This is a genomic window from Vibrio methylphosphonaticus (assembly GCF_023634655.1).
GTDB lineage: Bacteria > Pseudomonadota > Gammaproteobacteria > Enterobacterales > Vibrionaceae > Vibrio > Vibrio methylphosphonaticus.
Genome location: NZ_JAMKMS010000005.1, coordinates 1 through 115,343 on the forward strand (window position 1 = coordinate 1; position 115,343 = coordinate 115,343).

99 protein-coding genes (1 of these 99 running past the window's edge) are annotated in these 115,343 nt (G+C 45.4%); 73 read left to right on the plus strand and 26 right to left on the minus strand.

All coding sequences use genetic code 11. The features are described 5' to 3' along the window. The first annotated feature begins 346 nt into the window (after positions 1 to 346). From M9196_RS07055 to flhB, 23 genes are all read left to right on the plus strand, one after another. Entirely contained in the window at positions 347 to 1,477 is a 1,131-nt protein-coding gene (locus tag M9196_RS07055; RefSeq protein ID WP_250616831.1) for a flagellin, read from the plus strand. A 134-nt stretch (positions 1,478 to 1,611) separates the two neighbouring features. Continuing rightward, positions 1,612 to 2,073 carry a flagellar protein FlaG gene (locus M9196_RS07060; protein WP_250616832.1) on the plus strand — a complete coding sequence of 154 codons (462 nt, stop codon included), beginning with the start codon at positions 1,612 to 1,614 and terminating at the stop codon, positions 2,071 to 2,073. A 61-nt stretch (positions 2,074 to 2,134) separates the two neighbouring features. After that, on the plus strand, positions 2,135 to 4,099 hold the full coding sequence (fliD, locus tag M9196_RS07065; protein WP_250616833.1) for a flagellar filament capping protein FliD: 1,965 nt from the start codon (positions 2,135 to 2,137) through the stop codon (positions 4,097 to 4,099). A 120-nt stretch (positions 4,100 to 4,219) separates the two neighbouring features. Then, complete coding sequence (locus M9196_RS07070) at positions 4,220 to 4,522, plus strand: flagellar protein FliT (protein ID WP_250616834.1); 303 nt, start codon at positions 4,220 to 4,222, stop codon at positions 4,520 to 4,522. Positions 4,523 to 4,532: 10 nt separating this feature from the next. Next, complete coding sequence (gene fliS / locus M9196_RS07075; RefSeq protein ID WP_250616835.1) at positions 4,533 to 4,943, plus strand: flagellar export chaperone FliS; 411 nt, start codon at positions 4,533 to 4,535, stop codon at positions 4,941 to 4,943. 226 nt (positions 4,944 to 5,169) lie between these two features. Next, the gene (locus M9196_RS07080; RefSeq protein ID WP_250616836.1) at positions 5,170 to 6,630 is read left to right on the plus strand and encodes a sigma-54 dependent transcriptional regulator; all 1,461 of its coding nucleotides are present in this window, start codon (positions 5,170 to 5,172) and stop codon (positions 6,628 to 6,630) included. A 177-nt stretch (positions 6,631 to 6,807) separates the two neighbouring features. Next, on the plus strand, positions 6,808 to 7,887 hold the full coding sequence (locus M9196_RS07085; RefSeq protein ID WP_250616837.1) for a sensor histidine kinase: 1,080 nt from the start codon (positions 6,808 to 6,810) through the stop codon (positions 7,885 to 7,887). Beyond that, positions 7,887 to 9,332 carry a sigma-54-dependent transcriptional regulator gene (locus M9196_RS07090; protein WP_250616838.1) on the plus strand — a complete coding sequence of 482 codons (1,446 nt, stop codon included), beginning with the start codon at positions 7,887 to 7,889 and terminating at the stop codon, positions 9,330 to 9,332. Before M9196_RS07085 ends, M9196_RS07090 begins: the two co-directional genes overlap by 1 nt. A 136-nt stretch (positions 9,333 to 9,468) precedes the next feature. Continuing rightward, on the plus strand, positions 9,469 to 9,780 hold the full coding sequence (gene fliE, locus M9196_RS07095) for a flagellar hook-basal body complex protein FliE (RefSeq protein WP_250616839.1): 312 nt from the start codon (positions 9,469 to 9,471) through the stop codon (positions 9,778 to 9,780). Positions 9,781 to 9,871: 91 nt separating this feature from the next. Beyond that, positions 9,872 to 11,581, plus strand: coding sequence for a flagellar basal-body MS-ring/collar protein FliF (gene fliF, locus M9196_RS07100; protein WP_284677127.1), 1,710 nt, complete (start codon positions 9,872 to 9,874; stop codon positions 11,579 to 11,581). After that, positions 11,581 to 12,633: a flagellar motor switch protein FliG gene (fliG, locus tag M9196_RS07105; RefSeq protein WP_250616841.1), complete on the plus strand. Its 1,053-nt coding sequence runs from the start codon at positions 11,581 to 11,583 to the stop codon at positions 12,631 to 12,633. The genes fliF and fliG overlap by 1 nt, the downstream gene beginning before the upstream one ends. 19 nt (positions 12,634 to 12,652) lie before the next feature. Then, a complete protein-coding gene (gene fliH, locus M9196_RS07110) occupies positions 12,653 to 13,453 on the plus strand; it encodes a flagellar assembly protein FliH (protein WP_250616842.1) in 801 nt (266 codons plus the stop codon). After that, positions 13,453 to 14,775 (plus strand): flagellar protein export ATPase FliI, encoded by a 1,323-nt coding sequence (gene fliI / locus M9196_RS07115; RefSeq protein WP_250616843.1) that lies wholly within the window; start codon positions 13,453 to 13,455, stop codon positions 14,773 to 14,775. Before fliH ends, fliI begins: the two co-directional genes overlap by 1 nt. Positions 14,776 to 14,784: 9 nt before the next feature. After that, the gene (gene fliJ / locus M9196_RS07120) at positions 14,785 to 15,228 is read left to right on the plus strand and encodes a flagellar export protein FliJ (RefSeq protein ID WP_250616844.1); all 444 of its coding nucleotides are present in this window, start codon (positions 14,785 to 14,787) and stop codon (positions 15,226 to 15,228) included. Between the two features lie 198 nt (positions 15,229 to 15,426). Further along, positions 15,427 to 17,328, plus strand: a complete 1,902-nt coding sequence (locus M9196_RS07125; RefSeq protein ID WP_250616845.1) for a flagellar hook-length control protein FliK — start codon at positions 15,427 to 15,429, stop codon at positions 17,326 to 17,328. A 124-nt stretch (positions 17,329 to 17,452) separates the two neighbouring features. Further along, complete coding sequence (fliL, locus tag M9196_RS07130) at positions 17,453 to 17,947, plus strand: flagellar basal body-associated protein FliL (RefSeq protein WP_250616846.1); 495 nt, start codon at positions 17,453 to 17,455, stop codon at positions 17,945 to 17,947. Positions 17,948 to 17,954: 7 nt separating this feature from the next. After that, positions 17,955 to 19,001, plus strand: a complete 1,047-nt coding sequence (gene fliM, locus M9196_RS07135) for a flagellar motor switch protein FliM (RefSeq protein ID WP_250616847.1) — start codon at positions 17,955 to 17,957, stop codon at positions 18,999 to 19,001. Positions 19,002 to 19,017: 16 nt separating this feature from the next. After that, positions 19,018 to 19,428, plus strand: coding sequence for a flagellar motor switch protein FliN (gene fliN, locus M9196_RS07140; protein WP_250616848.1), 411 nt, complete (start codon positions 19,018 to 19,020; stop codon positions 19,426 to 19,428). 2 nt (positions 19,429 to 19,430) lie between these two features. After that, a complete protein-coding gene (gene fliO / locus M9196_RS07145) occupies positions 19,431 to 19,841 on the plus strand; it encodes a flagellar biosynthetic protein FliO (protein WP_250616849.1) in 411 nt (136 codons plus the stop codon). Between the two features lies 1 nt (position 19,842). Further along, the gene (fliP, locus tag M9196_RS07150; RefSeq protein WP_250616850.1) at positions 19,843 to 20,706 is read left to right on the plus strand and encodes a flagellar type III secretion system pore protein FliP; all 864 of its coding nucleotides are present in this window, start codon (positions 19,843 to 19,845) and stop codon (positions 20,704 to 20,706) included. A gap of 14 nt (positions 20,707 to 20,720) precedes the next feature. Further along, positions 20,721 to 20,990 (plus strand): flagellar biosynthesis protein FliQ, encoded by a 270-nt coding sequence (gene fliQ, locus M9196_RS07155; RefSeq protein ID WP_250616851.1) that lies wholly within the window; start codon positions 20,721 to 20,723, stop codon positions 20,988 to 20,990. A gap of 8 nt (positions 20,991 to 20,998) precedes the next feature. Then, positions 20,999 to 21,781 (plus strand): flagellar biosynthetic protein FliR, encoded by a 783-nt coding sequence (gene fliR / locus M9196_RS07160; RefSeq protein ID WP_250616852.1) that lies wholly within the window; start codon positions 20,999 to 21,001, stop codon positions 21,779 to 21,781. Positions 21,782 to 21,878: 97 nt separating this feature from the next. Next, the gene (gene flhB / locus M9196_RS07165; protein WP_250616853.1) at positions 21,879 to 23,009 is read left to right on the plus strand and encodes a flagellar biosynthesis protein FlhB; all 1,131 of its coding nucleotides are present in this window, start codon (positions 21,879 to 21,881) and stop codon (positions 23,007 to 23,009) included. Between the two features lie 109 nt (positions 23,010 to 23,118). Here the strand turns inward: flhB and M9196_RS07170 are convergent, their stop codons facing one another. The 4 genes from M9196_RS07170 to M9196_RS07185 form a co-directional block, all read right to left on the minus strand. Then, the gene (locus tag M9196_RS07170) at positions 23,119 to 24,615 is read right to left on the minus strand and encodes an efflux transporter outer membrane subunit (protein WP_250616854.1); all 1,497 of its coding nucleotides are present in this window, start codon (positions 24,613 to 24,615) and stop codon (positions 23,119 to 23,121) included. Between the two features lie 4 nt (positions 24,616 to 24,619). Continuing rightward, the gene (locus M9196_RS07175) at positions 24,620 to 27,691 is read right to left on the minus strand and encodes an efflux RND transporter permease subunit (RefSeq protein WP_250616855.1); all 3,072 of its coding nucleotides are present in this window, start codon (positions 27,689 to 27,691) and stop codon (positions 24,620 to 24,622) included. A gap of 12 nt (positions 27,692 to 27,703) precedes the next feature. Beyond that, positions 27,704 to 28,804: an efflux RND transporter periplasmic adaptor subunit gene (locus tag M9196_RS07180; protein WP_250616856.1), complete on the minus strand. Its 1,101-nt coding sequence runs from the start codon at positions 28,802 to 28,804 to the stop codon at positions 27,704 to 27,706. A 79-nt stretch (positions 28,805 to 28,883) separates the two neighbouring features. Then, complete coding sequence (locus M9196_RS07185) at positions 28,884 to 29,783, minus strand: LysR family transcriptional regulator (protein WP_250616857.1); 900 nt, start codon at positions 29,781 to 29,783, stop codon at positions 28,884 to 28,886. A 207-nt stretch (positions 29,784 to 29,990) separates the two neighbouring features. On the opposite strand from M9196_RS07185, the gene flhA reads away from it, so the two are divergent. The 22 genes from flhA (at position 29,991) to M9196_RS07295 (ending at position 51,578) form a co-directional block, all read left to right on the plus strand. Next, positions 29,991 to 32,090: a flagellar biosynthesis protein FlhA gene (gene flhA / locus M9196_RS07190; RefSeq protein WP_250616858.1), complete on the plus strand. Its 2,100-nt coding sequence runs from the start codon at positions 29,991 to 29,993 to the stop codon at positions 32,088 to 32,090. Between the two features lie 66 nt (positions 32,091 to 32,156). Then, positions 32,157 to 33,758, plus strand: coding sequence for a flagellar biosynthesis protein FlhF (flhF, locus tag M9196_RS07195; RefSeq protein ID WP_250616859.1), 1,602 nt, complete (start codon positions 32,157 to 32,159; stop codon positions 33,756 to 33,758). Positions 33,759 to 33,770: 12 nt separating this feature from the next. After that, positions 33,771 to 34,658, plus strand: a complete 888-nt coding sequence (locus tag M9196_RS07200; protein ID WP_250616860.1) for a MinD/ParA family protein — start codon at positions 33,771 to 33,773, stop codon at positions 34,656 to 34,658. After that, the gene (locus tag M9196_RS07205) at positions 34,651 to 35,388 is read left to right on the plus strand and encodes an RNA polymerase sigma factor FliA (RefSeq protein ID WP_250616861.1); all 738 of its coding nucleotides are present in this window, start codon (positions 34,651 to 34,653) and stop codon (positions 35,386 to 35,388) included. The genes M9196_RS07200 and M9196_RS07205 overlap by 8 nt, the downstream gene beginning before the upstream one ends. Before the next feature lie 46 nt (positions 35,389 to 35,434). After that, positions 35,435 to 35,803, plus strand: coding sequence for a chemotaxis response regulator CheY (gene cheY / locus M9196_RS07210; RefSeq protein WP_096995504.1), 369 nt, complete (start codon positions 35,435 to 35,437; stop codon positions 35,801 to 35,803). Between the two features lie 31 nt (positions 35,804 to 35,834). After that, on the plus strand, positions 35,835 to 36,551 hold the full coding sequence (locus M9196_RS07215) for a protein phosphatase CheZ (RefSeq protein WP_250616862.1): 717 nt from the start codon (positions 35,835 to 35,837) through the stop codon (positions 36,549 to 36,551). 9 nt (positions 36,552 to 36,560) lie between these two features. After that, positions 36,561 to 38,819, plus strand: a complete 2,259-nt coding sequence (locus M9196_RS07220) for a chemotaxis protein CheA (RefSeq protein WP_250616863.1) — start codon at positions 36,561 to 36,563, stop codon at positions 38,817 to 38,819. Between the two features lie 11 nt (positions 38,820 to 38,830). Then, a complete protein-coding gene (locus M9196_RS07225; protein ID WP_250616864.1) occupies positions 38,831 to 40,009 on the plus strand; it encodes a protein-glutamate methylesterase/protein-glutamine glutaminase in 1,179 nt (392 codons plus the stop codon). A 4-nt stretch (positions 40,010 to 40,013) separates the two neighbouring features. Continuing rightward, a complete protein-coding gene (locus M9196_RS07230; RefSeq protein ID WP_250616865.1) occupies positions 40,014 to 40,796 on the plus strand; it encodes a ParA family protein in 783 nt (260 codons plus the stop codon). Continuing rightward, the gene (locus M9196_RS07235; protein WP_250616866.1) at positions 40,783 to 42,018 is read left to right on the plus strand and encodes a chemotaxis protein CheW; all 1,236 of its coding nucleotides are present in this window, start codon (positions 40,783 to 40,785) and stop codon (positions 42,016 to 42,018) included. The genes M9196_RS07230 and M9196_RS07235 overlap by 14 nt, the downstream gene beginning before the upstream one ends. A 55-nt stretch (positions 42,019 to 42,073) precedes the next feature. Then, entirely contained in the window at positions 42,074 to 42,568 is a 495-nt protein-coding gene (locus M9196_RS07240; protein ID WP_250616867.1) for a chemotaxis protein CheW, read from the plus strand. Next, positions 42,568 to 43,071, plus strand: coding sequence for a DUF2802 domain-containing protein (locus M9196_RS07245; protein WP_250616868.1), 504 nt, complete (start codon positions 42,568 to 42,570; stop codon positions 43,069 to 43,071). The genes M9196_RS07240 and M9196_RS07245 overlap by 1 nt, the downstream gene beginning before the upstream one ends. 287 nt (positions 43,072 to 43,358) lie before the next feature. Continuing rightward, positions 43,359 to 43,976 carry a cytochrome c biogenesis heme-transporting ATPase CcmA gene (ccmA, locus tag M9196_RS07250; protein WP_250616869.1) on the plus strand — a complete coding sequence of 206 codons (618 nt, stop codon included), beginning with the start codon at positions 43,359 to 43,361 and terminating at the stop codon, positions 43,974 to 43,976. 1 nt (position 43,977) lies between these two features. After that, positions 43,978 to 44,646, plus strand: a complete 669-nt coding sequence (gene ccmB / locus M9196_RS07255) for a heme exporter protein CcmB (RefSeq protein WP_250616870.1) — start codon at positions 43,978 to 43,980, stop codon at positions 44,644 to 44,646. Positions 44,647 to 44,733: 87 nt separating this feature from the next. Beyond that, a complete protein-coding gene (locus M9196_RS07260; RefSeq protein WP_250616871.1) occupies positions 44,734 to 45,486 on the plus strand; it encodes a heme ABC transporter permease in 753 nt (250 codons plus the stop codon). A gap of 4 nt (positions 45,487 to 45,490) precedes the next feature. Further along, complete coding sequence (ccmD, locus tag M9196_RS07265; protein WP_250616872.1) at positions 45,491 to 45,697, plus strand: heme exporter protein CcmD; 207 nt, start codon at positions 45,491 to 45,493, stop codon at positions 45,695 to 45,697. Then, complete coding sequence (gene ccmE / locus M9196_RS07270; protein ID WP_250616873.1) at positions 45,694 to 46,179, plus strand: cytochrome c maturation protein CcmE; 486 nt, start codon at positions 45,694 to 45,696, stop codon at positions 46,177 to 46,179. The genes ccmD and ccmE overlap by 4 nt, the downstream gene beginning before the upstream one ends. Next, positions 46,176 to 48,137, plus strand: a complete 1,962-nt coding sequence (locus tag M9196_RS07275) for a heme lyase CcmF/NrfE family subunit (protein WP_250616874.1) — start codon at positions 46,176 to 46,178, stop codon at positions 48,135 to 48,137. Before ccmE ends, M9196_RS07275 begins: the two co-directional genes overlap by 4 nt. Next, the gene (locus M9196_RS07280; protein WP_250616875.1) at positions 48,137 to 48,691 is read left to right on the plus strand and encodes a DsbE family thiol:disulfide interchange protein; all 555 of its coding nucleotides are present in this window, start codon (positions 48,137 to 48,139) and stop codon (positions 48,689 to 48,691) included. The genes M9196_RS07275 and M9196_RS07280 overlap by 1 nt, the downstream gene beginning before the upstream one ends. Beyond that, positions 48,688 to 49,170, plus strand: a complete 483-nt coding sequence (locus tag M9196_RS07285) for a cytochrome c-type biogenesis protein (protein WP_250616876.1) — start codon at positions 48,688 to 48,690, stop codon at positions 49,168 to 49,170. Before M9196_RS07280 ends, M9196_RS07285 begins: the two co-directional genes overlap by 4 nt. Next, positions 49,170 to 50,399: a c-type cytochrome biogenesis protein CcmI gene (gene ccmI / locus M9196_RS07290; protein ID WP_250616877.1), complete on the plus strand. Its 1,230-nt coding sequence runs from the start codon at positions 49,170 to 49,172 to the stop codon at positions 50,397 to 50,399. Before M9196_RS07285 ends, ccmI begins: the two co-directional genes overlap by 1 nt. A 267-nt stretch (positions 50,400 to 50,666) precedes the next feature. Then, on the plus strand, positions 50,667 to 51,578 hold the full coding sequence (locus M9196_RS07295) for an MlaA family lipoprotein (RefSeq protein ID WP_250616878.1): 912 nt from the start codon (positions 50,667 to 50,669) through the stop codon (positions 51,576 to 51,578). 89 nt (positions 51,579 to 51,667) lie between these two features. Here M9196_RS07295 and M9196_RS07300 read toward each other — a convergent pair whose 3' ends face one another. From M9196_RS07300 to M9196_RS07315, 4 genes are all read right to left on the minus strand, one after another. After that, the gene (locus M9196_RS07300; RefSeq protein ID WP_250616879.1) at positions 51,668 to 52,933 is read right to left on the minus strand and encodes an outer membrane protein transport protein; all 1,266 of its coding nucleotides are present in this window, start codon (positions 52,931 to 52,933) and stop codon (positions 51,668 to 51,670) included. Positions 52,934 to 53,271: 338 nt separating this feature from the next. After that, positions 53,272 to 54,537: an OmpP1/FadL family transporter gene (locus M9196_RS07305; protein ID WP_250616880.1), complete on the minus strand. Its 1,266-nt coding sequence runs from the start codon at positions 54,535 to 54,537 to the stop codon at positions 53,272 to 53,274. A gap of 289 nt (positions 54,538 to 54,826) precedes the next feature. Beyond that, the gene (locus M9196_RS07310) at positions 54,827 to 55,546 is read right to left on the minus strand and encodes a DUF3379 domain-containing protein (protein WP_250616881.1); all 720 of its coding nucleotides are present in this window, start codon (positions 55,544 to 55,546) and stop codon (positions 54,827 to 54,829) included. Continuing rightward, a complete protein-coding gene (locus M9196_RS07315; RefSeq protein ID WP_250617087.1) occupies positions 55,539 to 56,045 on the minus strand; it encodes a sigma-70 family RNA polymerase sigma factor in 507 nt (168 codons plus the stop codon). Before M9196_RS07315 ends, M9196_RS07310 begins: the two co-directional genes overlap by 8 nt. A gap of 690 nt (positions 56,046 to 56,735) precedes the next feature. On the opposite strand from M9196_RS07315, the gene fadI reads away from it, so the two are divergent. Both fadI and fadJ read left to right on the plus strand, forming a co-directional pair. Further along, complete coding sequence (fadI, locus tag M9196_RS07320; protein ID WP_250616882.1) at positions 56,736 to 58,058, plus strand: acetyl-CoA C-acyltransferase FadI; 1,323 nt, start codon at positions 56,736 to 56,738, stop codon at positions 58,056 to 58,058. After that, positions 58,058 to 60,172: a fatty acid oxidation complex subunit alpha FadJ gene (gene fadJ / locus M9196_RS07325; RefSeq protein ID WP_250616883.1), complete on the plus strand. Its 2,115-nt coding sequence runs from the start codon at positions 58,058 to 58,060 to the stop codon at positions 60,170 to 60,172. The genes fadI and fadJ overlap by 1 nt, the downstream gene beginning before the upstream one ends. A gap of 107 nt (positions 60,173 to 60,279) precedes the next feature. On the opposite strand, the gene M9196_RS07330 is transcribed toward fadJ, so the two are convergent. Then, positions 60,280 to 63,081, minus strand: coding sequence for an insulinase family protein (locus tag M9196_RS07330; RefSeq protein ID WP_250616884.1), 2,802 nt, complete (start codon positions 63,079 to 63,081; stop codon positions 60,280 to 60,282). A 372-nt stretch (positions 63,082 to 63,453) separates the two neighbouring features. Here M9196_RS07330 and sixA point away from each other — a divergent pair, with 372 nt between their 5' ends. Further along, positions 63,454 to 63,918 (plus strand): phosphohistidine phosphatase SixA, encoded by a 465-nt coding sequence (gene sixA / locus M9196_RS07335; RefSeq protein WP_250616885.1) that lies wholly within the window; start codon positions 63,454 to 63,456, stop codon positions 63,916 to 63,918. Positions 63,919 to 63,927: 9 nt separating this feature from the next. Here sixA and smrB read toward each other — a convergent pair whose 3' ends face one another. After that, positions 63,928 to 64,458, minus strand: coding sequence for an endonuclease SmrB (gene smrB, locus M9196_RS07340; RefSeq protein WP_250616886.1), 531 nt, complete (start codon positions 64,456 to 64,458; stop codon positions 63,928 to 63,930). 63 nt (positions 64,459 to 64,521) lie between these two features. Here smrB and prmB point away from each other — a divergent pair, with 63 nt between their 5' ends. The 3 genes from prmB (at position 64,522) to fusA (ending at position 69,031) form a co-directional block, all read left to right on the plus strand. Then, entirely contained in the window at positions 64,522 to 65,454 is a 933-nt protein-coding gene (gene prmB / locus M9196_RS07345) for a 50S ribosomal protein L3 N(5)-glutamine methyltransferase (RefSeq protein ID WP_250616887.1), read from the plus strand. A 179-nt stretch (positions 65,455 to 65,633) separates the two neighbouring features. After that, positions 65,634 to 66,719, plus strand: a complete 1,086-nt coding sequence (gene aroC / locus M9196_RS07350; RefSeq protein WP_250616888.1) for a chorismate synthase — start codon at positions 65,634 to 65,636, stop codon at positions 66,717 to 66,719. A 293-nt stretch (positions 66,720 to 67,012) separates the two neighbouring features. Then, positions 67,013 to 69,031 carry an elongation factor G gene (gene fusA, locus M9196_RS07355; RefSeq protein ID WP_250616889.1) on the plus strand — a complete coding sequence of 673 codons (2,019 nt, stop codon included), beginning with the start codon at positions 67,013 to 67,015 and terminating at the stop codon, positions 69,029 to 69,031. Positions 69,032 to 69,117: 86 nt separating this feature from the next. On the opposite strand, the gene M9196_RS07360 is transcribed toward fusA, so the two are convergent. Further along, positions 69,118 to 69,741 (minus strand): trimeric intracellular cation channel family protein, encoded by a 624-nt coding sequence (locus tag M9196_RS07360; protein ID WP_250616890.1) that lies wholly within the window; start codon positions 69,739 to 69,741, stop codon positions 69,118 to 69,120. 212 nt (positions 69,742 to 69,953) lie between these two features. On the opposite strand from M9196_RS07360, the gene M9196_RS07365 reads away from it, so the two are divergent. The 3 genes from M9196_RS07365 to M9196_RS07375 all read left to right on the plus strand — a co-directional run bounded on the left by M9196_RS07365 (position 69,954) and on the right by M9196_RS07375 (position 71,505). Continuing rightward, positions 69,954 to 70,484 carry an elongation factor P hydroxylase gene (locus M9196_RS07365; protein ID WP_250617088.1) on the plus strand — a complete coding sequence of 177 codons (531 nt, stop codon included), beginning with the start codon at positions 69,954 to 69,956 and terminating at the stop codon, positions 70,482 to 70,484. A gap of 23 nt (positions 70,485 to 70,507) precedes the next feature. Beyond that, the gene (locus tag M9196_RS07370) at positions 70,508 to 70,771 is read left to right on the plus strand and encodes a YfcL family protein (protein WP_250616891.1); all 264 of its coding nucleotides are present in this window, start codon (positions 70,508 to 70,510) and stop codon (positions 70,769 to 70,771) included. 209 nt (positions 70,772 to 70,980) lie between these two features. Beyond that, positions 70,981 to 71,505 (plus strand): NADPH-dependent FMN reductase, encoded by a 525-nt coding sequence (locus M9196_RS07375; protein ID WP_250616892.1) that lies wholly within the window; start codon positions 70,981 to 70,983, stop codon positions 71,503 to 71,505. Positions 71,506 to 71,634: 129 nt separating this feature from the next. Here the strand turns inward: M9196_RS07375 and M9196_RS07380 are convergent, their stop codons facing one another. From M9196_RS07380 to M9196_RS07390, 3 genes are all read right to left on the minus strand, one after another. Further along, entirely contained in the window at positions 71,635 to 72,195 is a 561-nt protein-coding gene (locus M9196_RS07380; RefSeq protein ID WP_250616893.1) for a porin family protein, read from the minus strand. 201 nt (positions 72,196 to 72,396) lie between these two features. Further along, entirely contained in the window at positions 72,397 to 73,662 is a 1,266-nt protein-coding gene (locus tag M9196_RS07385; RefSeq protein ID WP_250616894.1) for an MFS transporter, read from the minus strand. 345 nt (positions 73,663 to 74,007) lie between these two features. Continuing rightward, positions 74,008 to 75,624 (minus strand): long-chain-fatty-acid--CoA ligase, encoded by a 1,617-nt coding sequence (locus M9196_RS07390; protein WP_250616895.1) that lies wholly within the window; start codon positions 75,622 to 75,624, stop codon positions 74,008 to 74,010. A 455-nt stretch (positions 75,625 to 76,079) separates the two neighbouring features. Between M9196_RS07390 and M9196_RS07395 the strand changes: the two genes are divergently transcribed. The 7 genes from M9196_RS07395 (at position 76,080) to M9196_RS07425 (ending at position 84,458) form a co-directional block, all read left to right on the plus strand. After that, positions 76,080 to 76,916: a helix-turn-helix transcriptional regulator gene (locus M9196_RS07395; protein ID WP_250616896.1), complete on the plus strand. Its 837-nt coding sequence runs from the start codon at positions 76,080 to 76,082 to the stop codon at positions 76,914 to 76,916. 802 nt (positions 76,917 to 77,718) lie between these two features. Continuing rightward, positions 77,719 to 79,350 (plus strand): ABC transporter substrate-binding protein, encoded by a 1,632-nt coding sequence (locus M9196_RS07400; RefSeq protein ID WP_250616897.1) that lies wholly within the window; start codon positions 77,719 to 77,721, stop codon positions 79,348 to 79,350. Positions 79,351 to 79,449: 99 nt separating this feature from the next. Then, complete coding sequence (gene oppB / locus M9196_RS07405; protein WP_250616898.1) at positions 79,450 to 80,370, plus strand: oligopeptide ABC transporter permease OppB; 921 nt, start codon at positions 79,450 to 79,452, stop codon at positions 80,368 to 80,370. Positions 80,371 to 80,385: 15 nt separating this feature from the next. Beyond that, the gene (oppC, locus tag M9196_RS07410) at positions 80,386 to 81,288 is read left to right on the plus strand and encodes an oligopeptide ABC transporter permease OppC (protein ID WP_250617089.1); all 903 of its coding nucleotides are present in this window, start codon (positions 80,386 to 80,388) and stop codon (positions 81,286 to 81,288) included. Positions 81,289 to 81,309: 21 nt separating this feature from the next. Then, positions 81,310 to 82,281 (plus strand): ABC transporter ATP-binding protein, encoded by a 972-nt coding sequence (gene oppD, locus M9196_RS07415; RefSeq protein ID WP_250616899.1) that lies wholly within the window; start codon positions 81,310 to 81,312, stop codon positions 82,279 to 82,281. 5 nt (positions 82,282 to 82,286) lie between these two features. After that, positions 82,287 to 83,279 (plus strand): murein tripeptide/oligopeptide ABC transporter ATP binding protein OppF, encoded by a 993-nt coding sequence (gene oppF, locus M9196_RS07420; protein WP_284677122.1) that lies wholly within the window; start codon positions 82,287 to 82,289, stop codon positions 83,277 to 83,279. A 228-nt stretch (positions 83,280 to 83,507) separates the two neighbouring features. Next, complete coding sequence (locus M9196_RS07425; protein WP_250616901.1) at positions 83,508 to 84,458, plus strand: glutathione S-transferase family protein; 951 nt, start codon at positions 83,508 to 83,510, stop codon at positions 84,456 to 84,458. A 124-nt stretch (positions 84,459 to 84,582) separates the two neighbouring features. Here the strand turns inward: M9196_RS07425 and pta are convergent, their stop codons facing one another. Beyond that, positions 84,583 to 86,727: a phosphate acetyltransferase gene (gene pta, locus M9196_RS07430; RefSeq protein ID WP_250616902.1), complete on the minus strand. Its 2,145-nt coding sequence runs from the start codon at positions 86,725 to 86,727 to the stop codon at positions 84,583 to 84,585. Between the two features lie 127 nt (positions 86,728 to 86,854). Beyond that, positions 86,855 to 88,051, minus strand: coding sequence for an acetate kinase (locus M9196_RS07435; protein WP_250616903.1), 1,197 nt, complete (start codon positions 88,049 to 88,051; stop codon positions 86,855 to 86,857). A gap of 331 nt (positions 88,052 to 88,382) precedes the next feature. Between M9196_RS07435 and yfbV the strand changes: the two genes are divergently transcribed. After that, complete coding sequence (gene yfbV, locus M9196_RS07440; protein ID WP_250616904.1) at positions 88,383 to 88,835, plus strand: terminus macrodomain insulation protein YfbV; 453 nt, start codon at positions 88,383 to 88,385, stop codon at positions 88,833 to 88,835. A gap of 188 nt (positions 88,836 to 89,023) precedes the next feature. Here the strand turns inward: yfbV and M9196_RS07445 are convergent, their stop codons facing one another. Beyond that, positions 89,024 to 90,142 (minus strand): PQQ-dependent sugar dehydrogenase, encoded by a 1,119-nt coding sequence (locus M9196_RS07445; protein ID WP_250616905.1) that lies wholly within the window; start codon positions 90,140 to 90,142, stop codon positions 89,024 to 89,026. A 493-nt stretch (positions 90,143 to 90,635) separates the two neighbouring features. On the opposite strand from M9196_RS07445, the gene M9196_RS07450 reads away from it, so the two are divergent. From M9196_RS07450 to malZ, 4 genes are all read left to right on the plus strand, one after another. After that, the gene (locus tag M9196_RS07450; protein ID WP_250616906.1) at positions 90,636 to 91,601 is read left to right on the plus strand and encodes an ABC transporter substrate-binding protein; all 966 of its coding nucleotides are present in this window, start codon (positions 90,636 to 90,638) and stop codon (positions 91,599 to 91,601) included. A gap of 65 nt (positions 91,602 to 91,666) precedes the next feature. Continuing rightward, complete coding sequence (locus M9196_RS07455) at positions 91,667 to 92,608, plus strand: ABC transporter permease (RefSeq protein ID WP_250616907.1); 942 nt, start codon at positions 91,667 to 91,669, stop codon at positions 92,606 to 92,608. Continuing rightward, entirely contained in the window at positions 92,605 to 93,399 is a 795-nt protein-coding gene (locus M9196_RS07460) for an ABC transporter ATP-binding protein (RefSeq protein ID WP_250616908.1), read from the plus strand. The genes M9196_RS07455 and M9196_RS07460 overlap by 4 nt, the downstream gene beginning before the upstream one ends. A 170-nt stretch (positions 93,400 to 93,569) precedes the next feature. Continuing rightward, a complete protein-coding gene (gene malZ / locus M9196_RS07465; RefSeq protein WP_250616909.1) occupies positions 93,570 to 95,420 on the plus strand; it encodes a maltodextrin glucosidase in 1,851 nt (616 codons plus the stop codon). 46 nt (positions 95,421 to 95,466) lie between these two features. Here malZ and dusC read toward each other — a convergent pair whose 3' ends face one another. After that, the gene (dusC, locus tag M9196_RS07470; RefSeq protein ID WP_250616910.1) at positions 95,467 to 96,420 is read right to left on the minus strand and encodes a tRNA dihydrouridine(16) synthase DusC; all 954 of its coding nucleotides are present in this window, start codon (positions 96,418 to 96,420) and stop codon (positions 95,467 to 95,469) included. A 76-nt stretch (positions 96,421 to 96,496) separates the two neighbouring features. Between dusC and M9196_RS07475 the strand changes: the two genes are divergently transcribed. Next, positions 96,497 to 97,144, plus strand: coding sequence for an SEC-C metal-binding domain-containing protein (locus tag M9196_RS07475; RefSeq protein ID WP_406707636.1), 648 nt, complete (start codon positions 96,497 to 96,499; stop codon positions 97,142 to 97,144). Positions 97,145 to 97,263: 119 nt separating this feature from the next. Here the strand turns inward: M9196_RS07475 and dsbB are convergent, their stop codons facing one another. Next, entirely contained in the window at positions 97,264 to 97,806 is a 543-nt protein-coding gene (dsbB, locus tag M9196_RS07480) for a disulfide bond formation protein DsbB (protein WP_250616911.1), read from the minus strand. A gap of 78 nt (positions 97,807 to 97,884) precedes the next feature. After that, positions 97,885 to 99,477, minus strand: coding sequence for a Na(+)/H(+) antiporter NhaB (gene nhaB, locus M9196_RS07485; RefSeq protein WP_250616912.1), 1,593 nt, complete (start codon positions 99,475 to 99,477; stop codon positions 97,885 to 97,887). 677 nt (positions 99,478 to 100,154) lie between these two features. Here nhaB and fadR point away from each other — a divergent pair. Beyond that, positions 100,155 to 100,994, plus strand: coding sequence for a fatty acid metabolism transcriptional regulator FadR (fadR, locus tag M9196_RS07490; RefSeq protein WP_250616913.1), 840 nt, complete (start codon positions 100,155 to 100,157; stop codon positions 100,992 to 100,994). Between the two features lie 136 nt (positions 100,995 to 101,130). Here fadR and M9196_RS07495 read toward each other — a convergent pair whose 3' ends face one another. Beyond that, positions 101,131 to 101,940 carry a hypothetical protein gene (locus M9196_RS07495; RefSeq protein ID WP_250616914.1) on the minus strand — a complete coding sequence of 270 codons (810 nt, stop codon included), beginning with the start codon at positions 101,938 to 101,940 and terminating at the stop codon, positions 101,131 to 101,133. A 217-nt stretch (positions 101,941 to 102,157) separates the two neighbouring features. Continuing rightward, positions 102,158 to 104,233, minus strand: a complete 2,076-nt coding sequence (gene metG, locus M9196_RS07500; protein WP_250616915.1) for a methionine--tRNA ligase — start codon at positions 104,231 to 104,233, stop codon at positions 102,158 to 102,160. A 165-nt stretch (positions 104,234 to 104,398) separates the two neighbouring features. On the opposite strand from metG, the gene apbC reads away from it, so the two are divergent. The 4 genes from apbC to M9196_RS07520 all read left to right on the plus strand — a co-directional run bounded on the left by apbC (position 104,399) and on the right by M9196_RS07520 (position 110,502). After that, positions 104,399 to 105,475, plus strand: coding sequence for an iron-sulfur cluster carrier protein ApbC (gene apbC, locus M9196_RS07505; RefSeq protein WP_250616916.1), 1,077 nt, complete (start codon positions 104,399 to 104,401; stop codon positions 105,473 to 105,475). Positions 105,476 to 105,653: 178 nt separating this feature from the next. Beyond that, positions 105,654 to 106,295: a uridine kinase gene (gene udk, locus M9196_RS07510; RefSeq protein WP_250616917.1), complete on the plus strand. Its 642-nt coding sequence runs from the start codon at positions 105,654 to 105,656 to the stop codon at positions 106,293 to 106,295. Positions 106,296 to 106,453: 158 nt separating this feature from the next. Beyond that, entirely contained in the window at positions 106,454 to 108,571 is a 2,118-nt protein-coding gene (locus tag M9196_RS07515) for an AsmA family protein (RefSeq protein ID WP_250616918.1), read from the plus strand. Positions 108,572 to 109,143: 572 nt separating this feature from the next. Continuing rightward, entirely contained in the window at positions 109,144 to 110,502 is a 1,359-nt protein-coding gene (locus M9196_RS07520; RefSeq protein ID WP_250616919.1) for a polysaccharide lyase family 7 protein, read from the plus strand. Positions 110,503 to 110,598: 96 nt separating this feature from the next. Here M9196_RS07520 and M9196_RS07525 read toward each other — a convergent pair whose 3' ends face one another. After that, positions 110,599 to 111,810 carry a NupC/NupG family nucleoside CNT transporter gene (locus M9196_RS07525; RefSeq protein WP_250616920.1) on the minus strand — a complete coding sequence of 404 codons (1,212 nt, stop codon included), beginning with the start codon at positions 111,808 to 111,810 and terminating at the stop codon, positions 110,599 to 110,601. A gap of 305 nt (positions 111,811 to 112,115) precedes the next feature. Further along, on the minus strand, positions 112,116 to 112,724 hold the full coding sequence (gene cobO / locus M9196_RS07530) for a cob(I)yrinic acid a,c-diamide adenosyltransferase (protein WP_250616921.1): 609 nt from the start codon (positions 112,722 to 112,724) through the stop codon (positions 112,116 to 112,118). Positions 112,725 to 113,342: 618 nt separating this feature from the next. On the opposite strand from cobO, the gene M9196_RS07535 reads away from it, so the two are divergent. Beyond that, positions 113,343 to 113,813, plus strand: a complete 471-nt coding sequence (locus M9196_RS07535) for a low molecular weight protein-tyrosine-phosphatase (RefSeq protein WP_250616922.1) — start codon at positions 113,343 to 113,345, stop codon at positions 113,811 to 113,813. A 92-nt stretch (positions 113,814 to 113,905) separates the two neighbouring features. On the opposite strand, the gene ansA is transcribed toward M9196_RS07535, so the two are convergent. Then, on the minus strand, positions 113,906 to 114,919 hold the full coding sequence (gene ansA / locus M9196_RS07540) for an asparaginase (RefSeq protein ID WP_250616923.1): 1,014 nt from the start codon (positions 114,917 to 114,919) through the stop codon (positions 113,906 to 113,908). 120 nt (positions 114,920 to 115,039) lie between these two features. Next, on the minus strand, positions 115,040 to 115,343 hold the final stretch of the coding sequence (gene sppA / locus M9196_RS07545; RefSeq protein WP_250616924.1) for a signal peptide peptidase SppA. 1,547 nt of this gene lie beyond the right edge of the window; the window shows 304 of its 1,851 coding nt (coding positions 1,548-1,851); its start codon lies off the right edge, out of view; it ends in the stop codon at positions 115,040 to 115,042.

Here is a 115,343-nt window from a genome sequence, read left to right on the forward strand (position 1 = left end):
GAAACAAGCACCGCAAGCGGCAATGAGCCTGCTAGGTTAAGCGAGCGAAATAACAAAACGCGTTTAGCCATTGGCATAACAGCGTGTAGATAATAAAAACCAGGGCGCCATGCTCTGGTTTTTTTGTTTAATAGCAATTAATGAACACTATTCCACTCTTCTTTGTATTTCAGATCAGGATCACATTTGCCCAATCAATTGAATTAATTAGTCAAAAATTATTTTTTTTTGCTAAAGGTTCTAAAACCGTCGCCGTTAAAGGGAATGAGAGAAATGATATAGATGTGCCAACGTGAGGTGAGAGACTCGGCGGCCATCTACCTAAAATGCCAAAGGAGATCTATATATGGCGATTAATGTAAACACGAATGTGTCTGCAATGACTGCGCAGCGTTATCTAAGTACCGCTGCAGAAAACACAACTAAGTCAATGGAGCGTCTGTCTTCTGGCTACAAAATCAACAGCGCAAAAGATGACGCTGCGGGTCTACAAATCTCAAACCGTTTGAATTCTCAAAGCCGTGGTTTAGATATGGCAGTGAAAAATGCCAATGACGGTATCTCAATTGCACAAACAGCGGAAGGTGCAATGGATGAGTCTACGAACATCCTACAGCGTATGCGTGACCTTTCCCTACAATCAGCAAATGGTTCTAACTCCAAGTCAGAGCGTGTGGCAATTCAAGAAGAAGTCACGGCGTTAAACGATGAATTAAACCGTATTGCAGAAACCACATCATTTGGTGGCAACCGTCTACTTAACGGCACGTACGGCACTCAATCATTCCAAATCGGTGCAGATTCCGGTGAAGCAGTAATGCTTTCTATGGGTAACATGCGATCGGATACATCGGGTATGGGTGGCAAGAGTTACGCATCGGAAGAAGGTAAAGATGCAAGCTGGCGTGTGGATGCTGGTGCCGACCTAACAATGAACTACACCAATAAGCAAGGTGAAGAAGTTGAATTGTCGATCAGTGCTAAACAAGGCGATGACATCGAACAACTGGCGACGTACATCAACGGTCAGAGCGCTGATGTAAAAGCATCGGTAGGTGAAGATGGCAAAATGCAACTGTTCGCAGCGACTCAAAAAGTCGCTGGTGAGGTTGAATTTGGCGGTAGCCTAGCGTCTGAGTTGACGATCGGCGATGCAAAAGATGTGACGGTAAAAGACATTGATGTGACGTCTGTTGGCGGCGCTCAAGAAGCGGTAGCGATTATCGATGGCGCACTGAAAAATGTTGATTCAGAGCGTGCTTCTTTAGGTGCGTTCCAGAACCGTTTTGACCATGCGATTAACAACCTCAGCAACATCAATGAGAACGTAAACGCATCCAATAGCCGTATCAAAGACACGGATTACGCGAAAGAAACAACGGCAATGACGAAGAACCAAATCTTGCAACAAGCAAGTACTTCGATCCTTGCACAAGCGAAACAATCGCCTTCAGCTGCATTGAGCTTACTAGGTTAATTCTAGGCAAGACAACCTTAGGCAAATCGTATTAGCGGCTGTCCATGACAGCCGTTGATTTCCAATGTTATTTCCATTATTCATTTGGATATGAGATGGCATTGGGCAATTAAGGTTAGAAACGGGAGACTGTTATGGATATTTCATCCTACGCATCGAACATTCAGCCTTTTGCCTCTTCTAGTGGCACAGAAATTGCTTCAAAGAATACAACAAGTGCATCAACGCAAGGGAAGTCTAATGAGGTATTGGCGAGCAAATTAGCGCCAAACCAGACAGTCAACCCTAGCAAAAAAGTCGAGAGTGAAGCCTTATCAAGTGATATGACTTCCGAAGTTATTCAGCAGATTGCCAAAGAGCGCCGAGATCTTAATGATGTCGAGCGTGAAAAAATGGTGGAACGTTTGGATGAGTTTTTAACCACGTTGAATACGAGTTTATCGATTCGAATGGATGAAGATTCAGGACGTCATATTGTCACTATTATCGCAAACGATACAGGCGAGATTATCCGCCAGGTACCTGATGAAGACTTACTCGTCGTACTCGAGCGCCTTGAAAAACACGCCTCTGTCAGTATTGATATGCGAGTTTAATTGAATACGTCACGCGTGAGTGTATTGCGTGACGATCGTGTATTACTTTTGAAGTGGTTTGGTGAATATGGGCCCGATAGGGATGTCTTCTGGCATGGATATCAATTCCATGGTGAGCAAAATAGTCAACGCAGAGCGTGTGCCTAAACAGCAACGTATTGACTTTGAGCGCACTAAAATTGATTCCAGTATCAGTGCCTATGGGCGGCTCAGAGAGTCACTAGATACAATGAAAAACCTAATGGCAAACTTTCGTCAGGAAAAAGCGTTTGCAGTACGCAGCGTAGATACTTCTGAAGAGGGTATTGTCACAGCAACAGCTTCAACTGAAGCGATTGCTGGCAAATATGCAGTCGATGTATTGCAACTTGCCCAGAGCCATAAAGTGGCGTCTGACGTGGTACCAGAAGATACTCGTTTTGGGCCCGGCAAGTTGCAAATTTCCCTTGGCGAAGACAGCTTCGACCTTTCCTTAGGCAAACACTCCAAACTGATTGATGTCGTTCGAGCGATCAATGGCTCTCGAGATAACCCCGGCATTCGAGCCTCTATCATTAAAGATATGAATGGCCCTCGCTTAATTGTTGCCGCCAACCAATCTGGCGCTGAGAAAAGTATTCTTATCAACGTCGAGGCAGAGCCAGGCGATGACTTGTATCGCTTTGAATATAAGACGATAGAACAGCGCGTCAAACAACTTGAAAGCGCACAATCCGAAGCACTTGCCCTACTAGGGTTGCCCCCTCAAGATAGCTCAGAGCCAACGCAGGATGCGCTGAACAGTGATGATCCGAGCCTACAAGCTCAACAAACTGAAGACGCACGCGTTGCTGAAGGTGGACAGATTGAGGACGGTGAAGGTGTAAAGGAAGACGGAGGCGCCCCTAACCCAACGGCGAAAGAGGCAAACTCTGGCCGCCCTGAAGATACCATACCGGGTTGGACGGAAACGGCATCAGGCACTCTGATGGATTCGTATCAAGCACCGGAACCTGAGCAGGATGAAAAAGCATTAGAAAAATCCAAAGAGGTACCAGGTTGGAGTAATACCGCTTCAGGTACATTAACTGACTCCTATGTCACGCCAAAAGAGGCGCAAGCTAAATTAGAGCAAGAGCTTGAAGCTGAGAAAGCAGCCATCGCGAAAGCTGTCGCAGAAGCCGATATGACAGAAGCAGAAGCGAAAAAGATCGAACGCGACAAACTCACCCCAGAAGAGCGTGAGCGAATTGAAAAAGTTGAGACAGCGCAAGCTGAACTTGCAGAAGCACAGCGTTCACTGCAAGTCTACAAAGGCATGGCAGAAGTACAAGGTGCACAAGACTCTATTGTGGTGCTTGATGGTGTCGCTGAGCTTGCAAGCAGCAATAACGTTATTGAAGACGCGATTGAAGGTGTGGATCTGACGTTGAAGGGAACGACTCAACCAGGAGAGCGTCCTGCGGAAATTGGTGTCGAATATGATAGGCAAAGTGTTCGCGCTGATATTGAGCAGTTTGTTGCCGCTTATAACCAGTTCTATCAAGTCTCCGCCGACCTTGCAAAAGTCGACCCGGCAACGGGCCAGGTGGGGCCACTGTCCGGTGACAGCGTAGTTCGTAGCGCTGATTCTCGCTTAAAAAGTGTCTTTTCGAGTGCCGTTGAAGGGGCGCCGGATGATCTGAAAACCTTGACTGAGTTTGGTATTACGACCACCAGGCAGGGTAACCTAGAGATCAATTATCAGATGCTTGATAAGCAGCTCAATAATAACTTCACTAAACTGGAAGATTTCTTTGGCGGCAACAATGGTTTTGCTAAAAAGGTTGAAGATGCGATTCATAGCATGACTGGCGTGACGGGGTCGATTCGGACCCGTGAGAAAAGCCTGACTGAAAGAAACTACAGTTTAAACGATGATCAAACTACGTTAAATCGACGCATGGAAGGGTTAGAAAAACGAACCCATGATAAATTTGCCGCGATGCAAGATGCGACTGGAAAGATGCAATCCCAGCTAGCTGGCATGATGAATGCGTTGTCTTGATTTTTAGGAGTTAGTGGCCTTTGAGACGCAATAAACCAAAGCCGCGAGTAAATGGGCAATGGTTAGCTGAGTGATGTGATGAATACAAGGTATTGTTAATGAAAGAAAAAGGCAGGATGAGTGACGATATTTGATCGACTGCGTGATACAGATCACCAATTATTATCGCATTTAGATAATCTTGAGCTAAATACTGAAGAAATTCATGCCTTGGTCGATATAAGAGAACAGATCATCAATACGTTGATTGTCGCTTGTGAGCGCAATCCTCGTTTAAAGCAGAGTGAAGAATGGCGTTTAGCGGTGGAAGAAACCAAGCTGGTCACCGCAAAGATGCATTCTAAAACCGAACAATTGGGACTGTCACTGCGAAAATTCCGACACGGTAAAAAGTCGCTGCAGCAGTACCAAAAATTTATTTGAGAGGATAGTGATGCGTGGTTCATTACAAGCATATAAGAAAGTATCAGTAGACAGCCAACTAAGTGCTGCCTCACCGCACAAAGTTATCCAGATGTTGATGGGTGGGGCCATTGAAAGGCTAATTCAAGCAAAAGCGGCGATGCAACAAGGCAATATTCCTGTTAAAGGTGAGCGCATTGGTAAAGCTTTAGACATCATCATCGCACTACGTAGTTGTTTATCAATGGATGATGGTGGTGACATTGCTAAGAATCTTGATCAATTATATGAGTTCATGATCGCTCAGATTACCGAAGCGAATCATGAGAATAACCCTCAACCGATCGACGACGTTATCGACATTATTAGAGAAATTAAATCTGCTTGGGATCAGATCCCGACAGGTTTCCACAATCTTACTGCCGAAGAGGTAGGGATTTAAGCGGAATTAACCTCATAATCTCGTCGCGATGAAGTTGCCTTATAAGGTTAGAGTCAATAGAATAGACGCCACTTATATGCCAGGTGGCGTTTTTTGTCTCTAATTACTTATTTTATAAAATAAATTCTATAGGTGAGTAGTTGAATACGTGCAGTCTCATAGGCTCAGTATGACAGATATTTGACGCTATGTTGGTCGTACTTTATCGAGGCAACAATCTCAAAAAATGCATGACTTAGCTAAACTACTCGTCATCGCTGACGATAAGCAAATTCGAACCAACCTAAATACCATTTTAGAGTTTGTCGGCGAACATTGTGTCACCATCCCTTCGAGTGACATACAACAAGTCGATTGGTCGCTAGCTTGGTCAGGGTGTATTGTAGGCGCGTTGACACATCCTACGTTTTCTGACGCCCTATTAACCCAACTGTCTCGTTCTAATCATATCCCATTGTTAGTCACTAGTGAGTTCACAGGCGCGGTTGAGCCACTCACCAACTATGTTGGCGAACTTGAGCTTCCCTTAAACTATCCCCAACTCAGTGATGCATTGCGTCATTGCCAAGAATTCCTGGGTCGAAAAGGGGTTCAAGTACCATCAAATACTCGGAAAAACACACTGTTTCGAAGCCTTGTGGGCCAAAGCAAGGGTATTCAAGATGTGAGACATCTTATCGAGCAGGTTGCGGGCTCCGAAGCGAACGTTCTCATTTTAGGTGAGTCTGGTACGGGTAAAGAAGTGGTTGCGCGTAATATTCATTACCACTCGAGCCGTCGGGGTGGACCTTTCGTCCCAATTAACTGCGGCGCAATTCCCCCCGATTTATTAGAAAGTGAACTGTTTGGCCATGAAAAAGGCGCGTTTACGGGAGCCATTACTGCCCGAAAGGGTCGATTTGAGTTGGCTGACGGTGGGACGCTATTCTTGGACGAAATTGGTGATATGCCAATGTCGATGCAAGTGAAATTATTGCGTGTATTGCAAGAGCGTGTTTTTGAGCGCGTTGGTGGCACGTCGGTTATTAAAGCCAATGTTCGTATTGTCGCCGCGACCCACCGTAATTTAGAAAGCATGATTCAACTTGGTCACTTTCGTGAAGACCTGTTTTATCGATTAAATGTATTCCCAATCGAAATGCCTTCGCTACATGATCGTAAAGAAGACATTCCATTGTTGCTGCAAGAGTTATTGACACGCTTAGAGGCGGAAGGTGGCCAGCCCATCCGGTTTTCGCCTCGGTCTGTCAACTCGCTGATGGAACATGATTGGCCTGGAAACGTACGTGAACTGGCGAACTTAGTCGAGCGGATGGTTATTCTGTATCCAAATAGTTTGGTAGATGTTAACCACCTTCCGGTGAAGTACCGCTATAGTGATATCCCTGAATTTCAACCAGAAACGAATATCTATAAAACCGTCGAAGAACAAGAGCGTGACGCATTAGAGAGTATTTTTTCTGATAACTTTTGTATCGATGAGCCAGAAATTGGTGATGAGCATATGCCGCAAGCATTGCCTCCAGAAGGCGTAAACCTGAAAGAGATGTTAGCGGATTTAGAAGTGAACATGATTAATCAGGCTTTGGATGCGCAAGACGGGATTGTCGCGCGTGCCGCTGACATGTTAGGGATGAGACGAACGACGCTAGTTGAAAAAATGCGCAAGTACAACCTCAACCGCTAACGTGATGCTCTTCACGCCAATTTAGCGATCGGCATTTTTTTGACGCTCCTAATTTGAATAAAAACAAAAACTTAAGCCTGGTATGCTTCTTGCATTCTCAGGCTTAAGTTTTTTATGGAACTGTATGTTCTAAACGTGTAGCTATTGCTAATTGGAATAAAAAGGAATGCCTCACTTATGAATCAGTCGTCGAGTGACGCCATAGAGCCAAGCAATGAACCCTCTTCCTCGCATTTGGATTCTTTAGAGTCTCAGGTTGAACGGTATCAACAAGTGATAGAGGCGATGCCCGCGGGAGTCATACTACTGGACACCCAGGGGGTTGTAAGGGAAGCGAATCCAGAGGCTCACCGTATTCTAGAACTACCGTTAGTGGGACAGAAATGGTTTCACCTTATTCAGGTTGTTTTTGACCCGAAAGAAGATGATGGACACGAAGTGTCGTTACGTAATGGCCGTAAAGTGCGCTTAGCTATTTCAGCGTCTTCGACGGGTCAGTTGATCTTGATTACGGATCTAACTGAGACGAGGTTGTTACAATCAAGAGTAAGTGACTTGCAGCGTTTATCGTCTCTCGGTCGAATGGTCGCGTCCTTAGCTCATCAGGTGCGCACGCCGCTGTCTAGCGCGATGCTTTATGCCTCAAATCTGGGTGCTCCTAACCTCAATGATGCGACACGCTCGCGTTTTCAGGTGAAATTAGTAGACCGTCTGCATGACTTAGAGAAGCAAGTGAATGATATGTTGTTATTTGCCAAAGGCGGTGACAACAAAGTGGTACAACGCTTTACGTTGAAAGATCTCGTCGCAGAGTTTCAGCCAATGATTGAGACCACGATCAAAAGTAATGCTATTGATTACTTTATTGAAGTAGAACACGAAGAAGTAGAGTTACTTGGGAACGCGAATGCGATAGCTTCAGCACTGAGTAACTTAGTGCTCAACGCAGTACAGATTAGCGGTAAAGAGTCGCAAGTTGATGTGTTCTTTCGCCCTGTTAATGATGAATTGAAGATTTCGATTCAGGACAATGGGCCTGGTATTCCTAAGGCGATCCAACAACGAATAATGGAACCATTCTTTACCACCCGCTCGCAAGGTACCGGACTGGGGCTTGCAGTGGTTCAAATGGTTTGTCGTGCACATGAAGGCCGACTTGAATTGATATCGGAAGAAGGCGAGGGTGCGTGCTTTACCATGTGCTTGCCCCTTACCGAGATATCATCTTCTGACGCAAAAAATGAAGGACTAGAATAATGGCACAAAGCAAAGTATTGATAGTAGAAGATGACGAAGGATTGCGTGAAGCGTTAGTTGATACCTTGGCGCTCGCTGGCTATGAATGGGTGGAAGCGGATTGTGCTGAAGACGCCTTGGTCAAGCTGAAAAGTCAGCCCGTTGATATCGTCGTATCTGACGTACAAATGGCGGGGATGGGCGGATTAGCGCTATTGAGAAATATTAAGCAGCACTGGCCAAATTTGCCTGTATTGTTGATGACGGCGTATGCCAATATTGAAGACGCGGTTGCGGCAATGAAGGAAGGCGCGATCGACTACATGGCAAAGCCATTTGCTCCAGAAGTATTGCTGAATATGGTGAGCCGTTATGCGCCTGTCAAATCTGACAGCAATGGTGATGCTATCGTCGCCGATCCGAAAAGTATTCAGTTATTAGCTTTGGCTGAAAAAGTCGCTAAGACCGATGCCAGTGTAATGGTACTTGGCCCGAGCGGCTCAGGCAAAGAAGTGATGTCGCGTTACATTCATAACCACTCATTGCGTTCAGAAGGGCCGTTTGTGGCGATTAACTGTGCTGCGATTCCAGACAATATGTTAGAAGCGACGTTGTTTGGTTATGAGAAAGGGGCGTTTACCGGTGCTGTTCAAGCGTGTCCGGGAAAATTTGAACAAGCTCAGGGCGGCACCATTTTGCTAGACGAAGTCAGTGAGATGGACCTTAACTTACAAGCCAAATTATTGCGTGTTCTACAAGAGCGCGAAGTGGAACGTTTAGGTAGTCGTAAAAGTATGGCATTGGATGTTCGCGTTCTTGCGACGAGTAACCGAGATCTTAAGCAGTATGTCCAAGAAGGTAATTTCCGTGAAGATCTTTATTATCGCTTAAATGTGTTTCCAATCTCATGGCCAGCGTTGCGTGAGAGAACGGGGGATATTCCACCGTTGGCAACGCATTTAACAGAAAGACATTGTAAGAAATTAGGAATGCCAGTACCAAAGTTCAGTGAAGTGGCATTGGCGAAGTTGATGCAGTACCCGTGGCCTGGCAATGTTCGTGAACTTGATAATGTGGTTCAACGAGCGCTCATTCTTTGTGACCAGGCAATAATTGAATCGGAGCACATCTTATTAGAAGGGGTCGATTGGCAGGATGCAGCAGGTTTACAGCAAGCAGTATCAATGCCCATGGCACATGTTAGCTCTGAACAGCACGTTGCGGAGCCTAGTGTTTTGCCGGTTGCCGACTCTACTCAGAACACAATGGTAATTGAAAAGCCGGTGTCTATCGGTGAAGGGTTAGGCGGAGAGCTAAGAGATCAGGAGTTTGCCATTATTCTCGAAACTCTTAAAGAGTGTGAAGGGCGACGTAAAGAGATGTCTGAAAAATTGGGCATTAGTCCAAGAACCTTGCGCTATAAATTGGCAAAAATGCGCGATGCAGGTATAGATATTCCAAATTAGGCTTGTTGCAAAATGGATTTTTCGTGTGATGGACGCTAGTCACGAAGGTGCCTTCATGGCATAATTTTTGCAATTATTTGATTGAGTGCTGACAAATAACAGGCACTGTCAAGAAAATGACAACGAGTGAGAAAGCATGAGAATTGATGGATTAAATACCGAAATGCAAGCAATGATGCTTGAAGCGTCAAGCACCCGTGCAACGCCGACAGCGCAGCAAGTGGGAGCGGATTTTGGTGACATGCTTTCACAAGCAGTAAACAATGTGAACGGGTTGCAAAAGTCTTCTGGTAACTTACAGATGCGATTTGATCGTGGTGATGCGGATGTCTCACTATCGGATGTCATGATCGCCAGAAATAAATCCAGTGTTGCATTTGAAGCCACCATCCAAGTACGTAATAAGCTTGTTGAGTCCTACAAAGAACTCATGAACATGCCCGTATAATCTAGGTAGTAGACAGTAAATTTAAGTCGTAGACAGTCAATTTAGGTAGTGGACAGTGGCTCAAGAAAATCATTCAACAGATGTAACCGTAATGGATGGCGCTGACGCTAATTTAGTCGCTAGTTCAGACCTGATATCAGAAGGTCAAAACCCAGATATTAATGAGAAAAGTAGCTCTAAATTTGATTTGGCTGTGGGTGATCTTGACCTTTTGCGACAAATCGTTCTGGTACTTTCCATCTCTATTTGTGTCGCGCTTATCGTGATGCTGTTCTTTTGGGTTAAAGAACCTGAAATGCGCCCATTAGGCGTTTATGAAACAGAAGAGTTAATTCCAGTGCTCGACTATCTTGATCAAAAGAAAGTCGAATATAAGCTGGAAGGCAATGCGTTGAGCGTGCCAGTCAATCAGTACAATACGCTTAAGCTCGATATGGTGCGCGCCGGTCTAAACCGTGCGTCAAACACAGGCGATGATATCTTAATGCAAGATATGGGCTTCGGTGTCTCTCAACGTTTGGAGTTGGAGCGTCTAAAGCTTAGTCGTGAGAGACAACTTGGCAAAGCCATAGAGCAAATGAAGCAGATTCGTACCGCACGAGTATTGCTCGCCCTTCCTAAACAAAGTGTCTTTGTTCGTCACAATCAAGAAGCGTCTGCTTCGGTCTTTTTAACCTTGGCGACGGGGTCAATTCTGAAGCGTCAGGAAGTTGACTCTGTGGTTGATATGGTGGCAAGTGCGGTCCCAGGCATGAAAACCACCCGGATTACCGTTACCGATCAACATGGTCGGCTGCTTAGCTCTGGCTCGCAAGACGCCACATCAGCAGCAAGACGAAAAGAACAAGAACTTGAGCAAAACCAAGAGCAAGCACTACGAGAAAAAATCGATTCCGTGTTGATTCCTATTTTAGGACTTGGCAATTATACGGCTCAGGTGGACATTGAACTGGATTTTAGCGCAGTAGAACAAACTCGTAAGCAGTTTGATCCTAATACACCAGCGACACGAAGCGAATATACGCTAGAAGATTATAATAACGGCAACGCTGTCGCTGGAGTGCCGGGAGCACTAAGTAACCAACCGCCAGCAGATGCTTCGATTCCAACCGACGTTGCGCAAATGAAAGATGGTTCAGTGCTAGGACAAGGCTCAGTACATAAAGAAGCCACGCGTAACTTCGAGCTCGACACCACGATTAGCCATGAGCGCAAACAAAGTGGTGTAGTGAACAGACAAACGGTAGCCGTTGCGATTAAGAACCGTGCTCTTGTGAATCCGGATACGGGTGACGTAACGTATGAACCTCGTTCTGAAACGGAACTGGCGGCAATTCGACAAGTTCTTATCGGCTCGGTGGGCTTTAATGAAAGACGTGGTGATTTGCTCAATGTGTTGAGTATGACGTTTGAAACCCCAGTGACCGAGCAGTTGGCGGACGTACCGCTGTGGGAACATCCGAATTTCAACGATTGGGTTCGATGGTTTGCTAGTGCGTTGGTCATTATTGTCGTGGTGTTAGTGCTCATTCGTCCTGCGATGAAAAAACTGCTCAACCCAGCGGCGCAAGAGACCGAAGACCAATTGTACGGTCCGGATGGGTTACCACTGGGCGCAGACGGTGAGACCAGCCTGATTGGTAGCGATATTGATAGTAGCGAGCTGTTCGAATTTAGCACGGGCATTGACTTGCCTAATTTACATAAAGATGAAGACGTCTTGAAGGCGGTTCGAGCACTGGTGGCGAATGAGCCGGAGCTTGCCGCGCAAGTCGTGAAAAATTGGATGGTTGAGAACTAATGGCAAATGAAATCGTAACCAGCAATGGTGGGCAAGTGGTTGAATCAACCGTGGATATTTCAAACATAAGTGGTGAAGAAAAAGCCGCTATCCTTTTGCTCAGTTTAAACGAACAAGATGCAGCCAGTATTATTCGCCATTTAGAGCCAAAGCAAGTGCAACGTGTTGGCGGAGCAATGGCTCGTGCCAGTGATTTAAGCCAAGACAAAGTGGGTGCCGTGCACCGCGCTTTTCTCGAAGATATTCAGAAATACACCAATATTGGTATGGGCAGTGAAGACTTCATGCGTAATACCTTGGTGGCCGCGCTTGGTGAAGATAAAGCCAATAACTTGGTCGACCAGATCTTATTGGGTACCGGCTCTAAGGGGCTTGATTCGTTGAAATGGATGGATCCTCGTCAAGTGGCGAGCATTATTATCAATGAACACCCACAGATTCAAACCATCGTCTTGTCTTATCTTGAAGCTGATCAGTCAGCGGAAATCCTGTCTCAGTTCCCTGAGCGAGTACGTCTGGATTTAATGATGCGTATCGCTAATTTAGAGGAAGTTCAACCTTCTGCTTTGGCAGAGTTAAACGAGATCATGGAGAAGCAATTTGCGGGTCAAGCGGGCGCGCAAGCGGCGAAGATTGGCGGCCTGAAGGCGGCGGCAGAGATCATGAACTATCTCGACAACAACGTCGAAGGTTTGCTAATGGATCAAATACGCGACCAGGACGAAGATATGGCGACCCATATCCAAGATCTTATGTTTGTATTTGAAAACCTCATTGAGATTGATGACCAAGGCATCCAAAAGCTGCTTAGAGATGTCCCTCAAGACGTCCTACAACGAGCTCTGAAAGGCGCAGATGAGGGTCTTAAAGAGAAAATTTTCGATAACATGTCGAAACGTGCTGCGGATATGATGCGTGAAGATATTGAAGCGATGGCTCCTGTCCGAGTGGCAGATGTAGAGTCGGCACAAAAAGAGATTTTAACCATAGCAAGAAAGATGGCAGACAGTGGAGAGTTGATGCTCTCTGGTGGTGCTGATGAGTTCTTGTAATTAGCGGCTGAGGTGAATCATGGCTGGAGATAGAAAACGCGGCTTTTTACGCCCATCTGAAGACATCACCATGGAGTCTGCACATTCATGGGGGTTGCCTGATTACTCGGCCCAGACAAATCAGCATGCTCGTGAAACCGCATTAAATTACGACCCAAGCTGGGCGCCACTTGATGAGCCGACACCAGAAGATGCCCCGTTCGAGTTAACGGAAGAGCAAATTGAGTTGATCAAGCAAGGTGCTTATCAAGAAGGATTATTTCAAGGTCAAGAAGCTGGATTTAAGCAAGGCTTTGACAAAGGTAAGCAAGAAGGCCTAGAAGCAGGTCAACAAGAAGGTCTTGAGCTTGGTAAAGCTGAAGGCGTTGCCGCTGGTGAGGAATACATCAAGCAGCAAGTCGACATATTCATGGGCATGGCAAACCAGTTTGCTCAGCCCCTTGAGCTCATGAATAGCCAAGTTGAAAAGCAACTGGTCGACATGGTGTTGACGCTAGTAAAAGAAGTCGTGCATGTTGAAGTCCAAACCAACCCGCAATTTATTCTCGATACGATTAAACAATCGGTAGAGGTGCTTCCTATTGTCGGTCATGCCATCACACTTAAGCTTCACCCCGCTGATGTGGACATTGTCCGAGCCGCTTATGGCGATCAAGAATTGGATATTCGCAACTGGCAACTCGTTGTTGAACCCGCGCTTAATCGTGGTGATGTTCAAATTGAAGCAGGCGAATCCAGTGTGAGCTACAAGATCGAAGAGCGAATTCATAGCGTTCTGCAAAGTTTTTGTGGCACGAATCGCCATCAGGGTTCCAATTAATGCCAGTGCTCTCTGAACGGCTCGCTCAGTATAAAGTATCGGGGCACAAGTCACGTGCCGTCGCTTCTGGTAAGTTGGTACGAGTCGTCGGTCTTACATTGGAAGCAACGGGCTGCAAAGCGCCCATAGGCAGTTTGTGCAAAGTTGAAACCATGACAGGTGAGATGGAAGCGGAAGTTGTTGGCTTTTCCGGTGACCACCTGTTTTTGATGCCGAGTGAACAAATTAGTGGCATTTTACCCGGGGCGAGAGTGACACCAATGACGGCAGAAACTGGTTTGCCGGTCGGGATGGAGCTGTTAGGTCGTGTCATTGATGGTGTCGGTAACCCATTGGATGGTCTTGGCGAAATATACACAGAAAAACGCGCTTCTTTTAACGCCCAACCTATCAATCCCCTTGCAAGAAAGCCAATCTCAGAGCCCTTAGATGTCGGCCTTAAAGCCATTAATGGCTTATTAACGGTTGGCAAAGGCCAACGAATTGGTTTATTTGCTGGCTCTGGTGTGGGTAAGTCGGTCACTTTGGGCATGATGACCCGCGGTACAACGGCGCAAGTCGTTGTTGTGGGGTTAATTGGTGAGCGTGGGCGAGAAGTTAAAGAGTTTATAGAAGAGATTCTCGGCACGACCGGGCGTCAACGCTCGGTGGTGGTCGCGGCACCAGCCGATTCATCGCCTTTGATGCGATTGAAAGGGTGCCAAACAGCGTTGACCATCGCTGAATACTTTAGAGACCAAGGGCTAGATGTATTGCTACTGATGGATTCATTGACTCGTTTTGCTCAAGCGCAACGTGAGATCGCTCTATCGGTGGGTGAGCCGCCTGCAACGAAAGGTTATCCGCCTTCGGTGTTTGCCAAGTTACCAGCACTCGTTGAACGAGCGGGCAATGGTGATGATAATCAAGGCTCTATTACAGCCTTTTTCACAGTATTGACGGAAGGAGATGACTTACAAGATCCCATCGCCGATGCTTCACGTGCGATCCTAGATGGCCACATTGTATTATCCCGTGAAATGGCAGACGCTGGACATTACCCTGCGATTGACGTGGAAAAATCCGTGAGTCGTGTCATGCCGCAAATTACCGATGATCAGCATGTCTTGATGTCTAAAGCTGTCAGGCAGGTGCTGTCTGTGTGTCGTAAAAATCAAGACTTAGTCTCAATTGGAGCCTATAAACCGGGGACCGATCCTGCTATCGATAGTGCGTTTACCTTAAAACCGAAGCTGGACCAGTATTTACAGCAGAGCATGAAAGAAAGCGTTCCTTACGATATGTGTGTCAATATGCTCAAGCAACTGTTGCAGGTCAATTAACGGTAAGTTATGGATAGTGCACTCGACTTTCTTCTTGACCAAGCAAAAGACAACGAGCAACAAGCCGTGCTTGCGCTCAATAAAGCGCGCTCTGAACTAGAAGGTTATTACAATCAAGTTAGACAGATAGAGCAGTATCGGCTCGATTACTGTAACCAATTGGTACGCCGTGGCAAGGAAGGATTGACGGCAAGTGAATACGGTCACTTAAACCGATTTTTGACTCAATTGGACGAGACACTGACGAAGCAAAAAACAGCAGAATCGCATTTCACTCAACAAGTTGAGGATTGCCAAGAGTTTTGGCATAACACCCGTAAGCAGCGACGGTCCTATGAATGGATGATGGATAAAAAAGCCAAAGAGAAAGCGCGTATTGCTGACAAAAAAGAGCAACAACAAATGGATGAGTTTTCTAATTTACTGTTTGCTCGCAGAAAAAATCAGCGCTAGCGGTACGGTTTGTTGACGCCGTGTACTCACGGTTAATACTCGGACTCTTCGTGCCATTGGTTTCAAATTGCCCGACTTACCTACTGTCCAGCGGTGTGATTTCACTTCGGTATAATTATTGCATCATCTTGCTCCTAACAACCAGCGGCAGCCACTTGCCTCTAACTCCGTCATCATCACAATGTAGGCCCGAATGGAATGAGTCTGACTGTTTCTAGCAATAATGTTTCACCATCCTCGAATCTTAAATCGAGCAACGATTCTGCTTCCGCAAAAGATGCGGTTGCAACGTCAGAGGAACCGGGCTTTTTTGATAAGTTAAAAAGTGCGATGTCTGGTGAAAATGCCGATAAAAAACAAAATGTTGATGGTTCAAATGCGACAAAGGGTACATCAGAGAAATTAACCTTAGACACAACGACGCTCTCCACCGATGCGGCTGTAGTGACAACTGAGGAAGCGAGTGAGATAGAACAAGAACGCGTTGTGAAGAAAGATTTGGGCCCTAACGACAAAGAATTGGATTCTAACGTTAAAGGTGATTCTAATGTCAAAGGTGATTCGACGGTTAATGCTAATCAAAGCGGCAAGACCCAAGTAGAAAACGCGGAAGGCTCGTCTTCAGACGTCAAGAAAATGGCGCTGGCAAGTGTTGCTGCATCTACGGAAGCAGGGATATCAACCACCGACTCAGATAGCTTGGCCACGACTTCACAAGGTAAGCTGTCAGGACAAACTGACGTATCAGCACAAGCGACCATGGACGAAAGCTCTCAGTTACTAAATCGTTTAAACGACTCAAATAAAGCTCTGCAAACGTCTTCATTAGAATCGACATCTGGGGTCGCTGCAGCAACAGGTATAATCAATGATACTGCTGACGCGGCTCAGCCATATGACGATACCGCTGTGCTAGCGGCTGTCGCTGTCGAGTCTGGGCAGCCCACGGTAATGGAACCGGTAACTGGACAGGTTTTATCTGCTGAGGCGTTATCCTCAACAGCAACAGCAACAGCAACAGCATCGTCACCGCAGACATTAACGTCATCTTCAGCTGCAGTAGGGCAAGTGAACAGCACCGCCTCTCAGTCTACAGTTGCAGCAGGGTTGATTGCCGCTGACGGCAGTGTGAAAAATGACGGCACGAATTCTCAAATCGCTTGGTCGAAAACTGATGCAAGCAGTGATGTAAGTAGTGATGCAAAGTTGGAAGGAAAAGCTGCGATACTCACAGCAAGCGCCGCCTTGGATAAATCACCATTAGATAAACAAGCGGCTTCAACGCTTAGTGGGCCGAATGGACCAAATTCATTACCAACCCCACCATCACAGCCAAATTCACAGCAAGCGCAGCCTTTCCATTCTGCTCATCAGGGAGCGGCCGTTACGGGGAATGACGGGCCTGGCACACCAGCCGCCGGAACATTAGCCGCAGCGTCCATGTTGGCGGGCAAAGAAACGCCTTCAGCTAACCCCGTGACAAGTGGAGTCAGTTCACCTAATGCGATGGGGATCGGTCAAGCAAATTTGAAAGGCTTAAAACCCGCTACCACACCGAGTAATGAGCCCCTAAGCAGTCTGAACCCTGCAGCGACAGCTGGCGCAGCTTTGGGGACGCAAGCACTGCGTGGTGAGCAACCACAAGCGGCGACGAATGTACAATCACCGATGGTGCTCACTAAAGAGAATGCCAGCGACCAGGTATCAGAACGTATTCAGATGATGATGGCGAAGAACCTAAAGCAGGTAGACATTCGCCTTGACCCGCCAGAGTTAGGAAGAATGCAAATACGCATGACACTCAATAGTGACTCTGCGACCGTACATTTCACCGTTCAGAACCAACAAACACGAGAGATGGTTGATCAATCTATGCCAAGGCTGCGTGAAATGTTATCGCAGCAAGGTATTCAACTTGCTGACACTTCGGTACAACAACAAGGTTCTGGACAACAGCAGCGTCATGCATCAGCGGATGCACATAATCAAGGCTCTAGTGGCGCAGGCCACTCTAATGGCGATACGGAGGCCATAGAAGAAGGGGTAAGCATGAACCTAAATATCGCGAAGAAAGAAGAGGGTATCAGTTACTATGCGTAACGCATTGTTTTGTTCTGAGCGTTGTAGTTAACGAATAAACTCAAAGTGAAGCCGCGTGACGTGGGATTGTCTGTATAATCGGCTCAATAGATCTAAGCCGCTTAACTAAAAAGTAAATATCGATATGGCAGAAAATATTCAAGAACAACCAAACAGCAAGAAAAAGCTGTTGATTATTATCGTAGCAATACTCACGGTATTACTCATTGCTGGTGGCGTTGCTTACTGGCTTTTTGGTACCGATAGTACGCCCCAAAACCGTCCAGATTCGACACAAAATGCCCCTGTTGTCGTAATTGACCCCATTTCTTACGTTAATATCGCGCAACCTTTCGTGTTTAATGTGACTGGGAACTCTCGTGATCGTATGGTTCAGATTAAAGCTCAACTGATGGTGCGTGGACTAGATAACGAAGAGCTAGCTCGTTATCATTCACCATTAATTGAGAGTACGTTGCTGTCAACGTTTGCTTCCACGTCTGTTGAACAGCTAAGAAGTACTAATGGACGTGTTGAATTACGTGAGCAAGCCACTACCGACATACAAAGTAGCTTGTCTCAAGTGGTTGGAAAACCCGTGATAGAACGCGTGCTCTTTACAGATTTTGTTATCCAGTAGGTAATGTGTGACTGACTTATTAAGCCAAGACGAAATTGATGCGTTACTCCATGGCGTGGATGACGTTGATGAGGTAGAAGAAGAGCTTGATCAGGATCCTGATGATGCGGTGCATTTTGACTTCTCCTCCCAAGACCGCATTGTGCGTGGTCGAATGCCAACGCTGGAGCTCATCAATGAACGCTTCGCACGACATATGCGAATTAGCTTATTCAATATGCTAAGAAAGACAGCAGAAGTGTCGATAAATGGCGTTCAAATGATGAAATTTGGCGAATACCAAAACACACTTTATGTTCCTACTAGCTTGAATATGGTGCGGTTTAGACCGTTAAAGGGCACTGCGCTTATTACTATGGAAGCGCGGTTGGTCTTTATCCTTGTTGAAAACTTTTTTGGTGGGGATGGACGTTTCCACGCCAAGATTGAGGGGCGTGAGTTTACGCCAACTGAGCGCCGTATTATTCAGCTGCTGATGAAGACCGTGTTCGAAGACTATAAAGAAGCGTGGTCGCCAGTCATGGGAGTCGAGTTTGAATATTTGGATTCAGAAGTGAACCCAAGTATGGCGAATATCGTCAGCCCGACGGAAGTGATTGTTGTTAGTTCGTTCCACATTGAAGTTGATGGTGGCGGTGGCGATTTCCATGTCGTGATGCCGTATTCGATGGTTGAGCCTATTCGAGAGCTTCTCGATGCGGGGGTACAATCGGACAAAATGGAGACGGACGTACGCTGGAGCAGCGCATTACGCGAAGAGATTATGGACGTTCCGGTTAACTTTCGCGTCAATTTGTTAGAAAAAGACGTGTCTTTACGCGACTTAATGGAACTGCAAGTCGGTGACATTATTCCGATTGAAATGCCGGAAAACGCGACGATGTTTGTCGAAGAGTTACCGACATACAGAGTGAAAATGGGAAGGGCCGGCGAGAAAATCGCCGTTCAAATTGCCGAGAAGATTAGACGCCCAGATGTGGTAAAAACGGATTTAGCTTTCCTTGGTAAGGATATTATGGCTGAGCTCGAACATGTGGACGATGAGAATGAATAAGAGAGTTTAGAAAGTTATGGGTATTACAGACGACCAAAAATTAGCAGATGAATGGGCAGCCGCACTTGGGGAAGATCCAATGGCCCCCGAGATTGATGTGGATGAAGTCCTTGCCGCACCGCTAGATGAGCTACAAGACTCTTCGACGCCTATCTCGGAAGATGAGCGCCGCAAGCTCGATACCATCATGGATATACCTGTGACCATTTCAATGGAAGTAGGGCGTTCGCAAATTAGTATTCGTAATTTACTGCAATTGAACCAAGGGTCAGTGGTTGAATTAGACCGTATTGCTGGTGAGTCATTAGATGTGATGGTCAATGGCACTTTAATTGCACACGGGGAAGTGGTTGTCGTCAATGATAAATTTGGTATTCGTCTTACCGACGTAATAAGCCAAACCGAGCGCATTAAAAAGTTACGTTAAGCATGAAAATACTAAATTCTATAGTGGTTTTCGCCATGTTATTGTCTGCGTCGGCGCACGCTTCGCAAGCGCCTACTCAGCTAGCTGGTGGCGAATCTCCGTTTGACCTTGCGGCAACGCTAGGCGCACTGGTGCTAGTTGTTGCCGTGATTTTGGGGTTGGCTTGGTTGCTCAAACGGATGAAAGTGCCGTCAATGATTAATCAGCAAGGGCTCAAAATTGTTCGACAAATCCCGGTTGGGACAAAAGAGCGCATCGCGATAGTGGAAGCGGGAGATGAGCAATTTCTTGTTGGTATCACTGCACAATCCATTCAGTTGATTTCTAAATTAGAAACGCCCCTGACGCAGGAAGAAACCGCACAGCCTGCTTTCGCGGCTCAGTTATCCAAATTGATGAAAAAACAAGGTTAGCATGATGACGATTATGCGCGCAGCGTGCCTTTGCTTACTTCTTATTTTTGCACCAATCAGCTTGGCGGAGGAGGCGTTGGCCACACCCGTGTCGAGTGGCGCAGCGCTGGACAGCGGTGTGACGGTGTCGGCGATGCAAAGTGATCAAGGGGCGGCGGGTAGTGCTACGGCAAGTGGCTTCGCGTCTGGTCCAGGCATTCCTGCATTTACGATGAAAACCAATGCGGATGGCAGTGAGGATTATTCGGTAAACTTACAAATCCTCGCCCTGATGACGATGCTGGGTTTCCTGCCTGCGATGGTCATCTTGATGACGTCGTTTACACGTATTGTCGTGGTCATGTCGATTCTTAGACAGGCGATGGGTCTACAGCAAACGCCTTCGAACCAAGTCATTATTGGTATCGCTATGTTTTTAACCTTATTTATTATGTCGCCGGTGCTGAGTAAGGTAAATGATGAGGCGATTCAGCCATATCTGAATGAAGAGATTTCAGCCAAGCAAGCTTTTGACCAAGCACAAGGTCCAATGAAAGACTTCATGCTTAAGCAAACACGCGTTAAAGACTTAGAAACGTTTGTTCACATGTCTGGCTCCACTGCGCAAAACCCAGAGGATGTGTCTCTTGCTGTGTTGATTCCCGCATTCATTACCTCTGAGCTGAAAACCGCCTTCCAAATCGGTTTTATGCTGTTCCTTCCTTTCTTAATCATAGACTTGGTGGTGGCGTCGGTTCTAATGGCAATGGGTATGATGATGTTGTCGCCAATGATTGTTTCTCTACCGTTTAAACTTATGTTGTTTGTCTTAGTTGATGGTTGGAATTTGATTCTATCAACCTTGGCCGGCAGTTTTGCGTTGTAGCTGGAGTAACCAAGATGACACCTGAGCTGTTTGTTGAATTATTTCGTGATGCTTTGTGGATGGTGCTGTTGCTGGTTTGCGCCATCGTAGTGCCAAGTTTGTTGGTGGGCTTGGTGGTGGCGATATTCCAAGCGGCGACTTCGATTAACGAACAAACGTTAAGTTTCCTTCCTAGGCTTGTGGTGACCTTACTGGTTTTGATGGGGTTTGCCCATTGGGGGACGCAAATGATGATGGAGTTCTTCTATGAAATCATAGAACGAATTCCTCAGGTTCTTTGGTAAAGCCAAGTATGGAATACCCAACAAGCACGGTGATTGAATGGCTTGCTAACTATTTTTGGCCTTATGTTCGGATATCGTCCATGTTAATGGTCATGTCGGTCACGGGCGCCAATTTTGTGTCGCCAAGAATCCGTTTGTTTCTTGGCTTAGGCCTTACCCTTGCCGTTATGCCAACGTTGCCTGCGGTTCCGCAGGATATTGAATTGTTTTCATTCCAAGGCTTTTTGATTGTCGCGGAGCAAATGATCATTGGCATCTCGATGGGCATGGTGACCATTTTCATGGTTCAGACCTTTGTTATGCTGGGGCAGATACTCGGTATGCAATCGAGTCTAGGTTTTGCCTCGATGGTCGATCCTGCCAATGGACAAAGCACACCGCTGTTAGGTCAGCTGTTTATGTTTTTGGCAACCATGTTCTTTTTGGCGACCGATGGGCACCTTAAAATGATTCAATTGGTTGTGATGAGTTTTAAAACCTTGCCAATTGGTAGTGGTCAGCTAACCACTATCGATTTTCGAGAAATGGCAGGGTGGCTAAGCTTAATGTTCAAAACGGCGTTGAGTATGGCCATTGCCGGGATTATAGCGCTACTTACCGTTAACTTGTCGTTTGGTGTAATGACCAGGGCAGCGCCGCAATTGAACATTTTTGCGTTAGGTTTTACTTTTGCGTTAGTGGTGGGTTTGATGATCTGTTGGTACATGTTGGCTGGGCTGTACAGTCACTATCAATTGTACTGGCTGGAAGTTGAGGGGCAAGTTTGTCGCTTAATTCGTTTAGCATGTTGATCGTCATGGCTGTTTTATACACATTCATTTGTCGCGTTGTTAGTGATATTAAATTACTTATGGCTTATTAAATTACTTATGGCTTCAGGAGGCAGGCTTGGCTGAGTCAGATGGACAAGAACGCACAGAAGACGCCACGCCCCAGCGGTTAAAGCAGGCGCGTGAAAAAGGTCAGGTCGCACGATCGAAAGAACTGGCGTCAGTATCAGTGTTGATGGTGGGCGCGTTGTCACTGATGATGTTTGGTGAAGGGTTAGCCAAAGCACTGTTTAATACCATGAGCCGATTTTTTACCCTGTCGCGAGAAGAAATTTACGATCACACCGTTTTATTCGACATCATAATGGGTGTTTTGTCTGGGCTAGTTTTGCCCTTACTTCTGATTTTGTTTGTGTTATTTCTTGCCGCATTGGCGGGGGCTGCTGGCGTTGGTGGCATTAACTTTTCCGCACAAGCTGCAATGCCAAAGCTGTCGAAAATGAACCCTCTTAGTGGTCTAAAGCGCATGGTGGGCATGCAAAGCTGGGTCGAGCTGATCAAATCTATTCTTAAAGTCTCATTGGTTGCTGGGATGGCGTTTTATTTGGTTAACGCTTCACGCGCAGATTTGTTTCAGTTAAGTGTAGAGGTCTTTCCACAAAACATTTTTCACGCACTCGATATTCTGCTGAACTTTATATTACTCATCAGCACCACGTTATTGATTGTCGTGGCGATCGATGTGCCTTTTCAAATTTGGCAGCACGCTGAGCAGCTTAAAATGACTAAGCAAGAGGTCAAGGATGAGTTTAAGGATACGGAAGGGAAACCTGAGGTAAAGGGTCGAATTCGAATGCTTCAGCGTGAGGCCGCACAGCGCCGAATGATGGCCGAAGTCCCGGAAGCCGATGTGATAATCACCAACCCTGAACACTTTTCTGTTGCGCTTCGATATAAGCAAGGGCAAGACAAAGCGCCCATTGTTGTTGCCAAAGGGATTGATCACATGGCATTAAAAATCCGCGAGGTCGCTCGTGAGCACAATATTTACATCATTCCATCACCGCCTTTAGCCCGTGCTATTTATCATACCTCCGAGTTAGAACAAGAAATCCCTGATAGCTTGTTCGCAGCCGTCGCTCAAATTTTGGCGTATGTGTATCAGCTCAAACAATATCGTAAGAAGGGGGGGCAAAGACCGACGCTACAAAACGACCAGATTAATATTCCTAAAGATATGCGATATTAACGGAACCAACATAATACAAGGCGTACTCGAAAGAGTACGCCTTGTGCTTTTTATGAATTGCTTTTCTATGCACTATCTTTTATGAGTTACTTTGACTGCATTATCAACCTTACAATATTGTATTCTCGAGTCGCCAGTCGCCTCCCAAGGCTTTGTAAACGCCGATAGTCACTTGGGCGGTTTGTAAGCGTGCTGCAATAATTCGATCTTCCATCATGCGATGTTGTCGTTGGGCATCAAGCAAGGCTAAGTGATTAATTAACCCCGCTTTATATAAGGAACGGGCTTTTGTGACAGCGCGTTCCGATGCGCTTAGAGCTTCTCCGATTCGTCGTTCGTTTTGCTGGCTGCGCCCATACGTAAAGAGCATCGAGTCGACCTCGGTAATCGCCGTGTTGACTGAATACTCATAAGCTAATACGGCATTGTTAAATCGCGACTCATTGAGCTCGACCATGGCTTCGCCTCGTCCACCATCAAAAACACTCCAGCTGACCCCAGCCGATGCAAACCAGCCAAAGGAATCACCGCTAAACAAATCATCAAAGCTACTGGCTGATACGCCTGGCGCGCCAGTTAGGAAGAACTTAGGGTAGCGATTGGCAATGCTGGCTGCCACTTCTTCATTAATTGCTGCCATTTCACGTTCCGCGATTCGAATGTCGGGCCGGCGTTGTAATAAATCTGATGGCAGCCCTGTTGGTATAATACCCTCAAGAACGGGCAACTCACGGTGCTCTGCTAATCTAATATCCACTCTTGTGAGAGGTTCACCCAACAACGTGGCAATGCGTTGTTTATGCACCTGTTGAGCGATTTCAAGCTGAGGTATTACCGACTCGGTGGCCGCCAGCATGCTCAGAGCTTGGGCAAGGTCAAGCTCTGAGCCGTAACCGGTTTTCACCAAGCGCTTCACTAACAATAAGGTTTTTTCTTGGTCTGCAAGGTTACTTTTTACAAGTTCTAAACGCGCTTGTGCCCCACGATACTGCAAGTAGTTATGCGTAATATCTGCCGTTATCAAGGTTGTTAAGCCGCTTTGATAGATTTCGGCTTGTTCAACTCGAATCGCTGCTGCGTTTGATTGGCGGTCAAGTCGGCCAAATAGGTCCATTTCCCATCCGATGCTCGCACCGGCAAATACGCCGTCATGTTGGCTATCAAGCAATGTGGCGGAGTCCAGCGGGGTACCTGTTGGCATAGAATCACCGATAGGGTTAAGCGCGGGACCCAACAAGGAATCGTTCTTACTTAGCTGATAGTTAAAATAGCCTGCGCCGATGTTGACCGTCGGCACTTTGAATGAATCCACAACTGACTTGTAGCTGTTAGCCATTTTTATACGTTCAGCCGCCATCTTGAGCGGGATATTCTGCTGCTGAACATCCGCGACCATGGTATCGAGTACCGGATCATTGAATTGTGTCCACCAATGTTCGTTGACGACATGTTGTTGGTTATCTGCATGCAGATACGCCTTGGATAGCGTTACCGTCGGAGCTTGGTAATCAGGACCGACGGAGCACCCAGCGAGTGTTAACGCTAATGCAATAGGAGCAAGGTTAAGCACGTTGGCTAAGCGACGTTGACTTGGTTTTATATTCATGTGGTTATGCCTCCTGCTCTTTAATCGTCAATGTTGATGTGGACTCTGTGGTGGTGGACGCAGCGCTCTCTTTGTATGCCAGGCGATAGAGCGCAGGCATCACAAACAAAGACAACACGGTTGCGGCGGCTAACCCGCCAATGATGGTTGCCGCCATCTGGTCAAAGAGCAAGTCACTCAGTAGCGGTATCATGCCTAATGCGGTGGTTAACGCCCCCATTGAAATGGCCATTGTTCGGTTGATGGTCGCTTCCTTGATGGCATCCGATAAGCTTCGCCCATTGCGTTTTTCAAGTTCAATTTGGTCCATCAAAACGATGCCGTTTTTAATGATCATCCCCATCAAGGTAATTGCCCCGATTAGCGCCATGAAGCCGAACGGTTTATTGAACCCAAGCAGTGCAAAGGTCGCGCCTGTTGCAGCCAAAGGAATCGTGGACAAAATAATGACGGGTTGTTTGAATCCGTTGAACATTGCCACGAGGATAATCACCATAATAAGGAGTGCTTTTGGTAACTGTTTAACGATGTCTGAGACCGCTTTATATTCATCATAATATTCTCCGCCCCATTCCATGTGGTAACCAGGTGGTAGTGCGATCGCTTCGATGTCTTCCTTGATGCTGTTTCTCACCGTTGCAGGCGTGCTTGAACGAGCAACACCGGCTTGTGCTGTGATGGTTTTTACTCGGTCGCGTCGCCAAATCATGCTTTCTTCAGAACTTAACTCGAAGCCATCGACCACTTGACCTAGAGGAACGCTGTGCAATCCAAGCAGTGATTTAACCGGCAGGGTTTCTAACGATGCCATGGTGGGTTCAGAGCCGCGAAATTGAATGGGTATTAATTCGTCATTCAGGTTCATCTGTCCCAAAGGCATGCCGTTGGAAGCGCGTTTCATCGCAAACGCAATGTCCGCTCGATTAATGCCAGCGCGGCGCGCTTTGTCCATGTTGATGATGGGTGTCAGCACTTTGCTCTGTTGGCGCCAATCATCTCGGACATATTTTGCATCTGGATGTCTGGCCATGATCACTTGTGCTTGGCGTGATAAATCATGTAAAACGTGCTCATCAGGCCCAGAGAATCGAGCTTCAACGGCATATTTATCTGCAGTAGCTAATTTCAATGCGCGAAAGCGAGGTTGGGCATTAGGAAATTCTTCTGCGACCCATTTGTCGCCACGAGAAACCAAAGCAGAAATTGCATAATAGTCGGTCGTGTTAATCAAAATCTGACCGTAGGACGAATCAAAAGGCTCAGGCTCAACGGTGACGGAGAATCGTGGAACACTGGCACCAATCGCGCTAGAAATACTTTCGACTTCGGGTTGTTTGAGCAACCAAGCTTCGATCTTCTTCATGTCCGCTGAGGTTTGTTCAACCTTGGCGCCGTTAGGCAACCAATAGTCAAAAAACACGATCGCGCGATCTGACTGCGGCAGGAAATTAATGGCTACATAAGGCAACGCAAGCACGGTTACTAGTATCAGTGGAATCAGAGCAGACAAGGCTCGCTTAGGATTATCGACCGTCCAGCAGACCGCTTGTTTGTAGCGAGATTGCTTATCGGCGCTGCTTTTTGTGTTCGGTTTGAGGAACATCCAACACATCAGCGTCGTGAACGTCATGGCGACGAGCCAAGACAACGTTAATGATGACGCCATGATGTAGAAGACAGACCCAGCAAATTCAGCCGCATCAGTTTTGGAAAATAACACAGGGCTGGCGCCCATAACGGCGATGATCGTTGCGCCAAATAGTGGTACGGCGGTTTCTTTGACAGATTCGATAGCGGCTGTTGTGCGCTCAATGCCCTTGTTGAGTTTAGCTGTCATCATGTCTGTAATAACGATGGCATTATCAACCAACATACCGAGTGCGAGGATAAAGGTCCCCAGTGATACTCGATGAAGGTCAATACTGTTGATATTCATGTATACCAGCGTCAGTAAAATAGTGAGCAATAGGCTACCACCGACGATGACTGCGCTTTTGAATCCCATGAAAACTAATAAAACAACAAAAACAATCGCGACACTTTCGGCTAAGTTTTGTATAAAGTTTTCAATCGATTTCTCAACTTCATCAGGTTGATAGGCGATGGGTGAAATTTCAACACCAAGGGGTAATGTTGCGTTAAATTCGTCGATAATCGCATGAATACTATCACCTAAGGAGACCACGTTAATGCCGTTAACTGGACTGACGGCAAGCGTGACTGAAGGTTCGCCGTTAAAGCGGTTTTCGGTCAATGCTGGAGTTTGATACCCCATGGTCACATCCGCAATATCACCCAGTCGAATTAAACCGGTGCCGAGTTCATTGAACCCGCCTTGAATCATTAGATTTTTAATGTCGGCAAGTGACTGAAACTCGCTACCATGCTGGATACGAATACGCTCACTTCCGGCGTCGAATTGGCCTGCCTCGAACGTCATGTTACTGGTGTTGAGTTGACTCCAGACTTGCGCCATCGATAAACCATATTGAGCGAGTCGCTCATCGGGAAGGTCAATATAGACGGCTCGTGGTTGAACACCGTGCAGTTCAGCTTTCTTGATGCCTTTAACCGTTTTCAGTCGGCGTTGCAGCTCTTCTGAATACTGGCGTAGTTCTTCGGGCTTGGCGTCGTGGCTATGGACAGCGAAAAGCATGCCGTACACCTCTGAAAACTCGTCTTGGACAATACTGATTTGTGCCGTCGTAGGTAGTTGCAATTTGACGTCTTGCACTTTGCGACGTAATAAATCCCATTGTTGAGGAAGGCGAGAAGAGTTGAGGCTTTCTTTTAGGTCAACAAACACCATAGAAACACCGGGTTGAGAAAGTGAGCGAAGTCTATTCAGCTCGCCCATTTCTTGTAGTTTGGTTTCGATGGTGTCGGTGACTTGGTATTCTACTTGTTCTGCTGATGCGCCTGGGTAGAGCGTAACAACCACTGCTGTTTTGATGGTAAAGCTTGGGTCCTCAAGTTTACCAAGGTCAAAATAAGAGTAGATCCCAGCAATAATGCTTAGGGCGGTGAAAAATAGCAAAAACGTTCGTTGACGAATTGCGAATTCAGCAAGCTTCATGGTCAGTATTCCTTACTGCTTGCGCATGATTAATTGATCCGCGATATCGCCATCATGTAGATAGCTTGAGCCGCTGACGACGACAAAATCATCAGGGTAAATGGAGCCGGTAATACACGCTTGATATGCATCTAGTGAACGCAGTTCGACAGGTGTCGTTACTACGGTTTTGTCACGCACTACATTGATATGCAGCGTTTCTTTTTCACCCACGATAGCGGAATAAGGCACACAGTGTGCTTCATCGACATTAGTGAGTGTTGAAGCAACAGACACCGACTTACCAGGGAACAGTTTTTTGGGGTTGTTTTTCTCATTGCTAGCGTTATCGATGGCGTAAGTCACGGTGTAAGTTTGCTTGATTAAATGCGGCAGTGGCGCAATTTCTGTGATGTGAGCGGTCACTGGTTCAGACGAATGATGCCAAGAAACGGTACCCTGCTCGCCAAGTTCAAAGCGTTGAATCATGTTTTCTGGGACATCGATTTCAACTTCTAATTGTTCGGTATTGTGCAAGGTGACGACGGCTACACCGGGTAGGGCTTGCTCATGTTGCTCGAAATTCACTTTGCCAATGACCCCATCAAACGGGGCGGTTAGCTGAGTGTAATGCAATACGTCTTTGGCGCGTTGGATGTTTTTTTCAACGACTTTAATCGCCGAAAGACTGCGTTCATATCCGCTGGTGGCACGATCAAGATTGACGCTGGCAATGGCGTTATCCTCAGTCGCTTGTTTGACACGGCGTAATTCTGCCTTTGCGAGTTTATGTGCGGATTTGGCTTCAAGCATTTTAGCTTGCAGCTCTTCTAACGCGACCTGATAATCATGGGGATCGAGCTGCGCAATTGGGTCGCCCTGTGCCACTAATTGGCCGGTACGAACATGGATAGTAGAAATCGTACCTGGCACTCGAAAGGTGAGATTGGCTTTTTCTTGCGAACGAACGACCCCGTTAAAATGCTTAGCTGAATGCTCGAGAGAGCCTTTTAGCTGCACCACTTGCAGTGTTTTCTTATGTGTTGGTGTGTCGGCCACGACTTGCGCGTGATGACAGCCAGTTAGTACAAGCGTTGACATCATGCCGAGTGTAATTAGGTTCATTCTGTTCATAATCGTATAGCTCCATTATTATGGCGCTATCATAATCTTGAACGGTGGGGAGATAATCCGGTCTTATTGAGACTTACTGTCACGTAATTCGTGACAATAGGTTCAGTTTAGGGATTTCTTTAGAAAGATGTTCGATAAGTAATCGGCTTGCTTGATTCAATGTTTTTGGTTGCGGGTAAAGTAACCATCCATCCGCTTCTAGCGTGGTTTCATGAGGCAGTAAAGATACGAGTCGCCCTTCTCTTAATTCATTTTGAATCATAATCGTAGGAAGAAAACTAATGCCACGCCCTTGTTGTGTAGCGCCTTTAATAAACCCTACGCTGTCGGAGATGAGCCGAGCATTGACCGAGAAATGACCAGTACTAAAGTGCCATTTATCGTCCACATCACCGCTAGGCCAGCGGAAACAGATACATTTGTGTTCATAAAGAGATTGTATTGAAATTGGAACGCCAAATGTTTCCAAATAACCGGGCGATGCCACCAAGGTTCGCCCAAAGCTGATGACTTTTCTCGCGACGATGTCGGAATCAATTAAGCGACCGCCATGCAGTGCGATATCGAGGCCTTGTCGGAACATTTCATTGAATCCGTTATTGATACTGCGGATATCCAATTCAACATTTGGGTAATGGTCTTGGAATTCAAACAAAATGGACTGCAATAATTCATAGGTTTCAGGCAAGATGCCAAGCTTAATTTTTCCTGAAATCACTTGTGCTGATGTGGTTATCGATTGCTGAGCACGATCAAACAATTCAATGGCATTGGTGATTTCTTCATAAAAGGTATTGCCGCTATGGGTGAGCGATAAGCTTCGTGTTGTGCGATGAAATAACTGCGTGCCAATCTCTCGTTCAAGCTCATTGATACGACGACTCACGTTTGCTCTAGGTAAGTCGAGCGCGTTTGCCGCTCCGGTAAAGCTACCAAGTTCAACAACTTTGATAAATAATTTTAAGTCAGCAATTTTCATCTGAGTTCCAAAATGTGAAATAGTGTCGGGCCTTGTTGGCACTGTAACATTTGTGCGAATAGTACCTGAGGTTTAGACATTAATCATTGATAAGAGGACATAAGTAATATGTCAAAATAATGGCGCTCATTGGGTATGAATTTTGCATATATCATTGAAGTATTTTAATTCTGGTGTGAATATGCACCACCCGCAGTGATGTAGTCGATGAAATTAACGTTACCGTTCGCCAATAAGATGCCGGCTTTACCAAGTCGAGCTTTGCCTGCTATTGGTGCTCCAATTATGGTCCTTGCCGCATTGGCGATGATCATACTGCCGATACCTGCGTTTCTTCTCGATCTGTTTTTTACCTTTAACATTGCCTTAGCGATGGTGGTTTTACTGGTATCGGTCTACACCCGTCGCCCCCTCGATTTTGCTGCGTTTCCAACGGTACTATTAATCGCCACACTATTGCGCTTGGCATTGAATGTCGCCTCGACTCGTGTCGTCTTACTCTATGGTCATGAAGGAAGTGGCGCTGCGGGTAATGTTATCGAGGCGTTTGGTAATGTTGTCATCGGGGGCAACTATGCGGTTGGCCTGATTGTCTTTATGATTCTAATGATCATCAACTTTATGGTGGTCACAAAAGGTGCCGGTCGTATCTCAGAAGTGAGTGCCCGCTTTACCTTGGATGCCTTGCCAGGTAAGCAAATGGCCATTGATGCGGACTTGAATGCTGGGTTGATTGACCAGGACCAAGCCCGAACCCGTCGATTTGAAGTGACCAAAGAAGCCGACTTTTATGGTTCGATGGATGGTGCGTCAAAGTTTGTCAAAGGTGATGCGATCGCGGGTATCTTGATCCTTTTCCTTAATATCGTTGGCGGTCTTGGCATCGGTATGATGCAGCATTCATTAGGATTTGGCGAAGCCCTGCAGATTTATACGCTACTAACGATTGGTGATGGCTTGGTTGCCCAAATTCCCTCGCTGTTATTGTCTATTGCCGCGGCCATTATGGTGACGCGTCAAAATACTGACGAAGACATGGGGCAACAGGTTGTTTTTCAATTATTTGATAACCCTAAAGCACTTATGATTACCTCTGGCATTATGTTTGTCATGGGTATTGTGCCGGGTATGCCGCATTTTGCTTTCTTGCTGCTGTCTATTTTGGCGGGTGGCGGGGCGTACTGGATGATGCGTAAACAGAAAAAAGCAGAAGAGCAGAAAAATTTACCGGCCGAATTGCAGCCCAAAGACCCATCAGCGCCACCAAAAGAATTGTCTTGGGATGACGTCCATCCGGTCGACGTCATTGGTCTCGAAGTGGGTTATCGCTTGATTCCTCTTGTCGATAGAGATCAAGGCGGCGAGTTACTCGAGCGCGTTAAAGGTGTGCGTAAAAAACTCTCTCAAGACTTTGGCTTTTTGATCCCAGCGGTACATATTAGAGACAACTTGGAGCTGACGCCAAATTCTTACCGTATTACCCTAATGGGTGTGGCGGTAGGTGAGGCGGAAATTCGTCCAGACCAAGAACTGGCGATTAATCCAGGTCAGGTATATGGGTTGATCGATGGCGAATCAACCATTGACCCTGCGTTTGGCTTGGAAGCGGTTTGGATACAAGAAGCACAGAAAGAGCACGCTCAAGCGCTCGGTTATACGGTGGTGGATTCATCCACAGTACTCGCGACTCATTTGAGCCAGTTATTAACGAACAACGCCGCGCAGCTGCTGGGGCATGAAGAAGTTCAAAACTTACTTGAGTTGCTGGGTCGCAGTGCTCCGAAGCTAGTTGAAGATTTTGTACCGGAACAGTTACCATTGGGGACGATGGTTAAAGTGCTACAAAACTTGCTCCACGAGGCGATTCCCATCCGCGACATTCGTACCATTGTCCAGACATTGGCTGAATATTCATCAAAGAGTCAAGAACCTGACGTTTTAACGGCAGCTGTACGGATTGCGCTAAAACGACTAATTGTACAAGAGATCAATGGTATAGAGCCTGAACTTCCGGTGATAACACTGATTCCTGAGTTGGAACAGATATTGCATCAAACTATGCAGGCCGCAGGCGGTGAGTCTGCTGGTATTGAGCCTGGTTTGGCAGAGAGATTACAAGCATCGTTAACGCAAGCGACGCAAGAGCAAGAATTAAAAGGTGAGGCAGCGGTATTGTTAACATCGGGCGTACTTCGTTCAACGTTAGCAAAGTTTGTGAAGAACACGATTCCAAATCTAAGAGTGTTGTCTTACCAAGAAATACCTGATGAAAAACAAATACGAATCGTACAGGCGGTTGGGAATTAAATAGTCGTTAGTTTGAAAGCGCTAGAGCTTATTCACTAATGCCAGTATGGATAATGGATGTAACCGTTGAAAATTAAACGATTTTTTGCCAGAGATATGAGACAAGCGTTGCTACAAGTTAAAGAAGAACTTGGGGCAGAGGCCGTGATCATGTCAAATAAAAAAGTGGCCGGTGGTGTCGAAATCGTTGCCGCTATTGATGGTGATGGTAATCAAGCTGCGCCACGTCAAATGAGTAATAAAGCCTTATTACCACCTAATCAACCTCACTCATCAGGGCCCACTGGCGAGCGTGAATTAAAAGACGATCAGGTAAGTTTGAATCAACGTGGTGGAATGAGTGCGCCTTCAGTCAGCGATCGCTTTGCCAGTATGTTGAAGAATTATCGTGGTGGTCAGGAATCGACAAGTCATCAGCCTCAATCGGCAAAACCTACCGACTCATTGTCCGCTTTGCTCGAACGTCAGTCTGAACGAAGCAACTCAATGTCGAACGCGTATCAAAGTAGTGATCGCTACCAATATACCCAAGATAATCGACGCGACCAGCAAGATACCCGTGATAGAGCGATAGAGGACAGAACGACCCCGTACGCGTCTTCCACCCGAGCTTATGGTCAGCGTGAAGAGAGCTCGCGTCAATCACCGAACCACTTTTCGTCAGGTCAGTTATCTCCAGAACGTCCTTCATCGAATCAACCATCTTCTAATCATTATTCATCCGGCAATAAGCGTGATGGGAAAATAGGCGAAGAACTTGAGTCGATGAAAGAAGACATGTCTTCAATTCGCCGTCTCTTGGAGCACCAAGTTTCTGGTCTTATGTGGCAAGAAGTGGAGCGAAGAGAGCCTCTACGAGCCATGCTGATTAAGCGTTTGGAACGAATGGGTATCTCCCCAGAACTGGCCGATCAGCTCGCTTGTTACATTCCAGAAGATACGCCGCCGCAAAAAGCGTGGAAAGCATTGCTTGCGTTAGTTTCTGATCAGGTGGTCGTCAGCAAACAAGATATCTTACGTCAAGGTGGCATTGTTGCGTTGCTAGGGCCAACAGGCGTCGGAAAAACGACGACGGTTGCCAAGTTAGCGGCTCGTGCTGCGATGGAATACGGTTCGGATAATGTTGCGTTAGTAACAACGGATACTTACCGTATCGGTGCTCATGAACAATTGTCCATTTACGGACGAATTATGGGCTGTCCTGTAAGAGTTGCTAAAGATTCTGAAGAACTAGCCGATGTATTATATCAGTTGAGAAACAGACGCTTAGTCTTAATTGATACCGCAGGTATGGGACAGCGAGATGTCCGTCTTTCTGAACAGTTAGATACCCTGATGCAAGAGAGCGGTGAAATTATTAATAGTTACTTGGTGTTGCCCGCCACGGCGCAACGTCAAGTATTACAAGAAACACTTGATCACTTTAGGCGTATCCCGCTTTCGGGTTGTATCATGACCAAGCTCGATGAATCGTTGAGTCTTGGAGAGTTTATCAGTGTTGTAGTGCAAAACGCGCTGCCAGTAACGTATATCGCCAATGGGCAACGAGTCCCTGAAGATATTGTTATCGCTCAGCCAAAATACATGGTCGCTAAAGCGAACGAATTACTTGAAAAGTCGACAGAGAATGAACCCCACTTCTGGAACAGCGATATGGAGGGGGTTTAGGTGCAAGCGAATATGACAAATAACATGATACATGACCAAGCAAGTGGACTGAGACGTTTGACTCAGCCAACGTATACAAAGGTAATTTCGGTTACTGGTGGTAAAGGTGGTGTGGGTAAGTCGAATGTAACACTTGGACTTGCAATCTGTATGGCTCGTCAGGGTAAAAAAGTCATGGTTTTGGATGCGGACTTAGGTCTGGCCAATGTTGACGTAATGCTCGGAATTCGTGCTAAGAAAAACTTAGGGCATGTTTTGGCGGGTGAATGTGAGCTGCAAGATGCGATTGTTGAAGGGCCACATGGTATCCGAATCATTCCTGCGACGTCTGGCACGCAAAGCATGACCGAATTAAGCCACGCGCAACATATTGGTTTGATTCGTGCTTTTGGTACTTTAGAAGATGAAATGGACGTCCTGTTGGTTGATACCGCAGCCGGTATTTCAGACATGGTGGTGAGCTTTTCTCGCGCGGCCCAAGATGTTGTGGTAGTCGTTTGTGATGAACCGACCTCCATTACCGATGCCTATGCGCTGATCAAATTATTGAGTCGAGAGCATCAGGTTCAACGCTTTAAGGTTGTCGCGAATATGGTTCGCAGCTACCGAGAAGGCCGAGAATTATTCGCAAAATTGACATTAGTCACAGAGAGATTCCTCAATGTGAGTCTTGAGTTAGTCGCTTGTATCCCGTTAGATGATAAAGTGCGACAAGCAGTGAAAAGGCAAAAGATAGTTGTGGATGCCTTTCCACGCTCACCTGCTGCTTTAGCATTGAATTCTTTAGCGAATAAAGCGCTCACATGGCCAATACCTAAAGTCCCAAGTGGACATTTGGAGTTTTTCGTTGAGCGTTTGCTAAATCGACCTGCAGTTTTAGAGGACCCCTTTAGTGAATAAAGCTTTGACCTATGACCAGCATGCCAATCTAAGCGGTCAGCAAGCTTTCTTAGAGAAATACTCAGTATTAGTGAAGCGAATTGCGCACCACTTAATTGGTCGACTGCCACCGAATATCTTGGTGGAAGATTTGATTCAAGCGGGCATGATTGGCTTGATTGAAGCACAAAAAAACTACGACGGTAGTAAAGGTGCAAGTTTCGAAACGTATGCGGGCATCCGCATACGTGGCGCTATGTTGGATGATATTCGTCGCGGTGATTGGGTGCCTAGGTCGGTACACAAAAACAGCCGTGATATATCTCAAGCGATCTCATTGTTAGAAGTTGAGCTTAATCGAGAGCCAACAGACACAGAGGTTGCGCAGCATTTGGGCATGAGTTTGACACAATATCATCGAGCGCTAACGGATATAAGCTGTTCTCGATTGGTTGGTATTGAAGATTTAGGCGTATCTGAGGATTCCGTTTCTGTTGCAACAGACGACGATGAAGACAACTCGCCATTTCAAGGAGTCGCGGATGATGCATTCCGTGAAGCGTTAATTGATTCAATAAAAACGCTCCCGGAGCGTGAAGCCCTGACGCTATCCTTGTATTATGACGAAGAGTTAAATTTGAAGGAGATAGGAGAAGTATTGGGCGTCAGCGAATCGCGCGTTAGCCAAATACTCAGCCAAACGATGCAGCGTCTTAGAACCAAGCTAAGTGCTTGGACTGATAATAATTAATAATCACTGATCTCGGTTTTCAGTGGAGGCAATTTTGAATAAAAACATGAAAATCCTTATTGTTGACGACTTTTCAACAATGCGACGTATTGTCAAAAACCTTCTACGCGACTTGGGCTTTAGCAACACTCTTGAAGCTGATGATGGTTTAACTGCGTTACCTATGCTCAAAAAAGGCGATTTCGACTTTGTAGTGACTGACTGGAATATGCCAGGCATGCAAGGTATCGATCTTCTCCGCCATATTCGAGCCGATGACGAGTTAAAGCATTTACCTGTTCTTATGATTACTGCAGAAGCAAAACGCGAGCAGATCATTGAGGCAGCGCAAGCGGGCGTAAATGGTTACATTGTTAAACCTTTTACCGCCGCAACATTAAAAGAAAAATTAGACAAAATTTTTGAGCGCTTATAACGCGTTCCGATAGCAAAGTGGCTATATCAGAATGATTTCATTGGAACAAGCTAAGCAACTTGTCGAACTCCTTGAACAGGAGAAACAACAAGAAGCAAATGAGCTAGTCATGATGGTTCAAGGCAGTAGTGAAAGCCGTGTGCTCCAAGAAGTTGGCGCATTGACGAGAGACCTACATGACGCATTGAGTGAATTTAGCATTGATACTCGGTTAAACGAGATTGCCAATGACGAAATTCCAGAAGCGCGCGATCGCCTTGAATACGTGATTAATAAAACGGAAGTTTCAGCGAATACAACCATGGACGCGGTAGAACATTGCTTGCCAATGGCCGATAACCTCCATGGGTGCTTGCTACAGGTTCGTCCACAATGGAATGAACTGATGCATGGACGTGTAGAGCTACAAACATTTAAAGAGTTGTGTCACCGGATTGATGATTTACTGACTCAGGTAGAAGGCGATAGCACCGAACTGAGAACGCAGTTAACCAATATCCTGATGGCACAGGACTTTCAAGATCTTACTGGACAAATCATACGCCGAGTTATCACATTAGTGAGTGAAGTGGAAACAAGGCTTGTGGAAATTTTGAAAGTGTTCAGTGACGAACAACAATCAATAACTACAAAACCAAAGCAGGCACCAGTTGGCGTTGAGGGACCAATTATCAACCCTCAGGAGCGAACGGATGCCGTTTCCTCGCAAGACGAAGTCGATGATTTGCTTTCGAGTCTTGGGTTTTAGAGGTGGACTATGAGCTACGAATTAGATGAAGAGATCCTTCAAGATTTTCTAGTGGAAGCAGGCGAAATTCTCGAGCTGTTGTCTGAGCAACTTGTTGAACTAGAAAATAACCCTGAAGATAAAGATCTGCTTAACGCAATATTTAGAGGCTTCCATACCGTTAAAGGTGGCGCTGGGTTTTTGGCGTTAACTGAACTGGTGGATACGTGTCACGGTGCTGAGAACGTCTTTGATATTTTGCGCAATGGCCAAAGAGGTGTTGATTCAAACTTAATGGATATCATGCTTAAAGCATTAGATACCATTAATCATCAATTTCAGTCGGTGCAAAATTCCGAATCTATCACGCCTGCCGATCCTGGTCTTTTAGAAGAATTACATCGTCTTAGCTCACCAGCGACCAGCAACGAGCAGATCGAGGCTCCTCAACCTGCCGCACCTGTGGTTGAGTCTATTAGTGCGCCTGTTGCCGTTGAGTCAACGTCAATTGATACCCAAGGTGGTTCAATCGATGATATTACCCAAGATGAGTTCGAGCGTCTGTTAGATGAGCTACACGGTAAAGGTGCTGCGCCTAATCAGAAAAAAAACGCACCTTCTCAGGCTATTTCTCCAGCAGTGACTGCGGTAGATAATACACCGCAAGCGGCTAACGCCAGTTCGTCGGACATCACCGATGATGAATTTGAAAAGCTTCTAGATGAGCTTCATGGTGTAGGTAAGGGCCCATCATTAGGTGATGCCGCGGCACAGCCTGTAGCTGTACCTACCACAGCACCAGTATCTTCTCCTGCTTCGCCCCCTTCAGGTGGTGATTTGATGACGGATGAAGAGTTTGAAAAGTTATTGGATGAACTTCATGGCGTGGGCAATGGTCCTTCACCTGAAGAACTAGAGGCCGCGACGAAACCTATTTCCGTATTGCAAGAGCCGAGTGCTTCTATCTTTGAGCCAGCTCCGGATAATACTGCAAACGCAGTTAGTGTGGCGCCTGCGTCTCACCCAGCACCGATTTCAGCGCCAGCAATGCAAGAGAAGAAGTTGCCTGCAAACAGCGAAACCAAAGCCACGCCGGTTAAAAAACCTCAGGCAGAAGCCAGTGTTCGTGTGGACACGTCCACACTCGATACCATCATGAATATGGTGGGTGAGTTGGTGTTGGTTCGAAATCGATTGGTAAGCCTTGGTCTCAATAGCAATGATGAAGAGATGTCAAAAGCGGTCTCTAACCTCGACGTTGTCACAGCAGATTTGCAAGGCGCGGTGATGAAAACGCGCATGCAGCCTATTAAAAAGGTCTTTGGACGTTTCCCTCGCGTTATTCGCGATCTTGCTCGTAGCCTAAATAAAGACATTGTTTTGGTCATGCAGGGCGAAGAGACGGACTTGGATAAGAATTTAGTCGAAGCGTTAGCGGATCCGCTGATTCACTTGGTTCGAAATTCGGTAGACCATGGCATTGAAATGCCGGAGGTGCGTGAGCAGTCAGGTAAATCTCGTACCGGTACAGTGACGTTATCGGCGTCGCAAGAAGGTGATCATATTGAACTGGCTATCGTTGATGATGGCGGCGGTATGGATCCGGATAAACTGCGCGCGATTGCGGTTAAACGTGGCATGATGGATGACGATGCGGCATCGCGTCTAACCAACAAAGAATGTTTCAATCTAATTTTTATGCCAGGCTTCTCGAGTAAAGAAAAAATCTCAGATATTTCTGGACGTGGTGTAGGGATGGATGTGGTTAAAACCGCGATTAATACCCTAAATGGCTCCATTGATATTGATTCAGAGCTTGGCACCGGGACCAAAATTACTATCAAGGTTCCACTGACTTTAGCGATTCTACCCACCTTAATGGTCGGTGTTGGCGGTAACCCATTTGCGTTGCCACTTGCAAGTGTTAATGAGATCTTCCACCTTGATCTAAGTCGCACCAATGTCGTTGATGGCCAATTGACGATTATCGTTCGTGACAAGTCGATCCCGCTGTTCTATTTGCAAAACTGGCTCGCTTCTCATGCCGGTCGCGCGGAACAACGCAAAGGCCATGGTCATGTGGTGATTGTTCAAATCGGTAGTCAACGTGTTGGCTTTGTTGTCGATACTCTCATTGGTCAAGAAGAAGTGGTGATTAAACCACTTGATAAGTTGTTGCAAGGTACGCCGGGTATGGCGGGTGCAACGATCACCAGTGATGGTCATATCGCTTTAATTTTGGACGTGCCTGATTTACTTAAACAGTACGCCGCTGCATCGCGTATCTGATAAGGAAATCTATGTCGATCAAAGTGTTAGTAGTAGACGATTCAAGTTTTTTCCGTCGTCGAGTCAGTGATATCATCAATGCCGCCCCCCGGTTGGAAGTGATCGATGTGGCGGTCAATGGCAAAGAAGCGCTTGAAAAGGCGCTTTCTCTTAAGCCTGATGTTATTACTATGGATATTGAAATGCCTGTTATGGATGGCATTTCAGCAGTCCGCGAGATCATGGCGAAGCAACCGACGCCCATATTAATGTTTTCATCGCTGACACATGATGGAGCGAAAGCGACGTTAGATGCGCTTGAAGCGGGGGCGTTAGACTTCTTACCCAAGAAGTTTGAAGACATCGCGAGAAATAAAGATGAAGCGGTCGCGTTGTTGCAACAACGAGTCCAGCAGATTGCCAGTCGCCGCACTATGATGCGTCGAACCCCCTTGGTTTCACGTACACAAAGAGCGTTACCAACCTCTGCTTCTGCGGCTCAAAGTTCGTTAAGCGCGCCACCGCTTAAACCTTCCGCGCGTGAAGCATCGAGTAAGCCCGGTGAATCTGCAATATCTAGAACAAGCAGTGCTTCAGCTCAAGCACCACTGCAAGCGCGTTTTCGCGCCTCAGGTAAAGCATACCAGTTGACGGCCATTGGGACTTCTACGGGAGGACCAGTCGCGTTGCAACGAATCTTAACTCAGTTTCCTCGAAACTATCCGCATCCTATTTTGTTGGTTCAACACATGCCAGCAACCTTTACCGCCGCCTTTGCAGCGCGACTTAATTCGTTGTGCCAGATCACGGTAAAAGAAGCGGCAGACGGTGATGTACTGCAACCCGGTGTTGCATATCTTGCGCCTGGCGGTATGCAAATGATGCTAGAGGGCCGTCCATCAAGTGCTAAATTACGCATTATTGATGGGGGGGAACGGATGAACTACAAGCCATGTGTTGACGTGACATTTGGTTCAGCCGCTAAGATTTACCAAGATAAAGTGCTGTCGGTCATTTTAACGGGTATGGGTGCTGATGGTCGTGAGGGCGCACGCATGTTAAAAAATGCCGGTTCTACGGTATGGGCGCAAGATGAAGAAAGTTGCGTGGTGTATGGTATGCCTCAAGCTGTCGCTAAAGCGGGCATCTCGACAGAAGATTTACCGTTAGAGCGCGTTGCTGAGCGTATTCTTGTCGAGCTGAAGAGGTAGTAACATGATCGTATGGAGTGTTGCTAACCAAAAAGGTGGTGTTGGAAAAACCACCAGTACCGTGACGTTAGCAGGTTTACTGGCTCAAAAAGGTCACCGAGTATTGTTGATTGATACTGACCCGCACGCCTCGCTTACCACGTACTTAGGGATGGACTCCGATACACTGCCTAAGAGTTTATTCGATTTATTCCAGTTGAAAGAGTTTACTGAAACCCGAGTAAAAGCACTGGTTCACGAAACGAACATCGATAATATTGATGTCATCCCGGCACATATGTCGCTAGCAACCCTTGATAGAGTCATGGGTAATCGCAGCGGTATGGGGTTGATTCTTAAGCGAGCCCTGTTGACGTTGCGCGATCACTACGATTACGTCTTAATAGATTGCCCCCCGATCCTTGGGGTCATGATGGTTAATGCATTGGCGGCGAGCGACCGAATCTTGATTCCAGTTCAAACCGAATTTTTAGCCATGAAAGGGCTGGAAAGAATGGTGAGAACCTTGGCGATCATGCAAAAATCTCGTCAGCGTCCATTTAAAGTGACGATTGTACCAACCATGTATGACAAACGTACAAGGGCTTCGTTACAGACGTTGACACAGTTGAAACAAGACTACCCGGATCAAGTTTGGAGCTCAGCCGTTCCCATTGATACCAAGTTTAGAGATGCCAGCCTTAAGCACTTACCAGCATCACATTTTGCTTCAGGCAGTCGTGGTGTGTTTGCTTACAAGCAACTACTGATCTATTTAGAGAGGCTAGCGATTGATGGCAATGGATGAAGCGCCTCTATCCAGCGAACAAGCGCTTGATGATTATTTTAACTCACTACTTGGAATTGGAGATTGTTCTGAGGACGAGAGCGAAGACCATTCCTCGAGTGAGGCAGCGTCAATTGACGTCGCACCGAGTGACTTCACACCGAGTGACGTCGCACCGAGTGAGATTGTGTTCGATGAAACTACGAATGCTGACCACACCGCCGTTTTAGACGCTCGTACCGACTCGATTGACGGCGATGTTGGTCAACGCTCAGTTGAGTATCAAGCCGCTTCTGTTGAGACTGTACAGTACGATGGTGGCAACGAAGCTTGCGTTGAAACCGCGACATTTGAGACATCAGCGTGGCAGGCTCAGCCTAGCGTGCATCCTGAGTCTTCGGCTCAATATGGGCGCAGTGTTGATTATGATGAGCCGCCTAACTTACAGCAACTCGAAAAGCTGTTTGATGGTATGCGCTTACAAACTGAAGCGGATACCCCGGAAATGCTTCAGCCGTTATTGCAGCCCGAGCCAGCCCAACCAGAGCTGATGCAGTCAGAGCTAATGCAATCAGTGGAAGAGCAGAGTGGTGAGCCAGAGATTCAGCACTGGGCGCTACCCGAAACAGAATATGTGGAAGAATCGACAAGTGATGCCGATGCTGTTTCTAGTGACCCCGACATAGAGCACAGGGTTTCAGAGCCTGAGCAAACTATCACGCTAGACAATGCGGGTGGTACTGACCAAGTTAACTCTGGTGGTGGAGAGGCGACGATTTGGCAAAGTACCGAACGCAGTGAAAATTTCCAAGTGCTGTACTTTGCCGTCAATGGTATGACCTTTGCGGTGCCATTAGATGAGTTAGGTGGTATCCATAAAATGGGTGAGTTGAGCCATTTAATTGGTCGTCCTGCTTGGTATCTCGGTTTACAGTCAAGCCGAGATAATAAGCTCGATGTTGTAGACACCGCGAAGTGGGTGATGCCCGATGTGTTAGCAGATGATGACTATAAGTCAGAGTATGAATACATTGTCATGCTAGGCGAAAGTAACTGGGGTTTAGCATCGACAGAGCTTAAAGGTACCGAACAGCTGCGACCAGAAGCGGTAAGGTGGCGAGAACAATCAGGCAAGCGTCCTTGGTTAGCGGGCATGGTGAAAGAGCAAATGTGTGCGCTAGTTCATGTGTCGGAGTTAATTGGAATGCTAAACGCTGGATTAGATGTTAATTCAGTACAATAACAAGAATTGATGCAATTGTGGTTAACACCACAGTTTAGATATTGAGAGGAAAATTATGTCTCAGACAATGGATGTAGAACTAAGAAAAGATCAAGCTAACGATGAAGTGTTGCAGTGGGTAACCTTCCAGTTAGAAGAAGAAACATATGGCATCAATGTAATGCAAGTGCGTGAAGTGCTTCGTTATACTGAAATTGCTCCCGTTCCTGGTGCTCCAGATTACGTATTGGGCATTATTAACTTGCGTGGTAACGTTGTCACGGTTATCGACACGCGTGCGCGCTTTGGACTAATGCAAGGTGAAATAACCGATAATACTCGTATTATTGTTATCGAATCTGAGCGTCAAGTTATCGGTATTCTTGTTGATAGCGTCGCGGAAGTGGTGTATTTGCGTTCTTCAGAAATCGATACCACACCAAGTGTTGGTACTGATGAAAGTGCTAAGTTTATCCAAGGTGTCAGTAACCGTGAAGGTAAGCTGTTAATCCTCGTTGACTTGAATAAGCTGCTCTCTGAAGATGAGTGGGATGATATGGCTTATTTATAATGCTTGAGTCCTTCCCATTTCAATCACCTCTACTTTGGGTAGGGGTGGTGACTTTTGTCGTTATCCTTGTCTGGTTAGTGAAACTGCATCGTCAATTGAGTTTGCATAAAAACGCCAGCCGTCAGCAGATCCGTCAAGCTGACAGAGAGGTAGACAAGTGCAATAAGCAACTGCTAGAAGTTCGTTCTGTACTTGTTGGATTGGGGCAAAAGATCTCCGAGCAAGAAGATATTATTCGTCATTTGACCGAACGCGTTGTCGAGTTAGAAAATATTGATAGCGATGGGCGTTTGTATACTCGCGCCAACAAAATGGTCAAACTTGGCGCCGATATCAACGAATTGATTGAAGAGTGTGAGCTTCCTAAAGCGGAAGCGGAATTGATGATGTCACTGCAAAATAAGATTGCAGGAAAAGAAAAAGTTCCGCCACTTAACAAACCTAAAGCCCATCAGGCTCGATCTCAAATGATGGGTTACCAGCCTCCTAAACGCTCACGCTAATTGTTAACAAGTGTATTGATTTTAAAGAGATACACTTGTTCATTTCTTTTTATATTCTTAATAAATTCTTACGTTTTCACATTCGTAGTTAAGATATGGTCTGCTATTCTATTTGTCAGTTTAATATGGAAATTGGATCGATATACTACTTTAGTGGTAGTTAAGGCTAGAAATAACAGAGGTTTAGTGTTTGAGCTTAAGTTTCGTGAAGCGAGTTTGATCATTATCCTATTGTCACAATACAGCTATGGTAAGATGAACGCCTTGTCGTCCCAGCCTAAAAACGAATGTTAGAAGTCATAAATTTAACCGCGATTCGAGATGAGCGCGTATTGTTCGAAAATTTATCATTTTCGTTACAAACCGGAGACCTAGTGCAAATTGAAGGTCGAAACGGAACCGGAAAAACGACCTTAATGCGTATAGTGGCGGGATTAGGTGATCGAGAAGACGGTGAAATTCGTTGGAATAGTGAAACCATTGAATCAAACCGAGAAGAGTATCACCAAAATCTATTGTTTCTCGGCCATCAAACCGGTGTCAAAAGAGAACTGACCGCCTTTGAAAATCTGACGTTTTATCAGTCAATCCATGCCCCTAATACGACTCCGGAGCAAATATTTCATGCACTGATGCAGGTGGGGCTCGCGGGCAGGGAAGATGTTCCTGTCGCTCAGCTTTCTGCCGGACAACAGCGTCGAGTTGCGTTAGCGCGTTTGTGGTTGAGTGAACAGCTGTTGTGGATCTTAGATGAGCCGTTAACGGCCATTGATAAACAAGGCGTTAAGGTATTGGAAGCGCTGTTCTTAGCGCATGCAAATAAGGGTGGGATTGTCATGCTAACCACTCACCAAGACATGTTTAATGAGAACCCTAAACTTAAGAAAATTAAGCTTGGAGAGTAGTATGCTGGCTTCTACGATGAAAATTATCCGTCGAGAATTGCTGATTGCCTTTCGACGTCAGGCTGATATTTTCAACCCGTTGTGGTTTTTTATTATCGTTATTACTTTGTTTCCGTTGAGCATTGGACCTGAGCCGAACCTTTTAGCACGCATTGCCGCAGGAATTGTTTGGGTAGCCGCATTGCTGGCCGCGCTGCTGTCATTGGAACGTTTATTTAAAGACGACTTCCAAGATGGGGCATTAGAACAGATGATGTTGATGCCAATCCCATTACCTTTGGTGGTCATGGCAAAAATCGTCGCGCACTGGTTACTGACGGGCTTGCCGCTGATATTAATTAGTCCGCTGCTGTCTATTTTGTTGTCATTGGACTTTGACACTTGGCTAGCCGTGGTCTTGACCCTGCTGGTCGGCACGCCAACATTGAGTTTTATCGGCGCCATTGGTGTTGCACTCACCGTTGGACTGCAAAAGGGTGGAGTGCTGTTAAGCTTACTAGTATTACCACTTTATATCCCTATTCTAATATTTGCTACCTCGGCGATTGATGCGGCATCACTAGGTGTTGCGTATAATGGTCAGCTTGCGCTACTTGCTGCGATGCTTGCGGGTGCGATGACGTTAACACCATTCGCCATAAGCGCGGCATTGAGAGTGAGCGTCAACTAGAGCACCGCTGGAATATAATAACTATCAATCAGGCATCGCAACGTAGAAGTGATGTCGGTAATGTCGTTTTAAAGAGTGAGAAACTATATGTGGAAATGGCTTCATCCTTATGCCAAATCTGAAACCACCTATCAATTGTGTGGTCGTTTATTACCGTGGTTTGCCACACTGGCGTTGGCGTGCTTATCAGTTGGCACGGTTTGGGGGCTTGCGTTTGCACCTTCAGACTACCAACAAGGCGACAGCTTTAGGATTATCTATATCCATGTACCGTCGGCAATTTGGTCGATGGGTGTCTATATGTCGATGGCCATTGCCGCCTTTATCGGTTTGGTTTGGCAAGTAAAATTATCCAGTATGGCTGCGCTTGCTATGGCACCAATTGGCGCGGTGTTTACATTTATCGCCCTGTTGACCGGCGCCGTTTGGGGTAAACCAATGTGGGGCGCATGGTGGGTGTGGGATGCTCGTCTTACCTCTGAGCTTATTCTCCTTTTCCTCTACCTTGGGGTTATCGCGCTTTATCACGCCTTTGATGATCAAAAAACAGCAGCGAAAGCAGCCGGTATTTTAGCGATTGTTGGAGTGGTGAATTTGCCAATTATTCACTTCTCCGTTGAATGGTGGAACACCCTTCATCAAGGCGCATCCATTACTAAATTCGCGAAACCGTCGATTTCAAGCGACATGCTATGGCCACTATTATTGAACATTTTTGGATTTGCGTTCTTTTTTGGTACGTTGACTCTGATTCGACTTCGAAATGAAATTATCAGCAAAGAAGGTCACCGCCCATGGGTGATCGCACTTGCCAACCATCAGCTTAAATCAAGAGGTTAACACCATGCATTTTGATTCAATCGGCGACTTTTTCGCGATGGGCGGATATGCAGGCTACGTTTGGAGCGCATTCGGCATTACTTTTCTATCACTTATTATTTTGCTTTTAACCAGTTTGTCTCGTGGCAAGACGCTTCTTAAAGAAGTGCAAGCCAAAGTGGATAGACAATCGCGCATCGATGCCGCGAAAAATATGGAGAATACATTATGACCCCTAGGCGCAAGAAAAGGCTTGGTATCATCTTGGCTATTTTTATTGGTATTAGTGCTACCGTGGGACTCATTCTTTATGCGTTAAACCAAAATATGGATTTATTCTATACCCCTACAGAGCTTGTTAACGGCAAACCGGATGGCTCTAAGCCTGAAGTGGGTCAGCGACTGCGTATTGGTGGTATGGTGGTGGATGGTTCTGTTAGGCGTGATAATGAATCGCTAAGAGTCAGCTTTGATCTTGCCGATGTAGGACCGAAAGTAACCGTCGTCTATGATGGTATCTTGCCAGACCTTTTCCGTGAAGGGCAAGGCATAGTCGCTCAGGGTGTCCTGGTTGACGCTACCACGATTGAAGCGTTTGAAGTACTGGCAAAGCATGATGAAGAATACATGCCGCCTGAAGTCGCGGAAGCGATGAAAAAAACTCACGCGCCACTTGAATACTCTTCTGAACAAAAACAAGGAAGCGGTCAATGATTGCTGAAATTGGGCATTTTGCCCTGATACTGTCGCTGAGCCTTTCGGTTCTGCTCAGTATCTTGCCGCTAATCGGCGCCTCAAGAAACAGCACGATGCTGATGAATACCGCAAGACCACTGTCTTGGGGTATGTTCTTAATGCTACTGATGTCTTTCGCCATTTTATTATGGGCGTTTTACAGTAACGACTTCACACTGACCTACGTGGCCAGTAACTCCAACACCATGTTGCCTTGGTATTATCGGTTAACGGCGGTATGGGGTGCACACGAAGGTTCACTGCTGCTTTGGGTATTGATCCAAGCGGGTTGGACGGTCGCGGTTGCAACGTTTAGCCGTGGTATGCCACAAGAATCGGTGGCTCGTGTGTTAGCCGTGATGGGTATGATTACCGTCGGTTTCTTACTGTTTATCATCGTTACCTCGAATCCTTTTTTACGCACACTGCCTTTCTTCCCTGTTGATGGTCGTGACTTAAATCCATTACTGCAAGATCCTGGTTTGATTATCCACCCGCCAATGCTTTATATGGGCTATGTGGGTTTCTCTGTTGCGTTTTCTTTTGCTATCGCATCATTGATGACTGGTCGCTTGGATACGGCGTGGGCACGTTGGTCTCGTCCTTGGACGACCGCGGCGTGGGTTTTCCTCACAGTGGGTATCGCTCTAGGTTCGTGGTGGGCTTACTATGAACTTGGCTGGGGTGGCTGGTGGTTCTGGGATCCAGTAGAGAATGCGTCATTTATGCCTTGGTTGGCGGGTACAGCGTTAATGCACTCATTAGCGGTAACCGAAAAACGTGGCACATTTAAAGCGTGGACCGTGTTGCTGGCTATTTCTGCATTCTCATTGAGCTTGCTGGGCACGTTCTTAGTTCGTTCTGGTATTTTAGTTTCGGTTCACGCGTTTGCTTCCGATCCGTCACGTGGAATGTTCATTTTAGGTTTCCTCGTCTTTGTTATCGGCGGCTCATTATTGCTGTTTGCGCTGAAAGGCGCGTCGGTACGTGTTCGTGGCAACTTTGACCTTGTCTCCCGCGAAAACGCCTTGCTAGGTAACAATATCTTACTGATTGCCGCGTTAGTGGTTGTCCTTATTGGTACATTGCTGCCACTGGTTCATAAACAAATTGGTTTGGGTTCAGTGTCGATTGGCGCACCATTCTTCAATATGTTGTTTACTTGGCTGATGGTACCTTTTGCGTTCCTGCTTGGTATTGGTCCTTTGGTTCGCTGGAAGCGTGACAACTTGTCTAAGCTGGTGAAACCAATGCTCATCTCGGGCGCGATTTCTTTGGCGTTCTCTGCCTTGATGGTCGTACTACTGGCTGAGTTCTTCACCGGTCTTGCTTTCCTAGGTTGGGTGATGGCGATGTGGATCATTACCATGCATGGCTTTGAGCTTCACCAGCGTGCGACGCACCGTCACAGCTTTGTTGAAGGGGTGAAGAAACTGCCTCGCAGCCACTGGGCGATGATCATGGGTCACTTAGGTCTTGCAGTGACTGTGATTGGTATTGCTATGGTGCAAAACTACAGTGTTGAACGTGACGTACGTTTAGCGCCGGGTGAGCATTACCAAATCAACGATTATGATTTCTACTTTAAAGGCTTACGTGACCACGACGGCCCTAACTATGACGGCTATATTGCTGATTTTGAAATTACCAAAGATGGCAATTACGTCAATACACTGCATGCGGAAAAACGTTTCTATCGCACCGCAAAATCGATGATGACAGAAGCGGCGATTGATCGCGGCGTCACTCGTGACCTGTACATTGCCATGGGTGAACAGTTAGATGATGGTCGTTCTTGGGCTATTCGTATCTATCACAAACCGTTTGTACGTTGGATTTGGCTAGGCGCGATATTCATGTCGATTGGTGGCATCTTAGCCATTAGTGACAAGCGATACCGCTTCCGTAAGCCAGGCACGCAAGAGGAGGAAGCGTAATGAATAAGAAGATTCTGTTTATTCCTTTAGTGCTCTTCTTGATCTTAGTAATGGTTTTTGCGGTTCAATTGGGCCGTAACTCAGCCGGAGATGACCCAACTAAGCTTGAGTCGGTATTACTAGGCAAGCAAGTGCCAGAGTTTCGTTTGGAAGACCTAGTTGAACCAGGCAAACTCTATGACCAGTCCATCTTTAAAGGTGAGCCACTGCTTCTAAATGTGTGGGCGACGTGGTGTCCAACTTGTTACGCTGAGCATCAATACCTCAATGAGCTTGCGTCTGATGGCGTTAAGATTATTGGTCTGAATTATAAAGACCAACGCAACAAAGCGGTGCAATGGCTACAAGAGTTGGGTAACCCTTACTTAATTAGTTTGTTTGATGGTGACGGTATGCTCGGGTTAGATCTGGGTGTGTATGGCGCGCCAGAAACCTTCCTCATTGATGCAGATGGTGTGATTCGTTATCGTCATGTCGGTGATGTGAACGCGCGTAATTGGAGTGAGAAACTTCAACCGATGTATCAAGAGATGTTGCAGGAGGCGAAACAATGAAAAAGTGGTTAATCGCTGGTATGTCTGCGCTGATCTTAGCTTTTTCGGTTCACGCAACGATTGAAATTCATGAATTTGATTCCATGGAGCAAGAGCTACAGTTCAAAGAATTGAGCAATACGCTGCGCTGTCCAAAATGTCAAAACAACACCATTGGTGACTCTAACGCAGAGTTGGCGCAAGATTTACGCCAGAAAGTGTATGAAATGACAAAGGACGGTAAATCAAAGTCAGAGATAGTGGATTACATGATTGCTCGTTACGGTAATTTCGTGACTTACAACCCTCCATTTACAATAGGTACGGCCATTTTATGGGCAGGACCATTGTCAGTGGTGTTAATTGGTTTTGGTATGATTGTACTGAGAAGTAGAAAGACCAAAGCGAAGGTTGAGCAGCCTGCAGCGCAGTGGAGTGAAGAAAAAGAAGCGGAACTCAACGCCTTGCTGGACGAAAAAAAGACTGAGGAAAAGCAATAATGACATTATTTTGGATATCGACTGTCGCATTGGTCGTTGTTGCTTGCTTAATGTTGGCAATTCCATTGCGAAGCAAGAAAGCTAATATTGACGCACAGTTACGTGACGATCTTAACAAGGCACTCTATAAAGACCGTTTGTCCGAGTTAGCCATTGAGGATGATGAAGGCTTGGTAGACAACCAGCAAGATTTGGTTTCTGATCTAAAGCAGTCGCTTCTTGATGACATTCCTAAGCAGGATGAGCAGCAACAAAGCCATGTTTCTCCAATGGCAGTATTCATCCCATCGGCGATTTTGATCGTTGGCTTGAGTTACGGTATGTACGTTGCATTTGGCGCCGCGGACAAAGTGACAAACTGGCAAGAGGTTTCGGCTAATTTACCTGAGTTATCGAAAAAGCTAATGGCGGGCTCCGCGGAACCGATGACGGAAGATGAAATGCAGGATCTGACACTTGCGCTTCGTACTCGTCTTCATTATCAGCCAGCCGATTCTACTGGTTGGTTACTACTAGGGCGCATTGCACTTGCCAACCGTGATGTGACAACGGCGACGGATGCGATGGAAAATGCTTATCGACTAGAGCCAGCCAACACCGATGTGCAGCTTGGTTTTGCGCAAGCGTTGATGATGTCTCAAGATGAGATGGACCAAAACCGCGCTCGTGGCTTATTGACGGGTTTAATCAAAGAAGACTACGTGGATTTACGTGTGTTTTCGTTGTTAGCATTTGACGCGTTTGAGCAAGAAGACTTTGCGGGTGCCGCTCGATACTGGGGCATTATGCAGCGCTTGATTGGGCCAGATGACAGTCGCTATGAAATGCTAACGCGAAGCATTGAAAGTGCAGAAGCTCGCCTAGGTGAGTCTAGCAAGAAAATGGGTCAGGTTAGTGATAATGCTGTGGCGGTGACGATTACCGTGTCCCCTGACATGGCAGCGAATCCTACCTCATTCTTAATTGTTTCTGCGCATACGGCAGATGGTGCTCCGATGCCAGTTGCTGCGGCACGTTATCCTGTAGGGACATTCCCACGTACAGTCGTATTGGACGATAAAGATAGCATGATGGAAGGGCGTAAATTATCCGACCTAGATGGGTTGATGATTCGTGCCCGCATTGACAGTGACGGTAATGTCTCAACTCGTGCAGGCGACTGGTATGGTGAAAGCCAACCTGGAAAACTGGGTGACACCATAGAGGTGGATATTAACCAACAGTATTAACCAGCAGCATTGACGAACGGGATTAACTAACAATCGAATGACTTTGCATTGATATTGAATATCCATCGAAATTTGTGTATCGATTGTTATTAAATTGCATCTTGGTTGTCACTAAACCTAGAATGCTCGTATACTAGGATGTATACTCATTCAGAGTGGTAACAGTGGCAACCGAGCGTAAGCCTTCTATTAATCGTTCGTTAAATCAGACGGTTATAGACTAAAAAAACAACATAGCTCAGGTTGCAACGTCTTATGGAAGAGGTTATGCAATCAGCATTAACCGGCAAAAAGGTATCACTTTTTGCCGTTTTTGTTTCTAGCGTATTTCTAGCGGGTTGCAGTTCAGCACCCAGTGAAGCGGAGCAATCCGTTAACGTTGAAGAAACGTCAATAAAGAATCCCCCAATATCAGAGAGCAGTGATACTGCCCAGCCTGAACCTATCGGCGCACCCGAAATAGTAGCCAGTCAAGATCCCAAACCTGCCGCGGTGGCTGATGATCCAGAGACCGATTCTGATGTCTACGATCCTATCGAAGGGTTTAACCGCGTCATGTGGGACATCAACTACGATTACCTTGACCCTTACTTTGTTCGCCCTGTTTCGCTTGCCTATGTTAACTATACGCCAGACCCGGTTCGCCTTGGGGTACGCAATTTTCTGGCGAACCTTGATGAGCCGTTTAGCGCCGTGAACAATGCCGTGATGGGCAATGGGGGCAAAGCGCTTGATCACTTTAACCGTTTTTGGATTAACAGTACCTTAGGCTTGCTGGGTTTTATTGATATTGCCTCAGCGGCAGGAATTGAAAAGCGCAGTAAAAAAGAGTTTGGTGATGCCATTGGTCACTACGGGGTAGGTCATGGTCCGTATATTATGGTCCCTGGTTATGGGCCGACCGCGGTACGCTCGTTTGCAGATACCGTCGATGGTTTTTACCCACCTATCTCATACCTTAACTTTTGGGCGAGCTTCGGTAAGTGGGCGCTAGAAGGCATGGAAAAACGTGCGCTGTTAGTGCCTCAAGAAGCAACATTAGAGCAGTCACCTGATCCTTACGCGTTGACGCGAGATATTTATATTCAGCGCCAAGACTACAATGCTGAAGTGATCACTGATGAAGTAGATGAAGAGCAAGAAGCCTATATTGATGATTACTTAGAAGACTTTGAGTAGAGAAGTGCAACGATTTAAATATTGGTTTATCGGTTGATACATTAAAAAAACGCCACTCGTAGAGTGGCGTTTTATGATTGGTATGGATATTAGAAGCGGTAGTTTGCTTGGATGCCTGCAATCCACACATCACCAGAGATTTCGCCAGTGAAACCGCCGTATAGCATATCGGCTAGACCGTCCGAGGGAACACGCGGCTCGTCGATCGTAGCCGTTCGCGCCATGATATAAGTTAAACCACCATCGATAGTAAACTGCTTGCTGAATGCGTAGCTTGCGCCTGCACTAAGCCAGGTACGATCAGTTTCTGGAATTGTGGTTGTACGGTATTTGTCATCGACTGCCGACATGTCATACGCAATACCACCACGAAGCGTGACTTTTTTGTTTAAGTTGTATGTGGAACCAACCGCGAAGCGGTAGCTGTCTTTCCAGTTTTCATCTTTAATTTCAGAGCTAGAGCCATCTGCGAATTCAGCGGTTAACTTGTCAAAGCTGCTCCATTGTGTCCAGTTAATACTAGAGTGGACCGCCCATTGAGGTGTTAATTGGTGGAATGAAGACAATTCTGCTGTTGCAGGGAGAGCAATGCTGAGTTTTCCATCTTGTTTACCACTAAAGCTGAAGCCTGCGCCTTCGCCATAGCCATCAAAGTCCATAGTGACTTCAGATTTGTAGGCAAAACCAATACGGTTAGATTCATTAATCTGCCAAGCTGCACCCAATTGGTAACCCCAAGAAGAATCAGTGCCTTCAACGTATTTAAGATACTCACCTTTATCAATACCAGGAATATTACCATTAGGAGCTGTTGCTCCAATTTTGCCTTCACCTGTGACAAAGCGGATACCGCCACCAATGCTTACGGCATCAGTCACTTTGTAACCAAGGCTTGTCACGGCTTCTACTGTCATGACCTTAGCTTCGTTACCGTATTGAGTAGCGCCAAAATTACTATCGAGCTCGGTTTCCATACCGTAGTTAGAGCTTAGCGCCAAACCAACAAAGTAACGATCATTGAGTTGGTGAGAGAGGTACAGGTTAGGCACCGGTGCGCTATGCGCAATATCTTTTGCTTCTGTGTATCCAGTATCAGCCGTTCCCTTAACATCAATATTCGGTTCAACATACAACACGCCACCTGAAATCTGTGTGCCTTCGAGGTACGTCAACATGGCTGGGTTACGCCATTGTGCACTGGCATTATCTGCCATGGCTGCTTCACCAGCGTATGCGCGTCCAAGACCTGTTGCCGAGTATTCCGCTAGTTGGAAACCTGCAGCAGCAGCTTGAGTTGAAGAAAGTAATCCTAAAACCACTGCGATGGAAAGGGGAGTACGTGTTGATATTGTCATTATTGTTCGCTCAATGTTTTCTATTTTGAGCGGCGATTGTATTTTTAGAGTAAATGCTTTAAAACAAATTTATCGTCAAAGTGACCTTTTTGGAGTTATATTTTGCCAGGGTGGTATTTTTTGGGTGAATAAACCGGTTGTTAAGGGCTTGTTTCAAAATCTCAGCGTACACTTGTAAGATAATGTAAAAGGAAGGTATGACCAGTTAAAGTGATAATCGAGGTCAAAAGAGCGCTATTACAGGAGATATGAAAGGTTCAGTCGTAAAAAAGGGCCGGAAGTACCGACCCTTTCTGTTGCTAGCATGTTAACGTTGAATGGTTAACTTTGGTAGCGCATTAGAAGCTGTAGCTGTATTGGATACCGGCTAGGACAGCGTTAGCTTGGGTTGTTGCTGTTAGTGTTAATGGTCCTGATGTCTCAGTTACGTTCACATCTTTACCCATTAGGTATGTAATACCAAAGTCGACCGTGTGATGTTGCTTAAAGTGATAACCAAAGCCTGCAGATAGCCATTGACGATCTGAATCAGGAACTGAGATTGATGTGTCTTTGTCTTGTGCTGCGGTGTCATACATATAGCCAGCACGTAATGTCCACGCTTCGTTTAGGTAGTATGTTCCACCAATAGCAGCATGATATCCATCTTTCCAGTTATATTCTTTAAGAGGGACACCGCCACTAGTTTCTAAGGTGTCAAACACACTCCAGCCGATCCATTGTAAGCTATAGTGAACGGCAAATTTAGAGTCTTGAATTTTATGGTAACCAGAAAACTCGAGCATACTAGGAAGTGCAAGCTTGAGATCTTGCCCATCTATTAGGTTAGTGCCGGGTGGAAGTTGTCCGCCACTTGCAACCGTACCGTCTAGGTATAAATCACCAGAGGCGCTAATTTCCGGACTGTAGTGATACGCTAACCCGAAGCGATTGTCTTCATTTAGCTCAAAGACAGTGCCCAAGTTAAAACCAACCCCAACCCCACTTGCATCTATATTAAGAGCAGTATCGACCGGAGCAGGTTGACCAGTTTTACGTTCTAACTTACCGCTGCCTTGAATAATATCTATGCCGGCACCGATGCTCCATTGCTCATTTACTCTGTACGCAGCATTCAGTGTGTAATTGATACTAGCAATCTCTGTGGTACCCCCAAACACTGTAGAGCCAGTTGTTGCTCCAAAACTATCATCGAAATTGTTATTAGTACCAAAATTAGAGTAGATACCAGCGCCAAGTGCCCATTTGTCATTTAAGCGGTGAATATAATAAATATTTGGCACTGGAGTGCCGCTTGAGTTGTTTACATCAGGCTCAGAACCACCACTAGGTCCTGTGATATCTTTAATATCAATACTAGTCTTAATATAGTTCACACCACCAGAAAATTGGTGCGAATCAAATAGAGTCATTGCTGCAGCATTACGAGCCATTACTGAAGCATTATCGGCGATAACCGCATCACCAGCAAAAGCACGGCCTAGGCCGGTTGCAGATTGAGCGTTAAGTTGGAAGCCAGCAGCTGCCACTTGGTGGGAAGCAAGCGTGAGTGATGACACGGCCACTGCTAGGAGCGTTTTTTTATACAGACGCGAAGTTGTCATTTATATACATCCTTTATGTAATCGCCTCTATGGGCGTTATTGAATTGAGTTAATACTCAATTTTGGGGCTGATCCTAATCGCTAGTATAGGTAATAGAAATCAGACCAGTAATAAAAAATGGCTAAAAAGTATATAAATGACGTGTATCTGGCATGAAAAGCATCGAAAATGCTTATATTTAGAGTTTGTACTCTAAAAAATAGCATTATTTAGTGGGAACTAAATCGAAAAAGAAGCCTCATCATAAAATGAGGCTTCTTCATGGCACTTTGAGGCTGGTTGGTCGAATTACGTTGCAGGGTTAAGGATCTTTTTTAGATTTTCGCCGATCTTAGTGAAGTCTTCGCCTTTTTCGCCGACTAAAATGAAACTTGCCTCTCCCATTGGTTCAACAAGTCCTGACATGCCATCTTTTTGGAAAAGCTTCGCCTGCTCACTCGGGATTTTGGTAACGAAAAGTGTCACCTTACCTTTCTCGCCCTGAAATACCATGTGCATCGCGTTCGTTCCACCAAAACCACAGTGGTTTAGGTAATAGACGTGATACGGAAATTGCTGGCCGATCTGATAGGCAAACGGCAACAGTTTGGCATTGATCTGCGATTCCGACACTTTTTCATCCAACGGTTCGATAAAGCCCATTTCTTCATGTACGTGCTGGACGGCGGTATCAGAGAGTGACGCATGGGCCGTTGAAACTGCGACGTTGCCCCAATTGACTTGGCCTACCAATAAGCCAAAGGCAAACGCAATGGAGGCGGCTAACGACAGTGCTCGCTTACCAAAGCTGACTTTAACGACGTTACTGCTCGACTGATTAAACAATATCTTATCGGCTAGGTCATCGGGTACATCGACTTTCATCGCTTGCTCAATACGCGCATCGAGCGAGAGGATGTCGTCCATAAATTTAGCGTTGGCGTCATTGTCCTGCATCGCTTTCAATAACTCAGGATCTCTTGCCTTAGGTTCGGACATAATGCGACGACGGAATTCTAATTCATCCATTTTTTTGCCCCCTTGGTGATGCGCTAGACTCCATCATATCTTTGAGCTGATTCCGGGCTCTAAACAGTCGGGTCATGACGGTATTTTTATTTAAGTCGAGTATATCGGCAATCTCTTCACCACTAAAGCCACCAACGACTTGCAGAAAGAGCGGCTCTCGGTACTCAACGTCGAGTTTCATAATCTGTGCTTGAAGCCATTCCTGCTGGTGATGCGGATCATCGGTGACTTTTGCTTCATTACCGAAATCATCAATATCCACCAAGTCAAACTGCTTACGCTCGAAGCGTCTGGCATTTTCACGTCGTAGTATGGTGATGAGCCACGACTTAGCGGCTTTTTCGTCCTGAAGACTGTCGAGTGATTTCCATGCACGAAGACAGGTTTCTTGAACCAAGTCTTCGGCAATGCTTTTGTCCTTGCACAGCCAATAAGCATATCGGAAGAGATCACGATGATAAGCACGCACAAGTGCTTCGTATTTTCTTTGTTTGTCCATATCTAAGTTGACCGGACTATTTGAAAATTTATTTCGAATTTTTTTAATCACTGACACAGGAGCCCCCGTTTTTGCTCTGTGATTGGAGTTTTTGTTACATAAAGCGAGTAAAGTCACTCAAAATTGATCTATTTCAATTTTTCACATGGGGAAGCGGTTATATTACGTCTTGTCATCTCGTTGGTTTTTCGAAACCGACATGTTGAGCAAGATGACACTTCCTTTTGAAGGCTGACTTTACTTTCTCCTAATCAGGAAACTGATTATTTTCAATTGGCGTAAGTTAATTGCTTTATACATTCCGACCACACAACTATTGTGTGGTTTTTTTTTGCCTATCATTTATCGCTTAGCGCCTGTCCCCTTTAGCAAACCAGCCACTGCGATAGCCCGGCTTGTTATGGTGCACTTGCCCAATTACATGCAAGCTAGCACTAAAGCGTCCGATAATATTAAAGCATCTAACAATATTTAAGCATCTAACAATATTTAAGCATCTAACAATATTTAAGCATCTAACAACTACACGTGCCGCTAGTTTCTCTCAAGTGCTTGAAATCTTATATTCAATTTTGGTCGACCATATCACGGAATACAATAAAGACTCGAAGATTTATCAAACGAATGTTTTAAATTCTTAACATCTTCGTTACAATGTCGTGGTCAGACCTCTTATTGAAAGGATAAACTATGAGCAATCAGGATGTGAGGAAGCTCGACCTTACGACTCGCAATGGCGAAAGAATCGCGATTGTTGCAGGGCTTCGTACTCCCTTCGCAAAACAAAGCACAGAATTTGGTCAGGTTCCCGCTGTCGATCTCGGCAAAATGGTGGTGGCTGAAATGATGGCTAGAACGGATATCGATCCAAAGTTGGTGCAGCAAGTGGTGTTTGGTCAAGTGGTGCAGATGCCAGAAGCGCCGAACATTGCGCGCGAAATCGTGTTAGGTACCGGCATGGACATCAACACCGACGCTTATAGTGTAACTCGGGCCTGTGCGACCAGTTTTCAGGCGGCGGCCAATGTGTGTGAAAGCATAATGTCTGGCACCATTGATGTGGGCATTGCAGGAGGCGCGGATTCTTCTTCTGTTTTGCCTATTGGGGTATCAAAAACGCTTGCTGCTAACTTACTGGCTCTTAGTAAAACCAAAACGGTGGGACAAAAGCTGGGTATTCTCAAAAAACTGTCGTTTAAAGACTTGATGCCCGTCCCGCCAGCGGTTGCTGAGTATTCAACTGGGATCTCAATGGGGCAAACGGCCGAACAAATGGCAAAATCTCATGGGATCTCCCGTCTGGAGCAAGATGAATTGGCACATCGCTCGCATTCTTTAGCGTCTCAAGCATGGAAAGAAGGCAAGGTAAGGGATGAAGTGATGACGGCTTTCCCTGAACCGTACAGAAAATATTTAGATGAAGACAATAACATTCGCCATGACTCAACGCTTGAAGGCTACGCCAAATTACGTCCGGCTTTTGACCGACAATATGGCACGGTGACGGCGGCAAACAGCACCCCGTTAACCGATGGTGCAGCAGCAATCATGATGATGCGAGAAGGGCGCGCGAAAGAGCTTGGGCTGGAAATTAAAGGCTACATTCGCTCATACGCGTTCTCGGCGATTGGGGTGCATAAAGACATGCTAATGGGCCCTTCTTATGCCACGCCAATGGCATTAGATAGAGCGGGTATCTCACTGTCTGACCTGACGTTGATTGATATGCACGAAGCGTTTGCCGCGCAAGCTTTATCAAACGTGAAAATGTTTGCTAGTGAGAAGTTTGCCAAGGAAAAGCTCGGCCGTGGTCAAGCGATTGGTGAAATTGACATGGATAAGTTTAACGTATTGGGCGGTTCCATAGCCTATGGCCACCCGTTCGCAGCAACGGGGGCAAGAATGATTACTCAGACCTTAAATGAGCTACAGCGAAGAGGCGGCGGATTGGCGTTGAATACGGCATGTGCGGCGGGTGGTCTTGGTGCAGCGATGATTTTGGAGGTGGAATAATGAGTGATCAAAAAGCATTTCAACTAACGATAGATGAACAAAATATAGCCTGGTTGAGCATTGATGTTCCTAACGAAAAAATGAACACACTGCAGGCGGCATTTGCCGATGAAATGGCCGATGTGTTTGTGCAGTTAGAAGAGAAAAAATCAACGCTAAAAGGACTCATTCTACATTCATTAAAACCGGACAACTTTGTTGCCGGAGCCGATGTTCGAATGCTCGCGGCTTGCACTTCTGCAGAAGAAGCGCAGAGTTTGGCGGCGAAAGGGCAAGAGATGTTTGGTCAATTATCGGCGATGCCATTCCCTGTGGTTGCGGCGATTCACGGACCTTGTCTAGGTGGTGGGTTAGAGTTGGCCTTGGCGTGTGACTATCGCGTGTGTACGGATGCGCCAATCACTAAGCTTGGCTTACCGGAAGTACAGTTGGGCTTGCTGCCTGGTTCGGGTGGCACGCAACGTCTGCCAAGGTTGATTGGACTACTTCCTTCACTCGATCTCATCCTTACTGGCAAGCAGTTACGGGCCAAAAAAGCCAAAAAGCTCGGTGTTGTTGATGCCATGGTGCCTGAAACGATTTTGCTGGATGTGGCGAAACAGTTATTAGAAAAAGGCAAAAAACGGAAAGTTAAAAAACTGTCGAACAAAGAAGTGGTGATGGCGGGGACGGGACTTGGTCGCAAGGTCATCTTTGATCAAGCAGCGAAGAAGACGCATGCCAAAACACGCGGCAATTATCCTGCCGCTGATGCCATCTTAGACGTTATTAAATTTGGTTTAGAAAAAGGCATGGAGAAAGGACTCGAGTACGAAGCGAAACGCTTTGGTGAGCTCGTCATGACCTCGGAATCTAACGCGTTGCGATCCATTTTCTTTGCTACTACAGAAATGAAGAAAGAGCGCGGCCGTGATGCGACACCGAAATCGGTGAAGCGTGCAGTTGTACTTGGCGGAGGACTGATGGGGGCGGGCATTACGCATGTTTCTGTCACTAAGGCAAAAGCGTCTGTCCGTATTAAGGATGTGGCAAATGAAGGGATACTCAATGCCCTTAACTACAACTACAAGTTGTTGGAGAAAAAACGTAAGCGCCGCATCATTTCAAAAGCAGAATTACAATCGCAAATGCTGCAAATGGCAGGTGGAACCGACTTTACTGGCTTTGATAACGCCGACATTGTGGTTGAAGCGGTATTTGAAGATTTAGCGCTGAAACAGCAGATGGTCAACGATGTTGAAACGCATGCACGACCAGACACGATTTTCGCTACGAATACGTCATCATTACCTATCCGACAAATTGCCGAACAAGCCGCGAGACCAGAAAATGTGGTGGGCTTACATTACTTTAGTCCAGCAGATAAAATGCCGCTGGTTGAAGTTATCCCTCATGAGACTACCTCTGATGAGGCGGTCGCCACCGCCGTGAGTTTTGCTAAGAAACAAGGCAAAACACCTATCGTTGTGAAAGACCAAGCAGGGTTCTATGTAAATCGAATTTTAGCCCCTTATATGAATGAGTCAGCGAATGTCTTGCTAGCAAACGAGCCTATAGAAGCCTTAGATAAAGCATTGCTGAATTTTGGCTTTCCTGTAGGGCCGATTACGTTACTGGATGAAGTGGGTGTCGACATTGGTGCTAAGATCATGCCGATTTTGGTGGCAGAATTGGGGCAAAGATTTCAAGGCCCAGATGTGTTTGACAAGCTCTTGAACGATGGTCGTAAAGGCAGAAAATCAGGTAAAGGCTTTTACACTTACAAGGGCAAGAAAAAGTCAGTGGATACGTCGGTTTACCGTGTCCTAGGGTTGAAACCAGAGGCGAAACTGTCAGAAAACGAAATCGCGCTACGATGCGTGCTACCCATGTTAAATGAAGCGGTACGCTGCTTGGATGAAGGCATTATTGAAAGCCCGAGAGATGGTGACATTGGTGCGATTTTCGGTATCGGTTTCCCTCCTTTCCTTGGTGGTCCGTTCCGTTATATGGATGCACTGGGTATCACCAAAGTGGTTGAGATGATGAATGAGCACGCCCAGAAACATGGCGATCGTTTTGCCCCTTGCGATGGGTTGTTAACTCGTGCGGGTTTGAACGAAACGTTCTATTAAGAGCCTCTTTTGTTGCCAGTAAACAAACAAAGCCATCAATAATGATGGCTTTGTTATTTTTAACATGTTGCTCGTTATCGTAGCGCAGCTATCCTAAATCTGGGTAGCTATCCTAAATCGGTATCTTTTGGTCTGAGCTGGAATTCGTCAATAGACCCAATTTCTAAGCCAACATTAAGACGTGGTGCGTCACTATGGGCTTTACCCAAGCTATGCATAATCAAACGATTTGCCGTCCTAGGTTTTAGTTCATTGACGACAAAACGAATCATGTCGGCTCTTGTTAGTGTCTTTAACTCTTCAAGCACCTTTTCACGTTGATTAAACTCGGTATCTTTATTGCCTATGGCGACCCAAAGGCGTTGAGCTCGCCCGCGCAGTGTCGTGTCTGGTGTGGAAATTTGGTTCCAAAGCCCTTTCTTACTGCTATGCCATTGATAGTCATCGAGTTCGAACAACACCATGTAAAAGGCATTTAGAAACTCATCAATAGAGCGAATCAGTTCGCTTGGCGCGGCTTTCGGTGATTGCACATACAACACAATACCCGGATGGCGATTAAGCGGCATGTTACCCGTACCCACCATATAGCCGAGCTGCTGCTTGGTTCTAATTTCGTGGAAAAACGTCGCAGACATCAAGTGATTCGCGAGCGTGTACAAGGCGATACTACGAGGGGAAATATCATCACATTGGTGATAGACCACAATCGCAGAGTCTTCTTGGTCGCAGAACATTTCACGTTGGAAGCTGCCATTCTTGCCGAGCATGACTAACGGACGCAGGCTTTCTTCATACTTTTGATTGGCAAGACGCAGCGCATCTTTGAGCGTCGCGGCGATATCAATCGCCCCTTGTCGTTGCCAATCGCCGTAAACAAACATATCGATGTGGAGCTCTGACAAAATAGACTGTACGAACGCGGGAAGCTCATCGACATCAATGGTTTCTAGCGCTTCTATTAGCACTGGATAAGGGGGATTATTCGGCTGCAGTATGCCGCTCATTTGATTGAAGAGTTGTGAAATCGGACGATCTTTGGACGCGTTGTTCCAGCTACGTAATAGCTGAGCTTTAATGCTTTCATAACGGCTTCGGTTAAACTCACGGCTAGCAAAGCGCTGTAAAATCATATTCAGCAATTGTGGTTGCTTCTTACTAAAGCCAGAAATGGATAATGTAACGCCTCCTTGGTGTGCGTACATATCGTAATTCAACCCAGCCACTTCCGCTTCATAGGTTTCTTCAGACAACGAATCTAAGAACATCTCCACACATAGGCGAGTCTTAACAATGTTTCTCGGCGTGCTGACAGAGTGCGGGCTATCTATGGCAATAAATACCACACCTTTGGGTACGTTAAACTCGTGGTCTTGTAGATGCCACAACCTAAAGCCATCTAAGTCTTCCAGCAGTACGGGGAATTCGTGATTAGACTCCGCAGGATAACTACTTAAGTCATAAATAATAAACGGGTTTTTATTTGGTAAAGAAAACGGCAGGCTAGATAGAACGTCAGCTTGTGTCGTACGTTCAGCGCCAGAAAACATGGCTTGTTGCTGGTCGGTAAAAGGGGCCACAGAGTAGGGCGTAAAGTACCACTTTGCCGATTTATCAAAGGTCTGCTCTTTCGCAACAAGGGTGACTTTGAGGTTACTGGCAGTGAGGTAGTTGCCACACTCACGAATAAGGGACTCATCATAATCTGCCATCTTGTAATCACCATACATAATGTCATCAACCTGATAGTTTTGCATGTTCATGACGAGGTGACTGACAAGATCTAATGGTCTAGCGGGCTCTTGAAACTGGAATGCAGACTCCATGACTGCACGTTTTTCAAGGTGACGCCATTCTTGCATACCTTGAGTTTTAATCAGCGCAATAAACTGGAAGACGGACGCGATGATGTCATCGGAGTGCTCAAGGCCTTGCGGCGTTAAGGTCATGCTGACAGAAAACTCTCGGAAGTTACTACCAGAGGCGCCTCCTCCTGCAGAGAGAGACGTGATCCACCCTTTGTTTTTTAGATACAACATCAAGCTGCCTTCCCCTTCATGACCAAGTAAGTTGGCAAAGTAGGAGAGGGGTTTGCTGTGATAATATTGATTGGTCGCTGGCATTGGAAATGCCAATATGAGTCGGCGGATTTCTTTAATAGGCTCAACGCGAATGATCTTTTGCGTTTCTTCTGCCGTCATAAACGGGACATCCACTCGTTTGTCCTGACGCTGTTGGTTTATCACGCCATCAAACTTACTTTCGACCCATTGCTGCAGTTCATCCAGCGAATGTGGACCAATCAGCGCCAATGTCATAAGATCGGCGGAGTATTGCTGCTGGTGGAAGTGCAGGATTTCGTCGCGTATTGACTGTCCGTTTCGGTCACTTAGGGTATCGAGGTTCCCAACGGAAAATTTCGCAAAGGGATGCGCGGGGTTAATGGTTTCTTTTTGGACTTGATATAGGCGGCGACCGTCGTCGTGTAATTTAAGTTTATATTCAGAATCAACGGCTTGTCGTTCTTTGTCTAGCGCTTCTTCATTAAACAGTGGCGCGGAGAAAAACTGGCTAAAGCGATCAAGTCCGCGCTCAAAGGCGTTGGGGTAGATATCAAAGAAAAAACAAGAGTGTTCTGTGCCTGTCCATGCGTTGTTGCTGCCCCCATGCTGGTTAACAAAGGATTGAAACTCACCAACTTTAGGGTATTTTTCCGTTCCCAAAAATAGCATGTGTTCCAAGTAATGGGCGAGACCCTCGCGATCACTTGGATCATCGAAATGACCAACATTAACGGCAAGCGCTACCGCCGACTTTTGAGCCTGCTGATCTTCAATAAGCAGAACTTGCATCGCATTATCTAAGGTAAGGATGCGATAGGATCGGTTATCGTTTGGACTTAGGTGCACTTATCTTCTCCAGATATAAGCGTTGGCAACGGAAGCGTTGCCTCAGTGGTCATAATAGCCTGAATTACGTTTTTTTACGTTTTAGTGACCAAGTTATGACCCGTCTCATTATTGCTACTCACGATATTAATGGCTACACACTATGTTAATCGTTGAGCTGGTAATATAATGAGTAAGTAAAATAATTATGACGTTTAATTTGAGACACGCAAAAATAAAGTTACAAATATTTTTTATTTTACTTATTAAATTGTTAAGAAAGTCGACGCCTTTAGCAAGCTAATTGATATAATTAATTTTTTTATTTTAGAGTAACCGTCTTGTAGAGTCCTGAATACCGACAGGGGCTGACTGATTTGAACAGGTAAACGTATGAAAGTTTTTATAATGCGTCATGGAGAAGCGGTTCATTATGCTGCTACCGATGAAGAGAGAGCCTTAACGTCGCATGGCGAACAGTGTTCTCTTTCTGTTGCACGAGCATGTAAGCAGCAAGGTTTTTCATCTTTTGACCATGTGTTGGTGAGTCCTTATCTAAGAGCTCAGCAGACTTGGAATATGATCAGTGAAGTGTTTAATGCTAAAAAGGTGACGGTGTGTGACGATATCACGCCTTATGGTCAAGCTGAGGATGTGGCGGAATATATTGGTGCATTGAGTAATGTTGAATCACCGGAGTCAATTCTGTTGGTGTCGCATTTGCCTTTAGTGGGGTACCTAACCGCAGAGTTAGTAGGTGACATGAATGCGCCTATGTTTCCAACATCAGGCTTGGCGTGCGTCGAGTATGATGTAGAAAGAAGACAGGGTGAATTGCTGTGGCAGCTTCACCCTTAATAGACGTGCTTACTTTTCAGGAATAGAAAGCAGTACGAGTAACGCACCATCGCCACCAAATTCCAGTGGCGCTTGGTGAAATGCCATGACATCAGGGTGCTGCGCGAGCCAAAGTGGGGCTTTTTTCTTGAGTATGTGTTTGCCAATGCCGTGCATGACGCAAGCACAGTGTATGCTTTCTTTTACGCAATGCGCAATCATGGCACCGAGTTCGCGTTTGGCTTCTTGCTGTGTCATACCGTGCATATCTAAAAACACATCGGGTACGTATACCCCGCGGCGCAAGCGTTTCACTTCGTATGTTGAAACATCATCTCGAGCGTAACGAGTTGGACCCTCTTCATTTAAATGAGGGACAAACTCGTCAGAGAAGTAAAATTCTGCGTCAGAAGCTTCTCGAATGGTTCTTTTCGCTTCTTTCTGTTTCTTATTTCGGTTTGGTTGCTGGACTATGGTATCCTGTTGCAACTTTTTTACGCCCTGTACTTCACCCCTAAAAAGGGCGAAATCGTCATCCGCGTCGGTGTCTTTTTGGCTCATCTTTTAGAAACACTCATTGAACTTCGTTGTTGGGTAGTATTGTAGCGCTTTTTGGAGGCAATTTTGGATAAGATTTTTGTGGAAGAAGCAGTTTCTGAGCTTCACTCACTTCAAGACTTGATACGCTGGACCGTTAGCCGTTTTAATGCCGCGGGTCTATTTTACGGACACGGTACAGACAATGCTTGGGATGAAGCCGTTCAGCTTATCTTACCAACGCTTTATTTGCCGATTGACGTACCGCCGCACGTGTTAAACTCACGATTGACTAGCAGTGAACGTTTACGAGTGGTTGAACGAGTGATTCGTCGTATTAACGACAGAACACCGACAGCGTATTTAACCAACAAAGCGTGGTTCTGTGGGCTAGAGTTTTTTGTTGATGAGCGCGTACTCGTACCACGCTCTCCTATTGGTGAGTTGATTGAATCTCAGTTCCAACCATGGCTGACGCAAGAACCAACACGCATTATGGATATGTGTACTGGAAGCGGCTGTATTGCCATTGCTTGTGCGCATGCATTCCCAGATGCAGAAGTGGATGCGATTGATATTTCATCTGACGCGCTTGAAGTGGCAGAACAGAATGTTCAAGACCACGGTCTTGAACAGCAAGTCTTCCCAATTCGTTCGGATTTGTTCCGTGACTTGCCAAAAGATAAGTACAACCTTATCGTCACAAATCCACCTTACGTGGACGAAGAAGACATGAACTCCTTACCTGAGGAATTCACGCATGAGCCTGAACTAGGGCTTGCAGCAGGCAGCGATGGTCTGAAACTTGTGCGTCGTATTTTATGCAATGCACCCGATTTCCTAACCGATGACGGCATTCTTGTATGTGAAGTGGGTAACTCAATGGTTCACATGATGGAGCAGTATCCTGAGATTCCGTTTACGTGGATTGAGTTTGCCAATGGTGGTCATGGCGTGTTTATGATGACTCGTGAGCAATTAGTTGCTTGCGCTGATGAGTTTGCTATTTACAAAGACTAAACGAGCCTGAATAGTAACAAAGCCTTATTAGAAAACGCCGCGATGAATATTGCGGCGTTTTTTTGTTTGGGGGTTTACAACGTCTGGCTTTGTCGTCACTATGAAATCACGAAGAACAGACAGGCAGAAGAACAAGCTATTGTATTGAGGCGGGCTTGTTCTAGAAAACAGAGGAAGTAATGGCAGGAAATAGTATCGGACAACACTTTCGAGTGACAACATTCGGAGAGAGCCATGGTATCGCACTAGGGTGTATCGTTGATGGATGCCCTCCAGGGTTGGAAATTTCAGAAGCTGACCTTCAGGTTGACTTAGATCGCCGTCGCCCGGGCACATCACGTTATACAACACAGCGACGTGAAGCGGATGAAGTTAAGATTCTGTCTGGTGTTTTTGAAGGTCAAACGACCGGAACTTCAATTGGATTACTGATTGAAAATACCGACCAACGCTCTAAAGATTACTCAGAAATTAAAGACAAATTCCGCCCAGGTCACGCCGACTATACTTATCATCAGAAATACGGTGTACGTGATTATCGTGGTGGCGGTCGTTCTTCGGCGCGTGAAACCGCGATGCGTGTAGCAGCTGGCGCGATTGCTAAGCAATATCTAAAGAAAGAATTTGGCGTTGAAGTACGCGCGTACTTGTCACAAATGGGTGACATCAGCATTGATAAAGTAGATTGGAATGAAATTGAAAACAATGCATTCTTCTGCCCTGATGCTGACAAAGTGGACGACTTTGACCAACTGATTCGTGCCCTGTTGAAGCAAGGCGATTCTATTGGCGCGAAACTGCAGGTTGTGGCAACCAATATTCCTGTTGGTTTAGGTGAGCCTATCTTCGATCGACTCGATGCTGACATTGCGCACGCTCTAATGAGTATTAATGCCGTGAAAGGTGTTGAGATTGGCGATGGCTTTGATGTGGTTGGTCAAAAGGGTAGTGAACACCGAGATCCTCTTACACCGCAAGGCTTTAGCAGTAATCATGCTGGTGGTATTTTAGGTGGTATTTCAACTGGTCAAGATATTGTTGCTAGCATTGCCTTGAAGCCGACATCGAGCATTACCGTGCCGGGTGACACGATCACTCGCAGTGGCGAAGCGACGCAATTGATTACTAAAGGTCGTCATGATCCTTGTGTAGGTATCCGAGCGGTACCGATTGCCGAAGCGATGCTGGCTATTGTGCTTATGGATCATCTATTGCGCCATCGTGGACAAAACCACGGAGTGACAACAGAAACACCAGTGATATAGAGTCCGCTTAGTTTTAGATTAATAAGAAACGCCCTTAGATGCTAACGTCGAGTTAACACCATCTAAGGGCGTTTTTTTGTGCCTAATCACGAAACAAGGAATAAATTGGCTTAATGTTCGTCGACATGAAATTAATCACATAAAAAGTAAGGTTATAAGTTCACACTGTTTACTCCAGTGACAAGGAGGTACTTTTTGAATAGAGGAATCCAAAAAATGACTTGGAAGACGATGTGGCGGGGAACCGCCGACTCGGAGCTTGATCGCGCTTTCAATCATTTAAGGAGTCACTTATGTCGAAATATGAAGTCAGAAATATCGCTGTGGTTGGACAAACAGGAACGGGTAAAACCAGTTTAATCGAACGGCTACTTTTTGAATCACACTCTAGTAATTACCTTGGGCATGTTGAGGACGGTGATACCATCACCGATTTTGACGATCAGTCAATTCACTATCAGCATAGTGTCGAAGCGACTCCCGTTTCATTGCATTGGAGCGGCCACCACATCAACCTTATCGATACTCCCGGGCAAGTGGAGTTATTGGGACGCACACTGAGTGTTTTTCCGGCAGTAGAAGCCACCGCATTAGTATTGGATGCCAGCACGTCGATTAATCAAGTCTCTGAGCAGTTATTTGCTTTTGCTAAGGCGCAAAACAAATGCCAAATGATAGTTATCAATAAAATCGATGCGCACCCAGAGCGCTTATTGCCATTCCTTGAAGAAATAGAGCAACGTTTTGGCGCTCAATGCTTACCAATAAACCTTCCTTCACAAAAGCCTGCCGAAGTCATTGATTGTTACTTTGCTGCCAATATTGAGCAGAAAACCTTGTTTAGCAGTGTGGATGAATCTCATGAACTGTTAGTGGATCAGGTCGTTGAAGTTGACGAGTCATTGATGGAACTCTACCTCGAGCAAGGTTCTGAATTAAGTGCTGAGCAATTACATGATGCGTTTGAAGAAGCACTGCGCACCGGGCACGTGATTCCGGTGTGTTTCGTGTCATCCGATACGGGCGCGGGATGTGAACTGTTGCTAAGAACCTTGGCGGAAATTATGCCTATGCCTGATGAAGGCAATCCTCCGCTCCTTGAAAAACACGGTAAGCAGATCGCCATTAATTGTGATCAACGGGATCATACCGTTGCGCATGTCTATAAGATAAGTGTTGATCCTTACTTGGGGAAAATTGCTTATGTTCGGGTATTTCAAGGTGAAATAACCGCCGGTAGTCAATTTTATGTGGGGGAAAGCAGCAAAGCGTTTAAAGTCGGACACCTTTATAGTCTGCAAGGTAAGAAACGCCATGAAATCGCCTCCTGTAAGGCAGGAGGCCTTTGTGTGTTGGTAAAAGTGGACGAGCTGGCATTCGATTCACTCATCCATGACTCTCATGACGAAGATGGCATCACATTTAAAACGTTACAATTTCCAGAATCCATGTATAGCTTAGTGTTGACTCCGAAAAAGCGTGGTGATGAACAAAAGCTGTCGGACGTGCTTACTAAAATTTTGGCAGAAGATCCTTCTTTAAAGCTAGAACACCGAGCCGCGACCAACGAAACCGTACTCAGTGGTCAGGGAGAGTTTCATCTGACGATTGCCCTTGAGAAAATGGCGACGGTTTACAAATTAAAAGTCGATACACATCAACCAAGTGTCGAGTATTTTGAAACCATTACCTGTGAAGCCGAGGGGCAATATCGTCATAAGAAACAAAGTGGCGGAGCTGGACAGTTCGGTGAAGTGCATTTATCGGTGAAACCACTCGAGAGAGGTGCTGGGTTCTCATTTGTTAATAAAGTGGTGGGCGGCTCAATACCAACCTCGTTGATTCCTGCGGTCGAAAAAGGCGTTCGCCAAGCGTTAGCGGAAGGTGCGATTTCTGGTAATCCAATCAAAGATATTGAAGTGACGGTACTTGAGGGTAAACACCATTCTGTAGATTCAAAAGAAATTGCCTTTGTCATTGCAGGCAAAAAAGCATTCTTGCAAGCGGTGCGAGCGGCAAGGCCTATTGTCTTGGAGCCCATTGTTGATTTGGTCCTAGAAATTCCGATGTCTACGGTAGGGGATGTGACCGGGGATCTTGCTGGAAATCGAGGACTAATTGTTGGTAGTGAACAAGGAGGGTTTACCATGACAAGGCTGCAAGCTAAATCTCCTATTAATGAACTTCAAGACTACTCTCGCCGCTTGAAAGCGATAACTGGTGGTGAAGGGCGATTTAGCATGACATTGAGCCACTACGAACCTGCGCCGAGTGCGGTACAAAATGAGGTTTGTTCGCCCGCGGATGAATGATTGCGGGTAAATGTAGTACCTCTCATCATGAATAAGTAGAGCTGATAACGAAAAAGCCCTAGTCAATGAATGCTAGGGCTTTTCAATTAATGGATCGCTTCTTCACCATCGAGCTTAAAGTTCGGCAAGCGCCATTTGAATCTTACCGCTGCCATACGAAGGGTGTAACCGACGACAATTGTCGCGATGGTCGTTGGAAGGGTATCAAGCCCATATTCCAACAAACCCAAATACAAGCAAGCAGCAATCACTGAGATAGAGGCATACAGTTCTTCATGCAGTACTAGTGGTGTTTGTCTACAAATGAGATCTCTTAGTAAACCACCAAATACCCCAGTGACTAAACCTGAAACAATACAGATAAACGGGTGCAGTCCCATACCGATACCGACATTAGTACCAATAATTGTGAAAACCACTAAACCAAGCGCATCAAGTCGAATAAAGACGCCTTTGAATTTAATGATCCATTTCGCCAGTCCGGTTGTTAGTACACCTGCGACACAAGTAATAACCAAAAATTCAGGGTGCTTAACCCAGCCTAATGGGTAGTGTCCAAGCAAGATATCTCGGACGGTACCCCCACCAATTGCCGTTGCACTTGCCACAAGCATTACACCGAACCAATCCATGTTACGTCGGCCAGCAGAGAGAGCGCCTGTCATGGCTTCAGCGGTAATTCCTATTATGTATAAAACACTCAGCAACATGATATGAATCCCAAAATTAAAAGATGCGCTAGTGTAGGGGGGATAGGGGATGTTGACGAATGAAATTAACTAGAACGAAAACGTTTTACTGATAAATAAAACTAATGAATAGGATTGAATAGAACAAGAGGCCACAAAAGGCGGATAGAGGCTTTACCTTGTTAGCAATTCCATAGACAATACGTCCCTAATAATTGCAGTATAAAATGGCCATGCAGCACCAATATCAAGATCTCATTACTATTTTCAATGACACTTTTTTTAAGGCGTACAACACCTCTCTTGAACTAGGAGGGGAGGAACCGATCTATTTGCCCGCAGATGAAAGTACGGATTACCATCGAATTATATTTGCTCGCGGATTCTATGCATCGGCGCTACATGAAATAGCGCATTGGTGTGTTGCCGGTCCACAACGACGTTTGCTCGAAGATTTTGGCTATTGGTATGAACCAGACGGACGAACTGAACAGGTTCAGTCTGAGTTTGAAAAAGTGGAAATTCGCCCTCAAGCGTACGAGTGGATACTATCCGCCAGCGCGGGCTTTCCGTTCTCCGTAAGTTGTGACAATTTAAATGGCGATTTTGAACCAGACCGTTTGGTATTTATGCAAAAAGTAAAAAATGAAGTAGAGAAAATCTTTGAAGATGGTCTACCCATTAGAGTGGCACAGTTATCAGATGCACTGAGAGACCACTATCAAATTTCAGAATTAGGCAGCGAACAGTTTCTTGTTCGCTGAGCCCTTACTAGGACAACAGTTTTATGATTATTGAATACGAAGACATGCTTATCGCTATTATTGATGAGCGAATTCAAAACGCGTCGGATGACGAATTGTTTGCGGGTGGTTATCTACGTGGGCATATTTCTCTTTCTACTGCAGCTTGCGAAGAAGAGGAAATTAACGACGTAGCGATACTAAAACTGCGAATTCAAGCCAGTTTGGATGAGGCGAAGGCGGAGCTAAGTCCGGCCGACCGTATCATAGTGAATGATCTTTGGAACGAACTGCAAGCGTTGGTGTAGTTTTGTGAAGCTACAGCCTTGTGAAGAGATAGCTTTGTGCAGAGATCGATTTGTGAAGGTATAGTTTTGTGTAGGTATCGCTTTTTGCAGATATAACCCTGTTCGAAAATTTCGAATGACATAGTGTGATTTTCTCGCTTGTTGATTATCGGAAATGGATTAATCTATATCCATACTGAACGAATAAAACAAAAGCAAAAGGAATCCCTATGAAAGTTATCGCATTTGGCGCAAGTACGAGTGGCACGTCAATCAACAAATTGTTAGCGACGTACGCAGCCAATCAAATTGAAGGTGCTGATGTTACGGTGCTAGACATCAGCCAATACGATGTTCCTTTGTTTAGCGAAGACAAAGAAAAAGAAATTGGCCAAGCACAAGGTGCGAAGCAATTTCTAGATGACATTGCGCAAGCGGATGCCTTAGTGATTTCTTATGCAGAACACAATGGCCACTATCCAGCGGCTTACAAAAATTTGTTTGATTGGGCGACGCGTATCGAACGTGAAGTGTTTGCTGGTAAACCTGCGGTTTATCTCGCTACGTCACCAGGTCCCGGTGGTGCAGCAACAGTATTGGCGGCAGCCACTAATTCGGCTCCTTACTTCGGGGGAAATGTGAAAGCAAGCGTCTCAGTACCAAGCTTTTATGATAACTTCGATATGGAGCAGGGTGTGATTCGAAATGATGATCTTGCTGCGCAGATTATATCTGCTGTTAATCAACTTAAATAACGGTAGTTGAACGAACAAAAAGGCGTGTTTAACGCCTTTTTGTTTATATTCCTATTCCTATTCCTATTCCTATGCTTCTTGCCTTTCGGTGACGGTTCCATTTAACACCTCAGTTGTTCTTATCATTCGTTAGAATTTGTAGTCAACGCCCAAGAATAGCCCGTTAAGTTCATAGTCTTTATGAGATGAAATTTGGTTGAGTTCTAGGTTAATACCAATGTTTTGCGTGGCGGCGTAGCGAGCGCCTAAACCATAGCTTGCGCTATTTAGCATGTCTTTTTGGTGTTTCTTGTTAATATCGTCATATTCGATTTGAGTGGATGTCACACCAATTAACCCGTAAAGCGAGATGGATTCAGTGACCGGATACATACCTTTTAGGTAGGCTGAAGTTTGATAGTTTGACTGAATGCTACTCGTGTGCGAATCGGTGCCTGATAATCGCGCCTCAATACCAAAGTACTCATTGAAGTCGTAACCTGCTTTTATCGCGCCTATCCCGGTATTTAAGTCCTTGTTATTTTCCTTAATAAAGTCGGTGAATTCGCTTTTCTGAGGGCCATAACCTAATTGAGCGCCAACATACGCACCACTTGCAGAAGCGAGCATCGGCGTAAGTAGAGCGGCAGCGAATAGTGTTGCACGTAGTGGTAATGTTGCACGTTTAGGTTGTGTGTTGAATGTTGTCATAGTGAACTCTTAATTTTATCAGTGGTGTGTTGAGGCAGCATTATCAATAAAATTTCGATTGACTGTGACTAGGATACCTAGGGTTTTGTCATAGGAAGCGTGTTATTGCCTAGTGAAATGGCGTTTATAGGTATTACGTGACGATAAAAAAGCAGCGCTGAACAATCAGCGCTGCTTTTTGATAGAGGGAATCAACGATAATTAGGCTTTTTGTTGACCCGGTACTTTAGCACTGACGGTTTCCGACGCGTTGTTTCGTTGCGCTGTAGTAGGGTCATTGGCAAGGTTGACTGCTTTAGATTTATTAAATCCAATCACGACCATTACGGTTGCGACAACAATACATACTGCGCCCACTCCGACCTGACCTTGGAAGTCACCTGTAACCGTAAGGACTTGCGCTAAGATGGGGCCCAACGCTAAACCAACGGTACCAATTTCTGGGCCATAGGAGCTGAAGTAACCGGATTTATCTGTGGTCGCTAGAGCGGTATAGTAGCGAGCGTACATCATGTTCCATAACATAATGTAGAGTGTAGAAAATCCAAGGAACGAGATGGTATCTTGTGTACTTGCCATACCAAAACAGACGGCACCATTAACCACACTTAAGGTGACAATGATGGTGGTGTGACTGAACTTTTTATCAATAATCGCCGTTAATATACCGCCGCCCACTGCCAATACAGAACCAATAGCCAGCACTAACCCTACGTCTTCCGTTGAGGCTTGCATGTCAGCCCCAATGAGCTCGATGTATGGATAGATGATTCCTAAGCTTAAGCTATATACAAGAAATGCCCCGCCGACCCACATCATGGGAACAACAAAATGCTTCTTATCAATGCTAACCGCGCTATTGTTAGTAATTTCTTTGTCTTTATCAATTCGCCCATTATTTGGGAAAAACCAAAATGCCACTAGGCATAACGCCGACGCGAACATAAAGAATTGATAAAGCGCATTAAGACCATAGGTTGCCATTAACTCAGGGATTAAGACAAACCACGTGATTAACCAAACGTTTAACGCTGCAATCATAAAGCCAAAATTACGTCCTGGATTTTTGGTGACACTCATACCCACTAAGCCCAGAGAGTAGCCAATACCTTGACCGGTACCCGCAATCAGTCGACTGGTAATGAAGCTGTCAAAATCCGGAGCCGTCATACTTAAGTAGTTACCAATAATTAGAGCAAAGGCGGCAAGATAGCCGACGTAGCGCCAGTTTGTTCTACGAATTAAAAGCAACGAAAATAGTAAAGAAGAAAGGGCGGTTGCAAGTAATTCATACATGGCAATGCTCTCGATCTGAGCATCGTTTAGCGACATCGCTTCAGCGACACCACCGAGCATGAAGGGTAAAAAGTTAAACGCATTGGGCGCAAACATGACCAGCATTGTGGCGGCAATGATGAGCGCTTTAGAATCAATGGTTCGGGTGGGCCTCAAAAGGTGACTTAACATAGTGTTCTCCTATCCATCCTAGATCAGGGTTGTTATCAGTATGTTAATAATGGGCTTCTAATAGGATTAACAGTAGTACCCAATTGGGTTACAGGGTTGTTAAATTTATGTTTGTTATATGTTTTGGTGTGTTTTGAGTTGAGTGGGTTTATCGATCAGGGTAAGAGAGTAAAAGGCAAAAGAGAGGCGGTTACGCCTCTCTGGGTATTGGGTATACATGGCTTTAGTATGTATTACGTGCAACCTAGCGAGATGAGTTAGTAGCCAAGTGGGTAAATTAACTAACTGCGTAAATTAGCTATGCTCGTAAATTCATTATGCACGTAAACTAACTTGGCACGTAAACTAACTTAGCGCGTAATGGGCAAACTGGGCTCTTAAATCTTTTTTACTGAGCTTACCCGTTGCAGTATGTGGTAGGGAGTTGATGAACACGACAGCATCAGGGATGCAAAACTTGGCCACTTTGCCATCAAAGTAGTCCAGCAGCTCCTGCTCCTTGATCTCAACTTGATGGGTCACAACAATAAGCAATGGGCGCTCGCCCCATTTAGGGTGTGAGACGCCAATGACAGCAGCCTCCTTAACATCGGGGTGACCAACGGCAATGTTTTCTAGTTCAATTGAACTTATCCACTCCCCGCCAGATTTAATGACGTCTTTGGAACGATCAGTGATCATCATATAACCATTTTTATCTATGCTGGCGACATCTCCGGTATCAAAATAGCCATTACTGTCTAGCTGTTCACCTTGTTTATAGTAACCAGAGGCGACCCAGGGACCTCGGACTTTTACCGAGCCGAATTGATGACCCGTCCACTCAAGTTCGTTCCCCTCCCAATCCTCAATACGAATATCCACGCCAAATACGACTCGACCTTGTTTTAACTTAGTGGCCATCTGCTGCGCTTTTCCTTGGGCTTTAATACTTGGGGTAAGTTGATTAAATGTGCCAAGAGGGCTCATTTCCGTCATTCCCCATGCATGATGGACAGAGACATTAAACAACTCATCAAATTCCGTAATGAGGAGCTCGGGACACGCTGAGCCTCCAACAACAATTCGGTTCAAGCTCGGCACTTGAGTATCGGTATTTTTTAAATGCTCGAGTAGCGTTAACCAAATTACGGGCACACCAGCGGTCATGGTCACGCCTTCTTCATTAATGAGGCGTGTGAGCGTTGCACCGTCGGCCATCTTAGGCCCGGGTAGCACCAATTTTGTCCCGGTCATCGGCGCGCTGTAGGCCAGACCCCAGCCATTAACATGAAACATGGGGACGATGGGCATAACCGTTTCGTCTAATGAGAGGGCAAAAGCGTCGGGAAGTGCGCTGCCCATTGAATGTAAGACAGTAGAGCGGTGGCTATATAAGACGCCTTTTGGATTACCCGTTGTCCCTGACGTGTAACACAGTGAGCTCGCTTGGTTTTCTTTGATGTCAGGCCATGTAAATTGCGAGCTTTTATCTTGGATTAACGTTTCATAGTCTAGTAAGGCATCGACACCGTTGGTTGGTAGGTGTTGCGAGTCGGTCAGCGCGATGAACCGAGTCACGGTTGGCAGTTTTTCTTTAAGCTGTTCAATGAGTGGCATGAAGATAGGATCAAAAAAGACGATAGTGTCTTCCGCGTGATTGATGATGTACTCGATTTGTTCTGGAAATAGGCGAGGGTTGACGGTATGTAGCACCGCTCCTGAACATGATACGGCGTAATAAAGCTCAAGATGTCGATAATCATTCCATGCTAGCGTCGCTACTCTATCACCTTGCTTAACGCCTAAGTCTTGTAAAGCGTTGGCAAGTTGTCTAACTCGTTTAAACGCATCCTTTAGTGTGTAGCGATGATTAGGATTGTCATGGGTTATGGATACGACTTCGGTGTCACCATTCACTCTTTCTGCATGTCGCATTATTTCGGTGATAGTAAGTTGGCTGTTGATCATCTGTCCCTGCATAGTACGCCTGTTTGTTGGTTATTTGTTAAATATTATGTGCATTGTTGCACTTCTTAGTCTGTACCCTAAAGTGGGTACAAGGCTTGTAAGTAAACGGTTTCAGTCTTATGTGGCGAGGGCTTGCGATGGTTTATCACGAAAAATATGAGACAAAATTGTGATGGGCGCTGTCAAAAAAGGGCATTGTTACTTTGTGATGTTAATTATATTTGCCACTATGGTAGAAATATCTAGTTACATTCATGTGTAAATCAGCACGCTGCAGAGTGATATAAGTGTATGACTATCGTCGAAGAGGTGATAAACGGTGAGTTTGCGCCTTGTTTGCTGAAAAACTAATAGTTCACAAGCGGCGTTGTGGGGTTTACGAATAGATTGAAAGCGCGAAAATTGAGGAGAATGATTATTCGTGATAGATCCTTAATACAAACGCGGCAATGACGAAAGGAGTGTCTATGTCCTTACCTATGGAAGGTTGGCAAGTATTCTGTGATAGGTACCCTAGTGTAGTAAAAGCCATAGGGGAGGCGCAGTTTCTGTCCGAGTTATCACAGCTTGCGACGAATATTATTGATTACGAAAGTCTAGTGGTTGTCGGGTTTAGCCAAGGCAAAGCGCCCGTGATGATTTACAACGACTCAGACTACTTTATTGATGAAGTTAAGAATAAAGAGCTACTTAATACGCTTGTGCTTGACCCATTTTACCAGCTCATTCGTGCCGGAACGACGGATGGAGTGTATCGATTGGAAGATATTGCCCCAGATGAGTTCTATACCAGTGACTATTATCAGCAAGTCTATAAGCAAACTGGACTCAAGAAAGAGATTGGGTTGCTCATTAAATGTTCCGAAGAATTTAATGTAGTTTTGTCGTTAGGCCTTCGTAACCAAGATTCCGTGGAATGCGATGAATGCTGCCGATTAATGAACTATTTTGAGCTCATTCAAGCCGCAGTCAGTAAACACTTTCAAGTTGGAAAAGTTGAAGAGCGTACAATAGGACATCAACTCAATGACATATTTAGCAACTTTGGCAAAGACTTTCTGAGTGAGCGAGAGTGTCAGGTGACCCAGCTGGTATTACAAGGCTATTCGACCAAAGCCATCGCGCCGTTATTGGAAGTTAGCACGGAAACGGTAAAGGTGTATCGAAAACGAATACACAACAAGCTTAAGATATCCTCGCAGTCCGAGTTATTCTCTCTATTTTTGGAAGCGGCCTCTACGGTGCCATCTGACAGCAATATTGATCCATTAACGATCTATTTTGGTGGGCAGCACGTACACTAGGCCTCTACGGTGTACCCTGAAAGGGGACTAGGTTTAATGTTAAATATATTTAACATTAAACCTGTTGAAAGAGAGAGTCATTTTTCTTAGATCAACAATCTCCTTATCTGAACTTGCGCTTGAGCCGCGCAGGTGACTCCAGTTCCCCCAGTCTTTTTGGTAGTCAAAGGCTGGGTTTTTTTTCCAATCTAGTGGGATTACGCTGCTTCTAGTGGCATATATAATCACCATCCTAACGTCTTTCCCTCAATGATTTTCATGCCTTAATAGAAGCAAGAGCAGCTTGCGCTACTTCTATACAACGTGTCATCGGGCGATAATAATCTGTTTTTCATGCCGAACTGTGAATCACGACGACCTAACGAAAACTAAGTTTGATATCGCTGTGATAAATGTCACGTTTAGCTTTTTTTTGACATTTGATCATGCTGCATAAAAGGTAGAATGAAAACGAAATGTTAAATTATGTTGAGATTACTGGCGTATTTCGCTGTTAATTGAGATAATTTTAGAGTTATCAATAGGTTTGCATGGTAGAGAAGCGTATTGTAGTAAATTATTTGTGTAATTATGCCAAGTAATGGAGCGATCTGCTGATTATTCGAGCAAACAGGAGTGTTATGCCATTTTCGTTACAAAATAATGGCAAATTACTTCGAAGGTTGGTAATGTGAACCGCAATCTTTGTATGGGTTTAGATTATTATGCTCAAGTTTCGAGCTAAATTAATCTAAAATGCTGTCCGTTCTAGCCCTATATAAAGACGTCATGGATGCAATAAAAATTACTTGGAGTTAGATGCATGTATAAGAACAAAATCACGCAAGCCCTTCTTCTAGGCGCGAGCATGGCAGTGGCTGCCACCTCTTTTTCTTCGCTTGCCGCAGATGTCCCTGCAGGTACAAAACTAGCAGATAAGCAAGAGCTTGTACGTGGTAACGGTACCGAGGTTGCAACACTCGATCCGCATAAATCTCAAGGTGTTCCAGAGTCTCACGTGATTCGTGATCTTCTTGAAGGCCTAGTAAACCAAGATGCAAACGGCAAAACTATCCCCGGTGTTGCTAAGTCTTGGGAAACGACAGACAACAAAACGTTTGTATTCCATCTTCGTGATGACGCGAAATGGTCAAACGGCGATCCTGTGACTGCGAATGACTTTGTCTTCAGCTTCCAACGCGCTGTCGACCCTAAAACGGCTTCACCATACGCTTGGTATATGGAATACACCAAGATGGCGAACGCGAAAGATATCGTCGCAGGTAAAAAAGATAAGAGCGAGTTAGGTGTTAAAGCACTAGACGAGCATACATTGGAAGTCACGCTTGATACTGCGGTTCCATATTTCGTAATGATGATGGGCCACACCACAGTGAAGCCTGTCCATCAAGCGACAGTAGAAAAATTTGGTGACCAGTGGACGAAGCCTGAAAACTTCGTTGGAAATGGTGCATTTGTACCAAATAAGTGGGTTGTGAATGAGCGTCTAGAGCTTGTTAAGAGCGATTCATACTGGGATCAAGGAAACACAGTTCTCACTAAAGTTACTTTCCTACCAATTGAAAACCAAGTCGCGGAAATGAACCGTTTCTTGTCTGGTGAACTGGATTTCACTTATGAAGTGCCAAACGAGCATTTCCGTCGCCTACAAAAAGAGTACCCACAAGATGTCAACATCAAGGGTAACCTATGTACGTACTACTACCAGTTCAATGCACAAAAAGCGCCGTTTAATGATGTTCGTGTTCGTCAAGCGATGTCTTATGCCATGGACCGCGATATCATTTCTAAAGCGATCTTAGGTCAAGGTCAAAAACCAGCGTACTTCCTAACGCCTGAAATTACAGCAGGCTTTGATCCAGTCACACCGGAATACGGTCAGTTGAGTCAGAAAGAGCGTATTGCTGAGGCGAAACGCCTTCTAGAAGAAGCGGGTTATTCTAAGAGCAACCCTCTAGAATTCGACCTGTTGTACAACACGTCTGAAAACCACAAGAAGATTGCAGTAGCGATTGCTTCAATGTGGAAGAAAGAGCTAGGTATTAACGCGAAACTTGAGAACCAAGAGTGGAAATCATACCTAGACAGCAAAGACACAGGTAACTTTGACGTTGCACGTGCTGGCTGGTGTGGTGACTACAACGAAGCCTCTTCATTCCTAACGCTAATGGTAAGTGCAAATACGACGGCAGGTCAGCACTACAAGAGCAAAGACTACGATGCAGTGATTGAGAAAGCACTAAACTCGACGTCAGAAGATGAGCGTACTCAACTTTACATTAAAGCTGAGAAGCTACTAGCGAAAGACATGCCAATTGCACCAATCTATCAGTACGTGACAACTCGTCTCGTATCACCTGAACTTGGTGGTTACCCTGAAGGTAACGCAGAAGATAAGATCTACTCTAAAGATCTCTACATCAAAGCTAAATAATACCCCATAAAAAATATAACGATATAAGACACTGTGTGTGCGAAAGCACACGCAGGGTCTCTTCTATTTTAAATTGTCACAGACTGGATGAGTGAGTTTATGCTTAAATTCATTATGAAACGGATATTCGAAGCAATACCAACCTTGTTGGTATTAATTACTGTATCTTTTTTCCTGATGCGCTTTGCGCCAGGTAACCCTTTTTCAAGTGAGCGCCCACTTCCACCGGAAGTAATGGCGAACATTGAAGCGAAATACGGCCTTGATAAGCCTGTGTTCGAACAGTACACCACGTACTTAACGAATATCTTACAAGGTGATTTCGGCCCTTCTTTTAAATATCAAGACTACACGGTAAATGAGCTGATCGCCGTGGCACTACCTGTGTCAGCAAAAGTCGGCTTTATCGCCTTTATTTTTACTGTGATCATGGGGGTAAGCGTCGGCACTATCGCCGCCTTGAAGCATAATACCTGGGTCGACTACACCATAATGTCGACCGCCATGCTCGGGGTGGTAATGCCATCCTTTGTGTTGGCACCCGCATTGATCTATCTGTTTTCACTCCATTGGAATATCTTCCCAGCAGGCGGTTGGCATGATGGCGGTATGAAGTATATCGTGCTACCCGTGATGGCAATGTCACTCCTTTATGTTGCAACATTTGCTCGTATCACTCGTGGCAGCATGATTGAAACGCTGAACAGTAACTTCATTCGCACTGCTCGCGCGAAAGGGCTGAGCTATCGTTACATCGTTCTTAAGCATGCTTTAAAACCTGCATTGCTCCCGGTTGTTTCTTATATGGGACCAGCGTTTGTTGGCATCATCACCGGTTCAGTGGTTGTTGAAACGATCTTCGGCTTGCCGGGTATTGGCAAACTGTTTGTGAATGCCGCATTTAACCGCGATTACTCGTTAGTAATGGGAGTCACCATCTTGATTGGTTTCCTCTTCATTCTTTTCAACGCTGTCGTTGATATTTTGCTAGCGATGATTGACCCGAAAATTCGTTACTAAGGGAGTCCGGTGATGATGTTAACGAAAAAAGAAAACTTGGAAGCGCTTGAAAAATTTTCCGAGAATCTAGAAATTGAAGGCCGCAGTTTGTGGCAAGACGCCCGAATTCGCTTTATGCGTAATAAAGCGGCAATGGTGAGTCTGTTTATCCTTACCTTGATGACGCTAGCGGTGATTTTCTTACCTATGTTTGCTCAGCATGCATTTGATGACACCGATTGGTACGCCATGCACGCCGCACCAAGCGCTGAGCACTGGTTTGGTACCGACAGTTTAGGCCGTGACTTATATACACGTACACTTATCGGTGGTCGAATTTCACTGATGGTAGGGATTTTAGGCGCGTTTGTCGCGGTCTTGATTGGCACGTTATATGGCGCGACATCGGGGTTTATTGGCGGCCGTGTAGACCGTATTATGATGCGTATTCTTGAAATTTTATACGCAGTACCTTTCATGTTCCTAGTGATTGTTCTGGTCACATTCTTTGGCCGAAATATTGTCCTTATCTTTGTCGCTATCGGTGCGATTGCTTGGCTGGATATGGCGCGTATTGTACGTGGACAAACTCTGAGCTTGCGTAATAAAGAGTTTATCGAAGCGGCGTATGTTTCAGGTGTGAGTAACTGGAAAATTATTACGAAGCACATTGTTCCTAACGTACTTGGTATTGTTGCAGTGTACTCAACGCTGCTTATTCCGAGTATGATTTTGACGGAATCTTTCCTTTCTTTCCTTGGCTTAGGTGTTCAAGAACCCATGACAAGTTGGGGCGCACTTCTACAAGAAGGCTCTCAAACTATGGAGGTCGCGATTTGGCAGTTGGTTTATCCTGCCATCTTTATGGTCGTCACCTTGTTCTGCTTTAACTATGTTGGCGATGGTCTTCGTGACGCGCTTGATCCAAAAGACAGATAAGAATTAGAGAAAGGGATTAATATGAGCTTATTAGATGTCAAAGATCTGCGAGTCGAATTTACCACGCAAGATGGTATTGTGACGGCAGTTAACGATTTAAACTTCTCTCTAAACCAAGGTGAAACCTTGGGCATTGTAGGAGAATCAGGGTCAGGTAAATCGCAGACGGTGTTTGCGATTATGGGCCTACTGGCTAAAAACGGTATTATTTCTGGTAGTGCAAAATTTGAAGGTAATGAAATCCTCAACTTGCCAGAAAAAGCGCTGAACAAGGTTCGCGCAGAACAAATTGCGATGATTTTCCAAGACCCAATGACGTCGTTAAACCCTTATATGAAGGTGAGCGACCAATTGATGGAAGTGTTGATGCTTCACAAAGGTATGGGGAAATCAGAAGCGTTTGAAGAGTCTGTTCGTATGCTTGAAGCGGTGAAAATTCCAGAAGCTCGCAAGCGTATTACCATGTATCCACATGAGTTCTCTGGTGGTATGCGTCAGCGTGTAATGATAGCGATGGCGCTACTATGTCGCCCGAAACTGTTGATCGCAGATGAACCAACGACAGCACTTGATGTGACGGTACAAGCACAGATAATGGATCTATTGAACGAGCTAAAAAGTGAATTCAATACCGCCATTATTATGATCACCCACGATCTTGGTGTCGTAGCAGGATCGTGCGATAAGGTGTTAGTCATGTACGCTGGTCGTACGATGGAGTACGGTACCGTGGATGAGATTTTCTACGAACCGACGCATCCTTATGCAGAAGGTCTGTTGAAAGCGATTCCTCGCTTAGATACTGAAGGCGATATTTTACCTACGATTCCAGGTAACCCACCAAACTTGTTACGCTTGCCTACAGGGTGTCCTTACCAAGAGCGATGTCACCGAGTGACCGATCGTTGCCGTAAAGAAGCACCGATTCTGACGAGCTTTGGCCAAGACCGCCAACGCGCGTGTTTTTCTGATTGGGAGACGTGGGTACGATGAACGCTATGACAGATAATAAACAGTTAATTCTTGATGTTAAAAACTTAAAAGTACATTTTAGTATTGCGTCGAAGTCGGCATGGCCTTGGTCAAAACCGGCCAATCTAAAAGCCGTTGATGGCGTCGATGTTCACCTATTTGAAGGTGAAACATTGGGCGTTGTGGGTGAGTCTGGTTGCGGAAAGTCGACGTTTGCACGCGCCATCATTGGACTGGTTGAAGCCACCGATGGTGAAGTCATGTGGTTAGGACAAGACCTGACTAAAATGCAGGCGGTTCAACGTCGTGAGACTCGCAAAGAAATTCAGATGATTTTCCAAGACCCGTTAGCCTCACTGAACCCTAGAATGACCGTTGGTGACATCATCGCCGAGCCTTTGCAAACCTTCTACCCAGCGCTATCTAAGCAAGAGGTGAAAGAGCAGGTGAAAGAGATGATGACCAAGGTAGGGTTACTGCCTAACGTTATCAACCGTTATCCTCACGAGTTTTCGGGTGGTCAGTGTCAGCGTATTGGTATTGCTCGCGCCCTGATCCTTAAACCAAAAATGATCATTTGTGACGAACCAGTATCAGCGCTTGATGTATCTATTCAAGCACAAGTGGTGAACTTGCTGAAAGAGTTACAAACCGAGTTAGGTTTAAGCTTAGTGTTCATTGCGCATGATTTATCGGTAGTGAAACACATCTCTGATCGTGTCCTAGTGATGTATCTGGGTAACGCAGTGGAGTTAGGAGAAGCGGATGCATTATTTGCTGACCCTAAACACCCGTATACTAAAGCATTGATGTCAGCAGTACCGATTCCGGATCCTAAGCTTGAGCGTAATAAGACCATTCAGATGCTTGAAGGGGATTTGCCGTCGCCAATCAATCCGCCGTCTGGTTGTGTGTTTAGAACACGTTGCCCACAAGCGACAGAGCAATGTGCACAACACAAGCCGGGGCTTCAGGGAACGGATGTACACGCCGTGTCGTGTTTGAACGTCTCTGTTTAGTGCTGTTATCTATTGTTCTCGGTATTGAGAAATGCCGGACAATCGTGCACTGATAATACAAGCTAAGTAACTTTTCAGCCTGTGACAGGCCTAAGCGCGACATCAAATTGAGTCGCGCTTTTTTTGTTTCTTCAATTTATTCGAACGTCTCCTTTCACTTATCCCACTGAACCTTTGTGATGCGGTTTTCTATACTGTCTTCAACGTAAAGTAAGGAGAGAGCAGATTATGGGCAAACTAGTTGATGGCGTATGGCATGATGTTTGGTACGACACGAAAAAAAGTGGCGGGAAATTCGTTCGCGAAGATGCTGGCTTTCGTCACTGGGTCAAAAATAATCCCGAGGCAGAATTTCAACCGGAATCAGGGCGCTATCACCTTTATGTCTCTCTAGCGTGCCCTTGGGCGCACCGTACGTTGATCTTTCGTGCTCTCAAAGGGTTAGAATCTCATATTGACGTCACCGTTGTTTGTCCAGATATGCTAGATAAAGGTTGGTCTTTTGGGCTTCCAGAGCCTCTGTTTGGACACAGCCATTTACATCAAATGTATACTCAAGCAAAAGAGGATTACAGTGGGCGTGTCACTGTACCTGTGTTGTGGGATAAAAAGACGCAAACTATTGTGAGCAATGAGTCATCTGAAATTATTCGCATGTTCAACACAGAATTCAATGCACTCACGGGGGATGTTAAGGATTATTACCCGGCGAATTTACAAAAACAGATTGATGAGTGGAATGAGTTTGTTTATCCCGCGATTAATAACGGGGTCTATCGGTGCGGGTTTGCGACGACGCAAGAAGCGTATGAAGAGGCGTACCATGCCCTGTTTTCTGCATTAGACAAAGTGGACCAGCACCTTGCAACGCACCGCTACTTGGCAGGGGAGCAAATAACAGAAGCAGATTGGCGATTGTTTACTACCTTAGTGCGTTTTGATGCCGTTTATGTTGGGCATTTTAAATGCAATAAGAAGCGTATTGCTGACTACTCAAACATTCAAGGCTACTTAAAAGAGCTGTATCAGGTTGAAGGCATTAAAGAGACGACAGATTTTTATCATATCAAACGCCACTATTACTTTAGTCATGCAGGGATCAACCCAACTCAAGTGGTGCCATTGGGACCAGACTTAGATCTTGAGACGTCCCATGAGCGAGATACTTTATCTCGTTAAGTTAAGACAAGTTAAGGTTGCGCGACTGAGTTAGCTTTAATGAGCCAGTTGGCTTTAACCACAAACTCTAGACACAAAAAAGCCTCCAGATGGAGGCTTTCGTCATTCAGGCGTTAAACAAAGATTAACCTTGCTCTTGGCTTGATTGAATCGCTGTTAGTGCGATGGTGTAAACGATATCGTCTACTAACGCGCCACGTGACAAGTCATTAACTGGTTTGCGCATGCCTTGAAGCATTGGACCAATTGAAACAAGGTCAGCAGAACGTTGTACCGCTTTGTATGTCGTGTTACCTGTGTTTAGGTCAGGGAATACGAATACGGTTGCTTTACCTGCAACTGGCGAGTTCGGTGCTTTAGAAGCAGCAACATTTTCCATGATAGCAGCGTCGTACTGTAGCGGACCGTCAATGATAAGATCAGGACGTTTTGCTTGAGCAAGTTTTGTTGCTTCACGTACTTTATCAACATCTGCACCTTTACCAGATTCACCAGTAGAGTATGAGATCATCGCAACACGTGGTTCGATACCAAATGCAGTCGCAGAATCTGCAGATTGGATTGCAATCTCTGCAAGCTGCTCTGCTGTTGGATCTGGGTTGATTGCACAGTCACCGTAAACCAATACTTGATCAGGCAGAAGCATGAAGAAGATTGAGGATACAATAGACGCATCAGGCGCCGTTTTGATGATTTGGAACGGAGGTACGATAGTGTTTGCTGTCGTGTGCACTGCACCAGAAACCAAACCGTCAACTTCGTTGTTTTCTAGCATCATTGTGCCCAAGAAAACAGAGTCTTGAAGTTTTTCACGAGCAACAACTTCTGTCATGCCTTTCGCACCACGAAGCTCAACAAGACGAGCAACGTAATTGTCACGTACCGCATCAGCATCGATAATTTGTACGCCAGCACCTAATTCAACGCCCTGTTGCGCAGCAACGCGGCGAATCTCTTCAGGATTACCAAGAAGCACACATTCAGCAATACCACGCTCTGCACAAATAGCCGCCGCTTTAACGGTACGTGGCTCATCGCCTTCTGGAAGTACGATGCGCTTGCCAGCTTTACGAGCGAACTCAGTTAGCTGGTAACGGAATGCTGGTGGGCTCAAACGACGAGACTTTTCAGTTCCTTCCGTCATTGATTCAATCCAGTTGCCGTCGACATGGCCAGCAACGTGATCATTGATGAACTCAATACGCTCTTTATCATCTGCAGGTACTTCAATGCTAAAGCTTTGAAGGTTTAGAGATGTTTGCCATGTGTTACCTTGCGCCTTGAATATTGGCAGGCCAGAATCTAGTGCTGGCTTAATAAGGTCACGGATTTCAGCCGGAATGTCGTATCCGCCAGTTAGCAAGATAGCGCCAATTTCAACACCGTTCATTGAAGCAAGTGCGGCCGCAACGATAACGTCTGGACGATCCGCTGAAGTGACAAGCAATGAGCCTGGCTTGAAGTGCTCAATCATGTTTGGAAGTGAGCGTGCACAGAACGTAATGCTCTTAACGCGACGCGTAGCAATGTCGCCTTCGTTGATGATTTCAGCATTTAGATGCTGAGCCATATCGATAGCACGAGTTGCAATAAGGTCGATGCTCCAAGGCACACAACCTAGTACACGAATTGGACTAGTGTTGAAGATTTCCATCACTTTTAATTCGTTTTGCTTGGCAGTGTCAGCATCATCAAAGATTTCAGAAAGGTCAGGGCGAGTACGGCCTGCTTCATCGACTGGTGCATTCAATTTGTTGATGATAACGCCAGAGATGTTCTTATTTTTTGTGCCACCAAAGTTTGAACACGCAACTTCAATACGCTCTTTCAGCTGTACTGGGTTGTCTGTGCTTGGCGTTGCAACCATGACGATTTCTGCACCAAGTGTCGCGGCAATTTCTGCGTTCACTTGGTTAGCAAATGGGTGCTTACGAGTTGGTACTAGACCTTCGATTAGAGTTACGTCCGCATCTTTGTTGATTTGGTTATAACGTTCAACAACGGTTTCTAGTAGCTCATCCATGTTGTCGTTACCAATTAGGCTTTCAGCAACAGACATTTGAAGAGGAGAACCAATTTTCATGTCGCTGTTCGCGGCAACGATAGTTGTGGTTAGATCAGGCTGATCACCACCGCTACGAGGTTGAGCAATTGGTTTGTAGAAAGAAACTTTAACACCTTTACGCTCCATTGCGCGCAGGAGACCCATGCTAACGCTTGTTAGGCCGACGCCTGCGCTAGTAGGGATAAGCATAATAGTACGGGACATTCTTTGAGCACCTCAAACTATAATAGGGGGAAGAAGCTCAGCGCATTTATGCACTTCGATTGGGGGCAAGCGAGAAAACTGAGCTTAATAAAAAACTGGCCGACCCAAAGGTCAGCCAGTTTGAATCTTAAAGACCTGCTAGACGCGCAGTGTCTTCGGCAATAACTAGCTCTTCGTTAGTCGAGATAACCATTGCTGGGATGCGGCTGTCAGCTGAAGTGATAGTACCTTCACCACCGAAGCGAGCTTTCAGGTTAGCGTCGCCATCAACTTCAATACCGAATACGCCTAGACGGTTAAGAACCATCTCACGGATTGGTGCAGAGTTCTCACCGATACCACCAGTAAATACGATAGCGTCTAGACGACCATCTAGAGTTGCCGTGTAGCCAGCAACGTATTTTGCAAGGCGGTGACAGAACACGTCCATCGCACGAGTTGCTTCTTCTTTCTCGCCGTAGTTGTCTTCAACAAAACGACAGTCAGAAGTCACTTCAGTTAGACCTTGTAGACCTGACTCTTTAGTTAGCATGTTGTTGATTTGCTCAACAGAGTAGCCCAGTGCGTCGTGTAGGTGGAAGATGATAGCAGGATCGATGTCACCACAACGAGTACCCATCACAAGACCTTCAAGTGGCGTAAGACCCATTGAAGTATCTACAGACTCACCATTTTTGATAGCACACACTGATGCGCCGTTACCAAGGTGGCAGTTGATGATGTTTAGTTCGTTTGTTGGCTTGCCAAGCAGTTGTGCTGCTTCACGAGCGATAAACAGGTGAGAAGTACCGTGCATGCCGTAACGACGGATACCGTGCTCTTTGTACAGGTTGTACGGTAGTGCGTATAGGTATGACTCTTGAGGCATTGTTTGGTGGAACGCTGTGTCAAATACTGCAACGTTTTTCAGTTCAGGGAAGCTGTGCTTCGCCGCTTCAATACCGATGATGTGAGCAGGGTTGTGAAGAGGTGCAAATGTTGCAGAATCTTCGATACCTTTAAGAACGTCATCAGTGATCAATGCAGATTTAGTGAATTGCTCGCCGCCGTGAACGATACGGTGACCGATCGCGCCAAGGTTAGCTTTAAGCTCAGGCTTAGAAGCAAGAATAGTATCTACCATGAACGCTAGTGCTTCTTCGTGAGCTGCACCGTTGCCTAGTTGTGCTTCGTGCTTACCATCAAGTTTCCACTTGATACGTGCTTCAGGAAGGTGAAGACACTCAGCAAGACCTGTTAGGTGCTCGTCACCAGTGGTTGCGTCAACGATAGCGAACTTAAGAGAAGAACTGCCGCAGTTTAGAACTAAAACTAGCTTAGACATTAAAGGTTACCTGTAATTTGTCTGATCCAAGATCAAGGGTATAAATTCTCAAGGCTAAGAAAGTACAAATTGTTACGATTCAGCCTTGATCAAAAATTCTACAATTGCCGTATAATCATAAGCGATTTTCCCAGAAAATCACCTTTGCGTCCTTGCGACGTTCATCTCGGAGTTGCCTTATTCGAAAATAAAGTCAACAATGAGACTGAGGTTGCGCAGAGAATAACGATATTGCCTAATGATAACAAAATAAATTTGAAAGAATATTAACTTTCGTCAATATTTTGCGTTTTTATTTGAATGGTTAAACTTTTTTTTAGTGAGGTTGCTGATGAGTGAGAGACTAAGCTTAACTCAGAGTTTAAAAAATGGTCAGAAGTACATGGATACTTGGCCTATGAGAAAAGAGTTAACCCCCCTGTTTCCAGAGCAGCGTATTATTAAAGCGACAAAGTTTGCTGTTAAAGTGATGCCAGCGGTGGCGGCAATCAGTGTGCTGACTCAAATGGTCTTTAATAACGCGCAGGCGATGCCTCAAACTATTGTCATTGCACTGTTTGCGATTAGTTTGCCGTTACAAGGCATGTGGTGGTTAGGGAACCGCTCAAACACCAAGCTTCCGCCCGCTCTTGCTTCATGGTATCGAGAGCTGCATCAAAAAGTAACCGAGACGGGTTACGCACTAGAACCGTTAAAAGCAAAGCCCCGCTATAAAGAGTTAGCAATTATATTGAACAAAGCCTTTAGGCAACTCGACCGCAGTTCTTTTGACCGCTGGTTTTAGTGTTGGGGCGCCCTGATGCTCAAAGTAGGTAGATGCTCACATTTTCAAACGCTACCAGCTTTAAACGGACTCATGTTTTACCACATCTCAACAGCTTGCTAATGTAGCAAGCTGTTTTTTTATCATCATTCGTCAGCATGTTGCCCCAAATGTTGATCATTCTATTTCCCTTCTCTCTTTCCCATCGTTCATTCAGTTTGCGTTACGTTGTTAGAACGAGTGATCGTATAAATGCCTCCAGAATCGGTGGAGAACCACACGGCCCCTTTGCTATCTGAAGTAATGTCTCGAATCCTCTCATTTAACGTTTCGTAGTAGCGGCGCTCTTCTAGTACCTGACCTGCTTGGTTGACATCTAATAGGTTGATGTGGGTTAGTTTTAGCGCGCCAATCAACAATTTTCCTTCAAGACGAGGGAAGGTTTGGCTTGGATAAATATACAAAGAGCCCGGTGCGATAGAGGGGATATACACTTTTTTAGGTGCTGCTATTCCCTCTTTTTCTGTTGCTTCTCCTACCGTGATCGGGCCCCAGTATTCTTTGCCATGTGAGGTGATTGGCCAGCCGTAGTTTTGTCCTTTTTCTATTAGGTTTAATTCGTCTCCGCCGCGAGGACCGTGCTCAATAGCCCAAAGTTGTTGGGTTCTTGGGTGATAGGCAATACCTTGTGGATTGCGGTGCCCATAGCTGTATATCTCAGGTTGAAACTTTTTATTGGCAATGAAGGGGTTGCTGTCTGGAATGCTACCGTCGAGGTTGAGGCGAATAATCGTCCCGGCATGAGTTGTCGTGTCTTGTCCGTTTTCTCTTTCGCCGGCGTCACCAATAGTCATGAAGATAAAGTCATCTTGAATCACTAGCCGGCTACCGAAATGTCGGCCGGTCGTCACCATTACATTACTTGTGAATATATCTTGCCAGTCAGTAAGGGAATGTTGATCGAGGGTCGCTTTTGCAAGGGTTGGCGCGCCGCCGTCTCCATCCGCGCCAGGCTTAGCGTAAGTAAAAAAGTACTCGTTGGGCTTTTGTGGGCTCTTAACGATATCCATCAAGCCACCTTGTCCGCCACTATATATTGTTGGAAGTCCATTGATGGGTTTAACTTGCCCTGTATCTGAATTGAGCATCACTACACGCCCATCACGGAGTGTGATTAATAGTTGATCGTCAGACGTGGTTTCGATACCCCAAGGCACGCCAGAGAGTTGGGTTATTTTCTCGTATTGACTACTCTCAAACTCTTTACTGGATGCGGTGCTCACAGCCATGCTGATTAAACCCATCATGACCAATATGTTGGTTTTCATGTCTTCCCCCTAATTAAGTCCATGTACTGACGTTTCCTGAGTTTATCGTTTCTAATCTAGGTCTACTGTTTCTAATCTAGGCCTACTATTTTTAATCTAAGTCTACGGTGTCTAATCTAAGCCTATTGCTTCTAATATAGCTACGATTACTGATTAATCACACGTAGCGTTCACGAAGTTGCACGGGATCAGGAATTGGCGGGTGGCACAAAAAGTTACGGTTCATGCGGTAGGGATTAAGGATGCAATATTTACTGTATGGAAGTTTATACAGGGTAAGATAAATATTTTTTCGTAATTCGTTTTTACAGCACGTTTGCGAAGTTGAATGTTAATAATTTCTTTCAATTTGGTAAGGTAACTGGTAGTAATACTGTTTAAGTGCAATAGATAAATTGCATTAAAAACAGAATGTAAAACAATTATTACACCCTTTTGAGTAAGGGTTTGTCACAGCAAACACAGAAATATATTGCTGAATCAAGGAGTCAAGATGAAAGCAAGCAAACTAATTACTACGGCGCTCTTAACGGGTGTCGCGCTGTTATCCTCAGCAAGCATTATGGCTAAAACAGCGAAGGTCGCTGTATCGCAGATTGTTGAGCATCCAGCATTAGATGCAACCAGACAAGGACTGGTCGATGGCTTAAAAGCTAACGGCTATGAAGAAGGTAAAAACTTAGAGTTTGACTATAAAACGGCTCAAGGTAACCCTGCGATAGCGGTACAAATTGCCCGTCAGTTTGTCGGTGAGCGTCCAGATGTACTTGTGGGAATCGCGACACCCACCGCGCAGGCGTTAGTGTCTGCAACTCGTGATATTCCAGTCGTCTTTACTGCAGTAACGGATCCGGTTGGGGCGAAGTTGGTAAAACAGCTTGAACAGCCTGGTAAGAACGTAACGGGCCTGTCGGATTTGTCTCCTGTCGAACAACACGTAGAGCTAATTAAAGAGATTATGCCTGACGTGAAAACGATTGGTGTGGTTTACAACCCAGGCGAAGCCAACGCAGTTAGTCTGATGACGTTGCTAAAAGAGAGCACGCAAAAACACGGTATCGAGTTGGTTGAAGCAACAGCGTTAAAAAGTGCTGACGTACAAACGGCAACTCAGGCGATCGTATCTAAGTCAGACATTATCTATGCCCTAATTGATAACACTGTCGCAAGTGCCATTGAAGGTATGATTGTTTCGGCAAACCAAGCAAAGACGCCTGTATTTGGTGCCGCAACCTCTTATGTTGAACGTGGTGCCGTTGCCAGTCTGGGTTTTGATTACTATCAAATTGGTGTTCAAACAGCTGACTACGTCGCTCAAATTCTAGATGGTAAAGCACCGGGTGAATTAGACGTTAAAGTGGCGAAAGGTTCTGATTTGGTTATTAATGCGACAGCCGCGAAAAAATTAGGTCTCACTATTCCTAAAACCGTAATGGATCGTGCAACAAGCGTTAAATAAGTGATGTTCCTACCTGGACCAAGCATTCATGCTTGGTCCTTTTAATAAGCAGAAAAGGAGTTGTTATGTCTGCTTTTGCATTCTTTGGTGCTCTAGAGATTGGTCTGATTTATGGGCTTGTCGCTTTAGGCGTCTACCTTACATTTCGAGTCCTTGATTTCCCAGATTTAAGTGTCGATGGCAGTTTCCCTATGGGGGCAGCAGTTGCAGCCACCGCTATTGTATCGGGTGTGAACCCTTGGGTCGCAACAGGGTTAGCGATACTCGCAGGGGCAGCAACAGGTTGGGTGACCGCATTTTTAGCCGTTCGTTGCGGCATTTTGCACTTACTGGCGTCTATTTTGACGATGATTGCGGCGTTCTCGATCAATATCCGCATCATGGGTCGTCCGAACATCGCGCTGTTGGGCGAAGAAACCATTTTAACCCCATTCGAGATGATGGGTAATTCTATGTACATTCGACCGCTCGTGGTTGGCGTCTTGGTACTTATCTCCGCATGGTTCGTTGTTCGCTTACTAAATAGTGATTTTGGGTTGGGGCTTCGAGCCACCGGTGTCAACGCTAGAATGGTGAAAGCGCAGGGGGCAAGCACGGCATTTTATACGTATTTCTGTCTTGCTCTATCAAATGGCTTTGTGGGTTTTGCTGGCGCGTTATTTGCTCAAACCAATAGTTTTGCTGATGTGACGTCCGGTGTCGGTACTATTGTCGTTGGATTGGCGGCCGTGATTCTAGGTCAAACCCTTATCCCAGGTCGAAAAATATGGGTAGCGGTTGTGGCGGTGATCGTTGGTTCGGTGTTGTATCGACTTGCGGTGGCCTTTGCTTTAAGCAGTGGTATGTTCGGGTTACAAGCATCAGATCTTAACCTAGTCACCGCTGTATTAGTGGCAGCTGCCCTGATCGCGCCGAAGATTAAAGGAAACCTGAAAGCAAAAAAGCTCAGTAAACCTGTTGAGAATAAAGTAGTGTCAAATTCAGGTAAAGCGGGGAAAGTTTCATGATTCGATTAGAAGATATTCAAGTCACCTTTAACCCTGGGACTATCTTAGAGAACCGTGCGTTAAGAAGTGTGAATTTAGAAGTACCTGAGCATCAATTTTTGACTGTGATTGGTTCCAACGGGGCTGGTAAGTCGACGTTACTCGGTGCTGTGACCGGCGAAACACCGATGGTTGGTGGTCGCGTATTGATTGATGAGATGGACGTGACTCGACAAACGGTGGATCAGCGAGCGAACCAATGTGCTCGTGTGTTCCAAGATCCGCTTGCAGGGACGTGTGCCGATTTGACTATTGAAGAGAATATGGCGTTGGCATACATGCGTGGTAAAAAGCGCGGTTGGAGTATGTCCTTGTCTTCGAAGCGTCGTCAGCTGTTTCAAGAGCGCATTAGTATTTTGGGTTTAGGTTTGGAAGATCGTCTTGGGGATAATATTGGCCTGCTTTCAGGGGGGCAGCGACAAGCGGTTAGCCTTGTCATGGCGACGTTATCGGACAGTAAGCTTCTGCTTCTTGATGAGCATACCGCCGCACTGGATCCGAGAATGGCTGCTTTTATTATCGATCTGACCAAGAAGGTGATTAGTGAGTTCAACTTAACGGTCATGATGGTGACGCACTCAATGAAAGATGCGTTGGCGTGTGGTGATAGAACTGTGATGCTGCATCAAGGGGAAATCGTCCTTGATGTGTCGGGAGAACAGCGCGCTAACATGGGCGTTCCAGACTTGTTGGAAATGTTCTCTAAAGTACGTGGTGAAGAGCTGGCTGACGATAGCCTGCTGTTGAGTTAGTCGACTGCGAATGAGGTTGATGTGAGTCAGCCGCTGTAAGTGAGACTAAACGCTACGCCTAGTCATCTCCGCCTACTAACTGTGATCCCTCTTCAACTTGAAGGGGGATTTTTTTATCTACGGAGTTGGCTAGAATAGTGTCACCCTAAATCACTGGTAACAACAGGCCTATGAACGCTCCCTATCTCTATCATTCGCAGACTATTGACGGTGTCACTGCGCATGCTGATTGTCTGCATATTGAACTACTCACCGAAGACTTACCGTTTGAACGAGTGCTGCTAAGGCATGAGCCCGACAATGAAGAGTACCTCATTGAAATGACGTCAGGGGAGAAAAAGGGTCGCTTGCGAGTGTGGCAAGCAATATTACCTTTGAGTTTGGATAAGCCGGTCACTTATTACACCTTTAAAGCACTCCTAGGGACGTCGCAGTACTGGTTAGATGGTCGGGGGGTTCAAATGAGAATGCCTGGTAGGGAATATCATTTTAAGTACAACCGATTATCCCGCCCACCAGAGTGGGTCTCTGAACAGGTCTTTTATCAGATATTCCCGGAACGTTTTTGTAATGGTGATCCGTCCATTGGGGTTGAAGATGGTGAATATCAGTATTTAGGTAAACATCGACAATCCGTCAAGCGAGCATGGGGAGAGCCCGTTGGACAACATGGTAATACCGGCGCGGTGGAGTTTTACGGCGGTGATTTAGCAGGCGTGCAACAAAAGCTGGACTACTTGCAGGCGCTGGGTATCACAACCCTTTACCTAAACCCGATATTTACTTCTTACTCAAATCATAAATATGACACGGTCGACTATTATTCCGTGGATCCTAAATTGGGTACTAACCAGCAGTTTGCAACGCTCTCCGAGGACCTTCATCAAAGAGGGATGAAGGTCGTACTGGATGCCGTACTAAATCACACTTCAACGGAACATGCTTGGTTTGATAAATCACAAACAAGAAACGGAGCTTATGGGTCGGTAGACAGTCCGTTTCGTGATTACTATTTTTTTAACGATGACCATACTTTGGATGGTAAGAGTTCGAGTTATGTTGGTTGGAAAGGTATTGATAGTTTGCCAGTACTGAACTTCAGTAATGAGCAAGTTCGAGAAGCGATTTATCAGAGCGACGATTCGGTGATCAAACATTGGTTGAAGCCACCTTACTTGATTGATGGTTGGCGCTTTGATGTGATTCATATGCTAGGAGAAGGGGAAGGGGCCGCAAACAACGCGCACTACGTTAAGGCTTTTCGTGAGGCGATGAAGTCAGTATCACCGGACTCTTACATGCTTGGGGAGCACTTTTTTGAGGCAACGAGTTGGCTGCAAGGTGACCAAGAAGATGGTTCCATGAACTATTATGGCTTTGCTCATCCCGTGAGAGCACTGCTGGCGAGTAAAGATATTCAGTTTGATCCTATTGAGCTGGATTGCCGTGACTTTTTAGAGTGGTTACGAGAAGCAAGTGCAAAGCTGCCGTGGGCGAATCAGCTTTCTCAGCTCAATCAATTAGACAGTCATGATACCGAGCGTTTACTGACCACGTTACAAGGCGATAACGCAAAATTTAAAATTGCGGCACAACTGCTGATGACTTACGTGGGCACACCTTGTTTATATTATGGGACTGAAGTTGGGTTAGAAGGGGGCCATGATCCCGACAATAGACGTTGTTTCCCTTGGGATCGAGTGGAAAACAATCAGTGGCTTGACTACTTTACCGAGTTGATTGCCGCAAGACGCCAGCTTACCGCGTTACAAAAAGGCAGTTTTGTCCCGCTATGGGTAGACGCAGACTGTTTGGTTTATGCCCGCGAATTTGAGGGTGACGTTGTGGTCAGTGGTTTTAACCTGTCTGACACGTCGAAAACAGTATCGCTACCACTTTGGAAAGTTGCCGCTAACTGCAAAGGGTTACGGTGCTGGTGGACCAAAACGGCCTACGATATTGTGGGTGATACCCTTAACCTAGAGATTAAGGGTAAAGACACTTTACTTTTGTTTAACTGATAATAACAAAGGAAAGCTATCGCGATGAATGAACGATAATCGCCCCTTAACTGACGTGAAGGGCGTCGCGATAGCGTTTGATATCGGCAACAATAGGTGCGGCTGTTTTGTGAATTCGAATCTCGCGGAATAATTCCATAGCTTCTGGGTATTGGTTACGTAAGTAAGCAAACCACTGTTTCACGCGATTTGGGTAGTACATACCTTTGTCGCCTTTCATTTCATAGGTCGAATATTGGATCAGTAGCTCCACGACCTCATGCCATGGCATTGGCTCATGGTTGTGTTTGACGACATTACCCAGGTTAGGGACGTTAAACGCGCCACGACAAACCATCAATGAATCGACACCCGTAGTGGCGATACAACGTTGTCCATCTTCGTAGTTCCAGATTTCACCATTCGCAATTAATGGAATCGACACGCGTTGACGAATCTTATTAATGTAATCCCACTTAATTTCGCTGGCTTTGTATCCGCCAGCTTTAGTACGTGCATGAACCGCAAGTTCAGCAGCGCCGGCTTGTTCTACCGCATCAACAATTTCAAAGCAATCATCGGGGTTTTCCCAGCCTAAGCGGATCTTTGCTGTTACAGGTATAGATGGGTCAACCGCATCACGACAGGACTTAATGACTTGGTAAATCTGTTCAGGGTGTTGGAGCATTGCTGCGCCACCGTTACTTTTGTTTACCAGCTTGGCAGGGCAGCCAAAATTGAGGTCAACACCCTTAGCACCAAGTTCTGCAGCGATAACGGCGTTTTCAGCCATCCACTGCGCGTGTTGGCCCAGCAATTGGATATGAATTGGAGTTCCTGATTTCGTTTCCGAGCCTTGCGTAAGCTCAGGGCAAATGCGGTGAAATACATGGTCTGGTAAACGCTGATCAACCACGCGGACAAATTCGGTGACACAAAGATCGTAGTCGTTAATCTCAGTCAAAATTTCTCGCATTAAATGGTCTAACACACCTTCCATTGGACCTAAAACAACACGCATAGGGATACTCTCATTAATCAGGAGCGGGGATTCTATCTGGAAAGCGATCAAGAATCGACCATTGATGTATTGCTACATGCGAAATATACTTGCGGCAAACTTAAACGTAGAAATCCAGATTATGAATCTCATTCAGTTACCAAGCGAATGGCAAGGCGAGTCAGTAGACTATTTAGAAGGGGCAATTCTTGCCGCAAACTTCACCGTTTCACCACTAGCGCCTTCAGAGTGGCTGGCCACAGTTATTGCTGACTATGATCAGCAACAAGAAGAGTGGGTGGTCGCGCATTTGAACGCCCAGTATGCGTATCTAAAAGCAAACCAGTATGCAGTGCTACCAGACTTGGGTGATGATCGCGAGCGCTTAGCTGATTTTGCTGAAGGCTTTATGGCGGTGTGGCAACATATTGAACCAGCATGGCTGGAAAAGTCACCAAGTGATGGCACGATACGAATGCTACAAGCTTGGTTAACCACGCTCATGTTAGCGATTGATGAAACCCAAACGCATGCTGAAATGACGCAGGCGGGTTATGAAACGTTACCGCAGCTTAATGATTTAACGCCTCAGCTTGACCAGATGATTAATGAAATTGCGCTGGCGGCGGATGAAATGATGATTGGTCATCAATCTCAATCGGTGAATCCATTTAAAGACATTGGTCGTAATGACACATGCCCATGTGGTAGTGGCAAAAAATACAAAAAATGCTGTGGTAAGTAGCCTCAGTATGAGTTCTCGAGCACGATAACGGATAAACAACACGAATCAAAAAGCCCCCAGTCGTTCATTGCGACTGGGGGCTTTTGTTCGTTTGCTGTCTTACATAATGTATTCGGCGGCTATTGAAAACCACGAGCGCATGAACGGGATTGCTTTGCACTTTGAGCAAGCACAATAATAGCCAGTGCAACGAGGTTACCTGCAAAAATAATGACTAACCATTGCGGCATTGAAAGCGTTAAAAACTGCCACACAACTTTTGAGCAATCGCCATAAGCTTCGAACATCCACGGGGCCCACTCGTTAAGCGGTGCCCAATCTGGAAAGGTGACAAAGAGATCGCAAGTTTTAAATGGCGAAGGGTTAAATTGATAGTCCACGTGTTCAAGTGACAATGTTAGCCCTTTAACCGCCGCCGCTCCCCACGCAAGCAGTCCTGCCCAGCGGAATACTGCATTGTTAGGGTTGATAAGACCAATACTCGCCGCGGCTAAGATGCCAAACATAGCGACGCGTTCATAAATGCACATCACGCACGGACCTAACATTAATACATGCTGGAAGAACAACGCACATAGTTCAAAAATTAATGTGCATGTAAACAGTAGTGCCCATGATAGGCGTGTCTTGGAAAATGCTTTGATGTTGGAGAGAATCGTCACGGAGTCGTCCTTGAAATAAAAAAAGCTCTGAATACTCAGAGCTTTTTAACGTGGATTAGTTTCACAAGCAACTAAAAATTAATGCCCAGATGAGACTGCAGCCTCAATAACCTTACTTGAACTCTCTACAATCCAGCCAGCGTCATAAAACCACGCCGTCATAGGTTCGAGTAAATACACAATGCCAAACATACCAACGAGTGCTAGAACGACAGTGTAAGGCAATGCCATGATCACCATTTTGCCATATGACAAGCGGATAAGCGGAGCGAGCGCCGAGGTTAATAGGAACAAGAATGCCGCTTGGCCATTTGGCGTTGCAACGGAAGGTAAGTTGGTGCCTGTGTTGATGGCAACGGCCAGTAAGTCGAACTGGTCACGAGTAATCAGACCGTCGTTCAGAGCGGCTTTTACTTCGTTGATGTACACGGTTCCTACAAATACGTTGTCCGAAACCATCGATAGTATGCCGTTAGCGACGTAGAACAGCGCCAATTGTGTGCCTTTGTCTTCTACGTGGAGTACCGCATCGATGATTGGCTTGAATAGGCCTTGGTCAATAATAACAGCAACAATAGAGAAGAATACCGCAAGCAGCGCCGTAAACGGTAAGGCTTCTTCAAAGGCTTTACCCATTGAGTGCTCTTCAATAACACCGGTAAACGCAGTCGCAAGGATAATAACAGATAGACCGATAAGACCTACAGCAGCAAGGTGCATGGCCAGTGCGACAATCAACCAAACGGCGATGGCACCCTGAATCCATAGTTTTGCAACGTCTTGTTTGGTTCTTGATTTACGTTCTTCACGATCAAAATCAACAAGTATTTGACGAACATTATCAGGCAATTGGGCGCCGTATCCAAAGACTTTGAATTTTTCGACCAGCGCACAAGTGACTAAACCAAGTACAAAGACCGGAGCCGTTACAGGTAGCATACGAATAATGAATTCACCAAATAACCAGCCGGCTTGATCAGCAATAATCAAGTTTTGTGGTTCGCCTACCATTGTCATTACGCCGCCTAGCGCCGTACCAACACCAGCGTGCATGAGTAGGGAGCGTAAGAAGGCACGATAATCTTCTAGGTCATCACGAGTGAGTTCTGATAGTTCATCATCATAAGTATGATCATGAGAAGAGCCAGAGCCTTTTCCAGACGCGACCTTGTGATAAATGGAATAGAACCCAATCGCGACACTGATAACAACCGCAATTACGGTTAAGGCATCAAGGAACGCTGACAGGAAAGCGGCGGTAAAACAAAACGCCAAAGAAAGAATCGTCTTAGACTGAATGCCCAGTAAGATTTTGGTAAACATAAACAACAACAGTTGTTTCATGAAATAGATACCTGCCACCATAAATACAAGGAGTAGCAGGACTTCGATGTTGTTTACTATTTCATGTTTTACCATTGCGGGACTGGTCATCCCTATCGCAACAGCCTCAATTGCGAGTAATCCACCAGGTTGCAAGGGGTAGCACTTTAGCGCCATCGCGAGGGTGAAGATAAACTCAACAACAAGTAGCCAACCAGCTACAAACGGATCAATCAGGAAAAACACGATAGGGTTGATAATTAGGAAAGCAATGATCGCTAATTTATACCAATCCGGAGCTTTACCAAGGAAGTTCTTGATGAAAGCCTTTCCTATAGACATCGGCATAGTAATACTCTTATGTAGTTATTAATCGAAAATTACAAGAAGGCGTTAGAGTGTTTGAGAGGAGGTTCCAAACAAAATTAAACTACAAAAACTTAGAAAACAAACGTCGCGTTTCACGTGGGCGAAAGCCTTTGTTCATTTGCCAAGTCTCTCAGTTTTTAAGCGCTCCTTGCTTCGACCGCAACTCTACTCTTTGATTGGATATAGTCAACAAAAAGTTACAATTTTAGGGGTTGATTATTCTAGTTATTTCCAAAAACGCGATCCATGCAAAATAAGTAAAACATGGTTCTATGGTGCCCTAACACGGCCTGCGTGATGCCAGCGATTGTAAGAAACAGGGCTCAACGATAGTAGTTGAAACGAATGGCTTAAAAAAGAAAGTTATTCTTGGGTTTAATCGTGTTTATTTCGGGTAAAACGTAATAATAACCTAACCAGATAGGAGTGTTACGCCGTATGCTTTCTGGCTCATGAGTATGTAATAGAATGATTAACAGTAATGACTCAATGATATTTACGAGCAATAAATGTCAACGGCAGAACAAATGTCAATATAGAGTTAATACTCTACTTTTAATGTTGCAGATATAAGTCGAGTAGGTTTACCAATTTCTTGAAGTAGTGGTATGATGAGTTCTATAGTCAAATGAATAAATAATTGGATAAACCCCATAATGGTGATTAAGGCGAAGAGCCCGGCAGGGTTCGCTGAGAAATATATTATCGAAAGTATCTGGAATGGCCGCTTTCCCCCTGGTTCAATTTTGCCGGCTGAGCGTGAATTATCAGAACTAATTGGGGTGACAAGGACAACCTTGCGCGAAGTGCTACAGCGGCTTGCGCGCGATGGATGGTTAACGATTCAACATGGTAAACCAACCAAAGTTAACCAATTTATGGAGACATCAGGTCTACATATTCTTGATACGTTGATGACATTAGATGCTGATAACGCAACCTCGATCGTCGAGGATTTATTGGCAGCGCGCACGAATATTAGTCCAATATTTATGCGTTACGCATTTAAAGCCAATAAAGAGAATTCAGCAAGAACCATTGAAGGCATTATTGAATCTTGCGAAAGCTTACTAAATGCTGAATCTTGGGATGAATTCGTAGAAACGTCACCATATGAAGATAAAATTCGTCAGCATGTGAAAGATGAAACTGAAAAAGATGAACAGAAGCGTCAGATTGCCTTGATTGCACGTACGTTTAATTTTTACGACTATATGCTGTTTCAGCGTTTAGCGTTCCATTCAGGCAACCAAATTTATGGGCTTATCTTCAACGGTTTGAAAAAGCTGTATGATCGTGTGGGGACGTACTATTTCTCTAGCCCAGAAGCGAGAATGCTAGCACTTAACTTTTATAAAGACTTACTTGTGATATGTGAATCGGGTGATCGTGATAGGCTTCCAGCTGTTATTCGTCAGTATGGCTTGGCAAGTGGCCAAGTATGGAATCAGATGAAAACGACACTTCCGACCAGCTTTACTGAAGATGACAGTTAGTTTTTAGTCAGCGTGAGTGATTTTTACGTGATGTAATACTGAAAAAAACCGCCAATCGGCGGTTTTTTTGTTATGACGAAGTCGCGCGTCAGATAAAGACGAGCTTAGATAAAGACGAGCTTAGATAACGACGAGCTTAGATAACGGCGAGTTTAGGTAAAGGTTGATAGAGCGTTTCTGCAAGTTCGCCAATGAGCTCATCATAGATGTTCAAAATGGAATCAGAGACTGCCGAGCTAAGTTGATACATGTTTTCTTTGTCTATGATCTCCATAGAACTTGCGAGTACGGCATCAAGATCCTGCATCGCAGCACTGTATATAGGTAAAGGTGCCAGACTATGCGAATGAGCAACACTGAGTCGGTGCAGCTTTTTATGCATTAACTGGCAATAGTGTAGTAGTTGTTGTCTGCCCAGTGTCGTGTCCGACTTTTGAATACACATTCGTAGTTGTGTGAGGCAGTCTAGGCAGTCTATTACGCCATGCCATCTCGCGCTGTAGTCCTTCTCAAGTTCCTCTTTCTCAAGATCGATGAGCCATGCCACCATGAGATCATCAATGAGTAACAATAGATGACGAACCATTTTTCCGTGTACGACTTGGTTTTTATTTACACTAGAGTGCTTCCACGAGCGCATCATTAATGCAAGATTGTTGTGAAGCACACGGTACATAGGTTTGTTATTAATGTGAGAGAGCTGAACCAGTGCCAGGCAATGTACTTCGATGGCCTGCTCCACTTTTCGTAGCTGTTTGATTTTTTTCTGATCAAACGCCAGTGAATAATGACTTCCAGAACGGTGTCTTTGTACGAGGTTAACCAGATCTCTTAAGTGAACAATGAGTTGGTATCGTCGTTCCAACTTGTGATTATGTCGGTATGAGTAACGGTAGATTATCGCAATTATACAAAGTGAAATTAGAGTAGAAATTAAGACAAACATAACGATCTCCTGATAGTCGATATTCCGCTTAGTTTGATCACTGCAATCACAATGCCAAAAATAATAGTGAGAAAAATCAGTGGTTTGATTGTAATTTATTACAGGAGGGTAGGGGTTTTTGTATGTTCGTGGTGCAGTTGCACTAAAAATGTGGACTCTGTCGCATAAAAAAAGCCAACTCGAAAGTTGGCTTTTTTCTACTTGTATTGAACGAGGTTTACATGACGCGCATACCAGGTTGCGCACCTTCGTGCGGCTCTAAAATCCATAGGTCACTGCCACCAGGGCCAGCGGCTAGAATCATGCCTTCAGACATGCCAAACTTCATTTTACGAGGTTTTAGGTTCGCGACCATAACGGTTAGCTTACCTTCCAACTCTTCAGGTTTATATGCCGACTTAATACCCGAGAACACCTGACGAGTTTCGCCGCCAATATCCAGTTGGAATTTAAGCAGCTTGTTTGCTTTTGGCACTTCTTCGCAAGAGATGATACGTGCAATTCGCATGTCGACTTTGGCAAAGTCATCGAATTCAATCTCTTCAGCGATTGGCTCTTTATCAAGTTCAGTTTGGCTGGCTTTTTCTTTTTCAGCTTCCGCTTTTTCCTTTGCTGCCATTTCAATCGCCGCATCTTCTTTCGATGCTTCTACCATTGCTTCAACCTTTTTCGGGTCGATACGGTTGAATAGAGCTTTGAACTTAGTAATGTCATGAGCAGTCAACGGAGTTTCAATGTTCTCCCACGTTAACTCTTCATTCAAGAACGCTTCAGTTCGAGAAGCAAGTTCTGGCATTACTGGCTTCAAGTAGGCCATCAGTACGCGGAATAGGTTGATACCAACAGAGCAAATATCTTGTAGCTCTTGGTCTTTACCTTCTTCTTTAGCCACAACCCATGGGGCTTTTTCATCAACGTATTGATTGGCTTTATCCGCAAGTGCAGTAATTTCACGAATCGCGCGACCAAATTCACGAGACTCGTAGAACGCGCCGATACGCTCAGCTGCTGCTACGAATTCGCGATAAAGCTCTGGTTCGGCAAAATTGTCAGATAGTTTGCCGTCAAAACGCTTGGTGATAAAGCCAGCGTTGCGTGATGCTAGGTTAACAATCTTGTTAACGACGTCAGCGTTAACTCGCTGAGTAAAGTCTTCAAGGTTAAGGTCCAAGTCATCAATACGGCTGTTTAGTTTAGCCGCGTAGTAGTAACGCAAGCACTCAGGGTCTAAATGGTTAAGGTAAGTGCTCGCCTTAACAAAGGTGCCTTTTGACTTAGACATCTTCGCGCCGTTCACCGTGACATAACCGTGAACAAAGACATTGTTTGGCTTACGGAACCCAGAGCCTTCAAGCATCGCAGGCCAAAACAGGCTGTGGAAATAAACAATATCTTTACCGATGAAGTGATAAAGCTCGGTGCTGCTGTCTTTCTTCCAATACTCATCGAAGTCTAGATCGTCACGCTTGTCACATAGGTTCTTAAATGATCCCATGTAACCGATAGGTGCATCGAGCCAAACATAAAAGAATTTATCTTTTTCACCTGGGATTTCAAAGCCAAAGTAAGGTGCATCACGGGAGATGTCCCATTGTTGCAAACCAGACTCAAACCATTCCTGCATTTTATTTGCAGTTTCGTTTTGTAGTGAGCCAGAGCGTGTCCATTCTTTCAGCATGCTTTCGAATTGAGGCAGGTCAAAGAAGAAGTGCTCAGAGTCCTTCATTACTGGTGTCGCGCCAGATACGGCTGATTTCGGGTTAATCAACTCGGTTGGACTGTAGGTTTCACCACAGTTGTCGCAGTTGTCACCGTATTGGTCTTCAGACTTACACTTAGGGCATGTACCCTTAACAAAACGGTCCGGCAGGAACATTTCTTTTTCAGGATCGAATAACTGAGAAATCGTACGGCTAGAAATAAATCCGTTTTTCTTAAGCTCTAGATAGATATGAGAAGCAAGCTCTCGGTTCTCATCACTGTGGGTGCTGTGATAGTTATCAAAGCTAATATCAAAGCCAGCGAAATCTTTTTGGTGCTCTTCGCTAACTGCAGCGATCATTTCTTCTGGCGAGATCCCCATCTGCTGAGCTTTCAGCATGATTGGTGTGCCGTGAGCGTCATCAGCACAAATGAAGTTAACTACGTTACCACGAAGGCGCTGATAGCGTACCCAGATGTCCGCTTGAATATGTTCAAGCATGTGACCTAGGTGGATTGAGCCATTAGCGTACGGTAGCGCGCAGGTTACCAACAGTTTCCTTGCGGAAGGATTTCTCGGATCGGTTGCCATACTTAATTATCGCTTTCTTATTCAGTGTAAAATATTGGCTAATACTACATGATGCTTGTCGGGACTCCAAGGTATCCAGAGTCAATCCCCATAACTTTTTTGGGGTTCTGGTTCTGGCAACTCAGTGCTAGTCTTAGAGTAATAGCAAATACAAGGAATCCCCTAATGCGCGCGTTTGAGTCGAAACAAGAATTTTGTCAATGGCTAGGTGAATTTACTGCAGATAATCTAAAAGCGGGTTGGAGTCAGGTTCCCGATGTCGTCAAGGTGCTAGCAACTGGTGAATTTATTATTACGCTTCCCTTTGCTAACCAGACACTTTTAACTGAGTTAGAGGCATGGATCAACAAAGAGCAAGAAAGCCAGCAAGTTGCGCCGTTCAACTTTTCAGTTTCCAGCACAACTAAATCCTTAGTGACGACTGTGGCAGCAGAAGTAAAAGGTGTTAAAAACATTATCGCGGTCACGTCGGCAAAAGGTGGTGTGGGCAAATCTACGACGGCGGTCAATCTCGCGCTGGCCATGAGTAAACTAGGGGCAAAAGTAGGCATTTTGGATGCGGATGTTTATGGCCCGTCGGTTCCACTTATGCTGGGAAAAATGGATGCTCATCCAGAAGTTCGTGATGGTAAGTGGATGCAGCCTGTCGAAGCGCATGGCATCTATACTCAATCAATAGGTTATTTAATTAGTTCTGATGACGCCGCGATTTGGCGCGGGCCTATGGCGTCGAAAGCGTTAGCACAATTGCTAAATGAAACAGAATGGCCAGAGTTGGATTACTTGATCCTTGATATGCCTCCGGGTACAGGTGATATCCAGTTGACGTTGTCACAGCAAATCCCTGTAACGGCAGCACTGATTGTGACCACTCCTCAAGACTTAGCCTTAGCTGATGCCATTAAAGGTGTGGCGATGTTTGATAAGGTGTCAGTGCCAGTATTAGGTGTGATTGAAAATATGAGTTATCACATCTGTAGTCAGTGTGGCTCGAAAGAGCACATCTTTGGCTCTGGTGGTGCAGAATGGATGGCATCCAAATTTGGTATAAACTTGTTAGCGCAGGTACCGTTGCATATAGATATTCGTGAGTCAGTGGACAATGGTGCTCCAACGGTTGTGGCGAGTCCTCAAAGTGAGCACGCCGCTATTTATCAAGCCTTAGCAGAAAGGGTGTGTGCGGACCTTTATTGGCGCGGCCAAGCCAAACCCGATTCGATACTATTTACCATGGTTGAATAGCGTATTTTTGAGCAATTGTGGTGGGGGTGAAAAAAGTAATCGATTGCAAAATGAGAATTGGTGATGAAAGGCAAGATTGAGCACCAAATATCTGTGCGATCGTCTAGTATCTAAGGGGTGAAATCCCTATAATTACCCGGTTTTGTCCTCACCACCATATATGTACTAGGTGCAAAGAATGTCTGATAATAATCAATGTGTCATCGTCGGTATCGCTGGCGCTTCTGCTTCTGGAAAAAGTCTCATTGCGAGCACTATCTATAACGAATTGCGCGAAAAAGTAGGCGATCATCAAATTGGTGTGATCACGGAAGATTGTTACTACAACGACCAAAGCCATCTAAGCATGGATGAGCGGGTTAAAACTAACTACGACCACCCAAGTGCACTGGATCATGACCTACTGTGTGATCACCTAGAAGCGTTGATTCGCGGCGAAGCGGTTGAAGTGCCAGAATATAGCTATTCTGAACACACCCGCACGAGCACAACAACGGCATTAACACCGAAAAAAGTGATCATTCTTGAAGGTATTTTGCTCCTGACTGATCCAAGATTGCGTAAACTCATGCACGCGACTGTATTTATGGATACGCCATTAGATATTTGCTTGTTACGCCGTGTGACTCGTGATGTTGAAGAGCGCGGTCGCACTATGGAATCGGTTCTACAACAGTATCAAAAGACGGTTCGTCCAATGTTCATGCAGTTCATTGAACCATCCAAGCAGTATGCCGACATTATTGTCCCTCGTGGTGGTAAAAACCGTATTGCCATTGACGTACTTAAAGCCCATATTGCAAAGTTGCTTAGAGCGTAATTCTTACCGTTAGGTAATTGAATTCTTACGTTACGTTGTTGCAATTTGTTCTATACTGAATGGGTGTGCTCGTAACGTTGAAATTGCTTTATTTTTTAATGAATTAGTGGCACTTTATGTGCCACTTTTTGTTTTTTAGCCTTGCAAGGAAGTTGCCAATGAAAAAACTACTCCTTATTCTCGCCATTCCTATTTTGGTGATAGTAATCGGTATTACCGCGCTGGTTGTGTTCGTAAACCCAAATCAGTTTAAGCCAATGATTACCGAACAAGTTCAAACACAAACTGGACTTGAATTGGAAATTAACGGTGACATTAGTTGGCAGTTTTTCCCGTCTCTAGGTTTTGAACTGGGCGAGACAAAACTAAAAAACCCGCAAGGTTTTAACAATCCAAATTTATTTAGTGTCACCCAAGTAGGTGTGAGCATTGCAGTCATGCCACTACTCGATAAGACCCTAGAAGTTGGCTCGATCACTTTAGATGGTGCGCAGGTCTACCTTGAAACGCTTGCTGATGGGCGCTCTAACTTAGATGCCCTTACGGCGCCAAAAGAGACGACGGCAGAAGCCTCAACTCAAGATGTGGCGTCACCGTCGCAAGATGCAAGCTCCACATCGGCCAATGGTTGGAAGATTTCACTTTCGGGCGTGACGGTATCGAATGCGTTACTCGAAATTTCAGATGCCCAAACTGGCTCTCTGACGAAGCTCTATGATGTCGGGTTAACCGTCTCTGAATTTGTTGCCGACCAATGGACTACGGCGCAATTTTCAGTCAAAGGTGCAATAGAAGCAAAAGGGCAAGCCGCAACGCAACAGTTTGCTGCGAACGGTACCGCTGACTTTACGCTGAGCCAAGACTTTAGCCGTTACGCTCTGAGAAATATTGAATTTGATGCCACTTTCAATGATGGTGCGAACAAAATAGAGAGTGCTCAGTTAAAGCTTGATACTTTTGAATTTGATAAAGTGAATAACATTAGCTTCGCTCTGCAAGGTGTTGTGGCGGATATGGCGCTGAATTCCTCAGGTAGCACAGCTTTTGAAATTGATAAAGCGATGACTAAGTTAACGCTGGATGCATTAACTCTGGACGCCTCTGTTGAAGGTGACGCCTTGCCGCAATCACCGATGAAAATCGGTATGGCCTCCAATTTAACCTTTGACCTTAATAAACAGCTTCTCGACTTTGTCTTGCAAAAACTCACGGTGAATAACATTGCGTTGGATGGTAAAGCGACCGTGCAGCTGGCTGATATTCCTAAAGTGCGTTTTTCACTGCATAGCCCAAATATCGATTTAGATGAATTTTTAGGTTTGGACCAGTCGGCACAAGGTGCTAAGCAGGAAGATAAAACTGTCGCGGGCAGCGGTAGCGAAAAGCCGGCTGACGCGGTAGAAGTTGAACCCGATCTTAGTGCCTTAAAAGGCTTAGATGTAAAAGGTTCAATTACCATCGACAAATTTAAAGCTGCTAATGCTCATATGCAGGCTGTTAAGACTCAATTTTATGTTAATCGTGGTGTAGCGGAGCTGACTTCATTTAGTTCAAACTTGTATCAAGGTTCTATAACTGCCAACGCTAAGTTGGATGCGAGAAAGACGCCAGCAAGCTATAGCGCTGTGAAAAAAATTAAAGGGGTCAAAGTTCAGCCTTTACTTAAAGACGTCGCGGGAAGTGATAAGCTGGAAGGGACAGGCAATATTGATGTCAATATTACCGGTAAAAGCTTAACTCAGACGGGTATTAAGAAGAATTTGAAGGGAACCATCAAGATCAACTTTGAAGATGGCGCGGTTAATGGCATCAATGTGGCTCAGCTGATTCGTGATAACTACGCTCGATTCAAGGGGCAGTCGCCCGATGGGAAACAAGGTCCTCAAAAAACGGACTTTAGCGCAATGACGGCAACATTGACCCTCAATAAGGGTGTGGTATCGACCAACAACATGAAGGCAGAGTCCCCATTATTACGTATTAATGGGGAAGGCTCGGCGAATTACATTGATGAGACCGTCGACTTTTTGGTTCGCACTTCTGTCGTAGGGACGCTAGAAGGGCAAGGTGGTCAAAGCATTACTGAACTACGTGACGTGACTATTCCGATTAAAGTCACAGGCGCTTGGACACAACCGCAGTTTGCGTTGGTATTTGATGATGTACTTAAGCAAAAGGCACAGAAAGAAGTTGAGCGCGCGACAGAGCGTCTTGGCATCAAAGATGAAAAGACGAAGAAAGCGGTTGACGGTTTATTGAAGGGTCTATTCAACTAGCGACTTTTCGTATTCACTCAATCAATCCGAAGGCGGTGCTTTAGCACCGCTTTTTATTTGCTTAATATTAGCGATGACATTCGGATTTCCACTCTCATTCGTCAGAACTCGGCAGCCTTTCTTCCACCTCTCCTTGCTAACCGATTAGTAAAAATAACGATCACCATATTGTGCCAGTAGGCGTGCTGTTCGATTGAATGAAAAACGCCCACGACCTGCCTCCATTGCCTACCTTGTCAATCATGTAACGTTTAAGAATGCGGTTTGGTGATCTTTTTAATAAGTCATTGGTGTGGATGTCCCATTTTGGTGCAAGATTATCACCATTTGCGCTGGGTAATGTGACCATATTTACACAACACCACATTTGTACGATTAAATTACAAAAATATGATATTCAAATTGGAGGTGTCGGAATATGTCATCTACGGTATATCTGACTCTATTTGGAATCTAATAATTGACTATTCACTAAATTAATAGGTTCTTCGGGATAGATCACTTAACAGAATAGCTGACTAAAGTTACGCCATTCGAATTTATTTTAAATATTACAAATGGATGATTGAAATATGACGTTACCGATAGGGCATAGTTGTTTGGCACTACTCTTCGCGACTACTTTGGCAAATGCTGGGACTTTAAGCATCGACAATGCAAGCGATTGGGGTGGGGGTCATGGAAGCTATCCCGCCTCCAACGCAATTGATGGAAGTACTGACTGGTCGTCTCGTTGGGCTGCTTCCCCACAACCGGCTAATTTGGAGCTTGATCTTGGTGCAGTCAAGTCGATAAGCAGCGTGGGAATCGCATGGGGAAGAGGGGACGAAAGAACACACACGTTTGAAATTCGAACACGTGCTGATAATAGCGTTAGCACTTGGGACAAAGTCTATTCAGGAACCAGTAGTGGCAGTACTGATGGTTTTGAAACCTATGATTTTAGTCGTATTGATGCGCAATGGGTTCGTATCAAAGTTTTTTCAAATAGTGCCGGTACTGAATGGACCAATATCACTGAGGTGGAAATATACGATGATTCAAGCTCATCTGGTGGTCATGATTTGGACGCATCGAAGGCACCTTCTGGTAACTTCGACTTACTAGACTGGTACTTGAGTATCCCTATTGACGAAGGAGACGGTTACGCCTCATCGGTAAAAGAAAATGCGTTAGCTGCGAGCTATGAAGATGAATTTTTTTATACGGGCTCAGATGGTGGAATGGTGTTTTATACACCAGTTAAAGGTGTAACAACGTCAAGTGGTACCAAGTATGTGAGAACGGAACTTCGTGAGATGTTGCGTCGTGGCGATACGTCTAACTCAACCAGTGGTAAAGCAAACAATTGGGCATTCTCGAGTATTGCTAGCTCTGAGCAATCCGACTTTGGGGGAATTGATGGTAGCCTGAAAGCAACACTCGCTGTCAATCATGTGACCACGACAAGCTCGAATCAGGAGCAGGTAGGGCGCTTGGTCATTGGACAAATCCATGCGAGCAGCAATGAGCCAATTCGTCTTTATTATCACAAGCTTCCTGGTAATTCTAATGGCGCCGTTTACTTCGCTCATGAAACCTCGAAGTCGGACGGTGGTAATGAAACCTGGTATAACCTAGTCGGTAATATGGTGAATAGCTCGGGAGATCTTAGCAGTACTTCAAACCCTTCGAGTGGTATCGCTCTTAATGAAGAGTTCTCATATGATATTACTGTTGATGGGGATAGTTTGATTGTGACACTCAGTCAAGGTAGTACTCAATTAGCGAAGAAAACGGTCAACATGTCTGGTAGTGGGTATGATGATGCTGACAACTATATGTACTTTAAGGCGGGTATTTACTTGCAAGATAATTCAAGTGACGATGACGATTATGCAAAGGTTACATTTTATGAGCTAACAAATACTCATAATAACTATAGCCATTAATAACTATAGCCATTAATAATTATAGTCATTAATAATACCGAAAATGAAGCGGTGCCATTGGCACCGCATTTGTGTTAATTCATTATATTAGGCGTTTTATAGAGAAAAGAAGATTCCGGCGAGACAAGCACTCATTAAATTCGCAAGGGTACCTGCTAATACGGCTTTAAAGCCTAAGCTTGCCACATCAGAACGACGTTCTGGCGACATGACGCCAATAGAACCTAACTGAATGGCAATCGAGCCAATATTCGCGAAGCCGCAGAGCGCAAAAGTAATAATAATTTGGCTGTGTTCAGACAGTGTTGCTTGGTACTTAATAAAGTCGATGAACGCGACAAATTCGTTCATTACGACTTTCTGGCCGATAAATGAACCAGCTAGCATCATCTCACTTTGGTCGACGCCAATTAGCCATGCAATTGGGGCAAACACATAACCGAATAGCAGCTGCAACGTAATACCATCAGCACCAAATAGTTCTGCGATGGATTCAATAGCAGCGTTTGCCATTGCCACTACGCTGACAAATGCCACCAACATTGTGCCGACAGCCACCGCGACTTTAACGCCATTCATTGCGCCTGACGCAAGTGCATCAATGACGTTACTTTGATCGCCAGTGTCTAAATCGATTGATTGATGGTCCGCTGGGGTATGTTGTTCAGGGACAATGAGCTTCGCCATCATAAGAGAGCCAGGTGCCGCCATAAAGCTCGCAGCAATTAGGTATCTCAGCTCCACGCCCAGTCCGGCATAACCGCCTAAGACGCTGCCAGCCACCGACGCCATGCCACCCGCCATCACTGCGAATAGCTCTGAGCGAGTCATCGTCGCAAGAAATGGACGAATGAGTAGCGGTGACTCACCTTGAGAGAGGAAGATGTTACCTGTTGCGACCAGAGATTCGGCTTTGCTAGTCCCCAAAAATCGTTGGATAAGTCCACCTAAAACACGAATCACGACTTGCATAATACCAAGGTAATACAGAGCGGAGATGAGCGCGCTAATAACAATGATAATTGGCAGTACGCGAACAGCAAAGATAAACCCTTCAGTGGCGAGGTCGCCAAATAAAAATTGGATACCCACGTCAGAGAAACTCAGGACTTTTGCTACGCCACTACTCATCGCAGCAAGGATGTGTTGACCAAAAGGGATGTATAAGACAAAAGCGGCAAAGAGGACTTGCAGTAATAATGCGCGTAGAACGGTATTCCAGTTTATCGCTTTGCGGTTCTCTGAGAAGATAAAGCCGATGGCGATGAGAGACGCGATGCCAAACAACCCGAAAAGGATAGCGGTCATAGTGGAGATACCTCACGAGCCGTGAGTGTAAACAGCATTGGAGAAGAAGACCAAGACGTTAGCGTCGATGGTTGTGGAAACCAATCTTGACGATAGGAAAAGAAGTATTTGACCATTTTTTATACCTTTACAAGCTTTTAAAGTTGCAGCTGGTCCAATTCCTTGGGGTCGTTCACAGTTCCTTGGTGACGGCTTGTATTGGTGTATAACTGACGCGACTGCGTAGCAAACGGTGAGGCAGTATATAGAAAAAAATGAGACTTGCATCTCATTTTTATAGGGGGGAGACTTGTTCGATTAATTAATCACCAATCTACGCCTTTCAGTGCTTTAACTCCGGATTCAAAGGCGTGCTTGACATTTTTGACTTCAGAAACGGTATCAGCAAGCTCAATGAGAGTACGGTGAGCGCCGCGCCCCGTGATGATGACTGATTGCATCTTCGGGCGATTGGTTAGTGCTTCAACCACCTCATCTAAGTCTATGTAACCATAGCTGACCATGTAGGTTAGTTCATCAAACAAGACAACATCAATTGTTTCGTCTTTGAGCATGCGTTTGCATTCTTGCCAAACCAGTTGAGCTGCGACGGTGTCCGCTTCTTTATTCTGAGTTTCCCACGTAAAGCCTGTCGCCATCACTTGAAACTCAACCCCGAGCTTTTCTAGCAGGTTTCGTTCACCGTTTGCCCACGTCCCTTTAATGAACTGCGCCACCGCGGCTTTTTTATCGTGACCTACTGCTCGAGCAACCGTGCCAAAGCCTGAGGTCGATTTACCTTTTCCATTCCCCGTAATGACAAGCAGTAGCCCTTTTTCTTCCTGGGCGTTGGCAATTTTCTCATCGACGTTCGCTTTGACTTTTTGCTGGCGAGCTTTGTGCTTTAACTGTTTTTGTTCATCTGACAATGACATGGTTGATTCCTTTTATGAGCGACAGCTGATGTTTTATTCCATGATAAAGGAATATGAAAAGAAAAAAACAAGAGAATAAATAGGGATATAGGCGAGGGATTGGTGACATGGGCTTAGACAATATACCCACGGTAACGTGGGTATTTAATCAACAGTGTTTGTGGGCGTTGCTCATTGTTCTTGTTGTCTGCTGTTGTATTCTTCAAGGATAGCGACGAAGTCTTCAAAGCGACAAATCCAGTCGTCGCTATGGTGTCCGAGACAAAATGAATGGATGAGTTTTCGGCATCAATGAGTTCAAAGTTGCGTTCTTGTTCAAAGGTCCGAGCATCGGTTTTATCTCTAATATAAAGGATAAGATAGTGCGGCGTTGGACGCGGTTAATTCAAATGTTAATACGATTAAGTTTGAGCGATACTTTTCTTTCATCGTGTTATACGGGATTGGCAAAGTCTGATTTCTAGGAGTGGGATAAATGTGACACAAGTTTAAAAATTGAGTGACGTCAAAATTTAAAGCAGCACTATTTTGATGATATTGACGATTAAGCATTGTTTATATAATAGTCAGTATTATTAATACTAGTATATGAGAGTACCTAAAATACAAAGGAACACTATGAAACCATCAATTCTAGTTGTCTGCATGGGCAATATTTGTCGTTCTCCAACTGGTGAGGCGGTATTAAAATTCAGTGCTAATAGGCGAGAAATAGATCTGGAAGTAGATTCTGCAGGTACGATTGGATTTCATGAAGGCGCGTCGCCAGACCCAAGAGCGCAACAAGCCGCCGAGGCTCGCGGTTATAGTTTCTCAGGTATGTCAGCTAGGCAGGTAACCGATGCGGACTTTTATCGTTTTGATATGATTTTAGCCGCCGACGAAGATAACCTAAGCGATCTAAAACTAAGATGTCCTGAACATCTTCAAAGTAAATTGTCGCTTTTCTTGAGTCATGGGGGAGCGTCGGAAACAGAGATACCGGATCCCTATTATGGTGGTGAACAGGGCTTTGAACGGGTGCTAGATTTAATCGAAGAGGCCGCAGAGCGGGTATTGGACGAAGTGGAGCGAGTCGTCAGTAAATGAAAAAGGTGAGCGCTGTTCATGCCCATCGCCCTTAGCTTGGTGAACAGCGACTCGATGTATGTTTGAAATGTAGTAAGCGATGAGTGTGTCGACTACTTACTCATTTCACCACGCAAAACTTCCGACATTTGCGTTTTAATCTGTTCATACGACAGGTTTTGGCTCAATAGATAATGTAGCTTCGCAAGTGCTGCTTCTGGCGTCATATCGTAGCCGCTAATGACGCCTGAATCTGCCAGCGCACATCCTGTTGCGTAACCACCCATATTCACTTTACCGGCTAAACATTGTGTTAAATTGACCACAATGACGCCACGCTCTGAGGCTTCTTTTAAATGCGCTAAAAGGGTTGGGTTTTGTGGGGCGTTACCAACACCAAACGTCAGCAAAATCATCGCATTCACGGGCTGTAGTAGCGTGTTACGAATGACTTCATGTGAAATGCCAGGATACATGGTGATCACGCCAATGGGTTGAGGTGTGATGTCATGAACTCGGAACTCACCGTCTGCGGGTTTATTAATTTCTACGCCATTACTGAGCTGAATATTAATGCCCGCCTCAAGTAAAGAAGGCAGATTTGGCGAGGTGAACGCGTTAAAGCCATCAGCGTGTGACTTTGTACTGCGGTTACCGCGCATTAGTTGGTTGTTGAAGAACAATGTCACTTCGTTGATCGGATAGTTGGCGGCAATATGCAGCGCATTCAGCAAGTTGGCTTGGCCATCTGAACGAAGCTCCGCCAGAGGGATCTGCGAACCGGTAACAATAACGGGTTTACCCAGGTTCTCCAACATAAATGACAGCGCTGATGCGGTATACGCCATGGTATCGGTGCCGTGCAGAATTACAAAGCCATCGTACTTGTCGTAGTTGTCACGAATATCGTCAGCGATCTGTTGCCAATCCGCAGGTGTCATGTCTGAAGAGTCAATCAAAGGATCGTATTCATGGATAGTAAATTCAGGCATTTCTGAACGGTGAAACTCAGGCATGCTAGCTAATTGCTTTTCCATGAAGCCTGCCACTGGGATATAACCATGGTTGGATTTCTTCATTCCGATGGTTCCGCCAGTATAGGCGATGTAGATGTGCTTTCTTGTCATGACAGACATTACTTTCGTGATTTGAACAGGTAGCGGGATTATAGCGGAAACAAACAAAAGAGCCACCGAAATGGCGGCTCTTTGGGGTTTAATTAAGTCGTTATATCTATTTAATTAAACTTACTCAACATTACAGGTTAGGCATAAAACGTACTGACCTTTAGGGTCATTGAAACTCTCTACTAGTGAGGCCTGTTGCTGAATTTGTGCGGCGGCGGGTTGCAAGCTAGCAGGGATCCAAGTTGACATGTCGTAGCCAAGTGACACTTTCACTTGCTGCATCATTTCTTGCATAAATTGTTGTGCAGGACTAAGCGGCTCTTCCACCCAATACACATCATAAGTGTCTAGGTTAGCTAACTCTGCAGCAACCGTAATCGCATCGTCAAAGTCGCCGATTTGGTCAACAAGCCCACGGTCTAGT

What these genes read in the sequence shown, in the direction of transcription:
- M9196_RS07055 (WP_250616831.1), top strand. Translation starts at nt 347, where the DNA reads ATGGCGATTAATGTAAACACGAATGTGTCTGCAATGACTGCGCAGCGT.
- M9196_RS07060 (WP_250616832.1), top strand. Translation starts at nt 1,612, where the DNA reads ATGGATATTTCATCCTACGCATCGAACATTCAGCCTTTTGCCTCTTCT.
- fliS (WP_250616835.1), top strand. Translation starts at nt 4,533, where the DNA reads ATGCGTGGTTCATTACAAGCATATAAGAAAGTATCAGTAGACAGCCAA.
- M9196_RS07080 (WP_250616836.1), top strand. Translation starts at nt 5,170, where the DNA reads ATGCATGACTTAGCTAAACTACTCGTCATCGCTGACGATAAGCAAATT.
- M9196_RS07085 (WP_250616837.1), top strand. Translation starts at nt 6,808, where the DNA reads ATGAATCAGTCGTCGAGTGACGCCATAGAGCCAAGCAATGAACCCTCT.
- M9196_RS07090 (WP_250616838.1), top strand. Translation starts at nt 7,887, where the DNA reads ATGGCACAAAGCAAAGTATTGATAGTAGAAGATGACGAAGGATTGCGT.
- fliE (WP_250616839.1), top strand. Translation starts at nt 9,469, where the DNA reads ATGAGAATTGATGGATTAAATACCGAAATGCAAGCAATGATGCTTGAA.
- fliF (WP_284677127.1), top strand. Translation starts at nt 9,872, where the DNA reads ATGGATGGCGCTGACGCTAATTTAGTCGCTAGTTCAGACCTGATATCA.
- fliG (WP_250616841.1), top strand. Translation starts at nt 11,581, where the DNA reads ATGGCAAATGAAATCGTAACCAGCAATGGTGGGCAAGTGGTTGAATCA.
- fliH (WP_250616842.1), top strand. Translation starts at nt 12,653, where the DNA reads ATGGCTGGAGATAGAAAACGCGGCTTTTTACGCCCATCTGAAGACATC.
- fliI (WP_250616843.1), top strand. Translation starts at nt 13,453, where the DNA reads ATGCCAGTGCTCTCTGAACGGCTCGCTCAGTATAAAGTATCGGGGCAC.
- fliJ (WP_250616844.1), top strand. Translation starts at nt 14,785, where the DNA reads ATGGATAGTGCACTCGACTTTCTTCTTGACCAAGCAAAAGACAACGAG.
- M9196_RS07125 (WP_250616845.1), top strand. Translation starts at nt 15,427, where the DNA reads ATGAGTCTGACTGTTTCTAGCAATAATGTTTCACCATCCTCGAATCTT.
- fliL (WP_250616846.1), top strand. Translation starts at nt 17,453, where the DNA reads ATGGCAGAAAATATTCAAGAACAACCAAACAGCAAGAAAAAGCTGTTG.
- fliN (WP_250616848.1), top strand. Translation starts at nt 19,018, where the DNA reads ATGGGTATTACAGACGACCAAAAATTAGCAGATGAATGGGCAGCCGCA.
- fliO (WP_250616849.1), top strand. Translation starts at nt 19,431, where the DNA reads ATGAAAATACTAAATTCTATAGTGGTTTTCGCCATGTTATTGTCTGCG.
- fliP (WP_250616850.1), top strand. Translation starts at nt 19,843, where the DNA reads ATGATGACGATTATGCGCGCAGCGTGCCTTTGCTTACTTCTTATTTTT.
- fliQ (WP_250616851.1), top strand. Translation starts at nt 20,721, where the DNA reads ATGACACCTGAGCTGTTTGTTGAATTATTTCGTGATGCTTTGTGGATG.
- fliR (WP_250616852.1), top strand. Translation starts at nt 20,999, where the DNA reads ATGGAATACCCAACAAGCACGGTGATTGAATGGCTTGCTAACTATTTT.
- M9196_RS07170 (WP_250616854.1), bottom strand. Translation starts at nt 24,615, where the DNA reads ATGAATATAAAACCAAGTCAACGTCGCTTAGCCAACGTGCTTAACCTT.
- M9196_RS07175 (WP_250616855.1), bottom strand. Translation starts at nt 27,691, where the DNA reads ATGAAGCTTGCTGAATTCGCAATTCGTCAACGAACGTTTTTGCTATTT.
- M9196_RS07180 (WP_250616856.1), bottom strand. Translation starts at nt 28,804, where the DNA reads ATGAACAGAATGAACCTAATTACACTCGGCATGATGTCAACGCTTGTA.
- M9196_RS07185 (WP_250616857.1), bottom strand. Translation starts at nt 29,783, where the DNA reads ATGAAAATTGCTGACTTAAAATTATTTATCAAAGTTGTTGAACTTGGT.
- flhA (WP_250616858.1), top strand. Translation starts at nt 29,991, where the DNA reads ATGAAATTAACGTTACCGTTCGCCAATAAGATGCCGGCTTTACCAAGT.
- M9196_RS07200 (WP_250616860.1), top strand. Translation starts at nt 33,771, where the DNA reads ATGACAAATAACATGATACATGACCAAGCAAGTGGACTGAGACGTTTG.
- cheY (WP_096995504.1), top strand. Translation starts at nt 35,435, where the DNA reads ATGAAAATCCTTATTGTTGACGACTTTTCAACAATGCGACGTATTGTC.
- M9196_RS07215 (WP_250616862.1), top strand. Translation starts at nt 35,835, where the DNA reads ATGATTTCATTGGAACAAGCTAAGCAACTTGTCGAACTCCTTGAACAG.
- M9196_RS07220 (WP_250616863.1), top strand. Translation starts at nt 36,561, where the DNA reads ATGAGCTACGAATTAGATGAAGAGATCCTTCAAGATTTTCTAGTGGAA.
- M9196_RS07225 (WP_250616864.1), top strand. Translation starts at nt 38,831, where the DNA reads ATGTCGATCAAAGTGTTAGTAGTAGACGATTCAAGTTTTTTCCGTCGT.
- M9196_RS07230 (WP_250616865.1), top strand. Translation starts at nt 40,014, where the DNA reads ATGATCGTATGGAGTGTTGCTAACCAAAAAGGTGGTGTTGGAAAAACC.
- M9196_RS07235 (WP_250616866.1), top strand. Translation starts at nt 40,783, where the DNA reads ATGGCAATGGATGAAGCGCCTCTATCCAGCGAACAAGCGCTTGATGAT.
- M9196_RS07240 (WP_250616867.1), top strand. Translation starts at nt 42,074, where the DNA reads ATGTCTCAGACAATGGATGTAGAACTAAGAAAAGATCAAGCTAACGAT.
- M9196_RS07245 (WP_250616868.1), top strand. Translation starts at nt 42,568, where the DNA reads ATGCTTGAGTCCTTCCCATTTCAATCACCTCTACTTTGGGTAGGGGTG.
- ccmA (WP_250616869.1), top strand. Translation starts at nt 43,359, where the DNA reads ATGTTAGAAGTCATAAATTTAACCGCGATTCGAGATGAGCGCGTATTG.
- ccmB (WP_250616870.1), top strand. Translation starts at nt 43,978, where the DNA reads ATGCTGGCTTCTACGATGAAAATTATCCGTCGAGAATTGCTGATTGCC.
- M9196_RS07260 (WP_250616871.1), top strand. Translation starts at nt 44,734, where the DNA reads ATGTGGAAATGGCTTCATCCTTATGCCAAATCTGAAACCACCTATCAA.
- ccmD (WP_250616872.1), top strand. Translation starts at nt 45,491, where the DNA reads ATGCATTTTGATTCAATCGGCGACTTTTTCGCGATGGGCGGATATGCA.
- ccmE (WP_250616873.1), top strand. Translation starts at nt 45,694, where the DNA reads ATGACCCCTAGGCGCAAGAAAAGGCTTGGTATCATCTTGGCTATTTTT.
- M9196_RS07275 (WP_250616874.1), top strand. Translation starts at nt 46,176, where the DNA reads ATGATTGCTGAAATTGGGCATTTTGCCCTGATACTGTCGCTGAGCCTT.
- M9196_RS07280 (WP_250616875.1), top strand. Translation starts at nt 48,137, where the DNA reads ATGAATAAGAAGATTCTGTTTATTCCTTTAGTGCTCTTCTTGATCTTA.
- M9196_RS07285 (WP_250616876.1), top strand. Translation starts at nt 48,688, where the DNA reads ATGAAAAAGTGGTTAATCGCTGGTATGTCTGCGCTGATCTTAGCTTTT.
- ccmI (WP_250616877.1), top strand. Translation starts at nt 49,170, where the DNA reads ATGACATTATTTTGGATATCGACTGTCGCATTGGTCGTTGTTGCTTGC.
- M9196_RS07295 (WP_250616878.1), top strand. Translation starts at nt 50,667, where the DNA reads ATGCAATCAGCATTAACCGGCAAAAAGGTATCACTTTTTGCCGTTTTT.
- M9196_RS07300 (WP_250616879.1), bottom strand. Translation starts at nt 52,933, where the DNA reads ATGACAATATCAACACGTACTCCCCTTTCCATCGCAGTGGTTTTAGGA.
- M9196_RS07305 (WP_250616880.1), bottom strand. Translation starts at nt 54,537, where the DNA reads ATGACAACTTCGCGTCTGTATAAAAAAACGCTCCTAGCAGTGGCCGTG.
- M9196_RS07310 (WP_250616881.1), bottom strand. Translation starts at nt 55,546, where the DNA reads ATGGATGAATTAGAATTCCGTCGTCGCATTATGTCCGAACCTAAGGCA.
- M9196_RS07315 (WP_250617087.1), bottom strand. Translation starts at nt 56,045, where the DNA reads ATGGACAAACAAAGAAAATACGAAGCACTTGTGCGTGCTTATCATCGT.
- fadI (WP_250616882.1), top strand. Translation starts at nt 56,736, where the DNA reads ATGAGCAATCAGGATGTGAGGAAGCTCGACCTTACGACTCGCAATGGC.
- fadJ (WP_250616883.1), top strand. Translation starts at nt 58,058, where the DNA reads ATGAGTGATCAAAAAGCATTTCAACTAACGATAGATGAACAAAATATA.
- sixA (WP_250616885.1), top strand. Translation starts at nt 63,454, where the DNA reads ATGAAAGTTTTTATAATGCGTCATGGAGAAGCGGTTCATTATGCTGCT.
- smrB (WP_250616886.1), bottom strand. Translation starts at nt 64,458, where the DNA reads ATGAGCCAAAAAGACACCGACGCGGATGACGATTTCGCCCTTTTTAGG.
- aroC (WP_250616888.1), top strand. Translation starts at nt 65,634, where the DNA reads ATGGCAGGAAATAGTATCGGACAACACTTTCGAGTGACAACATTCGGA.
- fusA (WP_250616889.1), top strand. Translation starts at nt 67,013, where the DNA reads ATGTCGAAATATGAAGTCAGAAATATCGCTGTGGTTGGACAAACAGGA.
- M9196_RS07360 (WP_250616890.1), bottom strand. Translation starts at nt 69,741, where the DNA reads ATGTTGCTGAGTGTTTTATACATAATAGGAATTACCGCTGAAGCCATG.
- M9196_RS07365 (WP_250617088.1), top strand. Translation starts at nt 69,954, where the DNA reads ATGCAGCACCAATATCAAGATCTCATTACTATTTTCAATGACACTTTT.
- M9196_RS07370 (WP_250616891.1), top strand. Translation starts at nt 70,508, where the DNA reads ATGATTATTGAATACGAAGACATGCTTATCGCTATTATTGATGAGCGA.
- M9196_RS07375 (WP_250616892.1), top strand. Translation starts at nt 70,981, where the DNA reads ATGAAAGTTATCGCATTTGGCGCAAGTACGAGTGGCACGTCAATCAAC.
- M9196_RS07380 (WP_250616893.1), bottom strand. Translation starts at nt 72,195, where the DNA reads ATGACAACATTCAACACACAACCTAAACGTGCAACATTACCACTACGT.
- M9196_RS07385 (WP_250616894.1), bottom strand. Translation starts at nt 73,662, where the DNA reads ATGTTAAGTCACCTTTTGAGGCCCACCCGAACCATTGATTCTAAAGCG.
- M9196_RS07390 (WP_250616895.1), bottom strand. Translation starts at nt 75,624, where the DNA reads ATGCAGGGACAGATGATCAACAGCCAACTTACTATCACCGAAATAATG.
- M9196_RS07395 (WP_250616896.1), top strand. Translation starts at nt 76,080, where the DNA reads ATGTCCTTACCTATGGAAGGTTGGCAAGTATTCTGTGATAGGTACCCT.
- M9196_RS07400 (WP_250616897.1), top strand. Translation starts at nt 77,719, where the DNA reads ATGTATAAGAACAAAATCACGCAAGCCCTTCTTCTAGGCGCGAGCATG.
- oppB (WP_250616898.1), top strand. Translation starts at nt 79,450, where the DNA reads ATGCTTAAATTCATTATGAAACGGATATTCGAAGCAATACCAACCTTG.
- oppC (WP_250617089.1), top strand. Translation starts at nt 80,386, where the DNA reads ATGTTAACGAAAAAAGAAAACTTGGAAGCGCTTGAAAAATTTTCCGAG.
- oppD (WP_250616899.1), top strand. Translation starts at nt 81,310, where the DNA reads ATGAGCTTATTAGATGTCAAAGATCTGCGAGTCGAATTTACCACGCAA.
- oppF (WP_284677122.1), top strand. Translation starts at nt 82,287, where the DNA reads ATGACAGATAATAAACAGTTAATTCTTGATGTTAAAAACTTAAAAGTA.
- M9196_RS07425 (WP_250616901.1), top strand. Translation starts at nt 83,508, where the DNA reads ATGGGCAAACTAGTTGATGGCGTATGGCATGATGTTTGGTACGACACG.
- pta (WP_250616902.1), bottom strand. Translation starts at nt 86,727, where the DNA reads ATGTCCCGTACTATTATGCTTATCCCTACTAGCGCAGGCGTCGGCCTA.
- M9196_RS07435 (WP_250616903.1), bottom strand. Translation starts at nt 88,051, where the DNA reads ATGTCTAAGCTAGTTTTAGTTCTAAACTGCGGCAGTTCTTCTCTTAAG.
- yfbV (WP_250616904.1), top strand. Translation starts at nt 88,383, where the DNA reads ATGAGTGAGAGACTAAGCTTAACTCAGAGTTTAAAAAATGGTCAGAAG.
- M9196_RS07445 (WP_250616905.1), bottom strand. Translation starts at nt 90,142, where the DNA reads ATGAAAACCAACATATTGGTCATGATGGGTTTAATCAGCATGGCTGTG.
- M9196_RS07450 (WP_250616906.1), top strand. Translation starts at nt 90,636, where the DNA reads ATGAAAGCAAGCAAACTAATTACTACGGCGCTCTTAACGGGTGTCGCG.
- M9196_RS07455 (WP_250616907.1), top strand. Translation starts at nt 91,667, where the DNA reads ATGTCTGCTTTTGCATTCTTTGGTGCTCTAGAGATTGGTCTGATTTAT.
- M9196_RS07460 (WP_250616908.1), top strand. Translation starts at nt 92,605, where the DNA reads ATGATTCGATTAGAAGATATTCAAGTCACCTTTAACCCTGGGACTATC.
- malZ (WP_250616909.1), top strand. Translation starts at nt 93,570, where the DNA reads ATGAACGCTCCCTATCTCTATCATTCGCAGACTATTGACGGTGTCACT.
- dusC (WP_250616910.1), bottom strand. Translation starts at nt 96,420, where the DNA reads ATGCGTGTTGTTTTAGGTCCAATGGAAGGTGTGTTAGACCATTTAATG.
- M9196_RS07475 (WP_406707636.1), top strand. Translation starts at nt 96,497, where the DNA reads ATGCGAAATATACTTGCGGCAAACTTAAACGTAGAAATCCAGATTATG.
- nhaB (WP_250616912.1), bottom strand. Translation starts at nt 99,477, where the DNA reads ATGCCGATGTCTATAGGAAAGGCTTTCATCAAGAACTTCCTTGGTAAA.
- fadR (WP_250616913.1), top strand. Translation starts at nt 100,155, where the DNA reads ATGGTGATTAAGGCGAAGAGCCCGGCAGGGTTCGCTGAGAAATATATT.
- M9196_RS07495 (WP_250616914.1), bottom strand. Translation starts at nt 101,940, where the DNA reads ATGTTTGTCTTAATTTCTACTCTAATTTCACTTTGTATAATTGCGATA.
- metG (WP_250616915.1), bottom strand. Translation starts at nt 104,233, where the DNA reads ATGGCAACCGATCCGAGAAATCCTTCCGCAAGGAAACTGTTGGTAACC.
- apbC (WP_250616916.1), top strand. Translation starts at nt 104,399, where the DNA reads ATGCGCGCGTTTGAGTCGAAACAAGAATTTTGTCAATGGCTAGGTGAA.
- udk (WP_250616917.1), top strand. Translation starts at nt 105,654, where the DNA reads ATGTCTGATAATAATCAATGTGTCATCGTCGGTATCGCTGGCGCTTCT.
- M9196_RS07515 (WP_250616918.1), top strand. Translation starts at nt 106,454, where the DNA reads ATGAAAAAACTACTCCTTATTCTCGCCATTCCTATTTTGGTGATAGTA.
- M9196_RS07520 (WP_250616919.1), top strand. Translation starts at nt 109,144, where the DNA reads ATGACGTTACCGATAGGGCATAGTTGTTTGGCACTACTCTTCGCGACT.
- M9196_RS07525 (WP_250616920.1), bottom strand. Translation starts at nt 111,810, where the DNA reads ATGACCGCTATCCTTTTCGGGTTGTTTGGCATCGCGTCTCTCATCGCC.
- cobO (WP_250616921.1), bottom strand. Translation starts at nt 112,724, where the DNA reads ATGTCATTGTCAGATGAACAAAAACAGTTAAAGCACAAAGCTCGCCAG.
- M9196_RS07535 (WP_250616922.1), top strand. Translation starts at nt 113,343, where the DNA reads ATGAAACCATCAATTCTAGTTGTCTGCATGGGCAATATTTGTCGTTCT.
- ansA (WP_250616923.1), bottom strand. Translation starts at nt 114,919, where the DNA reads ATGACAAGAAAGCACATCTACATCGCCTATACTGGCGGAACCATCGGA.